This window comes from Streptomyces sp. NPDC040718, from assembly GCF_055593565.1.
Map to the genome: position 1 here is coordinate 112199 of NZ_JBVIXO010000008.1, position 113121 is coordinate 225319.

Annotated in this window: 108 protein-coding genes, 7 tRNA genes and 2 pseudogenes (2 of these 117 only partly in view); 33 read left to right on the top strand and 84 right to left on the bottom strand. The window is 72.1% G+C overall.

The window, feature by feature from the left end; genetic code table 11:
* The 5 genes from ACZ597_RS21170 to ACZ597_RS21190 form a co-directional block, all read right to left on the bottom strand.
* On the bottom strand, positions 1-168 hold the beginning of the coding sequence (locus ACZ597_RS21170) for a nuclear transport factor 2 family protein (protein ID WP_471332287.1). 204 nt of this gene lie to the left of the window's left edge; only the first 168 of its 372 coding nucleotides appear in the window; the start codon lies at positions 166-168; its stop codon lies beyond the left edge, outside the window.
* 16 nt (positions 169-184) lie between these two features.
* Complete coding sequence (locus tag ACZ597_RS21175) at positions 185-640, bottom strand: nuclear transport factor 2 family protein (RefSeq protein ID WP_471332290.1); 456 nt, start codon at positions 638-640, stop codon at positions 185-187.
* A 13-nt stretch (positions 641-653) separates the two neighbouring features.
* Positions 654-1085 (bottom strand): nuclear transport factor 2 family protein, encoded by a 432-nt coding sequence (locus tag ACZ597_RS21180; protein ID WP_471332293.1) that lies wholly within the window; start codon positions 1083-1085, stop codon positions 654-656.
* A gap of 67 nt (positions 1086-1152) precedes the next feature.
* Positions 1153-2796 (bottom strand): thiamine pyrophosphate-binding protein, encoded by a 1644-nt coding sequence (locus ACZ597_RS21185; protein ID WP_471332295.1) that lies wholly within the window; start codon positions 2794-2796, stop codon positions 1153-1155.
* Between the two features lie 19 nt (positions 2797-2815).
* Positions 2816-3640, bottom strand: coding sequence for a type 1 glutamine amidotransferase domain-containing protein (locus tag ACZ597_RS21190; protein WP_471332298.1), 825 nt, complete (start codon positions 3638-3640; stop codon positions 2816-2818).
* Between the two features lie 283 nt (positions 3641-3923).
* Between ACZ597_RS21190 and ACZ597_RS21195 the strand changes: the two genes are divergently transcribed.
* The 6 genes from ACZ597_RS21195 to ACZ597_RS21220 all read left to right on the top strand — a co-directional run bounded on the left by ACZ597_RS21195 (position 3924) and on the right by ACZ597_RS21220 (position 8279).
* The gene (locus tag ACZ597_RS21195; protein WP_471332734.1) at positions 3924-4190 is read left to right on the top strand and encodes a UBP-type zinc finger domain-containing protein; all 267 of its coding nucleotides are present in this window, start codon (positions 3924-3926) and stop codon (positions 4188-4190) included.
* A gap of 107 nt (positions 4191-4297) precedes the next feature.
* Positions 4298-5941 carry an FAD-dependent oxidoreductase gene (locus ACZ597_RS21200; protein ID WP_471332737.1) on the top strand — a complete coding sequence of 548 codons (1644 nt, stop codon included), beginning with the start codon at positions 4298-4300 and terminating at the stop codon, positions 5939-5941.
* 55 nt (positions 5942-5996) lie between these two features.
* Positions 5997-6488 carry a hypothetical protein gene (locus ACZ597_RS21205; RefSeq protein WP_471332301.1) on the top strand — a complete coding sequence of 164 codons (492 nt, stop codon included), beginning with the start codon at positions 5997-5999 and terminating at the stop codon, positions 6486-6488.
* A gap of 77 nt (positions 6489-6565) precedes the next feature.
* A complete protein-coding gene (locus ACZ597_RS21210; RefSeq protein WP_471332302.1) occupies positions 6566-6895 on the top strand; it encodes a putative quinol monooxygenase in 330 nt (109 codons plus the stop codon).
* Positions 6892-7371 carry a group II truncated hemoglobin gene (locus ACZ597_RS21215; RefSeq protein ID WP_471332304.1) on the top strand — a complete coding sequence of 160 codons (480 nt, stop codon included), beginning with the start codon at positions 6892-6894 and terminating at the stop codon, positions 7369-7371. Before ACZ597_RS21210 ends, ACZ597_RS21215 begins: the two co-directional genes overlap by 4 nt.
* A 188-nt stretch (positions 7372-7559) precedes the next feature.
* A complete protein-coding gene (locus tag ACZ597_RS21220; RefSeq protein ID WP_471332307.1) occupies positions 7560-8279 on the top strand; it encodes a DUF4232 domain-containing protein in 720 nt (239 codons plus the stop codon).
* A gap of 15 nt (positions 8280-8294) precedes the next feature.
* Here ACZ597_RS21220 and ACZ597_RS21225 read toward each other — a convergent pair whose 3' ends face one another.
* The 5 genes from ACZ597_RS21225 to rpe all read right to left on the bottom strand — a co-directional run bounded on the left by ACZ597_RS21225 (position 8295) and on the right by rpe (position 11363).
* Positions 8295-8693, bottom strand: a complete 399-nt coding sequence (locus ACZ597_RS21225) for a barstar family protein (RefSeq protein ID WP_471332309.1) — start codon at positions 8691-8693, stop codon at positions 8295-8297.
* Positions 8690-9130, bottom strand: coding sequence for a guanyl-specific ribonuclease (locus ACZ597_RS21230; protein ID WP_471332312.1), 441 nt, complete (start codon positions 9128-9130; stop codon positions 8690-8692). The genes ACZ597_RS21225 and ACZ597_RS21230 overlap by 4 nt, the downstream gene beginning before the upstream one ends.
* A gap of 49 nt (positions 9131-9179) precedes the next feature.
* Positions 9180-9398: a hypothetical protein gene (locus ACZ597_RS21235; protein WP_469114979.1), complete on the bottom strand. Its 219-nt coding sequence runs from the start codon at positions 9396-9398 to the stop codon at positions 9180-9182.
* A 126-nt stretch (positions 9399-9524) separates the two neighbouring features.
* The gene (locus tag ACZ597_RS21240) at positions 9525-10538 is read right to left on the bottom strand and encodes a sugar-binding transcriptional regulator (protein ID WP_042800630.1); all 1014 of its coding nucleotides are present in this window, start codon (positions 10536-10538) and stop codon (positions 9525-9527) included.
* Positions 10539-10676: 138 nt separating this feature from the next.
* Positions 10677-11363, bottom strand: a complete 687-nt coding sequence (gene rpe / locus ACZ597_RS21245; RefSeq protein WP_344159468.1) for a ribulose-phosphate 3-epimerase — start codon at positions 11361-11363, stop codon at positions 10677-10679.
* Between the two features lie 134 nt (positions 11364-11497).
* Here rpe and ACZ597_RS21250 point away from each other — a divergent pair, with 134 nt between their 5' ends.
* A complete protein-coding gene (locus ACZ597_RS21250; RefSeq protein ID WP_471332315.1) occupies positions 11498-12751 on the top strand; it encodes an MFS transporter in 1254 nt (417 codons plus the stop codon).
* 19 nt (positions 12752-12770) lie between these two features.
* On the opposite strand, the gene ACZ597_RS21255 is transcribed toward ACZ597_RS21250, so the two are convergent.
* Together ACZ597_RS21255 and fmt are read right to left on the bottom strand one after the other, a co-directional pair.
* Positions 12771-14237, bottom strand: a complete 1467-nt coding sequence (locus ACZ597_RS21255) for an RsmB/NOP family class I SAM-dependent RNA methyltransferase (protein ID WP_471332318.1) — start codon at positions 14235-14237, stop codon at positions 12771-12773.
* 57 nt (positions 14238-14294) lie between these two features.
* Positions 14295-15239 (bottom strand): methionyl-tRNA formyltransferase, encoded by a 945-nt coding sequence (gene fmt / locus ACZ597_RS21260; RefSeq protein ID WP_471332320.1) that lies wholly within the window; start codon positions 15237-15239, stop codon positions 14295-14297.
* A gap of 247 nt (positions 15240-15486) precedes the next feature.
* On the opposite strand from fmt, the gene ACZ597_RS21265 reads away from it, so the two are divergent.
* Positions 15487-16005, top strand: a complete 519-nt coding sequence (locus ACZ597_RS21265; protein ID WP_471332323.1) for a hypothetical protein — start codon at positions 15487-15489, stop codon at positions 16003-16005.
* 330 nt (positions 16006-16335) lie between these two features.
* On the opposite strand, the gene ACZ597_RS21270 is transcribed toward ACZ597_RS21265, so the two are convergent.
* The 14 genes from ACZ597_RS21270 to pyrR form a co-directional block, all read right to left on the bottom strand.
* Positions 16336-18435, bottom strand: coding sequence for a primosomal protein N' (locus ACZ597_RS21270; RefSeq protein ID WP_471332326.1), 2100 nt, complete (start codon positions 18433-18435; stop codon positions 16336-16338).
* Positions 18436-18518: 83 nt separating this feature from the next.
* Positions 18519-19727 carry a methionine adenosyltransferase gene (metK, locus tag ACZ597_RS21275; RefSeq protein ID WP_125817760.1) on the bottom strand — a complete coding sequence of 403 codons (1209 nt, stop codon included), beginning with the start codon at positions 19725-19727 and terminating at the stop codon, positions 18519-18521.
* A gap of 194 nt (positions 19728-19921) precedes the next feature.
* Positions 19922-21148 carry a bifunctional phosphopantothenoylcysteine decarboxylase/phosphopantothenate--cysteine ligase CoaBC gene (gene coaBC / locus ACZ597_RS21280; RefSeq protein WP_471332329.1) on the bottom strand — a complete coding sequence of 409 codons (1227 nt, stop codon included), beginning with the start codon at positions 21146-21148 and terminating at the stop codon, positions 19922-19924.
* 109 nt (positions 21149-21257) lie between these two features.
* A complete protein-coding gene (rpoZ, locus tag ACZ597_RS21285) occupies positions 21258-21530 on the bottom strand; it encodes a DNA-directed RNA polymerase subunit omega (RefSeq protein WP_004948662.1) in 273 nt (90 codons plus the stop codon).
* Positions 21531-21572: 42 nt separating this feature from the next.
* Positions 21573-22136, bottom strand: a complete 564-nt coding sequence (gene gmk / locus ACZ597_RS21290) for a guanylate kinase (protein ID WP_471332332.1) — start codon at positions 22134-22136, stop codon at positions 21573-21575.
* A gap of 61 nt (positions 22137-22197) precedes the next feature.
* Positions 22198-22521 carry an integration host factor gene (locus tag ACZ597_RS21295; protein WP_030234009.1) on the bottom strand — a complete coding sequence of 108 codons (324 nt, stop codon included), beginning with the start codon at positions 22519-22521 and terminating at the stop codon, positions 22198-22200.
* 283 nt (positions 22522-22804) lie between these two features.
* Positions 22805-23647 (bottom strand): orotidine-5'-phosphate decarboxylase, encoded by an 843-nt coding sequence (gene pyrF, locus ACZ597_RS21300; RefSeq protein ID WP_471332334.1) that lies wholly within the window; start codon positions 23645-23647, stop codon positions 22805-22807.
* Positions 23644-24753, bottom strand: coding sequence for a quinone-dependent dihydroorotate dehydrogenase (locus ACZ597_RS21305; RefSeq protein WP_471332337.1), 1110 nt, complete (start codon positions 24751-24753; stop codon positions 23644-23646). The genes pyrF and ACZ597_RS21305 overlap by 4 nt, the downstream gene beginning before the upstream one ends.
* 87 nt (positions 24754-24840) lie before the next feature.
* Complete coding sequence (gene carB / locus ACZ597_RS21310; protein WP_405981620.1) at positions 24841-28149, bottom strand: carbamoyl-phosphate synthase large subunit; 3309 nt, start codon at positions 28147-28149, stop codon at positions 24841-24843.
* Positions 28142-29284, bottom strand: a complete 1143-nt coding sequence (gene carA, locus ACZ597_RS21315) for a glutamine-hydrolyzing carbamoyl-phosphate synthase small subunit (RefSeq protein ID WP_471332341.1) — start codon at positions 29282-29284, stop codon at positions 28142-28144. Before carA ends, carB begins: the two co-directional genes overlap by 8 nt.
* Positions 29281-29862 (bottom strand): PH-like domain-containing protein, encoded by a 582-nt coding sequence (locus ACZ597_RS21320; RefSeq protein WP_471332343.1) that lies wholly within the window; start codon positions 29860-29862, stop codon positions 29281-29283. The genes carA and ACZ597_RS21320 overlap by 4 nt, the downstream gene beginning before the upstream one ends.
* Positions 29859-31145 (bottom strand): dihydroorotase, encoded by a 1287-nt coding sequence (locus tag ACZ597_RS21325; RefSeq protein WP_471332346.1) that lies wholly within the window; start codon positions 31143-31145, stop codon positions 29859-29861. The genes ACZ597_RS21320 and ACZ597_RS21325 overlap by 4 nt, the downstream gene beginning before the upstream one ends.
* 2 nt (positions 31146-31147) lie before the next feature.
* Positions 31148-32134 (bottom strand): aspartate carbamoyltransferase catalytic subunit, encoded by a 987-nt coding sequence (locus tag ACZ597_RS21330; RefSeq protein ID WP_471332348.1) that lies wholly within the window; start codon positions 32132-32134, stop codon positions 31148-31150.
* Between the two features lie 106 nt (positions 32135-32240).
* A complete protein-coding gene (pyrR, locus tag ACZ597_RS21335; protein ID WP_471332351.1) occupies positions 32241-32828 on the bottom strand; it encodes a bifunctional pyr operon transcriptional regulator/uracil phosphoribosyltransferase PyrR in 588 nt (195 codons plus the stop codon).
* Positions 32829-33077: 249 nt separating this feature from the next.
* Here pyrR and bldD point away from each other — a divergent pair, with 249 nt between their 5' ends.
* Positions 33078-33578 carry a transcriptional regulator BldD gene (bldD, locus tag ACZ597_RS21340; protein WP_007263032.1) on the top strand — a complete coding sequence of 167 codons (501 nt, stop codon included), beginning with the start codon at positions 33078-33080 and terminating at the stop codon, positions 33576-33578.
* A gap of 203 nt (positions 33579-33781) precedes the next feature.
* On the opposite strand, the gene nusB is transcribed toward bldD, so the two are convergent.
* The 14 genes from nusB to ACZ597_RS21410 all read right to left on the bottom strand — a co-directional run bounded on the left by nusB (position 33782) and on the right by ACZ597_RS21410 (position 46850).
* On the bottom strand, positions 33782-34213 hold the full coding sequence (nusB, locus tag ACZ597_RS21345) for a transcription antitermination factor NusB (RefSeq protein WP_427707325.1): 432 nt from the start codon (positions 34211-34213) through the stop codon (positions 33782-33784).
* A 2-nt stretch (positions 34214-34215) separates the two neighbouring features.
* Positions 34216-34782, bottom strand: a complete 567-nt coding sequence (efp, locus tag ACZ597_RS21350) for an elongation factor P (protein WP_007263034.1) — start codon at positions 34780-34782, stop codon at positions 34216-34218.
* A 59-nt stretch (positions 34783-34841) separates the two neighbouring features.
* On the bottom strand, positions 34842-35948 hold the full coding sequence (locus tag ACZ597_RS21355) for an aminopeptidase P family protein (RefSeq protein WP_471332355.1): 1107 nt from the start codon (positions 35946-35948) through the stop codon (positions 34842-34844).
* 71 nt (positions 35949-36019) lie between these two features.
* Entirely contained in the window at positions 36020-36754 is a 735-nt protein-coding gene (locus tag ACZ597_RS21360) for an AAA family ATPase (protein ID WP_471332358.1), read from the bottom strand.
* Positions 36755-36800: 46 nt separating this feature from the next.
* Positions 36801-37241, bottom strand: a complete 441-nt coding sequence (gene aroQ / locus ACZ597_RS21365) for a type II 3-dehydroquinate dehydratase (protein ID WP_344159399.1) — start codon at positions 37239-37241, stop codon at positions 36801-36803.
* Positions 37238-38329: a 3-dehydroquinate synthase gene (aroB, locus tag ACZ597_RS21370; protein ID WP_469114999.1), complete on the bottom strand. Its 1092-nt coding sequence runs from the start codon at positions 38327-38329 to the stop codon at positions 37238-37240. Before aroB ends, aroQ begins: the two co-directional genes overlap by 4 nt.
* On the bottom strand, positions 38326-38844 hold the full coding sequence (locus tag ACZ597_RS21375; RefSeq protein WP_007263039.1) for a shikimate kinase: 519 nt from the start codon (positions 38842-38844) through the stop codon (positions 38326-38328). Before ACZ597_RS21375 ends, aroB begins: the two co-directional genes overlap by 4 nt.
* A complete protein-coding gene (gene aroC, locus ACZ597_RS21380) occupies positions 38841-40025 on the bottom strand; it encodes a chorismate synthase (RefSeq protein ID WP_471332362.1) in 1185 nt (394 codons plus the stop codon). The genes ACZ597_RS21375 and aroC overlap by 4 nt, the downstream gene beginning before the upstream one ends.
* Positions 40026-40212: 187 nt before the next feature.
* Complete coding sequence (locus tag ACZ597_RS21385) at positions 40213-41040, bottom strand: shikimate dehydrogenase (RefSeq protein ID WP_471332364.1); 828 nt, start codon at positions 41038-41040, stop codon at positions 40213-40215.
* Between the two features lie 6 nt (positions 41041-41046).
* Positions 41047-42780, bottom strand: coding sequence for an endolytic transglycosylase MltG (mltG, locus tag ACZ597_RS21390; RefSeq protein WP_471332367.1), 1734 nt, complete (start codon positions 42778-42780; stop codon positions 41047-41049).
* A gap of 128 nt (positions 42781-42908) precedes the next feature.
* The gene (ruvX, locus tag ACZ597_RS21395; protein ID WP_471332370.1) at positions 42909-43379 is read right to left on the bottom strand and encodes a Holliday junction resolvase RuvX; all 471 of its coding nucleotides are present in this window, start codon (positions 43377-43379) and stop codon (positions 42909-42911) included.
* A 2-nt stretch (positions 43380-43381) separates the two neighbouring features.
* A complete protein-coding gene (gene alaS, locus ACZ597_RS21400) occupies positions 43382-46051 on the bottom strand; it encodes an alanine--tRNA ligase (protein WP_471332373.1) in 2670 nt (889 codons plus the stop codon).
* Positions 46051-46413: a DUF6167 family protein gene (locus ACZ597_RS21405; protein WP_471332376.1), complete on the bottom strand. Its 363-nt coding sequence runs from the start codon at positions 46411-46413 to the stop codon at positions 46051-46053. Before ACZ597_RS21405 ends, alaS begins: the two co-directional genes overlap by 1 nt.
* An 8-nt stretch (positions 46414-46421) precedes the next feature.
* Positions 46422-46850: a DUF948 domain-containing protein gene (locus ACZ597_RS21410; RefSeq protein ID WP_471332378.1), complete on the bottom strand. Its 429-nt coding sequence runs from the start codon at positions 46848-46850 to the stop codon at positions 46422-46424.
* Positions 46851-47030: 180 nt separating this feature from the next.
* Here ACZ597_RS21410 and ACZ597_RS21415 point away from each other — a divergent pair, with 180 nt between their 5' ends.
* A complete protein-coding gene (locus ACZ597_RS21415) occupies positions 47031-47705 on the top strand; it encodes a hypothetical protein (protein WP_471332381.1) in 675 nt (224 codons plus the stop codon).
* Between the two features lie 17 nt (positions 47706-47722).
* Here ACZ597_RS21415 and rpsD read toward each other — a convergent pair whose 3' ends face one another.
* Positions 47723-48334 (bottom strand): 30S ribosomal protein S4, encoded by a 612-nt coding sequence (gene rpsD / locus ACZ597_RS21420; RefSeq protein WP_030294564.1) that lies wholly within the window; start codon positions 48332-48334, stop codon positions 47723-47725.
* A 55-nt stretch (positions 48335-48389) separates the two neighbouring features.
* Between rpsD and ACZ597_RS21425 the strand changes: the two genes are divergently transcribed.
* Positions 48390-49292 (top strand): DUF2470 domain-containing protein, encoded by a 903-nt coding sequence (locus ACZ597_RS21425; protein WP_471332384.1) that lies wholly within the window; start codon positions 48390-48392, stop codon positions 49290-49292.
* Positions 49293-49369: 77 nt separating this feature from the next.
* On the opposite strand, the gene ACZ597_RS21430 is transcribed toward ACZ597_RS21425, so the two are convergent.
* The 4 genes from ACZ597_RS21430 to ACZ597_RS21445 form a co-directional block, all read right to left on the bottom strand.
* Complete coding sequence (locus ACZ597_RS21430) at positions 49370-50719, bottom strand: replication-associated recombination protein A (protein ID WP_471332387.1); 1350 nt, start codon at positions 50717-50719, stop codon at positions 49370-49372.
* A 40-nt stretch (positions 50720-50759) separates the two neighbouring features.
* The gene (locus ACZ597_RS21435; RefSeq protein ID WP_471332389.1) at positions 50760-51374 is read right to left on the bottom strand and encodes a vitamin K epoxide reductase family protein; all 615 of its coding nucleotides are present in this window, start codon (positions 51372-51374) and stop codon (positions 50760-50762) included.
* A 187-nt stretch (positions 51375-51561) separates the two neighbouring features.
* Positions 51562-52821: a histidine--tRNA ligase gene (hisS, locus tag ACZ597_RS21440; RefSeq protein ID WP_471332390.1), complete on the bottom strand. Its 1260-nt coding sequence runs from the start codon at positions 52819-52821 to the stop codon at positions 51562-51564.
* Between the two features lie 10 nt (positions 52822-52831).
* Complete coding sequence (locus ACZ597_RS21445; RefSeq protein WP_470968702.1) at positions 52832-53542, bottom strand: MBL fold metallo-hydrolase; 711 nt, start codon at positions 53540-53542, stop codon at positions 52832-52834.
* 152 nt (positions 53543-53694) lie between these two features.
* Between ACZ597_RS21445 and ACZ597_RS21450 the strand changes: the two genes are divergently transcribed.
* The 3 genes from ACZ597_RS21450 to ACZ597_RS21460 all read left to right on the top strand — a co-directional run bounded on the left by ACZ597_RS21450 (position 53695) and on the right by ACZ597_RS21460 (position 57345).
* Positions 53695-54477 carry a peptidylprolyl isomerase gene (locus ACZ597_RS21450; RefSeq protein WP_471332394.1) on the top strand — a complete coding sequence of 261 codons (783 nt, stop codon included), beginning with the start codon at positions 53695-53697 and terminating at the stop codon, positions 54475-54477.
* 189 nt (positions 54478-54666) lie between these two features.
* The gene (locus ACZ597_RS21455; protein WP_471332397.1) at positions 54667-55896 is read left to right on the top strand and encodes a DUF349 domain-containing protein; all 1230 of its coding nucleotides are present in this window, start codon (positions 54667-54669) and stop codon (positions 55894-55896) included.
* A 198-nt stretch (positions 55897-56094) separates the two neighbouring features.
* Positions 56095-57345 carry a glycosyltransferase family 39 protein gene (locus tag ACZ597_RS21460; protein ID WP_471332400.1) on the top strand — a complete coding sequence of 417 codons (1251 nt, stop codon included), beginning with the start codon at positions 56095-56097 and terminating at the stop codon, positions 57343-57345.
* Positions 57346-57430: 85 nt separating this feature from the next.
* On the opposite strand, the gene ACZ597_RS21465 is transcribed toward ACZ597_RS21460, so the two are convergent.
* The 18 genes from ACZ597_RS21465 to pgsA form a co-directional block, all read right to left on the bottom strand.
* Positions 57431-59854 (bottom strand): RelA/SpoT family protein, encoded by a 2424-nt coding sequence (locus ACZ597_RS21465; RefSeq protein ID WP_471332403.1) that lies wholly within the window; start codon positions 59852-59854, stop codon positions 57431-57433.
* A 329-nt stretch (positions 59855-60183) separates the two neighbouring features.
* Positions 60184-60741 (bottom strand): adenine phosphoribosyltransferase, encoded by a 558-nt coding sequence (locus ACZ597_RS21470; protein WP_471332406.1) that lies wholly within the window; start codon positions 60739-60741, stop codon positions 60184-60186.
* Positions 60738-61793 (bottom strand): protein translocase subunit SecF, encoded by a 1056-nt coding sequence (gene secF / locus ACZ597_RS21475; RefSeq protein WP_470844992.1) that lies wholly within the window; start codon positions 61791-61793, stop codon positions 60738-60740. Before secF ends, ACZ597_RS21470 begins: the two co-directional genes overlap by 4 nt.
* Positions 61794-61796: 3 nt before the next feature.
* Positions 61797-63602 (bottom strand): protein translocase subunit SecD, encoded by a 1806-nt coding sequence (secD, locus tag ACZ597_RS21480; RefSeq protein WP_471332409.1) that lies wholly within the window; start codon positions 63600-63602, stop codon positions 61797-61799.
* Between the two features lie 150 nt (positions 63603-63752).
* Positions 63753-64196 carry a preprotein translocase subunit YajC gene (gene yajC, locus ACZ597_RS21485; RefSeq protein WP_471332412.1) on the bottom strand — a complete coding sequence of 148 codons (444 nt, stop codon included), beginning with the start codon at positions 64194-64196 and terminating at the stop codon, positions 63753-63755.
* 164 nt (positions 64197-64360) lie between these two features.
* Positions 64361-65422, bottom strand: coding sequence for a Holliday junction branch migration DNA helicase RuvB (gene ruvB / locus ACZ597_RS21490; RefSeq protein WP_471332415.1), 1062 nt, complete (start codon positions 65420-65422; stop codon positions 64361-64363).
* Positions 65423-65652: 230 nt separating this feature from the next.
* Positions 65653-66279: a Holliday junction branch migration protein RuvA gene (ruvA, locus tag ACZ597_RS21495; protein WP_471332418.1), complete on the bottom strand. Its 627-nt coding sequence runs from the start codon at positions 66277-66279 to the stop codon at positions 65653-65655.
* Positions 66276-66827 (bottom strand): crossover junction endodeoxyribonuclease RuvC, encoded by a 552-nt coding sequence (gene ruvC / locus ACZ597_RS21500; protein ID WP_471332421.1) that lies wholly within the window; start codon positions 66825-66827, stop codon positions 66276-66278. Before ruvC ends, ruvA begins: the two co-directional genes overlap by 4 nt.
* Positions 66828-66949: 122 nt before the next feature.
* Positions 66950-67702, bottom strand: coding sequence for a YebC/PmpR family DNA-binding transcriptional regulator (locus tag ACZ597_RS21505; RefSeq protein WP_405981588.1), 753 nt, complete (start codon positions 67700-67702; stop codon positions 66950-66952).
* A 57-nt stretch (positions 67703-67759) separates the two neighbouring features.
* Positions 67760-68350 (bottom strand): pyridoxal 5'-phosphate synthase glutaminase subunit PdxT, encoded by a 591-nt coding sequence (pdxT, locus tag ACZ597_RS21510; RefSeq protein WP_471332424.1) that lies wholly within the window; start codon positions 68348-68350, stop codon positions 67760-67762.
* Positions 68351-68358: 8 nt separating this feature from the next.
* Positions 68359-69276, bottom strand: a complete 918-nt coding sequence (gene pdxS, locus ACZ597_RS21515) for a pyridoxal 5'-phosphate synthase lyase subunit PdxS (RefSeq protein ID WP_007263067.1) — start codon at positions 69274-69276, stop codon at positions 68359-68361.
* 136 nt (positions 69277-69412) lie between these two features.
* The gene (locus ACZ597_RS21520) at positions 69413-69955 is read right to left on the bottom strand and encodes a LemA family protein (RefSeq protein ID WP_471332427.1); all 543 of its coding nucleotides are present in this window, start codon (positions 69953-69955) and stop codon (positions 69413-69415) included.
* 48 nt (positions 69956-70003) lie between these two features.
* Positions 70004-71005, bottom strand: a complete 1002-nt coding sequence (locus ACZ597_RS21525) for an aminoglycoside phosphotransferase family protein (RefSeq protein ID WP_471332429.1) — start codon at positions 71003-71005, stop codon at positions 70004-70006.
* Positions 71005-71997: a phosphotransferase family protein gene (locus ACZ597_RS21530; RefSeq protein WP_471332432.1), complete on the bottom strand. Its 993-nt coding sequence runs from the start codon at positions 71995-71997 to the stop codon at positions 71005-71007. The genes ACZ597_RS21525 and ACZ597_RS21530 overlap by 1 nt, the downstream gene beginning before the upstream one ends.
* Complete coding sequence (locus ACZ597_RS21535) at positions 71997-74498, bottom strand: hypothetical protein (protein WP_471332435.1); 2502 nt, start codon at positions 74496-74498, stop codon at positions 71997-71999. Before ACZ597_RS21535 ends, ACZ597_RS21530 begins: the two co-directional genes overlap by 1 nt.
* A gap of 82 nt (positions 74499-74580) precedes the next feature.
* Complete coding sequence (locus ACZ597_RS21540; protein WP_471332438.1) at positions 74581-75744, bottom strand: glycosyltransferase family 4 protein; 1164 nt, start codon at positions 75742-75744, stop codon at positions 74581-74583.
* The gene (locus ACZ597_RS21545) at positions 75744-76646 is read right to left on the bottom strand and encodes a phosphatidylinositol mannoside acyltransferase (protein ID WP_471332441.1); all 903 of its coding nucleotides are present in this window, start codon (positions 76644-76646) and stop codon (positions 75744-75746) included. Before ACZ597_RS21545 ends, ACZ597_RS21540 begins: the two co-directional genes overlap by 1 nt.
* Entirely contained in the window at positions 76646-77311 is a 666-nt protein-coding gene (gene pgsA, locus ACZ597_RS21550) for a phosphatidylinositol phosphate synthase (RefSeq protein ID WP_471332444.1), read from the bottom strand. Before pgsA ends, ACZ597_RS21545 begins: the two co-directional genes overlap by 1 nt.
* A gap of 254 nt (positions 77312-77565) precedes the next feature.
* Here pgsA and ACZ597_RS21555 point away from each other — a divergent pair, with 254 nt between their 5' ends.
* The 3 genes from ACZ597_RS21555 to ACZ597_RS21565 all read left to right on the top strand — a co-directional run bounded on the left by ACZ597_RS21555 (position 77566) and on the right by ACZ597_RS21565 (position 82143).
* Positions 77566-79770 (top strand): elongation factor G-like protein EF-G2, encoded by a 2205-nt coding sequence (locus tag ACZ597_RS21555; protein ID WP_471332446.1) that lies wholly within the window; start codon positions 77566-77568, stop codon positions 79768-79770.
* Between the two features lie 234 nt (positions 79771-80004).
* A complete protein-coding gene (locus tag ACZ597_RS21560; protein ID WP_471332449.1) occupies positions 80005-81699 on the top strand; it encodes a hypothetical protein in 1695 nt (564 codons plus the stop codon).
* Between the two features lie 42 nt (positions 81700-81741).
* On the top strand, positions 81742-82143 hold the full coding sequence (locus ACZ597_RS21565) for a DnaJ family domain-containing protein (RefSeq protein ID WP_471332452.1): 402 nt from the start codon (positions 81742-81744) through the stop codon (positions 82141-82143).
* Here ACZ597_RS21565 and ACZ597_RS21570 read toward each other — a convergent pair whose 3' ends face one another.
* Together ACZ597_RS21570 and thrS are read right to left on the bottom strand one after the other, a co-directional pair.
* Positions 82144-82704, bottom strand: a complete 561-nt coding sequence (locus tag ACZ597_RS21570) for an HIT family protein (protein ID WP_125603369.1) — start codon at positions 82702-82704, stop codon at positions 82144-82146.
* 79 nt (positions 82705-82783) lie between these two features.
* The gene (thrS, locus tag ACZ597_RS21575) at positions 82784-84760 is read right to left on the bottom strand and encodes a threonine--tRNA ligase (RefSeq protein WP_471332455.1); all 1977 of its coding nucleotides are present in this window, start codon (positions 84758-84760) and stop codon (positions 82784-82786) included.
* Between the two features lie 268 nt (positions 84761-85028).
* Here thrS and ACZ597_RS21580 point away from each other — a divergent pair, with 268 nt between their 5' ends.
* Both ACZ597_RS21580 and ACZ597_RS21585 read left to right on the top strand, forming a co-directional pair.
* Positions 85029-85496, top strand: coding sequence for a GNAT family N-acetyltransferase (locus ACZ597_RS21580; RefSeq protein ID WP_471332458.1), 468 nt, complete (start codon positions 85029-85031; stop codon positions 85494-85496).
* A gap of 80 nt (positions 85497-85576) precedes the next feature.
* A complete protein-coding gene (locus tag ACZ597_RS21585; protein ID WP_471332461.1) occupies positions 85577-86275 on the top strand; it encodes a hypothetical protein in 699 nt (232 codons plus the stop codon).
* A 3-nt stretch (positions 86276-86278) separates the two neighbouring features.
* Here ACZ597_RS21585 and ACZ597_RS21590 read toward each other — a convergent pair whose 3' ends face one another.
* Positions 86279-87484 (bottom strand): hypothetical protein, encoded by a 1206-nt coding sequence (locus ACZ597_RS21590; RefSeq protein ID WP_471332463.1) that lies wholly within the window; start codon positions 87482-87484, stop codon positions 86279-86281.
* Positions 87484-88062 (bottom strand): DUF4365 domain-containing protein, encoded by a 579-nt coding sequence (locus ACZ597_RS21595; protein ID WP_362474168.1) that lies wholly within the window; start codon positions 88060-88062, stop codon positions 87484-87486. Before ACZ597_RS21595 ends, ACZ597_RS21590 begins: the two co-directional genes overlap by 1 nt.
* A gap of 229 nt (positions 88063-88291) precedes the next feature.
* Between ACZ597_RS21595 and ACZ597_RS21600 the strand changes: the two genes are divergently transcribed.
* Entirely contained in the window at positions 88292-89017 is a 726-nt protein-coding gene (locus ACZ597_RS21600; RefSeq protein ID WP_471332467.1) for an exonuclease domain-containing protein, read from the top strand.
* A gap of 131 nt (positions 89018-89148) precedes the next feature.
* Here the strand turns inward: ACZ597_RS21600 and ACZ597_RS21605 are convergent.
* A tRNA-Val gene (locus ACZ597_RS21605) sits at positions 89149-89220 on the bottom strand.
* A gap of 38 nt (positions 89221-89258) precedes the next feature.
* Positions 89259-89732 carry an SRPBCC family protein gene (locus tag ACZ597_RS21610; RefSeq protein ID WP_471332469.1) on the bottom strand — a complete coding sequence of 158 codons (474 nt, stop codon included), beginning with the start codon at positions 89730-89732 and terminating at the stop codon, positions 89259-89261.
* A 116-nt stretch (positions 89733-89848) separates the two neighbouring features.
* Between ACZ597_RS21610 and ACZ597_RS21615 the strand changes: the two genes are divergently transcribed.
* The gene (locus tag ACZ597_RS21615) at positions 89849-92218 is read left to right on the top strand and encodes an SCO7613 C-terminal domain-containing membrane protein (protein WP_471332472.1); all 2370 of its coding nucleotides are present in this window, start codon (positions 89849-89851) and stop codon (positions 92216-92218) included.
* 84 nt (positions 92219-92302) lie between these two features.
* On the opposite strand, the gene ACZ597_RS21620 is transcribed toward ACZ597_RS21615, so the two are convergent.
* A tRNA-Val gene (locus ACZ597_RS21620) sits at positions 92303-92374 on the bottom strand.
* 84 nt (positions 92375-92458) lie between these two features.
* A complete protein-coding gene (locus tag ACZ597_RS21625) occupies positions 92459-92896 on the bottom strand; it encodes a TIGR02611 family protein (protein ID WP_471332474.1) in 438 nt (145 codons plus the stop codon).
* 177 nt (positions 92897-93073) lie between these two features.
* On the opposite strand from ACZ597_RS21625, the gene ACZ597_RS21630 reads away from it, so the two are divergent.
* Both ACZ597_RS21630 and ACZ597_RS21635 read left to right on the top strand, forming a co-directional pair.
* Positions 93074-93487 (top strand): SsgA family sporulation/cell division regulator, encoded by a 414-nt coding sequence (locus tag ACZ597_RS21630; protein WP_030011909.1) that lies wholly within the window; start codon positions 93074-93076, stop codon positions 93485-93487.
* A gap of 211 nt (positions 93488-93698) precedes the next feature.
* Positions 93699-94325: a CGNR zinc finger domain-containing protein gene (locus ACZ597_RS21635; RefSeq protein ID WP_471332477.1), complete on the top strand. Its 627-nt coding sequence runs from the start codon at positions 93699-93701 to the stop codon at positions 94323-94325.
* On the opposite strand, the gene ACZ597_RS21640 is transcribed toward ACZ597_RS21635, so the two are convergent.
* The gene (locus tag ACZ597_RS21640; protein WP_471332480.1) at positions 94266-94493 is read right to left on the bottom strand and encodes a hypothetical protein; all 228 of its coding nucleotides are present in this window, start codon (positions 94491-94493) and stop codon (positions 94266-94268) included. The two genes, ACZ597_RS21635 and ACZ597_RS21640, sit on opposite strands and share 60 nt — an antisense overlap.
* Positions 94494-94793: 300 nt before the next feature.
* On the opposite strand from ACZ597_RS21640, the gene ACZ597_RS21645 reads away from it, so the two are divergent.
* A complete protein-coding gene (locus ACZ597_RS21645; RefSeq protein ID WP_471332483.1) occupies positions 94794-95474 on the top strand; it encodes a dioxygenase family protein in 681 nt (226 codons plus the stop codon).
* A gap of 26 nt (positions 95475-95500) precedes the next feature.
* On the opposite strand, the gene ACZ597_RS21650 is transcribed toward ACZ597_RS21645, so the two are convergent.
* On the bottom strand, positions 95501-95941 hold the full coding sequence (locus ACZ597_RS21650; protein ID WP_471332486.1) for a hypothetical protein: 441 nt from the start codon (positions 95939-95941) through the stop codon (positions 95501-95503).
* A gap of 152 nt (positions 95942-96093) precedes the next feature.
* On the opposite strand from ACZ597_RS21650, the gene ACZ597_RS21655 reads away from it, so the two are divergent.
* The gene (locus ACZ597_RS21655) at positions 96094-96597 is read left to right on the top strand and encodes a DsbA family protein (protein ID WP_471332489.1); all 504 of its coding nucleotides are present in this window, start codon (positions 96094-96096) and stop codon (positions 96595-96597) included.
* Here ACZ597_RS21655 and ACZ597_RS21660 read toward each other — a convergent pair.
* From ACZ597_RS21660 to ACZ597_RS21670, 3 genes are all read right to left on the bottom strand, one after another.
* A complete protein-coding gene (locus ACZ597_RS21660; RefSeq protein ID WP_471332492.1) occupies positions 96594-97418 on the bottom strand; it encodes a GNAT family N-acetyltransferase in 825 nt (274 codons plus the stop codon). The genes ACZ597_RS21655 and ACZ597_RS21660 overlap by 4 nt on opposite strands.
* Before the next feature lie 62 nt (positions 97419-97480).
* On the bottom strand, positions 97481-98302 hold the full coding sequence (locus ACZ597_RS21665) for an aminotransferase class IV (RefSeq protein WP_471332495.1): 822 nt from the start codon (positions 98300-98302) through the stop codon (positions 97481-97483).
* The gene (locus tag ACZ597_RS21670; RefSeq protein WP_471332498.1) at positions 98299-99384 is read right to left on the bottom strand and encodes a chorismate-binding protein; all 1086 of its coding nucleotides are present in this window, start codon (positions 99382-99384) and stop codon (positions 98299-98301) included. The genes ACZ597_RS21665 and ACZ597_RS21670 overlap by 4 nt, the downstream gene beginning before the upstream one ends.
* 180 nt (positions 99385-99564) lie before the next feature.
* Here ACZ597_RS21670 and ACZ597_RS21675 point away from each other — a divergent pair.
* The 5 genes from ACZ597_RS21675 (at position 99565) to ACZ597_RS21695 (ending at position 100051) form a co-directional block, all read left to right on the top strand.
* Positions 99565-99637: transfer RNA gene (locus ACZ597_RS21675), tRNA-Gly, on the top strand.
* A gap of 40 nt (positions 99638-99677) precedes the next feature.
* Positions 99678-99751, top strand: a tRNA-Cys gene (locus ACZ597_RS21680).
* Between the two features lies 1 nt (position 99752).
* Positions 99753-99824: transfer RNA gene (locus ACZ597_RS21685), tRNA-Val, on the top strand.
* A 34-nt stretch (positions 99825-99858) separates the two neighbouring features.
* Positions 99859-99930, top strand: a tRNA-Val gene (locus ACZ597_RS21690).
* A 49-nt stretch (positions 99931-99979) separates the two neighbouring features.
* Positions 99980-100051 (top strand) — tRNA-Val (locus ACZ597_RS21695).
* A 206-nt stretch (positions 100052-100257) separates the two neighbouring features.
* Here the strand turns inward: ACZ597_RS21695 and ACZ597_RS21700 are convergent.
* Positions 100258-100467, bottom strand: coding sequence for a hypothetical protein (locus ACZ597_RS21700; RefSeq protein WP_386382226.1), 210 nt, complete (start codon positions 100465-100467; stop codon positions 100258-100260).
* Positions 100468-100994: 527 nt separating this feature from the next.
* Between ACZ597_RS21700 and ACZ597_RS21705 the strand changes: the two genes are divergently transcribed.
* Positions 100995-102170: a serine/threonine-protein kinase gene (locus ACZ597_RS21705; protein WP_471332740.1), complete on the top strand. Its 1176-nt coding sequence runs from the start codon at positions 100995-100997 to the stop codon at positions 102168-102170.
* A gap of 48 nt (positions 102171-102218) precedes the next feature.
* Here ACZ597_RS21705 and ACZ597_RS21710 read toward each other — a convergent pair whose 3' ends face one another.
* The 5 genes from ACZ597_RS21710 to ACZ597_RS21730 all read right to left on the bottom strand — a co-directional run bounded on the left by ACZ597_RS21710 (position 102219) and on the right by ACZ597_RS21730 (position 107982).
* On the bottom strand, positions 102219-103034 hold the full coding sequence (locus ACZ597_RS21710; protein WP_007263096.1) for a TrmH family RNA methyltransferase: 816 nt from the start codon (positions 103032-103034) through the stop codon (positions 102219-102221).
* A gap of 42 nt (positions 103035-103076) precedes the next feature.
* Complete coding sequence (cobA, locus tag ACZ597_RS21715; RefSeq protein WP_471332501.1) at positions 103077-104300, bottom strand: uroporphyrinogen-III C-methyltransferase; 1224 nt, start codon at positions 104298-104300, stop codon at positions 103077-103079.
* 637 nt (positions 104301-104937) lie between these two features.
* On the bottom strand, positions 104938-105195 hold the full coding sequence (locus tag ACZ597_RS21720) for a hypothetical protein (RefSeq protein WP_471332504.1): 258 nt from the start codon (positions 105193-105195) through the stop codon (positions 104938-104940).
* 625 nt (positions 105196-105820) lie between these two features.
* A complete protein-coding gene (locus ACZ597_RS21725; RefSeq protein WP_471332507.1) occupies positions 105821-106321 on the bottom strand; it encodes a site-specific integrase in 501 nt (166 codons plus the stop codon).
* Positions 106322-107007: 686 nt separating this feature from the next.
* Positions 107008-107982: a helix-turn-helix transcriptional regulator gene (locus tag ACZ597_RS21730; protein WP_361981581.1), complete on the bottom strand. Its 975-nt coding sequence runs from the start codon at positions 107980-107982 to the stop codon at positions 107008-107010.
* Between the two features lie 80 nt (positions 107983-108062).
* Here ACZ597_RS21730 and ACZ597_RS21735 point away from each other — a divergent pair, with 80 nt between their 5' ends.
* Both ACZ597_RS21735 and ACZ597_RS21740 read left to right on the top strand, forming a co-directional pair.
* Positions 108063-108797 carry an alpha/beta fold hydrolase gene (locus tag ACZ597_RS21735; protein WP_471332511.1) on the top strand — a complete coding sequence of 245 codons (735 nt, stop codon included), beginning with the start codon at positions 108063-108065 and terminating at the stop codon, positions 108795-108797.
* Positions 108798-108823: 26 nt separating this feature from the next.
* Positions 108824-109900 (top strand): annotated as a pseudogene (locus tag ACZ597_RS21740) (winged helix DNA-binding domain-containing protein).
* Here ACZ597_RS21740 and ACZ597_RS21745 read toward each other — a convergent pair.
* Positions 109803-111188, bottom strand: a pseudogene (locus ACZ597_RS21745) (transposase); the annotation flags it as partial. The pseudogenes ACZ597_RS21740 and ACZ597_RS21745 sit on opposite strands and share 98 nt — an antisense overlap.
* 15 nt (positions 111189-111203) lie before the next feature.
* Positions 111204-113121: the 3' portion of a DUF4158 domain-containing protein gene (locus ACZ597_RS21750; RefSeq protein WP_471332514.1), read on the bottom strand. It continues 56 nt past the right edge of the window; the window shows 1918 of its 1974 coding nt (coding positions 57-1974); its start codon lies off the right edge, out of view; the stop codon is at positions 111204-111206.

Consider the following 113121-nt stretch of genomic DNA (forward strand, 5'->3'; position numbering starts at 1 on the left):
CATGGTCCCCATGCCCTTCATCATCGAGCGCAGGGTCTCCAGGCCCTCGATGTGTCCGGCGAGCTGCTCGTCCATGACCTGGTCCTCGGCGAACAGGTCGCACCAGCGGTCCCAGTCCCCCGCGTTGGCGTACTGGTAGTACTTGGTCAGGATCTCTCGGGCGTCCATCGCGTCTCTCATCCCCCTATCGGTCCCTGCGGGTCCCGTCCGGCGCGAACGGTGCCCAGAACTGGCTGAAGGCGGCCGCCGTGTCCCCGAAGAGCCCGTCGCGGCCCTCGGTGATCCGGCCGTCCCGCCACCGCACGAAGTGGAAGACCTGGTAGTCCATCCGCTCGTACGGAGAGGTGCTCGCCGGGTCGGCGCCGTCGCGCAGGGCGACGTTGCGGCACACGTCGGCGCTGCAGTCCTCCCCGACGAGGACCGCCTCCAGGTCCATCCGGAAGGTGCCGCCGGTGAGCTTGTGGGTCTGGCCCATCAGCTCCAGGAAGGCGTCCAGCCCCTCGTACCAGCCGGCGAGCGGGTGGTTGCCCGGCACCAGCCAGCGCAGGTCCTCGGCGTAGTAGTCGAGGATCCGGGCACGGTCGCCGGAGCCCAGCGCCCGGTAGGCGGCCTCGACCCGCTCGCGTGTCACTCCGGTCATCGCCGCCGCCCCCTCAGAGCGAGCCCGAACCGGGCATCGGCGCCAGTTCGTTGACGGTGTACTGCTTGATCAGCGGCCCGTCGTCGCCCGCCAGGACCGTCCAGGTCTGGTCGGCGTCGAAGCCCAGCCACTGGCTGCGGGCGGCCGGCGGGTCCCAGATCTTGGCCTGCCAGTTGACGAGGACCCGGACGACGGCCCGGTCGCCCTCGATGACCGGCTCCACCTTGGTGACCGTGTGCACCTCGTCGAAGAACCGGTTGGTGACGGCGTCGTACCAGCGGCCGAAGCCCTGGTGCCCGAGGAAGGTGTCCTCGGGAACCTTGAACTCCAGGTCCTCGGTGATGAGGGCGAGGACCTGCTCCAGCGGGAGGTGCCGGTCCAGGGCCACGTACCAGTTCTCGGCGAAGGCGCGGATCGCGTCCTCGGTCAGCCGCTCGGCGGGCATGCGGTCTCCTCCTGTCCGTCGGTGTGTCGCGTGGTGTGCCCCGGCCGGGCCGGGGTGCGGGCGCTGCTCAGACCTGGACGTCGACCAGGTACGGCCCGGGGTGGGCCAGCATCCGGGTGACGGCCGCCGCGGCCTCGTCGGGCTTCTCCACCCGGGTCCCCTCGGCGCCCAGCGCCCGGGCCAGCCCGGCGAAGTCGATCTCGGGGCGGGAGAGGTCGAAGGAGCCCGGGAACGGGTGTTCCGCGATGTCCCGCTCCCGCCAGTACTGGGCGATGTTGTCGTCGAGCAGCCGGTACTTGCGGTTGTTGCAGACCACGAACTTGGCGGCGATGCCGTGCCGGACCGCCGTCCACAGCGCCTGGTAGGTGTACATCGACCCGCCGTCGCCCGCGAAGCCGACGACGAGCCGGTCCGGGTGGGCGAGCTTGGCGCCGACCGCTCCCGGGAAGCCGACGCCGAGCGAGCCGCCGCGGGTGAGGTGGTAGTCGCCCGGCCGCTCGGGCGGCAGGTGGCGGGTGACCAGCGGGGAGGTCGTCAGCGCCTCGTCGAAGACGATCAGGTCCCCGCCGGTGCGTTCCGCGAGCGTCCGCAGGAAGACGGCCATCGGCGTGTCGTCGTCCGTCCGCTCCAGCGCGGCCCGGGCCCGCTCGCGGGTCCGTACGTCCAGCCGCGCGGCCGCCGCCGCCCGCCGGGCCGGGGTCAGCCGCTGTTCCAGTACGCCGGCCAGCGCGCGCAGCGCGTACCGCGGGTCGGCGGCCAGGCCCAGGTCCACGGGGTGGTTCTTGGCGATCTCGTAGGCGTTGAGGTCGATGTGCACGACCTTGGCGCCGGGCCGGAAGGGGTTCTCCAGTTCGGGGAACACCTCGGGGAAGACGTAGGTGCCGACGATCAGCACCCCGTCCGCCCGCCCGACCAGCTCCTTGCTGTGCGGGCCGAACATGTGACCGGTCTGGCCGCGGCGCAGCGGGTGCGAGGCGGCGATGTTCACCTCGGACGAGTCGACCTCGTACACGTCGGCGCCCAGCAGCTCGGCGACGGCGGCGAGTTCGGCCTGCGCGCCGGAGAGCGCGACCCCGTCGCCGACGAGGACCACCGGGTGCTCGGCGCCGGCGAGGAGCTCGGCCGCCCGTGCGACGGAGGCCGGGGAGGGCGCCACGTCGGTGAGCGGCACCGTGGCGGGCAGCACGGGCTCGGAGTTGAGCTCGTCCAGCACGTCCATGGGCAGGGCCACGAAGACGGGGCCGCGCGGCGGGGTCAGGGCGATCTTGACGGCCCGCCGGATCGTGCGGAGCACGGACCGGGGGTCGGTGACCCGGGTCGCGTACTTGGTGACGGGTTTGGCCATGGCCACCAGGTCGGAGGCCATCTGCGCGTCCATGGCGTCGTAGCGCACCCCGGCGTCGCCGGCGACCACCACGAGCGGGGTGTGGCCGCGCAGCGACTGGTAGAGCATGCCGATGCCGTTGCCCAGCCCCACGCCGGAGTGCAGCTGGAGCAGGGCCGCGCCGCCGGTGGCGCGGGCATAGCCGTCGGCGATGCCCGCGGCCACCGTCTCCTGGAGGGCGAGGACGTACTGGAAGTCCGCCGCCGCGTCCACCGCGTCGAGGAATCCCTGTTCCACCGTGCCCGGATTTCCGAACATGACGTTCAGACCGTCGGCCTTGAACTGTTCGATGAGCCTTTCCCGTCCGGGAGTGGCTTCGGTATTCATCGGACTCCCCCTTTTTCCCCTACCACCCGTAGCGGGTGAGACCGTCCTCCAGGACTTCCACGATCTTCTGCCCCGTGAGGTACGAGTCGGGGGTGGAGCGGCCGGTCACGAAGGGATAGTCGACTATCACCGAGAGAGGGTGGCCGAAATTCCCGTGATAGGCGCCGCGCGGGCCGGTCGCATCGCGCAGGATGTACTCCAGCGGATACGGCGGCGGGCCCATGTTGAAGTCGGTGCCGAGGAATCCGGTGCCGTCCTTGTAGTCGTACTCCTTGCAGTGGCCGGTGACGTGCTTGCCCCAGATGATGCTCTTGCGGTCGCCCCAGTCCCGGGCGAAGGCCAGGCAGGCGACGCCGTAGCACTCGGCGGCGACGACCTTGCCGGCCTTCTCGAAGGCCAGGATCAGGGCGTGCACGCGCTCGTTGTTGGCGAGGTCCGCGATCGGGCCGCTGCCGCCGACGATGAGGATCGCGTCGTACTCCGCGACATCGGCGTCGATCTTGTCCAGGTCCCGGTGGTACTGCTCCAGCTTGCGCAGGTATCCCTCGTCGCTCGTGTAAGGGCGTTCGGGGACCCACGCCTCGATGTCGAGCGGTGAGTCGAGCCGGTTCGACTGCTCGAACTCGCGGCCCAGCCGGGCGTTCTCCTCGGTGGTCACCGAGCGGCCCAGCGGGGGGTCCACGTAGTTCGCGTCGAGACTCGGCGGAAGTGCGTGCGCGCGCTTTCCGGTCGGCGTGGCGAATACGATCTCGTAGCCCCGCTCGTCGAACTTGGAAACGGGTCCGATGAGTTCCTCGGACCAGTAGCCGTGTTCGGAGACAATGACCAGAATCTTTCTGCTCACAGATTCCTCCAGGCGCCGCCTGTTGTCGTTTGCGTCCCCCACACTGCGTGCGCCCGGGGCCCTCGTCAAAGCGCGCGAATGCGACTACGTGAGGTAGCGGGCAAGGTGGTGGCACCACCTCACCTAGTCGCCCGCCGAGGTCAGGAAGTACCCGCCGGACTTCCTGACCTCGGCCGGATCGGTGAACCGTTTCGGGATCCCCGATTTATGGTCTGGACGCGCCGTGATGGACGGGCGCGACGGGGCGTACGAGTGCGCGAGGAGAGGGACGGGGACGATGACGATGGAGTTGTTGTGCACACACATCGACCGGATACGTCCGGTGAAGCCATCCGCCGACGGCTGCGAGGAGTGCCTGCGACTGGGTGACGGCTGGGTGCACCTGCGGATGTGCCTGAGCTGCGGACACGTCGGATGCTGCGACTCGTCGAAGAACCGCCACGCCACCCGGCACTACAAGTCGACCGCGCACCCGATCGCGGCCTCGCACGAGCCCGGCGAGGACTGGGCCTGGTGCTACGCCGACCAGCTGATGCTGGACCCGGCGTGAGCGCGGCCCCGGAGGGCGCCGCCGCCCCCGCCACGACGACGGCCGCGACGGCGAAGGCGACCGCAACGGCCGCCGCCGAGCGCGCCGAGAGCCGCAAGCCCGTCATCCTGGCCGTGGACGACGACCCCCAGGTGCTGCGGGCCGTCCGCCGCGACCTGCGCAGCGCCTACGGCGACCGCTACCGGGTGCTCGGCGCCTCCTCGGCCGCCGACGCGCTGAAGATCCTGGACTCCCTCGACGAGCGCGGCCACGACCCCGCGCTGTTCCTCGTCGACCAGCGGATGCCCGACGTCACCGGGGTGGAGTTCCTGCTGGAGGCCGTCAGCCGCTTCCCCGACGCCCGCCGGGTCCTGCTCACGGCGTACGCGGAGACCGACGCGGCCATCACCGCCATCAACCGGGTACGGCTGGACTACTACCTGCTCAAGCCCTGGGACCCGCCGCACGAGCGGCTCTTCCCGGTACTGGACGACCTGCTCTCCGACTGGCTGGCCACCTACCGGCCGGCCTACGACGGGATCATCGTCGCGGGCCACCTGGTCTCCCCCGGCACCCACGCCGTCCGGGACTTCTTCACCCGCAACGGGCAGCCGTTCCGCTTCCTGAACGTCGAGCGGGACCCCGAGGCGCTGACGGTGATCGCCGCCGCTCAGGCCGACGCGGCCCTCCCGCTGGTCCGCTTCCCGGACGGCACGGTGCTGGCGGCCCCGACCGACACCGAACTCGCCCGGCGGCTGGGCCTGGCCACCACCGCCTCCCGCCCGCACTACGAGTGCGTCATCGTCGGCGCCGGCCCGGCCGGGCTCGCCGCCGGGGTGTACTCGGCCTCCGAGGGCCTGTCCACGCTGATGCTGGACTCCCGCGCCCCCGGCGGCCAGGCGGGCACCTCCAGCCTGATCGAGAACTACCTGGGCTTCCCCTCGGGCCTCTCCGGCGGGGACCTGACCCGCCGGGCCACCATCCAGGCCTCCCGGTTCGGCGCCGAGATCCTGCACCCGGTGGAGGTGGTCTCCCTGACCCGGGACGACCCGGCGAAGATCCTGACGCTGGCCGACGGCACGGAGATCAGCGCGGAGACGGTACTGCTGGCGACCGGGGTCTCGTACAACCGGCTCGACGCGCCCGGCGCGGACCGCTTCGAGGGCGCCGGGCTCTACTACGGCGCGGCGACCACGGAGAGCTCGGCCTGCATCTCCCAGCACGTGTTCATCGTGGGCGGCGCCAACTCGGCCGGGCAGGCGGCGGTCCACTTCGCCAAGTACGCGGCCCGGGTGACGATCCTGGTGCGCGCGGCCTCCCTGGACGCGAGCATGTCCCGCTACCTGATCGACGAGATCGACCGCACGCCCAACATCGAGGTGAGGGTCCGCACCACCGTCACCGCCCTGCACGGCGCCGAGCACCTGGAGCGGATCACCCTGCACGACGCCGACACGGGCGAGGACCGCGAGGTCCCGGCGCGGTTCATGTTCACCTTCATCGGCGCCCGCCCGCACACGGACTGGCTGGCCGGGGTGGTGGAGCGGGACGAGTACGGCTTCGTCCTCACGGGCTCCGACCTGATCGCCAACGGCGGCGAACTCCCGGCGGAGTGGAGCCTGGAGCGGGCTCCGTACCCGCTGGAGACCAGCGTCCCCGGCGTCTTCGCGGCGGGTGACGTGCGCGCCCACTCGGTCAAGCGGGTGGCGTCGGGCGTGGGCGAGGGCGCGATGGCGGTCTCCCTGATCCACCGCTACCGCTCGATGGGCTGAGAGCGAACGGGAGAACCCTTGCGATCACGAGGCGAGCGGATGCAACGTTGATTACATGATTACAGCCGAACAGAGCGAGAAGCTCCGCGCGTGGTTCGCCGAGCGCCTGCCGGTGGACGTCTACGAGTCACTCGTCTCGGTCACCGTCGACCGGGAGGAGATCACGGTCGTCGGCAAGGCCCCGGCGTCCGAGTCGGTCAAGGAGTTCCGCGAGCGCACCCGCGAGCAGCGGATGGAGGTGGCCCGCGAGGCGGAGGAGCTCTACCGCCGCAAGGTCGCCTGGGGCGTGCGGTCGGGTGAGGAGACGGTCCTCTTCACCCACCTCGCCGTCCCCGTCATGACCCGGCTGCGCCAGTCCGAGCGCCAGGTGCTCGACACCCTGGTCGCGGGCGGCGTGGCGCGCAGCCGGGCGGACGCCCTGGCGTGGTGCGTGCGCCTCGTCGGCGACAACGCCGACGCCTGGCTCGCCGAGCTGCGGGACTCCCTCGACAAGGTGCGGGAGGTGCGCGCCCAGGGCCCGGACATCCAGAAGTCTGGGTCCGAGTGACGGAAAACCTGTCCGGGTACGCATGATCCCGGAAAGGTAGCCGGGACGACCTGACCCCAGGGAGAGGCACGCAACCCATGACCACCACCGTCGAGTACATCCGCTACCGGATCGCCTCGCAGGACCAGCAGGCGTTCGAGGACGCGTACGCGAGGGCCGCCGAGGCCCTGGCCGCGTCGCCCGAGTGCATCGACTACGAGCTGGCCCACAACACGGACGACGCCGAGCGGTACATCCTCCGCATCCGCTGGACCTCGGTCGACGCCCACCTCAACGGCTTTCGCAAGGGTGAGCACTTCCCGGCGTTCTTCAGCGCGATCCGCCCGTACGTGACGAACATCGAGGAGATGCAGCACTACTCCGTCACCGGCGTGGTGGGACCTGGAAAGGCCGCCGGACAGTCATGAGCACGACTCCCACGATCTACGAGTGGATGGGCGGCGCGGAGGCCCTGGAGAGGCTCACCGACGCCTTCTACGCCCATGCGCTGCGCGACGAGATCCTCGCCCCCGTCTTCGCGGGCATGGACTCGGAACACCCCCGGCACGTGGCGGTCTGGCTGGCGGAGGTCTTCGGCGGCCCCACCGGCTACTCGGCGCACCACGGCGGCCACCAGCACATGGCCACCAAGCACCTGGGGCGCGGCATCACGGAGCGCCAGCGCCGCCGCTGGGTGGACCTGCTGCTGGACACGGCCGACGAGGTCGGCCTCCCGACGGACCCGGAGTTCCGGGCGGTGTTCGTCTACTACATCGAGTGGGGCACCCGGATGGCCCTGATCTACTCGGGCCCGAACCCGCCGCCGGTGGACGCGGCGAAGATCCCGGTCTGGTCCTGGGGCCAGACCCCGCCCTGGCAGCCGCAGGCGGCCGAGGCGGAGTGACACCCGGTCGGGGGCCGGTCCGGGCCGGTCCCCGACCGGACGCGTCGCGGCCACTTGGGCGGAACGGTGACGTCCCGTCATGAGTCGGCAACAGTGCGCCGCTGGAGGGGCTCCGGGGATTCCGCGCGGGGCATGAACGGGAGGTCGGCACCACCTCTCGACCCATGCGAACCACACGGGGGCCCACCATGAGCACCGCCCGCAACAGATGGCAGACCTACGCCCTCGGAGCGGCGGCCGTCGCCGCGCTCCTCACCTCCACCGCCTGCGACTCCGGCAAGGACGACGCCAAGAACCCCACCGCGTCCGCCTCCCCGTCCGCGCCCGCGCCGGCCTCCCCCGGTACCGGTGCCTCCCCGAGCGCGAGCCCGTCCGCCTCCGCGAGCACTCCCGCGGGCGGCGGGGCGAGCCCCTCACCGAGCGGCTCCACCGCCCCCACCGCCGGCGCGAAGCCGGCCGCCAGGGCCTGCAGCCACGACGACCTGTCGATCACCCCGTCGCTGTGGAAGACGGACTCGGGGCAGAACCTCCTGATCACGGCGACCAACCTCAGCGGCACGCCGTGCACCCTCTACCACTACCCGTACGTCGGCTTCGGCACGGTGGTCGGGGGCCCGCTCGCCCCGATGGGCTCCGCGCCCCGGGCGGTCGCCACCCTCAAGCCGAAGGAGAAGGCGTACGCGGGCGTGTACCTCTTCCGCGGGAGCGAGCGGACGGTCGCCGTCACGGCGCTGTCCATGGGCTACCAGGACCGCGCGCTCGGCAGCAACAAGGAATCGGCGTGGCTCGAACAGGGCCTGGCCGCCCGGACCGGCGACCTGAACGTCGGGCGCAACGCCAAGGTCACGTACTGGAACCTCGACCTCCGCTCGGTCGAGGACCAGCTGTTCAGGCCGGGCAAGGGCTAGGGGTCCGGGCTGGGGCTAGGCGGACAGCAGTACCGTCAGCGGGGGCGCCCCGTCGCGCTCCCGCTGCCGCGCCGGCTCCGCCCGTTCCCCCTGCTCCCGCCAGAAGTCCGCCGCCCCCTCCAGGACCTCCGTCAGGGTGTCCCAGTCGCCCGGCCGCTCGGCCGCGTAGCCGCGCCACGAGGTCACCGCCAGCAGCCGCCCGGGGGCCTCGGGGAGCCAGGAGAGATCGGCCAGCAGGTCCGCCAGCGCGTCCCAGTTCCCGCCGAACCACTCCGGCGCCCGCAGGGCCCGCGCGCACCGGCGCATCAGCGCCGCCTTGCTGCGGACACCGTCCAGGTCCAGCCGTACGACGCTCCAGCCGGCCTCCTCGGCGGCGGCCAGGGCGGGGGCGAGCGGCTGCGGGGCGAGGGTCATCGGAGAACCGCCTTGAAGGATTCGTAGTGGTCGTCCGTGTAGTAGAACTCCCCGCCCCCGCCCGTCACGATCCGCCGGGCCCCGCGGTCGCGCTCGCCCGGCGTCCGCACGGTGAACTCGTGGTAGTAGCCGCGCTTCTGCTTCGGCAGGGCCTTCTCGAAGTTCCCGAAGACGGTCCCGTCCTGCCGGTACGGGTACGGGCCGCCCTTGTCGATCAGGGCCAGCACCTCGCGCGCCTGCGGGGGCAGCGCGTCGGCCCGTACGGTGGGCATCCCCTTCGCCCATTCGGGGGCGGGGGCGGCGGTGCTCGCGGCGGACGGCGGACGCGCCGGGGCGGCCCCGCCGCCGCAGCCCGTCAGGGCGGCGGCCAGCGCGGCGCACAGGAACAGGGCCCCGAGCACGCGCGACAACGACCGGGGCACGTTCCTGAGGATCATGCCCTGATCGTGTCAAATATCCGATTCGGTGGCGAATCGCCCGGCTGTGTCAGAGCACGGACATCTTGCTGTAGGGGCTCAGGATGCGCTTCTGCACGGAACCGAAGTCGACGAGGACGGCCTCTTCCTCGACCCCGACGACACGGCCGAGGCCGTGCTGGTCGTGGCTGACCCGGTCGCCGACGTCGAACCGCCTCACGGGCGGCTCCACAGGCGCCCTGAACGGGCTGGACGGCAAATGACGGCGAGGTACTGCGGACTTGGTCATTGGAATCAGTATGCGCCCGCGGGACCGTCCGACGGCCCACTCCTACGGTCTCGATTGCGGCACCATTCACCCCGTGGGCCTCCGGGGCACCTCCGCGGGGAGGGCCCGGGGGCGCCCGGACAGGGCCTAGTCGTCCGGGTCCGCCCGGTCCAGCGCCGGCCGCAGCCCCGGCTCGGACTCGGTCAGCAGGTAGTCGGCGACCGCCGTGTCCGTCACGAGGCTGGTCACCAGCCCGGAGCGGAGCACCGCTCCGATCGCCGAGGCCTTGCGCAGCCCGCCCGCGATCGCCACGACCTCGGGGATCCGGCGCAGCCGGTCGGCCTCGACGGTGATGCAGCGCTCGCCCAGGTCCCGGCCGACCCGGCGGCCCTCCTTGTCGAAGAGGTGGGCGGACATCTCGGCCGCGACGCCGAGCGAGGCGTAGTGCGCCCGCTCCTCGTCGGTCAGCATGTCGTGGACGGTCGAGATCCCCGGCTCCCAGGAACCGATGGACACGGCGGCGACGGTGACCTTGTCGAAGTACTCGAAGGCCCGCGCGATCCCGGTCTGGCTGCGCAGCGCGGCCGCGGTCGCCGGGTCCGGGAGCAGCATCGGGGCGTAGATGGGGTGCGCGTCCCCGCCGGAGACCTGCGCGGCGCGGCGCACGGCCTCCACGGAGCCGCGCTCGGCGGTTCCCGCGTCGTACACGCCGGTCAGCTGGACGACGGTGCACGGCGGCAGCCGGTGCAGGGAGGCGGCCATGTGGATGGTCGACCGCCCCCACGCCAGCCCGAGCACGTCGCCCTCGTTGACCAGTTCCCCGAGCAGGTCGGCCGCGACCGCTCCGAGGTTCTCCGGGTCCGGGGCGTCCTCGCTCGCGTCGGCCGGCGACTCCACCACGACGGCGTGCCGCAGCCCGTACCGGGCGCGGAGCGCGTCGGAGCGTTCCGCGTCCAGTTCCGCCGGTACCCGGATCTCGATGCGTACGAGGTCGCGTTCGAGGGCGGTCTCCAGGACCCGGGCCACCTTGAAGCGGCTCACGCCGAACTCCTCGGCGATCTGGATCTTGGATTTGCCCTCCAGGTAGAAGCGGCGCGCCATGGCCGCCGCCTGCACCAGCTCCGCGGGTCCCATCCGCAGGGCTGACCGTCCCGCCGACATTGCAGACACCGCGCTCTCCTCACTGCTGTTCACACTGTCGTGTTCACACTCTCGACTCGCCGTTCATCCTGTCAGATCCAACGGCCATTGATCAGCCTGGACGGCTTCCGTTCACCGAGCCGTCCCCTGGCGCCCGCCTCAGTGGTCGCAAGCCCAGGGCGCGGCGGCGATCGCCGCGCCCGCCTGGTCGCGCAGGGTACGGACCGCGGCGGCCGGGTCGACCGCCCCGTAGACCGCGCTGCCGGCCACGAAGACGTCGGCGCCGGCCTCGGCCACCCGCTCGATCGTCGTGGCCGAGACCCCGCCGTCGACCTGGAGCCAGAGGTCCAGCCCGTGCTTGGCGATCAGCTCACGGGTCCGGCGGACCTTGGGCAGCATGATGTCCAGGAAGGACTGGCCCCCGAAGCCGGGCTCGACCGTCATGATCAGCACCATGTCGAGCTCGGGGAGGATGTCCTCGTACTGCTCGATCGGGGTGCCGGGCTTGAGGGCCATGGCCGCCCGGGCGCCCTTGGCCCGGATCTCGCGCGCGAGGCGCACCGGGGCCGCGGCGGCCTCGGCGTGGAAGGTGACCGATCCGGCCCCGGCCTCCACGTACTGCGGCGCCCAGCGGTCCGGGTCCTCGATCATCAGGTGCAGGTCCAGCGGGATGTCCGTGGCCCGGCTGAGGGATTCCACGACCGGCACGCCGAGGGTGAGGTTCGGGACGAAGTGGTTGTCCATGACGTCGACGTGCAGCCAGTCGGCCCCCTCGACGGCCCGCGCCTCCTCGGCGAGACGGGCGAAGTCGGCGGACAGGATGCTGGGATTGATCTGAACGGCCATGCCCCAAGCCTGCCATGCCTGCGGGCACTTCCGGCCACGGCCCCGGAACTCGGGGTTTTCGTAGCGGAGCTTAATTGATCATGGCGCGAATACTCGCTTGTCCTTCGCGGTGAAGGGCTATCACCGTTACGTACATGACAACCGCCACCCCCATCGGTACCACCGCCCCTCCCCCTCCCGGAGCCGGCCCCTGGCGCAACCCCGGCTTCCGCGCCCTGTTCGGCGCCGCGACCCTGAGCCAGTTCGCCGCGAACACCGGCTACATCGCCGTCCCGCTGCTCGCCCTCACCGCCCTCGACGCGAGCCCCGCCCAGATCGGCGCGCTCGCGGCCCTCTCCACCGCCGCCTTCCTGCTCATCGGCCTCCCGGCCGGCGCCTGGGTGGACCGCATGCGCACCCGCCGGGTGCTGATCGCCGCCGACCTGTCCCGGGCCGCCCTCGTCGGCTCCCTGCCGGTCGCCTGGTGGCTGGACGTGCTCACGCTGCCCCAGCTGTACGCCGTCGTCCTCCTCTCCGGCTGCGCCGCCGTGTTCGGCGAGGTCGGCTCCCAGAGCGTGCTGCCCCGGCTCGTCGGCCGGGACGGCCTGGTCCGGGCGAACGCCGCCATGGTGACCCTGATGGCCGTCGCGAACATCGCCGGCCGGGGCGCGGGCGGGGCCCTGATCGCCTTCCTGACGGCCCCCGTCGCCCTCGCCTGCGCCGCCCTCGGCCACCTCGGCTCGGCCCTGCGGATGCTGGGGGTCCGGCCGGTCCGGAAGCCGTCCGCCACCGAGCGGACCCGGCTGCGCACCCAGGTCTCGGAGGGGCTGAGGCACGTACTGGGCCACCCGGAGCTGCGCGCGCTCGCGCTGACGGCGAGCCTGATCAACCTGGGCGGCTCCGTGATCAACGCCATGCTGCCGGTGCTCTTCGTCGGCGAGCTCGGCCTGTCCGCCGCGGCGCTGGGCCTGTTCTGGGCCGCCGGCGGGGTGGGACTGCTGTGCGGGGCCCGGCTGGCCCGGCCCTTCGCGGCCCGGGCCGGCTACGGCCGCGCCCTGACCCTGAGCCTCGCCCCGGCGGCCCTGCTGGTCCCGACGGCGGACCGCGGGCCCTGGCTGTGGGCGGCCGCGGCGGGCTGGATGGTGTCCACGGTGACCGTCGGCTCCGGCAACGTCCTCGGCGTCAGCCTGCGCCAGCACCTGACCCCGGATCCGCTCCTCGGCCGCATGAACGCCACCTTCCGGTTCATGCTGACCGGCGCCATCGCCCTGGGCTCCGCCGCCTCGGGCCTGCTCGCCGAGCTGATCGGCCTGCGCGGCGCCCTCTGGACCGGTGCGGCCGTCGTGGCGCTCTCGTTCCTGCCGACCCTGCTCTCGCCGGTCCGCACCCGGCGCTCGGCACCGCGCTGAGCGCCGGGCGCCGGGCGCGCTACGCGGTGCGGCGCAGCAGCGCCAGGTACATGGCGTCCGTACCGTGCAGGTGCGGCCAGAGCTGGACGTCCGGGCCGTCGCCCAGCGCCGGTACGCCCTCCATGTACGGGCGGGCGTCGATCAGTTCGGCCGCCACCGGGAGGTTCCCCGCGCCCCGGCCCTTGAGCACGTCCTCCACGACCACCCGGGTCTCCGCCAGGTGCGGGGAGCAGGTCGCGTAGCCCACGACCCCGCCCACGCGCACCGCGGACAGGGCCTCGCGCAGCAGCGCCCGCTGGAGCGGCGCGAAGCCCTCCAGGTCCTCCGGACGACGCCGCCAGCGGGCCTCCGGACGGCGCCGCAGCGCTCCCAGGCCGGAGCAGGGGACGTCCATCAGGACCCGGTCGAAGGAGCCCGGCAGCCACGCCGGACGGGTGCCGTCGGCGGCGATGACCTGGTACGGGCCCGGGTTGCCGGCCAGCGCCTTCTCGACCAGGCGCGCCCGGTGCGGCTGCTTCTCGGAGGCCAGCAGGAAGGCCCCGCGCCGCGCCGCGAGCGCGCCCAGCAGGGCCGCCTTGCCGCCGGGGCCCGCGCAGCCGTCCAGCCACCGCTCGTCGCGGCCCTCGACCGGGGCCGCCGCCAGGGCCATGGCCACCAGCTGGCTGCCCTCGTCCTGCACACCGGCGCGCCCCTCGCGGACCGCCTCCAGCGCGCCCGGCTCGCCGCCCTCGGCCATCCGGACGGCGTACGGGGACCAGCGCCCCGGCAGCGCCGACTCCTCGCCGAGCGCCTCGACCAGCTCCTCGGGCGTGGACCGGCCGGGACGGGCCACCAGCGTCACCTCGGGCCGCTCGTTGTCGGCTTCGAGGAGGTCCTCGATCCCGGCGCGGCCGCCGCCCAGCGCGTCCCAGAGGGCGCTGACCACCCAGCGGGGGTGCGAGTGGTAGACCGCCAGGTGCTCCTCGGCGTCCTCCTCGTACGGCGGCGCGACCCGCTCCAGCCAGCCGTCCAAGTCGTGCGCGGCGATCTTGCGGAGCACGGCGTTGACGAACTTCGCCCGTCCGTCGCCGAGCACCACTCGGGCCAGCTCCACGCTGGCGGAGACCGCCGCGTGGGTGGGGATGCGGGTGCCCAGGAGCTGGTGCGCGCCCAGCGAGAGCACGTCCAGGACCGGCGGGTCCACCTCGCGCAGCGGCCGGTCCACGCAGGCGGCGATGACCGCGTCGTACGTGCCCTGCCGGCGCAGTGTCCCGTAGACCAGCTCGGTCGCCAGGGCCGCGTCCCGCGCCTGGAACCGCTCGTCCTGCCGGGCCTTCTTCAGCAGCGGGGGCAGGACGAGGTTCGCGTACGCGTCGCGCTCGTCCACCGCCCGCAGTGCCTCGAAGGCCAGCATCCGGACGGGGTCCTTCTGCGGCCGGCGGTAGGGCTTGGCCTGCTTGCCGTTGCCCGTCTTGGGGGCGGGACGACGACGGGGCTGTTCGCTCACGTGAAAGGTGCTCCGGAGTTACGAGGTGCGGTGCGGTTGGGCGGGGGCTGCCCGGGATCAGCCTACGTCGGCGGCGCCCAGGCGCTCGCCGGGAGCGATGCGCACCCCGCGGGCCCAGTCGGCGCCCTTCATCGGCTTCTTGCCCTGAGGCTGCACCCAGAGCAGCTCGACGGCGTGCGAGCCCGTACCCGCGTAGACGTTGTTCTTGGCCGGGGCCAGCACGCCCGGCGCGAGGTCCGTGCGGTCGGGGACCAGCCCGACGGAGATCAGCTTGAGGCGCTCGCCGCGGAAGACGGTCCAGGCGCCCGGGGCCGGGGTGCACCCGCGCACCACGCGGTCGGCGCGCAGCGCGGGGGCGTTCCAGTCGATCCGGGCGTCCTCGACGGTGATCTTCGGCGCGAGGGAGACCCCGTCGGCGGGCTGCTCCATGGCACGCAGGCTGCCGTCCTCGATCCCGTCCATGGTCGCGGACAGCAGTCCGGACCCGGCGAAGGCGAGGCGCGTCAGCAGGTCGCCGCTGGTGTCGGTCGGGCGGATCTCCTCGGTGAGGACCCCGAAGACCGGGCCGGTGTCGAGGCCCTCCTCGATGCGGAAGGTGGAGGCGCCGGTGACCTGGTCGCCCGCCATGATCGAGTGCTGGACGGGGGCCGCGCCGCGCCAGGACGGCAGCAGCGAGAAGTGCAGGTTGACCCATCCGTGGCGGGGGATGTCGAGCGCGCTCTTGGGGATCAGCGCCCCGTAGGCGACGACGGGGCAGCAGTCCGGGGCGATCTCGCGCAGCCGGGCCTGGAACTCCTCGTCACGGGGCCGGGCCGGCTTGAGGACCTCGATCCCCGCCTCCTCCGCGCGTTCGGCGACGGGGCTGGCGACCAGCCGGCGGCCGCGCCCGGCGGGGGCGTCGGGCCGGGTGACGACGGCAGCGACCTCATGGCGCCCGGAGGCGATCAGGGCGTCCAGGGCGGGTACGGCGACCTCGGGGGTGCCTGCGAAGACGAGCTTCACTGGGTCCTACCTCGCTATCTCGGCTGTCAGCAGCGCACCAGTCTATGGGACGTCCACCCCGGCCCACCTGCGGTATCGGGGGGCGTACGCACACAGGCGCGCCTCTCGCATATGCCGACACGCCCCCCGTGCGTGACCTGGGCGCCCGGTGACGCGTTGGTCAAGAGAGATTGACCGAAACGGGCCGCGATCAAGACGGTGTCTGCGGCCCGATCCGCTCTCCAGCACCGGTTCGAGAGGCTTCTCCATGGCCGACCACGCCACCCATGACGCCCAAGCACGGGCCAGCCTGCACCTCCTGGTGCGGGACATCGAGCGGGTTCGCCGACAGGTGGACGCACTGCGTACGCTCACGGCCCAGCTCGGCAACGTGTACCGCCCGCGCCGCTCCGGGCCCTCCACGGGCTTCGTCGTCTACGGCAGGGCCCCCGCCCCGACCGTCCGGCTCGCCCAGGAACTGAGGGACAGCGTCGAGACGCTGGTCACCGCGGCGGTGGACTTCGACCGCTCCCTCGGCTTCTCCTGGGACGCCGTCGGCTCGGCGCTCGGCGTCACGAAGCAGGCCGTGCACCGCCGCTACGGCGCACGCCGCGCGCAGGCCGCCGAGGCCGCGGAGCCGCTGGCCGAGGGCACCACGACGCGCACGCTGGGACCGCTCCCCACGATCCCCGCGGCGCGCTCGGTGCCCCCGCAGCCCGTCCGCGAGGAGGCCCAGGCGGCCGCCGCCGCCCGCCCGTCGGCCTTCCCCGGCCCCCGCAGCGGCTGACCCCACCCCGCCGCCGGGCCGCCGACCCCCGACGGCCGCCACCCCGCGGGCCCGCCGCTGTCTCCCCCCGGGGGTAGCGGCGGCCCTGCGGGGCGTGGTCCCCTACCCGCCCTTCGCCCGTTCCCCGGGGCTGCGCCCCGGACCCCGTTGCGCTCAAACGCCGCGCGGGCTGGAATTCCGCTGAGCGAAACCAGCCCCGCCGGCGTTTGAGGCGCGGGGGGCTGGGGGCGGAGCCCCCGGAAGGGGTCCGGGCACGGCCCGGGGAACGGTGGAAGGGCGGGCAGGGGATCACGCCCCGCGCAGCGGCGCACCCACGGCCGGCCCCACCCCTCAGCCGATGTCCGGCGGGTCGATCCGGATGCGGATCGGGTCCCCCGCCTGCGCGCCCCGCGCCATACGGGCGGCCTGCGCCGACTTCAGCGCGGCGGCCAGCGCCGCCCCGCTCCCCGGAGGGACCCGCACCAGCACCCGTTCCCCCGGCGAGGACTCCCCCCGCCGCCCCGGCAGCGGTACGGGACCCAGTACCTCCGCGTCCGCCGGCAGCTCCACCGCTTCGAGGAAGGCCTCCAGCGCCTCCCCCCGGCCCGCCACCGCCGCCATCCGGGACACCGGCGGGAAGCCCAGCTGGGCCCGCTCGGCCAGTTCCCGTACGGCGTGCCCGACCGGGTCCCAGCGGACCAGGGCCTGCACGGGCCGCAGCGTCGGCTCGGCGACGACCACCACCTGCCCGTCGGCGCGGACCAGCGAGGCGGCGGCGATCCAGCGCCGCAGCGCCTCCTCCCCCGCCCGCAGGTCGGGCCGGCCGAGCATCGCCCAGCCGTCCAGCAGCAGCGCGGCCGCGTACCCGGCGCCCGCCGCGACCGGCTCGGCGCCCGGGGTGCACACCACCAGCGCGGGCCGGTCGGACACCTCGTCCAGCACGTGGTCCCGCCCGGAGGTGCGCACCGGCACGGCGGGAAAGGCCCGGCCCAGCTCCTCGGCGGTCCGCCGCGCGCCCACCACCTGGGCCCGCAGCCGGAACGAGCCGCACTCCTGGCAGTGCCACGCGCTCTCGGCCCGCCCGCACCAGCCGCAGTGCAGGTCCCGCTCGTCGGGGGCCTCCAGCGGCCCGGCGCACACCGTGCAGCGGGCCGGCGTCCGGCAGCGCTCGCACGCCAGCCGGGGCACGTACCCGCGCCGGGGCACCTGGACCAGTACGGGCCCGCTCTTCAGGCCCTCCCGCACGGTCTCCCAGGCCAGGCTCGGCAGCCGCGCCGCGCGGGCCGCACCGTCGCGGGCCAGCAGCTCGTCCCCGACGGTGCGGATGCGGGGCGCGGCGGCCCGTACGGTCTCCCGGTCCGCGACGAGCGGCCTGGCCCAGCCGGACTCCACCAGCTGGGCGGCCTCCACGGTGCAGCTGGTGCTCCCGGCCAGGAAGCCGCAGCCGTCGCTGACCGCGCGCAGTTCCAGTACCTCGCGGACGTGCGGGAAGGGGGCGTGGATGTCGCCGTGGCTGGAGTCGCCGTCGTCCCAGACCGCCACGAGCCCGAGGTCCCGTACGGGGGCGAACATCGCCGCCCGGGTGCCGACCACGGCGCGGACCGAGCCCCGGCTCACCGCGAGCCACTGCCGGTAGCGCTTCTCGGGGCCGGAGTCGGCGGTCAGCAGCGCGTGCCGCCCCTCGCCCAGCAGGGCCGTGAGAGCGGCGTCGACCCGGGCGGCGGTGCGCCCGTCGGGCACCACCGCGAGGGCCCCGCGCCCGGAGGCGAGGGTGGCGGCCATGGCCCGGGCGAGCTCGTCCGCCCAGCCGGGGCCGGGCAGCGCCGTCCACACCGCGCGGGGGGTGCCGCCGGTGGCCAGGGCGCGCAGGAAGGCGGGCCCGGCACCGTAGCGCGTCCAGCCGCCGGGCTCGGGCGCGGCGGGCGGGGGCAGCGGTTCGGGCGAGGGCCTGGCCTCGGCGCGGGCGCTGCGCGGGGGCAGGGCCAGCTGGAGCACGTCGGCCAGGGAGCCGGCGTACCGGTCGGCGACGGCCCGGGCGAGGGCCAGCATGCGGGGCCCGAGGACCACCTCGGGCGAGACGACCTGGGCGAGGGCGGCCAGGGCGCCGTCGTAGTCGGACTCGGCGCGCCGTTCCACGATGAAGCCGTCGATGAGCCCGCCGCCCTCGCGGCGGCCGCCGTGCACCCGGTGCCCGCCCGCGCCGAAGCGGACCCGGACGCGCACGCCGGGCTGGGCGGCCTCGGACAGCTCGGCGGGTACGGCGTAGTCGAAGAGCCGGTCGAGGTGGAGCACGCCCTTGTTCACGAGGACCCGGGCGACGGGCAGCTCTTCGGCCACGGCGGCCCCGCGCCAGGTGCGCGGCTTGGCCTTGGGCGCCTTGGCCTTCGCCTCGGCGACCATCTCCCGGATCAGGGCGAGCTGTTCCGGCTGGGACTCGTTCGCGCTGCTCACACAGGCATTCTGGCAAACCCCACTGACAGCGAACGGCCCCGGACCGTGGTGGTCCGGGGCCGTTCGCGTCGTTCTGCTACCGCTTACAGGCCGGCGGCGGCGCGCAGCGCGTCGACGCGGTCGGTGCGCTCCCAGGTGAAGTCCGGCAGCTCACGGCCGAAGTGGCCGTACGCGGCGGTCTGGGCGTAGATCGGGCGCAGCAGGTCGAGGTCGCGGATGATCGCGGCCGGGCGGAGGTCGAAGACCTCGGCGATGGCGTCCTCGATCTTCTGGACGTCGACCTTGGCGGTGCCGAAGGTCTCGACGAAGAGGCCGACGGGCTCGGCCTTGCCGATGGCGTACGCGACCTGGACCTCGCAGCGCGCGGCCAGGCCGGCGGCGACGACGTTCTTGGCGACCCAGCGCATCGCGTACGCGGCGCTGCGGTCGACCTTCGACGGGTCCTTGCCGGAGAAGGCGCCGCCGCCGTGGCGGGCCATGCCGCCGTACGTGTCGATGATGATCTTGCGGCCGGTCAGGCCGGCGTCGCCCATCGGGCCGCCGATCTCGAAGCGGCCGGTCGGGTTCACCAGCAGCCGGTAGCCCTCGGTGTCCAGCTTGATGCCGTCCTCGACGAGCTGCGCGAGCACGTGCTCGACGACGAACTCGCGGATGTCGGGCGCGAGGAGCGAGTCGAGGTCGATGTCGGCGGCGTGCTGCGAGGAGACGACGACCGTGTCGAGGCGGACCGGCTTGTCACCGTCGTACTCGATGGTGACCTGGGTCTTGCCGTCGGGGCGCAGGTACGGGATGGTGCCGTTCTTGCGGACCTCGGACAGGCGGCGCGAGAGGCGGTGCGCGATGTGGATCGGCAGCGGCATCAGCTCGGGCGTCTCGTCCGTCGCGTAGCCGAACATCAGGCCCTGGTCGCCCGCACCCTGCTTGTCGAGCTCGTCCTCGTCGCCCTCGACCCGGGACTCGTAGGCCGTGTCCACGCCCTGAGCGATGTCGGGGGACTGGGCTCCGATGGACACCGACACGCCGCAGGAGGCGCCGTCGAAGCCCTTCTTGGACGAGTCGTAGCCGATCTCGAGGATCTTGTCGCGGACGAGCTGGGCGATCGGCGCGTAGGCCTTGGTCGTCACCTCGCCCGCGATGTGCACGAGACCGGTCGTGATGAGAGTCTCCACGGCCACACGCGAGGTCGGGTCCTCGGTGAGGAGCGCGTCGAGGATCGTGTCGCTGATCTGGTCAGCGATCTTGTCGGGGTGACCCTCGGTCACGGACTCCGAGGTGAACAGGCGACGGGACACAACGCTCCCTGGGGTTGCAGCGGCTGCTGGCTGATCATTTGGCGGAACCACACCGGGGGCTGCGCCCGATCACGTTCCAAGTGCAGTTTATCGGTCGCCACCGTCCGCCGGACCACCCGTCTCGCCCAGTGGGAGCCGTGTGACCTGCGGCACTCCATTCTTACGCACGGAACTACCGGCGAGAAGGGAAACGCTCAGGCGCGGCGAAGATCACGTCGGGGCGCGAGTCGCGGGGCGACCTGGTCCCAGATGATTTCCGCCAGCACTTCCTTCGGACCATACGGTACGGGAGTCTCCGCTCCGTCCGAAGCGAGGATGACGGCCTCGTTCTCCTCGGAACCGAAGGTCTTGGACTCGCCGACCTCGTTGACCACGAGGAGGTCGCAGCCCTTGCGCAGGAGCTTCGCCCGGCCGTTGGCGAGCACGTCGTCCGTCTCGGCGGCGAAGCCGACGACGATCTGGCCCTCCACGGCCCGCTCGGCGGAGACCTCCGCGAGGACGTCGGGGTTCCGTACGAGGGCCACGGGCTCGGGGTCCTGCCCGTCCTTCTTCTTGATCTTGCCGTCGGCGTACACGGCGGGGCGGAAGTCGGCCACGGCGGCGGCCATCACCACGGCGTCGGCGTCCGCGGCGGCCTCCAGCACCGCCTCCCGCAGCTGGAGGGCCGTGCCCACCCGTACGACGTCCACCCCTGCGGGGTCGGGCAGCGCGGTGTTGGCGGCGACCAGGGTGACCCGGGCTCCGCGCGCGGCGGCGGTGCGGGCGAGGGCGTAGCCCTGCTTGCCCGAAGAGCGGTTGCCGAGGAAGCGCACGGGGTCCAGCGGCTCGCGGGTGCCGCCGGCGCTGACGACCACGTGCCGCCCGGTGAGGTCGGGCTCCGCGGCGCCCCGGGCGAGGACCCTGCGGCAGACCTCGAAGATCTCCTCCGGGTCGGGCAGCCGGCCCTTGCCGGTGTCCTTGCCGGTCAGCCGGCCGACGGCCGGCTCGATGACGACCGCGCCGCGGCGGCGCAGCGTGGCGACGTTCTCCTGGGTGGCGGGGTGCTCCCACATCTCGGTGTGCATCGCGGGGGCGAAGACCACCGGGCAGCGGGCCGTGAGCAGGGTGTTCGTCAGGAGGTCGTCGGCCAGCCCGTGGGCGGCCTTGGCCAGCACGTCGGCGGTGGCGGGGGCGACGACGACGAGGTCGGCCGCCTGGCCGATGCGCACGTGGGGCACCTCGTGGACGGTCTCCCAGACCTCGGTGGAGGCCGGGTTCCCGGAGAGCGCGGCCCAGGTGGCCTCGCCGACGAAGTTCAGGGAGGCCGCCGTGGGCACCACTCGTACGTCGTGCCCGGACTCGGTCAGCCGGCGCAGCAGCTCACAGGCCTTGTAGGCGGCGATGCCGCCGCTGACGCCCAGCACGACCTTCGGCTTGTCCACCACGTACTCCCCATCGACGATTCGCGTACGACACCTATGACACACCACAGGCCCGGCAGATGTTCTGCCGGGCCTGTGGTGAAGGAATTCTCAGCTGTGCTTCCGAGCCCTACTGGGCCGGGGCCTCGATGGCCTCGGAGGTCAGCAGACCCGCGTTGATCTCGCGCAGCGCGATCGAAAGCGGCTTCTCGTGGACGTGGGTGTCCACCAGCGGGCCGACGTACTCGAGCAGGCCCTCACCGAGCTGCGAGTAGTACGCGTTGATCTGACGCGCACGCTTGGCCGCGTAGATCACGAGGCTGTACTTCGAGTCCGTGGCCTCGAGCAGCTCGTCGATCGGCGGGTTGATGATGCCCTCGGGCGCGGTGATGGAAGAGGACACGCTCTACCTTCCGAAGATGGGTGAAGATCGATATGAAAACGATCAAACAACTTTCATCAAGGCTAGCAGCTCACGCGCCACGTCCTCGACGGAGGTGTTCACCAGGGTGGTGTCGAACTCGGACTCGGCAGCCAGTTCGATCTTGGCACTTTCCAGCCGGCGCGCGATGACCTCGGGCGACTCGGTGCCGCGGCCGGTGAGGCGGCGGACCAGTTCGTCCCAGCTCGGCGGGGCCAGGAAGACCAGCTGTGCGTCGGGCTTGGACTCGCGGACGAGCCGGGCGCCCTGGAGATCGATCTCCAGCAGCACCGGTTCGCCGTTGTCCAGGCGTTCCAGTACCGCGCCGCGGGGTGTGCCGTAGCGGTTGCCCGCGAACTCGGCCCATTCCAGCAGCTCGCCGTTGGCGATCAGCTTGTCGAACTCGTCGTCGTTGACGAAGAAGTAGTGGACTCCGTGTCGCTCACCGGGCCGCGGCTTGCGGGTGGTGGCCGACACCGAGAGCCACACCTCGGGGTGGACCTTGCGCATATGCGCGACGACCGTGCTCTTGCCGACCCCCGAGGGGCCGGAGAGCACGGTCAGCCGCGGACGAACCTCTGCTGCCATAGAGCGATTATCCAGGTTCTCGGGACTGCCTGAGAACGCCGGGAGAACCTCGGGCGACGCCTCAGGCGCCGCTACCGCCGAACTCGCGCTCCAGAGAGGCGATCTGGTTGGAGCCGAGACCTCGGACACGCCGGGACTCGGAGATGCCGAGGCGCTCCATGATCTGCTTGGCGCGGACCTTGCCGACGCCGGGCAGCGACTCGAGAAGGGCGGAGACCTTCATCTTTCCGATGACGTCGTTCTCCTGACCCGTCTTGATGACGTCGTGGAGGGAGGCGCCGGAGTGCTTGAGTCGATTCTTCACCTCGGCCCGCTCCCGGCGAGCCGCGGCGGCCTTTTCGAGCGCTGCTGCGCGCTGTTCAGGGGTAAGGGGCGGAAGAGCCACGCCTACGTCACCTCGGATGTCGAACTGTCGGATACGGACCGGCGGGGAGCCCGTGGGCACCACGCCACGCGAGGTCCCGAACAGCGATGGAATTCGCTCGCTGCTCGTTCACTCTGGTCGGAGACTAGCGGCCAAGGCCGCTCCAGTCAGCGAGAACGGACGAAAAGTCCTGGTCAGCCTCCACTGAACCGTACATCACAGACATATCGCCCCGGTTTTGTCCGGGGAAAGACGTTCGATTTTCGAGATCCCGTGTGCACGCGCCGGTCCGGCACCCCGCACATCAGCCCGCGACGGCCTCGCGCACCTCGTCGGCGAAGCGCTTCGCGGAGGCGCGCAGGGCGGCGGCGTCCGGACCGTGCTTCAGGACCCCGCGCGAGACGTTCGGGACCACGTTGGCGACCGCGGCGCCGAAGACGGCCGGCAGGTCGGCCGCGGTCGCGCCCTGGGCACCGATGCCCGGGGCCAGCAGCGGGCCGTTGATGTCCAGGTCGAAGGAGGACAGGTCGCCCAGCGTGGCACCCACCACCGCGCCGAAGGAGCCCATGGGCTCGGCGCCCGCGTTCTCCGCCGCCAGGTGGGCCAGCATGGTCGCGCCGATCGAGCGGCCGTCCTCGCGGACCGCGCGCTGGACCTCCGCGCCCTCCGGGTTGGAGGTCAGGGCCAGGACGAAGAGGCCGGCGCCCGACGCGCGGGCCAGCTCCACGGCCGGGGCGAGCGAGCCGTAGCCGAGGTACGGGGAGACCGTCAGCGCGTCCGAGAACAGCGGGGAGGCCGGGTCCAGGAAGGCCGAGGCGTACGCGGCCATCGTGGAGCCGATGTCGCCGCGCTTGGCGTCCATGACCACCAGGGTCCCGGCGGCGCGTGCGTCGGCGACGGTCCGCTCCAGCACCGCGACGCCCTTCGAACCGAAGCGCTCGAAGAAGGCGGCCTGCGGCTTGAAGACGGCGACGGAGTCGGCCAGGGCCTCGACGACGGCGCGGGAGAACCTCTCCAGGCCCGCGATGTCGTCCGCCAGGCCCCAGGAGGCCAGCAGGGCGGCGTGCGGGTCGATCCCCACGCACAGGGGCCCCCGGGCGTCCATGGCGGCACGCAGACGGGTTCCGAACGGGGTCACAGGGCTCACAGCGCGGCCTTTCGGGTCTCGGCGCCCACGGCCTCGGCCAGGGTCGCGTACGGGCTGGCGGCCAGGCGCGCGGCCAGGCCCTTGTGGATGGCGCGGGCGTAGAACGGGCCCTCGTAGATGAAGGCGCTGTAGCCCTGGATGAGGGTGGCGCCCGCCAGGATGCGCTGCCAGGCGTCCTCGGCGTTCTCGATGCCGCCGACGCCCACCAGGACGAGGCGGTCGCCGACGCGCGCGTACAGGCGGCGCAGGACCTCCAGGGAGCGTTCCTTGACCGGGGCGCCGGACAGTCCGCCGGTCTCCTTCACCAGGGCCGGGTCGGACTTCAGGCCCAGGCCCTCGCGGGCGATGGTGGTGTTGGTGGCGATGATGCCGTCCAGGCCCAGTTCGAGGGCGAGGTCGGCGACGGCGTCGACGTCCTCGTCGGCGAGGTCCGGGGCGATCTTGACCAGCAGCGGGACGCGGCGGTCGGTGACCGCGCGGTCCGCGGCCTCGCGCACGGCGGTGAGCAGCGGCCGCAGGGACTCCGTGGCCTGGAGGTTGCGCAGGCCCGGGGTGTTCGGCGAGGAGACGTTGACGACGAGGTAGTCGGCGTGGCGGGCCAGGCGCTCGGTCGAGACCACGTAGTCGGCGGCGGCCTCGGCCTCCGGCACCACCTTGGTCTTGCCGATGTTGACGCCCACGACGGTCCGGAAGACGGGGTTGCGGGCGGCCAGGCGGGCGGCGACGGCGGCCGAGCCCTCGTTGTTGAAGCCCATGCGGTTGATCAGCGCCCGGTCGGGGACCAGGCGGAAGAGCCGCTTCTTGGGGTTGCCGGGCTGCGCCTGGCCGGTGACGGTGCCGATCTCGATGTGGTCGAAGCCGAGCATCGACATGCCGTCGATGGCCACGGCGTTCTTGTCGAAGCCGGCCGCGAGCCCGAAGGGGCCGTGCATCCGCAGGCCGAGGGCCTCCGTGCGCAGGGACTCGTACCGCGGCGCCAGGGCGGCCGCGACGAAGGTGCGCAGCACCGGGGTGCCGGCGGCGAGGCGGATCCAGCGGAAAGCCGTGTAGTGGGCCCGCTCCGGGTCCATCCGCTTGAAGACCAGGTTGAAGAACAGTTTGTACATCGTCCGAAAAGTCCCTTCTGCGCTCACGAAGAGGGGGACACCCGGCGCGGTTCGCGCGTCCGGTGTCCCCCTCTCGCTTACTGGCTGCTAGTCGCGGGCGGCGTTGAGGTGCTCCGCGTGCTCCTGGAGGGAGCGCACGCCGACGTCACCGCGGTTGAGCGCGTCGATGCCCTGGACGGCGGCGGCGAGCGCCTGGACCGTGGTCAGGCACGGGACGCTGCGCGCCACGGCGGCGGTACGGATCTCGTAGCCGTCGAGGCGGCCGCCGGTGCCGTACGGGGTGTTGACGATCAGGTCGACCTGGCCGTCGTGGATGAGCTGGACGATGGTCTTCTCGCCGTCCGGGCCCTCGCCCTCGCTGAGCTTGCGCACCACGGTGGCGTTGATGCCGTTGCGGCGCAGCACCTCGGCGGTGCCGGAGGTGGCGAGCAGCTCGAAGCCGTGGGCGACGAGCTCGCGGGCCGGGAAGATCATCGAGCGCTTGTCGCGGTTGGCGACGGAGATGAACGCGCGGCCCTTGGTCGGCAGCGGGCCGTAGGCGCCGGCCTGCGACTTGGCGTACGCCGTGCCGAAGACCGAGTCGATGCCCATGACCTCGCCGGTGGAGCGCATCTCCGGGCCGAGGACGGTGTCCACGCCGCGGCCGTGGATGTCGCGGAAGCGCGACCACGGCATGACGGCCTCCTTGACGGAGATCGGCGCGTCGAGCGGCAGCGTGCCGCCGTCGCCGGCCTTGGGCAGCATGCCCTCGGCGCGCAGCTCGGCGATGGTGGCGCCGAGCGAGATGCGGGCGGCGGCCTTCGCGAGCGGGACGGCGGTCGCCTTCGAGGTGAAGGGGACGGTCCGGGAGGCGCGCGGGTTGGCCTCCAGGACGTAGAGGATGTCGCCCGCCATCGCGAACTGGATGTTGATCAGGCCGCGGACGCCGACGCCCTTGGCGATGGCCTCGGTGGAGGCGCGCAGGCGCTTGATGTCGAAGCCGCCGAGGGTGATCGGGGGCAGGGCGCAGGCCGAGTCGCCGGAGTGGATGCCGGCTTCCTCGATGTGCTCCATGACGCCGCCGAGGTAGAGCTCGGAGCCGTCGTAGAGGGCGTCGACGTCGATCTCGATCGCGTCGTCGAGGAAGCGGTCGACCAGCACGGGGCGGGTCGGGGAGATCTCGGTGGACTCCGCGATGTACGACTCCAGGCGGGTCTCGTCGTAGACGATCTCCATGCCGCGGCCGCCGAGCACGTAGGACGGACGGACGAGGACCGGGTAGCCGATCTCGTCGGCGATCGCCTTCGCGCCCGCGAAGGTGGTGGCGGTGCCGTGCTTGGGCGCGGGCAGCCCGGCGTCGGCGAGGACCTGGCCGAAGGCGCCGCGGTCCTCGGCGGCGTGGATGGCCTCCGGGGAGGTGCCGACGACCGGCACGCCGTTGTCCTTGAGCGCCTGGGCGAGACCCAGGGGGGTCTGGCCGCCGAGCTGGACGACGACACCGGCGATCGGGCCGGCCAGCGACTCTGCGTGGACGATCTCCAGCACGTCCTCGAGCGTCAGCGGCTCGAAGTACAGGCGGTCGGAGGTGTCGTAGTCCGTCGAGACGGTCTCGGGGTTGCAGTTGACCATCACGGTCTCGTAGCCGGCGTCGCTGAGCGCGAAGGAGGCGTGGACGCAGGAGTAGTCGAACTCGATGCCCTGGCCGATGCGGTTCGGGCCGGAGCCCAGGATGATCACCGCGGGCTTGGTGCGCGGCGCGACCTCGGACTCCTCGTCGTAGGACGAGTAGAAGTACGGGGTCTTCGCGGCGAACTCGGCGGCGCAGGTGTCGACCGTCTTGTAGACCGGGCGGACCCCGAGGGCGTGGCGGACCTCGCGGACGACGTCCTCGCGCAGGCCGCGGATCTCGGCGATCTGGGCGTCGGAGAAGCCGTGGCGCTTGGCCTCGGCGAGCAGCTCGGGGTGGAGCTTCTCGGCGGCGGCGAGCTCGTCCGCGATCTCCTTGATCAGGAAGAGCTGGTCGACGAACCAGGGGTCGATCTTCGTGGACTCGAAGACCTCCTCCTGGGTGGCGCCGGCGCGGATGGCCTGCATGACGGTGTTGATGCGGCCGTCGGTCGGGCGGACCGCGGTGGCCAGCAGCTCTTCCTTGTCGCCGGGCTCGCCGACGAAGGTGAACTGGGAGCCCTTCTTCTCCAGGGAGCGCAGGGCCTTCTGGAGGGCCTCGGTGAAGTTGCGGCCGATGGCCATGGCCTCGCCCACCGACTTCATGGTGGTGGTGAGGGTGGCGTCGGCGGCGGGGAACTTCTCGAAGGCGAAGCGCGGGGCCTTGACGACGACGTAGTCGAGGGTCGGCTCGAAGGAGGCCGGCGTCTTCTCGGTGATGTCGTTCGGGACCTCGTCCAGCGTGTAGCCGATGGCCAGCTTGGCGGCGATCTTGGCGATCGGGAAGCCGGTGGCCTTCGACGCGAGCGCCGAGGAGCGCGAGACGCGCGGGTTCATCTCGATGACGATGACGCGGCCGTCGACCGGGTCGATCGCGAACTGGATGTTGCAGCCGCCGGTGTCGACGCCGACCTCGCGGATGATCGCGATGCCGATGTCGCGCAGCCGCTGGTACTCGCGGTCGGTCAGGGTCATCGCCGGGGCGACGGTGATCGAGTCACCGGTGTGCACGCCCATCGGGTCGAAGTTCTCGATGGAGCAGACGACGACCACGTTGTCCTTGGTGTCGCGCATCAGCTCCAGCTCGTACTCCTTCCAGCCGAGGATGGACTCCTCCAGGAGCACCTCGGTGGTCGGGGAGAGCGTGAGGCCCTGGCCGGCGATGCGGCGCAGCTCCTCCTCGTCGTGGGCGAAGCCGGAGCCGGCACCGCCCATCGTGAAGGAGGGGCGCACGACGACCGGGTAGCCGCCGAGGGTGTCGACGCCCTTGATGACGTCGTCCATCGAGTGGCAGATGACCGAGCGGGCGGACTCGCCGTAGCCGATCTTGGCCTTGACGGCCTCGACGACGCCCTTGAAGAGGTCGCGGTCCTCGCCCTTGTTGATGGCCTCGACGTTGGCGCCGATGAGCTCGACGCCGTACTTCTCCAGCACACCCTGCTCGTGCATGGAGATGGCGGTGTTCAGGGCCGTCTGGCCGCCGAGGGTCGGGAGCAGCGCGTCGGGGCGCTCCTTCGCGATGATCTTCTCGACGAACTCGGGGGTGATCGGCTCGACGTACGTGGCGTCGGCGATCTCCGGGTCGGTCATGATCGTCGCGGGGTTGGAGTTCACCAGGATGACCCGCAGGCCCTCGGCCTTGAGGATGCGGCAGGCCTGGGTGCCGGAGTAGTCGAACTCCGCGGCCTGGCCGATGACGATCGGGCCGGAGCCGATGACCAGGACGGACTGGATATCGGTGCGCTTAGGCACGCTCGGCCTCCATCAGAGAAACGAAGCGGTCGAAGAGGTACGCGGCGTCGTGCGGGCCCGCGGCCGCCTCGGGGTGGTACTGGACGGAGAAGGCCGGCTGGTCGAGCAGCTGGAGGCCTTCCACGACGTTGTCGTTCAGGCAGACGTGGGAGACCTCGGCGCGGCCGTAGGGGGTCTCGGACACCTTGTCGAGGGGCGCGTCGACGGCGAAGCCGTGGTTGTGCGCGGTGACCTCGACCTTGCCGGTGGTGCGGTCCTGGACCGGCTGGTTGATGCCGCGGTGGCCGTACTTCAGCTTGTAGGTGCCGAAGCCGAGCGCGCGGCCCAGGATCTGGTTGCCGAAGCAGATGCCGAAGAGGGGGGTCTTGCGCGCGAGGACGCCCTGCATGACGGAGACGGGGCCGTCGGCGGTGGCCGGGTCGCCCGGGCCGTTGGAGAAGAACACGCCGTCGGGGTTGACCGCGTACACGTCCTCCACGGTGGCGGTGGCGGGCAGCACGTGCACCTCGATGCCGCGCTCGGCCATCCGGTGCGGGGTCATGCCCTTGATGCCGAGGTCCACGGCGGCGACGGTGAACTTCTTCTCGCCGATCGCGGGGACGACGTACGCCTCCTTGGTGGCGACCTCGGCGGAGAGGTCGGCGCCCTTCATCTGGGGGGCCTCCTGGACGCGGGCCAGCAGGGCCGCGTCGTCGGCGATGGCCTCGCCCGAGAAGATGCCGACGCGCATGGCGCCGCGCTCGCGCAGGTGGCGGGTCAGGGCGCGGGTGTCGACGCCGCTGATGCCGACGACGCCCTGCTTGACGAGCTCCTCGTCCAGCGAGCGCTGCGAGCGCCAGTTGGAGGGGACGCGCGCGGGGTCGCGGACGACGTAGCCGGAGACCCAGATGCGGGAGGACTCGGGGTCCTCGTCGTTGACGCCGGTGTTGCCCACGTGCGGGGCGGTCATCACGACGACCTGGCGGTGGTACGACGGGTCGGTGAGGGTCTCCTGGTAGCCGGTCATGCCGGTGGAGAACACGGCTTCGCCGAAGGTCTCCCCCACTGCGCCGTAGGCGCGGCCGCGGAAGATCCGGCCGTCCTCCAGGACGAGTACGGCGGGAGCTTTGGCTGCTCCCCTGGTGGAGGTCGTCATCGTTCGGCGCCTTCCGTCGTGATGGATTGGTTCATGGAGTTGATCGCTTCGACCCAGGCCGCGTGTTCGGCGGCCCGGTCGGAGCGGAATCCGGAGTCGATCAGCTTGTCGCCGTGCGCCCATGTGACGACGAGCAGACCGCCCTCGGTGAGTACCTTGCCCGCGATTCCCTTGTCGAGGCGGGCGCCGCGCAGCTGCGCGGCCGGTACGAAGAAGTCGGTTGCCCCCGGACGGACCACGTCGAGGCCGGTGTCGGTGAGGGTGAGCTCGACCCGGCTGCGGACTCCGAGCCCGTGGGCGACGATCCGGTCGAGCCACTGCCCGGCGGTGGTGGACCCGTGGTACCGGCCGGTCAGGGCCAGCCGGTGCTCGGGGAGACCGCCGGGGGCGGCGGGCAGCTCGGGCAGATCACTCTGCAGAGCGCCGCGCCATTTCCAGCCCTGCCGCATCAGCCAGTACACGAACGCGATGAAGACGAGCAGACCGATCACCCACGCGATGCGGGCGCCCCAGTCCGTCACCTCCGCCGACTGTCGCTCGGCGGCCTCGGCGGCCAGTTGGATTACTGCAGGTGTCACGCCAGTTTCCCGTCCACGACCGTTGCCCGGCCCCGCAGGAAGGTGTGAGTGACGCGTCCCGGCAGCTCACGGCCCTCGTAAGGCGTGTTGCGGCTGCGGGAGGCGAAGTGTGCGGGGTCCACGACACCACGGTACGAGGTGTCGACCAAGGTCAGGTTCGCGGGTTCACCTGCCGAGACGGGCCGGCCGTGCCCCGCGAGGCTGCCGATGCGCGCCGGAGCGTGCGACATGCGCTCCGCGACGCCCTCCCAGTCGAGCAGTCCGGTCTCCACCATCGTCTGCTGGACGACGGAGAGCGCGGTCTCCAGGCCCACCATGCCCATGGCGGCGGCGGCCCACTCGCAGTCCTTGTCCTCGTGCGGGTGCGGGGCGTGGTCGGTGGCGACGATGTCGATCGTGCCGTCGGCGAGCGCCTCGCGCAGGGCCATCACGTCGCGCTCGGTGCGCAGCGGCGGGTTGACCTTGTAGACCGGGTTGTACGAGCGCACGAGCTCGTCGGTGAGGAGCAGGTGGTGCGGGGTGACCTCGGCGGTGACGTCGATGCCGCGGGACTTGGCCCAGCGGACGATCTCGACGGATCCGGCGGTGGAGAGGTGGCAGATGTGCACGCGGGAGCCGACGTGCTCGGCGAGCAGCACGTCGCGGGCGATGATCGACTCCTCGGCGACGGCGGGCCAGCCGCCGAGTCCCAGCTCGGCCGAGACGATGCCCTCGTTCATCTGGGCGCCCTCGGTGAGGCGGGGCTCCTGGGCGTGCTGGGCGACGACGCCGCCGAAGGCCTTCACGTACTCCAGGGCGCGGCGCATGATCACCGCGTCGTCCACGCACTTGCCGTCGTCGGAGAAGACGGTGACGCGGGCGGCGGACTCGTGCATGGCGCCCAGCTCGGAGAGCTTCTTGCCCTCCAGGCCGACGGTGACGGCGCCGATGGGCTGCACGTCGCAGTAGCCGGACTCCTTGCCCAGGCGCCAGACCTGCTCGACGACGCCGGCGGTGTCGGCGACCGGGAAGGTGTTGGCCATGGCGAAGACGGCCGTGTAGCCGCCGGTGGCGGCGGCGCGGGTACCGGTGAGGACGGTCTCGGAGTCCTCACGGCCGGGCTCGCGCAGGTGGGTGTGGAGGTCCACGAGGCCGGGGAGGAGGACCTGGCCCTCGGCCTCGATCACCTGGGCGCCCTCGGCGGACAGCCCGGTGCCGACCGCTGCGATGGTCTCGCCGTCGATCAGGACGTCCTGCGTCTCGCCGCCGAGGACCTTCGCGCCGCGGATAAGGATCTTGCTCATGGTTACTTGTTCTCCTCGGTGCGGGCGGAGCTGGTGGTGACGGCGGGCTCGGAGCCTCCGAGCAGCAGGTACAGGACGGCCATGCGGATCGAGACGCCGTTGGCGACCTGCTCGACGACCGTGCAGCGGTCGGAGTCGGCGACCTCGGCGGTGATCTCCATGCCGCGGACCATGGGACCGGGGTGCATGACGATGGCGTGCTCGGGCATCTTGGCCATGCGCGCGGCGTCCAGGCCGTAGCGGCGGGAGTACTCGCGCTCGGTCGGGAAGAAGGCGGCGTTCATCCGCTCTCGCTGCACACGCAGCATCATGACCGCGTCGGTCTTCGGCAGCACCTCGTCGAGGCTGTACGAGACCTCGCAGGGCCAGGTCTCGACGCCGACCGGCACCAGGGTCGGCGGGGCCACCAGGGTGACCTCGGCGCCGAGGGTGTGCAGCAGGTCGACGTTGGAGCGGGCCACGCGGCTGTGCAGGACGTCGCCGACGAGGGTGATCCGGCGGCCGTCGAGGCCCTTGCCGAGCCCGGCGTCCCGGCCGACCAGGCGGCGGCGCATGGTGAACGCGTCGAGCAGGGCCTGGGTGGGGTGCTGGTGGGTGCCGTCGCCGGCGTTGATCACCGGGGCGTCGATCCAGCCGGAGTTGGCGAGCCGGTAGGGGGCGCCGGAGGCGTGGTGGCGGATGACCACGGCGTCCACGCCCATGGCCTCCAGGGTCTGGGCCGTGTCCTTGAGGGACTCGCCCTTGGAGACGCTGGAGCCCTTCGCGGCGAAGTTGATGACGTCGGCGGAGAGGCGCTTCTCGGCGGCTTCGAAGGAGATCCGGGTACGGGTCGAGTCCTCGAAGAACAGGTTGCAGATGGTGAGGCCGCGCAGGGTGGGCAGCTTCTTTATCGGCCGGTCGGCGACCCGGGCCATCTCCTCGGCGGTGTCGAGGATCAGGACGGCGTCGTCGCGCGTGAGGTCGGCGGCCGAGATGAGGTGGCGCTTCATCTGGGTGCTCCGTAAGTCGGGAGGGCAGGCAGGCGGGGCTGACGGGTGTGCGGGCAGGGCAGACCTCGGCACGGGCCCCCCGCGAGGGGTCCCGTACGCGCGGGGGTTACTGCCCTGCTGCCTGGGCGGTCCGCTGGCCGAGCAGCACGGCGTCGCGGCCGTCCTCCTCCTGGAGCTGGACCTTGACGGTCTCGCGCAGCGAGGTGGGCAGGTTCTTGCCCACGTAGTCGGCGCGGATCGGGAGTTCGCGGTGGCCGCGGTCGACGAGGACCGCGAGCTGGACGGCGCGGGGGCGGCCGATGTCGCCGAGTGCGTCGAGGGCGGCCCGGATGGTGCGGCCGGAGAAGAGGACGTCGTCGAGGAGGACCACCAGGCGGCCGTCGATGCCGTCGCCGGGGATCTCGGTGCGGCCGATCGCCCTCGCGGGCTTCAGGCGCAGGTCGTCGCGGTACATGGTGATGTCGAGGGAGCCGACCGGGATCTTCGTCCCGGTGATCTCCTCCAGCTTGGCGGCCAGCCGGCGGGCCAGGTACACACCGCGGGTGGGGATGCCGAGGAGCACCACGTCGTCGGCGCCCTTGGCGCGTTCGACGATCTCGTGGGCGATGCGCGTCAGGACCCGGGCGATGTCCTGCGCCTCCAGAACGGGGCGCATTTCCTCGTCGGCCGAGACCTGGGAAGTCTTGCTGTCCATGAAAAGGACCTCCTTCTCCGCCTCACGGGACGGACCTTAAAGGACGTCTGATGTACGCCGTCCACGGTACCAGGGACGGAGGCGGACCCTCGCACCGGGGCCCGTCGGCACCCCTCGTAAGAGGGCGTGGAAGAGCATTCGGCTTGACGCATCCACGTAACGCTGCGTAACCTCACAGTGAGTTACCAGCCGCGCGGCGGAGCCGCATGGTCTCCATGTAGTCACAGCGTCACAGCGTCCGGGAGCGTTATGTCCAGCGAATACGCCAAACAGCTCGGGGCCAAGCTCCGCGCCATCCGCACCCAGCAGGGCCTCTCCCTCCACGGAGTCGAGGAGAAGTCCCAGGGCCGTTGGAAGGCCGTCGTGGTCGGTTCCTACGAGCGCGGGGACCGCGCCGTGACCGTCCAGCGCCTCGCCGAGCTGGCGGACTTCTACGGGGTTCCGGTCCAGGAACTGCTGCCGGGCACGACCCCCGGCGGTGCGGCCGAGCCGCCGCCGAAGCTGCGCCTCGACCTGGAGCGCCTGGCGGGCGTCCCCGCCGAGAAGGCCGGCCCGCTCCAGCGCTACGCGGCGACCATCCAGAGCCAGCGCGGCGACTACAACGGCAAGGTGCTGTCGATCCGCCAGGACGACCTGCGCACCCTGGCCGTCATCTACGACCAGTCCCCCTCGGTCCTGACCGAGCAGCTCATCAGCTGGGGCGTCCTGGACGCCGACGCGCGTCGCGCCGTGGCCCACGAGGACATCTAGTCCCAGGGGATCCGTCCAGGCTCAGCAGAAACGTTACCGGCGGGTGCCGGCGCCCCAGGGCGCCGGCACCCGCCGGTTTTTCGTCGGTCGACCGGCAGAAGTCCGAACCGGACCTCTCGGGACCGGTACGACGGCCGGAGAACGGCGGAGGGCCCGTGGCGCGCATGCGCCGCGGGCCCTCCGCTCAGCCGTCCGGCTCCGGGCTATTCGCCCCGGCGCAGACTCGGCTTCAGGTCCTTGAAGCGGGCCAGCAGGCCGTTCACGAACGCGGGCGAGTCGTCCGTGGAGAACTCCTTGGCCAGCTGCACGGCCTCGTCGATCGCCACGACGTCCGGGGTCTCGTCGACCCAGATCAGCTCGTAGGCACCCAGGCGCAGGATGTTCCGGTCGGCGACCGGCATGCGGTCGAGCTCCCAGTCCACGGCGTAGGTGACGATCAGGTCGTCGATGCGGTTCACCTTGTCGGCGTAGCCCTCGACGAGGTCCATCGTGAAGGCGCTGACCGGCGGCTGCCGGTCGTCCGACCGCGAGTGGCGGATCCAGTCCGCGAGGACCTCGCGCACGGGCACGCCGCGCTGGTCGGCCTCGAAGAGGATCTGGAAGGCGCGCTTGCGCGCGTTGCTCCGGGCAGCCACGGTTAGCTGTTCACCCGGCCGAGGTAGGCGCTGGTGCGGGTGTCGACCTTGATCTTCTCGCCGGTGGTGACGAAGAGCGGGACCTGGATCTCGTGGCCGGTCTCCAGCTTGGCGGGCTTGGTGCCGCCGGTGGAGCGGTCGCCCTGGACGCCCGGGTCCGTGTGCTCGATGGTCAGCTCGACGGCGGCCGGGAGCTCGACGTAGAGCACCTCGCCCTCGTGCTGGGCCACGGAGGCGGTGAAGCCCTCGATGAGGAAGTTGGCGGCGTCGCCGACGGCCTTGCGGTCGACCATCAGCTGGTCGTAGGTGCTCATGTCCATGAAGACGAAGTAGTCGCCGTCCATGTACGAGAACTGCATGTCACGCCGGTCGATCGTGGCGGTGTCGACCTTCGTGCCGGCGTTGAAGGTCTTGTCGACGACCTTGCCGGAGAGCACGTGCTTGAGCTTGGTGCGCACGAAGGCCGGGCCCTTGCCGGGCTTGACGTGCTGGAACTCGACGACGGACCAGAGCTGGTCACCGTCGAGCTTGAGCACCATGCCGTTCTTGAGGTCGTTCGTGGAAGCCACGGTTGCGGAATCTCCTGCACTGGAAGACCACGGATGCGCGCACGGTCCGGCGGTTCGGACTAGAGCGCGAGCAGCTCCTTGGTCGTAATGGTGAGTAGCTCGGGACCGCCGTCCGCCTCGGGGCGCACGACGAGCGTGTCATCGATCCGGACACCTCCCCGGCCGGGGAGGTGAACCCCCGGTTCGACGGTGACCGGCACGCAAGCGTCCAGTTTACCCATTGCCGTAGGTGCAAGCTGCGGGTCCTCGTCGATTTCGAGACCGACCCCGTGTCCCATCCATCCCGCCAGGGCCTCGCCGTGCCCCGCCGAGTCCAGTACGGACCGTGCCGCGTGGTCCACGTCGCGGTACGCGGCGCCCGGCAGCAGGGCCTGCCGGCCCGCCCGCTGGGCGGCGAACACCAGGTCGTAGAGCTCGATCTGCCAGTCGGCCGGAGTGGTGCCGATCACGAAGGTGCGGCCGATCTCGCAGCGGTAGCCCCGGTAGTTGGCGCCGAGGCAGACGGAGAGGAAGTCGCCCTCCTCGACCCGCCGGTCGGAGGGCCGGTGCCGGGAACGTCCCGAGTGCGGGCCGGTACCCACGGAGGTCGGGAACGCCGGGCCGTCCGCGCCGTGGTCGACGAGCCGGCGCTCCAGCTCCAGCGCCAGGTGGCGTTCCGTACGGCCCACCAGGATCGACTCCAGGAGCTCGCCGAGGGCCTGGTCGGCGATCTCCGCGGCGATCCGCAGGCAGGCGATCTCCTCCTCGTCCTTGACCAGCCGCTGCTGCTCCACCGCCGTGCCGAGGTCGGCCAGCCGCAGCCTGGGCGCGACCGAGTGCACGGCCCGGTGCCGGCCGACGGTGAGGTGGTGCTCCTCCACGGCGAGGGAGTCGGCCCGGCCGGAGGCGGCCAGGTCGGCGGCGGCCACGGCCGGATCCGCGCCGGGGGCGGGCAGTACGCAGACCCGCAGCCCCTCGTCGAGCCGCCCCTCCTCCGCCTCGCCGGTGGGCGCCCCGGGGCAGAACAGCACGTCCTCGGCGGGCCCGACCAGCAGGACGGCGCCCAGCGGGGACGCCCCGGCGAGGTAGCGGACGTTCGCCGGACGCGTGACCAGGGCGGCGGAGTTGCCCGCGGCGGCGCAGCGCTCGCGGAGCAGGCCCCTGCGGGCCTCGTACACGTCTGACATGTCTTCGAGCCTACGAGCGCACCGCTCATCCGGCCCGGCGAGCGCGTCCGGACGGGGCCGGGACGGCCGTCCTACCAGCGCGGCGGGCTCGTCAGCGCCCGCGCGAGGGCCTCGTCCAGGGCCCGCGCGGTGCCCTCGACGTCGAGGTGGGAGTTGTCGATGATCGGCAGCCCGGAGCCGTACCAGCCGGCCATCCGGCCGTGGATGCGGGCGACCTCCTCGTCGGAGAGCCTGCGGTTGCCGGAGCGGGCCGCGTTGCGGTCGAGGACGACGTCCAGGCCGGGCAGCAGCACGACCGGGAGCAGGGCGGGCCCCACGTGGCGCTTCCAGCCGCCGAGGCCGACCACGGGCCGGTCCGGGAAGACGGCGTCGTCGAGGATGCAGGAGATCCCGTTCGCCAGGAAGTTGCGGGCCGCGAAGCCGCAGGTGCGGCGGGCCAGGCGGTACTGGGCCTCGGAGTGCTCGTTCCAGCCGGCCTGCGGGTCCGCGAAGCCCGAGCAGACCCATTCGCGGACGTCGTCCAGGCTGATGTGCGCGGTCGGCACCGGCCGGGTCGCCGCCCAGTGCCGGGCCACGGTGGTCTTGCCGGCGCCCGCCGGGCCGATGAGCAGTACGGCGAGCACGGCCCCGCCGGTACCGGGCGCGGGCGGCACGGGCACGGCGGCCGCGGCGGGAGGCAGCGGGATGTGCCCCGTCGCTTCGGGGACCGGCGCCACCGGCCAGCCCTGCGCAGGGGGTATCGGCGGCTGCGGGGGAACCGCCGGGTGCTGTCCCGGCGGACCCCAGCCCCCCACTCCGTGCTGCATCCGCGCCACTCCGTCTCGTTCAGGCGACTGATGCGAGAACGTTATCTCAGGCCGTGACCTCTTCCGCCAGCGCACGCAGCGCCAGCCGGTAGGAGCCCAGCCCGAAGCCCGCGACGGTACCGGTCGCCACGGCCGCGATGACCGAGGTGTGCCGGAACTCCTCCCGGGCGTACGGGTTGGAGATGTGCACCTCGATCAGTGGCGCGGTGCGCTGCGCGGCCGCGTCCCGCATGGCGTACGAGTAGTGCGTGAAGGCGCCCGGGTTGATGACGACCGGGATCTTGCCGTCCGCCGCCTCGTGCAGCCAGCGCACCAGCTCGCCCTCGTCGTTGGTCTCGCGGACCTCCACGTCGAAGCCGAGTTCGGCGCCCAGGGTGCGGCAGCTCTCCACGAGGCCCGCGTACGAGGTGGCCCCGTACACGTCGGGCTCGCGGGACCCGAGCCGGCCCAGGTTCGGGCCGTTCAGGACCAGCACCGGGCGGCTCACGCGGAGACCTCGCCGTACGCGGCGACCAGGTGCGCCGGGTCCGGGCCCTCCAGCACGGTGGGCTTGGCCAGGCCGTCCAGGACGATGAAGCGCAGCAGGTTGCCGCGGGACTTCTTGTCGACCTGCATGGTCTGGAGCAGCTTGGTCCACTGGTCGCCGCGGTAGGTCAGCGGCAGGCCCACCGAGGCCAGCACGGCCTTGTGGCGGTCGGCGGTGGCGTCGTCGAGCCGCCCCGCCAGCCGGCCCAGTTCGGCCGCGAAGACCATCCCGACGGAGACGGCCGCGCCGTGCCTCCACTTGTAGCGCTCGTTCTTCTCGATGGCGTGCGCGAGGGTGTGGCCGTAGTTGAGGATCTCCCGCAGCCCCGACTCCTTGAGGTCGCTGGAGACCACGTCGGCCTTGACCTGGATGGAGCGGCAGATCAGCTCGGCCGTGTGCGGGCCGGCGGGCGTACGGGCCGCCGCCGGGTCCTCCTCGATCAGGTCGAGGATCACCGGGTCGGAGATGAACCCGGCCTTGATGATCTCGGCGAGGCCGCTGACGTAGTCGTTGACCGGCAGCGACTCCAGCGCGGCGAGGTCGCAGAGCACCCCGGCCGGCGGGTGGAAGGCGCCGACGAGGTTCTTGCCCTCGGCGGTGTTGATGCCGGTCTTGCCGCCGACGGCCGCGTCCACCATCGCCAGGACGGTGGTCGGGACGGCGATCCAGCGCACCCCGCGCAGCCAGCTGGCCGCGACGAAGCCCGCCAGGTCGGTGGTGGCGCCGCCGCCCACGCCGACGATGACGTCGGTGCGGGTGAAGTTGGACTGGCCGAGCGCCTTCCAGCAGTACGCGGCCACCTCGACGGTCTTGGCCTCCTCGGCGTTCGGCACCTGGATGGCGATCGCCTCGTAGCCCTGCTCCGCCAGGTCCGCGCGCAGCGCCTCGCCGGTGTCGGCCAGCGCCTCGGGGTGGATCACGGCGACCCGCTGGGCCTTCGTGCCGATCAGGCCGCCCAGCTCGCCGAGCAGCTGCCGGCCGACCAGCACGTCGTACGCGTCGTGTCCGGCGCTGGCGCCGACGTTGATCCGCGTCACCTGGTCTGTCATACGTCCTTCAACTCCAGAGCGTCGAGGACCGCCTGGGCGACCTCTTCGGGGGTGCGGTCGTCGGTGGCCACGACGACGCGCGCGACTTCGGTGTACAGGTGGCGCCTGGCCTCCATCAGCTCGCGCCACTGGCGGCGCGGGTTGACGGCGAGCAGCGGGCGGGCGGCGCCGAGCCCGACGCGGCGCACGGCCTCCTCGACGTCCATCGACAGGTACGCGACGGGCAGCCCGGCGAGCAGGGCGCGGGTGCCCTCGTCGAGGACGGCGCCGCCGCCGAGGGCGAGGACTCCCGTGTGCTCGGCGACGGCGGCCGCGACGGCCGCGCGCTCCAGCTCACGGAAGTACGGCTCGCCCTCGTCGACGAAGATGTCGGAGATCTCCCGGCCCTGGGCCGCGACGATGTCCGCGTCGGTGTCCCGGTAGGGGACGCCGAGCCGGCGGGCGAGCACGCCGCCCACCGTGGACTTGCCGGAACCCATGGGTCCGACGAGTACGACCAGAGGGCCGCCCGTCACCGGATCTGCAGGTTGTCGAGGTAGGACCGGACGTTGCGGCGGGTCTCGGGGACCGAGTCCCCGCCGAACTTCTCGACGACGGCGTCGGCCAGCACCAGCGCGACCATGGCCTCGGCGACGATGCCCGCGGCGGGCACGGCGCAGACGTCGGAGCGCTGGTGGTGGGCGACGGTGGCCTCGCCGGTGGCGACGTCGACGGTGGCCAGGGCGCGCGGCACGGTCGCGATGGGCTTCATCGCGGCGCGTACGCGCAGCAGCTCGCCGGTGGTCAGGCCGCCCTCGGTGCCGCCGGAGCGGCCGGAGGTGCGCTTGAGGCCCTCGGGGGTGGAGACGATCTCGTCGTGCGCCTTGGAGCCGGGCACGCGGGCCAGCTCGAAGCCGTCGCCGACCTCGACGCCCTTGATGGCCTGGATGCCCATGAGCGCGGCGGCGAGGCGGGCGTCCAGGCGGCGGTCCCAGTGGACGTGGGAGCCGAGGCCGACCGGCACGCCGTACGCGAGGACCTCGACGACGCCGCCGAGGGTGTCGCCGTCCTTGTGGGCCTGGTCGATCTCCGCGACCATCGCCTTCGACGCGTCCGCGTCGAGGCAGCGCACCGGGTCGGCGTCGAGCTTGTCGACGTCGGCGGGGGTCGGGTAGACGCCGTAGGGGGCCTTGGCCGAGGCCAGCTCCACCACGTGCGAGACGATCTCGATGCCCGCGACCTCCTTGATGAAGGAGCGGGCGACGGCGCCGAGGGCGACGCGGGCGGCGGTCTCACGGGCGCTGGCGCGCTCCAGGATCGGCCGGGCCTCGTCGAAGCCGTACTTCTGCATGCCCGCGAGGTCGGCGTGGCCGGGGCGCGGGCGGGTCAGCGGCGCGTTGCGGCCGGTCTCCTTGAGCAGCGAGGGGTCGACCGGGTCGGCCGACATGACCGTCTCCCACTTGGGCCACTCGGTGTTGCCGATCATGACCGCGACCGGGCCGCCCTGGGACAGGCCGTGGCGGACGCCGCCGAGGAAGGTGATCTCGTCCTGCTCGAACTTCATGCGGGCACCGCGGCCATAGCCGAGCCGGCGCCGGGCCAGGTGATCGGCCACCAGCTCGGTGGTGACCGGGACGCCGGCGGGAAGGCCCTCCAGCGTCGCGACCAGTGCCGGTCCGTGCGACTCTCCTGCGGTCAGCCAACGCAACCTGCTCAACGATGCTCCTCATGCTCGCGCCTGGCACTGCGACGGCTCGTCCCGGCTGCGCGGACCGGACGGCCGTACCCGAATCCTCCCACGTCCGGGCGGTCCTGCGGATCTCGGTCCAGCTGACGGACGACCGGGCGGCCCGTGCGTGCGCGACGGTGCCGGGTTCGGCCATCGGCTTCCCGCGCGCGGGGCGTCAGTGGCGGGCGCGCAGGGCCGCTTCGCCGGCGGCCCGCATGGCGGCCAGCGGGCCGGGGGCGCGGCCGGTCATCTGCTCGACCTGGAGTACGGCCTGGTGGACGAGCAGGTCGAGCCCTCCGAGGAGGGTGCCGCCGCGCCCGGACCAGGCTGCGGCCAGGGCGGTGGGCCAGGGGTCGTAGAGGACGTCGAAGAGGGTGCCGGGCGCCGCGGGGACGGCGTCGGCCAGCTCGTCCGTGGCGCCGGCCGGGGTGGTGGCGATGACGAGCGGCGCCTCCAGGGCCCGTGCCGCGTCCGACCAGTCGGCCGTACGGACGTCCACGCCGAGCCGCTCGCCCCACTGGCGCATCTCGTCGGCGCGGGCGCGGGAGCGGACGTACGCGGTGACCTCGCCGGTGCAGATCCGGGCGAGGGCGGCGAGCGCCGAGGAGGCGGTGGCCCCCGCCCCGAGGATCGCGGCGGCGGGCACCTTCTCGACGCCGCGCTCGTGCAGGGCGGCGACGAGCCCCGGGATGTCGGTGTTGTCGCCGAGGCGGCGGCCGTCCTCGGTGAACACCACCGTGTTGACGGCCTCCACCGAGGCGGCGGTGTCGCTGATCCCGTCGAGCAGCGGGATGACCGCCCGCTTGAGCGGCATGGTCAGCGACAGCCCGGCCCACTCGGGGCCGAGGTCCGCCACGAACGCGGGCAGGGCGGCCTCGTCGATCTCGAACCGGTCGTAGGACCAGTCGTCGAGGCCGAGCTCCCGGTACGCGGCGCGGTGCAGCACCGGGGAGAGGGAGTGCTCGATGGGCGAACCCAGCACCGCGGCCCGTATCCGTGACATGTCCTGCTACCCGCCGTTCTTCTGCTTCTGCCGTGCCTGGAACTCGTCGGCGAGCTTCATGTGCTCTTCGTAGGTCTTGGTGAAGGTCGTCTTGTTGCCGTCGACCGACACGAAGAACATCCAGCCGCCGTGGTCGGGGTTGAGCGTAGCGGTCAGCGCGTCCAGGCCGGGGTTCCCGATCGGGCCGGGCGGGAGTCCCTTGACGAAGTGCGTGTTGTACGGGTTGTCGAAGGCCTGGGCTTCCTTCAGGTTGAAGTTGATCTCGCTCTGGTTCTTGACGTAGTTGTACGTCGAGTCGAACTGGAGCCTCTGGTTCGTGACGTCGTTGGTCTTCTTGAGGCGGTTGTAGACCACCTCGGCCATCTTGCGGAAGTCGTCGTGGTTCTTGCCCTCGGCGTTCACGAGGCTGGCGACGGTGACGACCTGGAGCGGGTTCTCCAGGTTCAGCTCCTTGGCCTTGCCCTCGATCCCCATCTCCGTGTACTTGTCGGCCGCGTTCTTGACCATCTGCCGGAGCAGCGACTCGGGCGTGCTGTCCTTCCTCAGGTCGTAGCGCGCCGGAAGCAGGAAGCCCTCCAGCGGGTCGACGAGCTTCGGGTTGTTGCCGGCCCAGGCCGGCAGGCCGAGGTTCTTCGCCTCGCGCAGCGCGACGTCCTTCGTGGTGCCGTCCGGCTTGCCGAGCTTCTTGTCGATGGCCTCGTAGACCTTGGAGTTGCGCCAGCCCTCGGCGATGGTGATGACGTTCAGCTTGCTGGGGTCGATCATCAGCGCGACGGCGGCCGAGGCCGACATCCTCTTCTTCATCGGGTAGACGCCGGGCTGGATCGAATTGCCCTTGGGGTTGGCCTTCGCCGCGTCGACGAACGCCTGGGCGCTGGCGACCACGCCGGCCTGCTTGAGGAGGCGGCCCATCTGGCCGAGGCCGGCGTCCTTGGGGATCTCGACCTCGATGATCTCGTCGGTGCCCTCACCGGCGAAGTCCTCGGCCGGGGCGAAGCGGTCGTGGAGGTAGTTGTAGCCGTAGTAGCCGCCACCGCCGACGACGCCGATGATCACCACGGCGGCGACCAGGCATGCGGTGCCGCTGCGTTTCTTCTGTTTGCCGCCCTTGCCGCCCTTGGTGCGGCCGCCGGCCCGGCGCCCGCGCGAGGGCGGATCGTCGCCGTCGTCGGAGCCCCGGCCGCCCGCGGGCAGGAGCGCCTCGTCGGGCTCCTCCTCGTCCAGCGGCTCCTCGACCGGTTCCGGTTCCAGGTGGCGCAGGCCGGGCGGCTGCGGGGGCGGGTAGGCCTCGGCCGTCGTGTACAGGTCCGGGGCCTCGCCGGGATAGGCCCCGACGGCCTGCTGGGCGTACGGGTCCGCGCCCGCGTACGGGTCGACCTGCACGGCCGCCGCCGCGTACTGGCCCTGGCCGGTGTCCCAGCCGGGGCCGGCGCCGCCGTCGTACGCCGGCTGGGGGGCCATCTGCTGCGCCGCCATGGCCTGGGCGGCCATCTGCTGCTGGGCCATCTGCTGGTACTGGAGCTGCTGCGCGTACGCCTGCTCGTCGTACTGCTGCGGGTACTGGCCCGCGTACTGCTGCTGGTACTGCGGCTCCTGCGGATGCGGGTACTGCTGCTGCGGGTCCCCGCCGTAGGGCACCTGCGCCTGCTGCGTCTGGTGCGCGGTCCACCCCTGGTCCCCGTAGAGGGGGTCCTGGGGGTTCCACGGTTCGGAGCCGTGGCCCCGGCCATAGTCAGTCATCGGTCCCCTAGAGCCGCGAGACGAAGGCCGCGGCTTACGTCGGCCGCGACACCCGGTTCCGCCTCTTTGGTGGTGAGCGACGGCTGTTCGAATGCCGTCTCATCGCGCGGAACGTTACCGTATCGCGATCAGACAACCACTTCGACGCACTCACCGGGCGGATTACCTGATACCCGTTCGGTCTCAAGAGCGTTCTGGAGGATAACCACAGCGGCCGCCTGGTCGATCACCGACCGGCCCTTCTTCGCGTTCCGCCCGGAGGCCCGCAGGCCCTGGGCGGCGGTGACCGTGGTCATCCGCTCGTCCACCAGACGGACCGTCACCGGCTTGATCCCCTTGGCCAGTTCGTTCGCGAATGCGCGCACCTTGGCCGCGGCCGGCCCCTCCCGCCCGCTGAGCGAGCGGGGGAGGCCGACCACGACTTCGAGGGGCTCGTACTCCTCGACGAGCTGCCGCAGCCGCCGGTGGGCGAAGGGGATGTCCCGGCCCGGGACGGTCTCCACCGGCGTGGCGAGCACCCCGTCGGGGTCGCAGGACGCGACCCCGATCCGGGCGTCTCCGACATCGACGGCCAGTCGGCGGCCGCGGCGCAGGGTCATCGTCAGGCCGTCTCTGCCACGAGGCGCTCGACGGCGGCGATGGCCTCGGGCACGGCGCCCGGGTTCTGGCCGCCGCCCTGGGCCACGTCCGGCTTGCCGCCACCGCCGCCACCGAGGGTCTTGGCGGCGGTGCGGACCAGGTCACCGGCCTTGAGGCCGCGCTCGCGGGCCGCCTCGTTGGTGGCGATGACGGTCAGCGGACGGTCGTTCGCCACGGTGAACAGCGCGACGACGGCCGGGCGGTCGCCCTGGATGCGGCCGCGGACGTCGAGGACCAGCTTGCGCAGGTCGTCGGCGCCCGTGCCGTCCGGCACCTGGCCGACGACGAGGGCGACGCCGCGGATGTCCTGGGCGTTGGAGGCGAGACCGGCGGCGGCCTGGAGGACCTTCTCCGCGCGGAACTTCTCGATCTCCTTCTCGGCGTCCTTCAGCTTGCCGAGCATGGAGGCGATCTTCTCCGGCAGCTCCTCCGGACGGCCCTTGACGAGCTCCTGGAGCTGGGCGACGACCGTGTGCTCCTTGGCGAGGAAGTTGTACGCGTCGACGCCGACCAGGGCCTCGACACGGCGCACGCCGGAGCCGATGGAGGACTCGCCGAGCAGCTTCACCAGGCCCAGCTGGGAGGTGTTGCCGACGTGCGTGCCGCCGCACAGCTCCTTGGAGAAGTCGCCGATGGTGACGACGCGGACCCGCTCGCCGTACTTCTCGCCGAACTCGGCGATGGCGCCCTGCTTCTTCGCCTCGTCGATGCTCATGACCTCGGCGGTGACGTCGAGCTCGCGGGAGAGCACGTCGTTGATCTTCTGCTCGACGTCGGTGAGGACCGAGCCGGGGACGGCGTTCGGCGAACCGAAGTCGAAGCGGAAGCGGCCGGGGCTGTTCTCGGAGCCGGCCTGGGCGGCCGTCGGGCCGAGGGCGTCGCGCAGCGCCTGGTGGGTCAGGTGCGTGGCCGAGTGGGCGCGGGCGATGGCCCGGCGGCGCTTGACGTCGATGGCGGCGTACGCGGAGGCGCCCACCGTGACCTCGCCGACCTGCACGGAGCCCTTGTGCACGGAGACGCCGGGGACCGGCTGCTGGACGTCGCGGACCTCGATGACGGCACCGGTGTCGAGCTTGATGCGGCCCTGGTCGGCGAGCTGGCCGCCGCCCTCGGCGTAGAAGGGGGTGCGGTCGAGGACGACCTCGACCTCGTCGCCCTCGGAGGCGGCGGGCGCGGAGACGCCGTTGACCAGCAGGCCGACGATGGTGGACTCGCCCTGGTTGGTGGCGTAGCCGGTGAACTCGGTGGCGCCGGCGCCGTCGGCGATCTCCCGGTAGGCCGACATGTCCGCGTGACCGGTCTTCTTGGCCTTGGCGTCGGCCTTGGCCCGGTCGCGCTGCTCCTGCATCAGGCGGCGGAAGCCGGGCTCGTCCACGGAGAGGCCCTGCTCGGCGGCCATCTCCAGGGTGAGGTCGATCGGGAAGCCCCAGGTGTCGTGGAGCAGGAACGCCTTGTCGCCGGAGAGGACCGTGCCGCCGGCGGCCTTGGTCTCGGTCACGGCGGTGTCGAGGATGTTGGTGCCGCCCTTGACGGCCTTCAGGAAGGCGGCCTCTTCGGCGAGGGCGACGGTCTCGATCCGCTTGCGGTCGGTGACCAGCTCGGGGTACTGCTGCCCCATCGTGTCGATCACGACGTCGATCAGGTCCTGCACGACCGGGCCGGTGGCACCCATGAGGCGCATGTTGCGGATGGCGCGGCGCATGATGCGGCGCAGCACGTAGCCGCGGCCCTCGTTGCCGGGGGTGACGCCGTCGCCGATGAGCATGACGGAGGTGCGCATGTGGTCGGCGACCACGCGCATCGAGACGTCGGTGCCCTGGGCGGCGCCGTACTGCACGCCGGTCAGCTCGGTGGCCTTGTCCATGACCACGCGCAGGGTGTCGGTCTCGTACATGTTCTGCACGCCCTGCAGGATCATCGCGAGGCGTTCGAGACCGAGGCCGGTGTCGATGTTCTTCGACGGCAGGTCACCGAGGATCGGGAAGTCTTCCTTCCCGTCGCCGGCGCCGCGCTCGTACTGCATGAAGACCAGGTTCCAGATCTCCACGTAGCGCTCGTCGTTGACGGCCGGGCCGCCCTCGACGCCGAACTCGGGGCCGCGGTCGTAGTTGATCTCGGAGCAGGGGCCGCAGGGGCCGGGGACGCCCATGGACCAGAAGTTGTCCTTCTTGCCCAGGCGCTGGATGCGCTCGGCGGGAACGCCGATCACGTCGCGCCAGATCGTCTCGGCCTCGTCGTCGTCGAGGTAGACGGTGATCCAGAGCTTCTCGGGCTCGAGGCCGTAGCCGCCGTCCGCCACGGAGCTGGTCAGCAGCTCCCAGGCGTACTTGATGGCGCCTTCCTTGAAGTAGTCCCCGAAGGAGAAGTTGCCGCACATCTGGAAGAACGTGCCGTGGCGGGTGGTCTTGCCGACCTCTTCGATGTCCGGTGTACGGACGCACTTCTGCACGCTGGTGGCGCGGGGGGCCGGGGGCTTGGTCTCGCCGAGGAAGTACGGCTTGAAGGGGACCATGCCCGCGTTGACCAGCAGCAGAGTCGGGTCGTCCGCGATGAGCGACGCCGAAGGGACAACGGTGTGACCGCGCTCCTCGAAGAAGCTCAGCCAGCGGCGGCGGATTTCAGCCGACTCCATCAGTGGTCCTCATTCCGGTTGTGCGTGACCGTCGATTTGTTCGAGCGGTACGTGGTCTTGTCGTTCTGGTGGTACTCGATGGCCCGCAGCCGCCGCGGCCCGGGGAGGGCGGTGACGTTGTCGGACAGGTCGGGATCCTGGTGGAGTCCCAGTGCGTCGTTCAGCTCGTCCTCGCGCTGCGTCATTCCCGCCTTGACGTCGAGGGCGAATTCCTTCAGGCGGTGCCCGGCCTCCACGGCCTTGTCGGCGGCCTGGGCGGCGAGGCTCTCCGGGGTCAGCTTCTTCAGCTGGCGGTTGACCTTGGTGGTGGCCCACACGCCGGCGGCGGCGCCTGCGGTGAACCAGAAGGCTCGGCGGAACATCGGCGGTCTCAGCCCTTCTGCTTCCGGCGCCGGGCCGGCGGCACCGTACGGCCGACGATCACGGTTCGCCGGTTGGTCTTCTGCGGGGCGTCCTCGGTGCGGCCCAGCGCCTTGCGGACGCCGTAGCCGAAGGCCGCGACCTTGACCAGGGGTCCGCCGAAGGTGGTGGCCACGGTGGAGGACAGCGCGGAGGCGTTGGAGGTGACCTCCTGGACGTCGCTCGCGATGGCGTCGACCCGGTCGAGCTGGGTGCGCGCGGAGCGGACGGTCGTCGAGGCGTCCGCGAGCAGCGGGACGGCCTGCTCGGTGACGTCGGCCACGAGCTTGGTGGTCGCGCGGAGCACCTGCGCGAGCCGCACCAGCACCACGGCGAGGAAGGACACCAGAATGGCCCAGAAGACGGCCACGAGGATGCCGGCCACCTCTCCACCGGACACGTTGCACCGCTCCCTGTTCTGCTTGCCTACGGTTTCACTGCGGATCGACTACGGAGAAAAGTCTCCCTCCGACCCTATCGCGCCGGAGATCCGCCGCAGTACCGGAATTCCGGGTCCGGTGCGCGCCCCTGCGGACCCGCCTTGTACGCGGCGCGTCCGGAACAGTACTCTCCGTGTCCCATGCGACAGCGACCCACCCGACGAGGACCGTCGGGCAATCTTCCCTCGGAGCTGAGTTCCTTCGTCGGGCGGGGTGCCGAACTCGCCGGGGTGGCGCGGCTCCTGGGCTCCTCCCGGCTGGTCACGGTGACCGGGGTGGGCGGGGTGGGGAAGTCCCGGCTGGCGCTGGCCGCGGCCCGGGCGGCCGCCGAGGATCCGCAGGAACGCTACTGCGACGGCGTCTGGCTGGCCGGACTGCCCTGCGTACGAGATCCCGCGCTGCTGGAGTTCACCGTGGCCGAGGCCCTCCACCTCACCGACCACACCGTGATGGCGAACCACACGTTCCGGGACCTGGTGGGGCTGGTGCCGGCGGTGGAGCTGCTGGCGCTGGTCACGGTCACCGAGGGCGCGGCGGCCGAGGCGGCGGTGCTCCAGGGCGCGGCGGAGCCGATGTGGGACGGGGTCGGGCTGCGGCTGTTCGGGTCGGGGTACTTCAACGCGCCCCGGCTGGCGTGCCAGGAGCGGGCCGGGGAGGTGCTGGGCCCGGAGCGGTACGCGGCGCACGCGGCCGAGGGCCGGCAGCTCACCGTGGAGGCGCTGGTGCTGCGGGCGCAGTGGGCCCCCGGGCGGCGCCCGGGAACGCAAAGGCCCGCCGCCCCCCGGAGGGGACGGCGGGCCGGAACCAGCCTGTGAGGGCTACGTCCGCTGGATCAGCGGGCGTAGTACTCGACGACGAGCTGCTCGTCGCAGATGACCGGGATTTCCTTGCGGTTCGGGTCGCGGTCCAGGCGGAAGGCCAGGGCCTTCAGGTTGACCTGCAGGTAGCGCGGGGTCTCGCCCTCGCCTGCGTAGCCACCCTCACGGGCAACCTGGAACGGAACCTTCTCGCGGCTGCGCTCGCGCACGGTGATGACGTCGTCCGGACGGACACGGAACGACGGCTTGTCGACCTTGCCACCGTTGACCTCGATGTGGCCGTGAACGACCATCTGGCGGGCCTGGTAGATGGTGCGGGCGATGCCCGAACGCAGGACCAGGGCGTCGAGGCGACGCTCGAGCTCGACGACCAGCGCCTCGCCCGTCTTGCCCTCGGCCTTCTTGGCGCGGTCGTACGCGCGAGCCATCTGGCGCTCGGAGATGTCGTACTGCGCGCGCAGACGCTGCTTCTCCAGCAGACGGACCTTGTAGTCCGAGTTCTGCTTGCGGCCACGGCCGTGCTCGCCCGGCGGGTAGGGGCGGGCCTCGAAGTACTTGACAGCCTTCGGCGTCAGGGCGATGCCGAGGGCACGCGACTTCTTGACCTTGGGTCGCTTCTGGTTCACGGGGAACCTACCTCCATGTAAGTTAGGTGAGGCTTACCTTATCGAGGAGGACGTAATGTCTCGACCACATGGGATCCCCCTGCCCAGTGCGCACCGAAGTTCGGATTCCAACGAAACGGAATCCGCTTTCGATGACGATAAGCAAGGTCAGCCGCGTCCCAGGGAAGGCGTTCGGCAGCTCACCGGAGCCGAACGCGTACGAACCCTCGTAGAGTCCAACGCCTCAGTATCCCTCACGCTGCCGGATGCTTCTGACCAGGCCGAGTGGTGGACAGGGGTGCCGGCCGCGCGGACCGTCACCCCGGACGGGGACGTGATCCTCCTGGTACCAGGGGAATCCGCGGCTGCCAGGGCTGCCGCTCACGCCCAGGACGACGACCTCACCGCCGTGATCGAGATCACGGATGTGGCGCCGGTGTCCGTGCCCCATCGTATCCGAGCCCGCGCCCGCCTCGCAGGGTGGCTGACCCCGGTCCGCGGGGACGACCGCGCCCTCTGCGCGGCGCTGCTCGCGGAGCGGCACCCGGTGGGCGAGCTGCTGGGCCTGGCCGAGTCGCAGGACCCGCCGCACACCGGCCGCCCCGCCTGGATGATGCTGCGCCTGGAGGTCGGCGAGATCGCGCTGGAGGACCTGTGGGGCGCGGGGCCGGTGGACCCGGACGAACTGGCGGCCGCCGAGCCCGACCCGCTCACCGCCCACGAGACGGAGCTGCTCCAGCACCTCGCCTCCGCCCACGCCGACCGCGTCGCCGACCTGTGCGGGCTGCTGGGCTCCCGCGGGACGGCCGGGATGACCGCCGTCCCGCTGGCCCTGGACCGGCTCGGGCTGCGCGTCCGCTTCACCGACGGCCCCGGGCGGCCCTGCTTCGACGCCCGCTTCGACTTCCCCGAGCCGGTGGCGGACGTCTGCGGCCTGCGCCGGGCCATGCGCGCCCTGTTCGCCGCCGCCGCGCACTGAGCCCTCACGGGCGCGGGGTCCGGGGCGGAGCACGGGGAAGCAGGCCGCGGGCACGCGCAACCCCGCCCGGCCAGGGCTCAGGCGCCCCGGAGCCGCTCGCGGACCTTGTCCACCACGTCCGCGTACCGCGCCTCCGCCCCGTACCGCGTCGGCTCGTAGTACCGCTTCCCGTGGATCTCGTCCGGTGCGTACTGCTGCGCGGCGATGGCGCCCGGCACGTCGTGCGGGTAGACGTACCCCACCGCGTGCCCCAGCTTCGCCGCCCCCTTGTAGTGCCCGTCCCTCAGGTGCGCCGGCACGGCCCCGGCCAGCCCGGCCCGTACGTCGGCCAGCGCGGCGCCGATCGCCGTCGTGGCGGTGTTCGACTTCGGGGCCAGCGCCAGCGCGATGGTCGCGTGCGACAGCGTCAGCGCGGCCTCCGGGAAGCCGATCATCGCCACCGCCTGCGCGGCCGCCACCGCCAGCGGCAGGGCCGTCGGGTCCGCCAGGCCGATGTCCTCGCTCGCGGAGATCATCAGGCGCCGCGCGATGAACCGGGGGTCCTCGCCGGCCTCGATCATCCGGGCCAGGTAGTGCAGCGCGGCGTCCACGTCCGAACCCCGGATCGACTTGATCAGGGCGCTGGCCACGTCGTAGTGCTGGTCGCCGTCCTTGTCGTAGCGGACCGCGGCCCGGTCGACCGCCTCCTCCAGGGTCTGGAGGGTGATCTCCTCCTCGCCCTTGGCGATGGCCGAGCCGGCCCCCGCCTCCAGCGCGGTCAGCGCCCGGCGGGCGTCGCCGCCGGCGATGCGCAGCAGGTGCGCCTCCGCGTCGGCGGGCAGCGACACCGCCCCGCCCAGGCCCCGCTCCTCGGTCAGCGCGCGCCGCAGCAGTGCGCTCAGGTCGTCGTCGGTCAGCGGTTCCAGCGTCAGGAGCAGCGAGCGCGACAGGAGCGGGGAGATGATCGAGAAGTACGGGTTCTCCGTGGTCGCCGCGATCAGGGTGACCCAGCGGTTCTCCACGGCGGGCAGCAGCGAGTCCTGCTGCGCCTTGCTGAAGCGGTGGATCTCGTCGAGGAAGAGGACGGTCTCCTTGCCGTAGCCGCCGGCGGCGCGCTTGGCGCCCTCGATGACGGCCCGGACCTCCTTGACGCCCGCGGTGATCGCGGACAGCTCGACGAACCGCTTCCGGGTGGCCTGGCTGACCACGTACGCGAGGGTGGTCTTGCCGATGCCGGGCGGGCCCCAGAGGATCACCGAGGAGGCCCCGGCCGGTCCCCCGGCGCCCTCCCCCACCAGCCGGCGCAGCGGCGAGCCCGGCTTCAGCAGGTGCTGCTGGCCGACGACCTCGTCCAGGTTGCGCGGGCGCATGCGGACGGCGAGCGGTGAGCTCGCGGGGTCCTTCTCCTGGCGGTCCTCGGCTGCGGCGGTGAAGAGATCTGGTTCCACACCGGAAGCCTATGCGAGGCCACCGACAGCCCGCCGGGCCTCAGGAGGTCCAGAAGTCCCACCAGCGGGTCAGGATCAGCATGCCGATGATCCCGACGTGCAGTACGGGCAGCACCCAGGTGAACTCGTCCAGGAAGCCGCGCAGCCAGCCGGGGGCGGGCAGCAGGCCCTGGCGCACGTTGTGCGAGGTGACGTACCAGAACATCAGGATGGTGGCGACCCAGGCGAGGCAGCACCACAGGCAGAGCGAGTTGATGGTGTACAGCGACTGGTACATCAGCCAGGTGCAGAATCCGACGCCGAAGAGGGTGCCGGCGTTCAGGGTCAGCCAGTACCAGCGGCCGAACCGGGCTCCGGCCAGCATGCTCATGCCGACGCAGACCACGATGCCGTAGGCGACGAGGCCGAGCATCGGGTTGGGGAAGCCGAAGACGGCCGCCTGCTCGCTCTTCATGATGTTGCCGCAGGAGACGACCGGGTTCAGGGAGCAGCCGGGGACGAAGTTCGGGTCCTCCAGCAGCTTGAACTTGTCGATGGTGATCACCCAGGCGGCCAGCAGGCCCGCCGCTCCGGTGATGACCAGCAGCAGGGCCAGCGCCCGGCTCCCGCCGAAGGTCCGCGGAGCGGTGTCCGCGCCTGCGCCTGTTGTCGTCATCCCGATCCCGCCCGCTCCGCTTCCGCAAGGTCATCAAGCAGGGGCCATTGTGCCGTACGGCGCTGTGCGCCATCCGTTCGCGGGAGATAAGGACGGCGCGAAAGACACCCCGTGCGGGACCCCCGGAAAGCACCGGGGGCGGGGCGGGGAGGACTCCCCCGCCCCGCCCCCGGCGGAAGGCTCGGCGTCAGGCCAGACGGGCCCGCACCTCGGCGACCACGTCGGCGACGGCCACGGCCGTCTGCTCGCCGGACTCCATGTCCTTGAGCTGGACGACGCCCTCGGCGAGGTCGCGGTCGCCCGCGACGATCGCGAAGCGGGCACCGCTGCGGTTGGCGTCCTTCATGGCGCCCTTGAGGCCCTTTCCACCGTAGGACATGTCGGCCGCGACCCCCGCCTTGCGCAGCTCGGTCACCAGACCGAAGACGGCCGGCTTGGCCTCGCCCAGGGCGACCGCGAACACCGCCGTCGAGGCCGGGATGTCCAGCTCCACTCCCTCCGCCTCCAGGGCGAGGACGGTGCGGTCCACGCCGAGCGCCCAGCCGACCGACGGCAGCGCCGGGCCGCCGATCATCTCGGACAGCCCGTCGTAGCGGCCGCCGCCGCCGACCGCGGACTGCGAGCCCAGGCCGTCGTGGACGAACTCGAAGGTGGTGCGGGTGTAGTAGTCGAGGCCGCGCACGAGCTTCTCGTCGTCCTCGAAGGCGACCCCGGCGGCCGTGACCAGGGCCCGGACCTCCTCGTGGTACGCCTTGCACGCGTCGCACAGGTAGTCGCGCAGCACGGGCGCGCCCACCAGCTGCTTCTGCACGTCGGGCCGCTTGTCGTCGAGGACGCGCAGCGGGTTGATCTCGGCCCGGCGGACGGTCTCCTCGTCGAGGTCGAGGCCGCGCAGGAAGCTCTGGAGCGCCTCCCGGTACACCGGGCGGCACTCCTTGTCGCCGAGCGAGTTCAGCAGGATGCGGAAGTTGCGCAGGCCCAGCGAGCGGTACGCCTGGTCGGCCAGGATGATCAGCTCGGCGTCCAGCGCCGGGTCCTCGGCACCGATCGCCTCGGCCCCGACCTGCGAGAAGTGGCGGTAGCGGCCCTTCTGCGGCTTCTCGTAGCGGTAGTACGAGCCCGAGTACCAGAGCTTGACCGGCAGGTTGCCCTTCTTGTGCAGGCTGGCCTCCAGCGCGGCGCGCAGGACGGAGGCGGTGCCCTCGGGGCGCAGGGCGAGCTGGTCGCCGCCCTTGGTCTCGAAGGCGTACATCTCCTTGGAGACGATGTCGGTGGACTCGCCGACGCCGCGGGCGAAGAGGCCGACGTCCTCGAAGCCGGGGGTCTCGATGTAGCCGTAGCCGGAGTTGCGCAGCGGCGCGGAGATGGCCTCGCGCACCGCCAGGTACTTCACGGAAACCGGCGGGATCAGGTCGTACGTGCCCTTGGGGGCCTGAAAAGTAGCCACGAAACTCTCGTCACATTCCTCGTCGTGGGGCGGCGGTGCCGTCCCCCAGGCCTGCGGCGACTTCCCGAAGGTACGGGTTGGTCGCGCGCTCACGGCCGATGGTGGTCTGGGGACCGTGGCCGGACAGCACCACCGTCGAGTCCTCCAGCGGCAGGCACACGCGGGCCAGCGACTGGAGCATCTCGGCGTGGGAGCCGCCGGGCAGGTCGGTGCGTCCGATGGAGCCGGCGAACAGCAGGTCGCCCGAGAAGAAGACCGGCGGTACGTCGGCCTGCTCGGGCATCCGGAAGGTCACCGACCCCTTGGTATGCCCGGGCGCGTGCGCCACCGAGAACTCCATCCCGGCCAGCTTCAGGGCGGCGCCGTCGGTGAGCTCGCGGACGTCGTCCGGCTCGCCCACGGTCAGCTCCCCCATGAGCGGCATGCCGATGGAGCGGCCGAGCGCCTTCTCCGGGTCGCTCATCATGTAGCGGTCCTCGGGGTGGATCCAGGCCGGTACGTCGTGTGCTCCGCACACCGGGACGACCGAGGCGACATGATCGATGTGGCCATGGGTGAGGACGACGGCGACGGGCTTGAGACGGTGCTTCTTCAACGTCTCCTCGACGCCCTGGGCGGCCTGGTGGCCCGGGTCGATGATGACGCACTCCTCACCGGCGGCGGGGGCGACCAGGTAGCAGTTGGTGCCCCAGGCCCCGGCGGGGAATCCGGCAATCAGCACGTTCGTCCTCAATCGTCGTCCGGCGGGAGGCAGCGGATCGGAATCTGCTGCTCAGAGCCTACCGGCGCCCCTCATTACACAGCGAACCCATATACGGTACGGCCTAACCCAGCCCGGACAGCGGTACCAGAGACGCACAAGGAGACGACCCGGTGGTCACGAGCGATCAGCGTCGGCGACAGCTCGCCAGGGAGAAGTACGAGCGCCAGCAGAAGCGCCGAGCGGAGGCCCGGCGCAAGTCGCGGCAGCGCCTGGCGGTCATCGGCGCGGCCTCGGCCGTGGTGATCGCCACGCTGGTCGGCCTCGTCGTGGGCGGCGTCTTCGACGGGAAGGACACGGAGGACTCGGCGGCCGACCCCTCGGCGTCCCCGTCGGCGCCGACGCCGAAGAAGTCCCCCTCCCCCGCGATGGCGATCGACGACAAGGCGAAGTACACCTTCGACCTGAAGACCAGCGCGGGCGACGTGAAGTTCGAGATGGACGCCGCGAAGACCCCGCAGACGGTCAACTCGTTCAAGTCGCTCGCCGACAAGGGCTTCTTCGACAAGACCAAGTGCCACCGCCTGGTGACGGGCGGGATCTTCGTCCTCCAGTGCGGCGACCCGGAGGGCACCGGCATGGGCGGCCCCGGCTACAACGTCCCGGACGAGAACCTGGACTCCCTGGGCAAGCCGAACGAGCAGGGGCAGGTGGTCTACCCGGCCGGCACGGTCGCGATGGCCAATACCGGCCGCCCCGGCACCGGCGGCAGCCAGTTCTTCCTCGTCTACAAGGACAGCCCGCTCGCCCCGTCCTACACCCCCTTCGGAAAGATCGACGCGGCCGGTCTGAAGGTGCTGGAGGAGGTGGCCAAGGCCGGGACCGCCGACGGGGCCCAGGACGGGGCCCCCAAGACCCCGGTCACCATCGAGAAGGGCGCCGTCACCAAGAACTGACGGGGCACCGCGGCCCCGGGCCCGGCCCGCCCGCCGCCCGTACGTCGATATTCCGTCGTGCGGGATGCGGACAGCCGGCCCGGCGGTCGCCTATGTTGGCGTTGTGCAGGGCGGGCGCTGCCCGCCCCAGGAAACTGTGGACGATGCCCGGGGGTCCACCCCCGGCGGGCATCAGGTGGAGGAGGCGCTGTGAGCAGCGACCCGTGGGGCCGAGTCGACGAGACCGGCACCGTGTACGTGCGTACTTCCGAGGGCGAGCAGGTCGTCGGCTCGTGGCAGGCGGGCACCCCCGAGGAGGCCCTGGCCTACTTCGAACGCAAGTACGAGGGCTTGGTGGTCGAGATCGGCCTCCTCGAACGGCGGGTTCGGACCACCGATCTGTCCGCCAAGGACGCCCAGACGGCCATCGAGCACCTGCGTACCCAGGTGGACGAGCACCACGCCGTGGGCGACCTGGCGGCGCTGCGCGTCCGGCTCGACAAGCTGGTGGCGACGGTGGACTCGCGGCGCGAGGAGCGCAAGGTCCAGAAGGCCAAGCAGGCGGACGAGGCCCGTACGGCCAAGGACGCACTGGTCACCGAGGCGGAGCAGCTGGCGCAGAGCGACCAGTGGCGCAGTGCCGGTGAGCGGCTGCGCGCGCTGGTGGACATCTGGAAGGGCCTGCCGCGGCTCGACCGCAAGTCGGACGACGAGCTGTGGCACCGCTTCTCGCACGCCCGCTCCGCCTTCTCCAAGCGCCGCAAGGCCCACTTCGCCGCGCTGGACGCGCAGCGCGAGGACGCCCGCAAGGCCAAGGAGAAGCTGGTAGCGGAGGCCGAGTCGCTGTCGAAGTCGACGGACTGGGGTCCGACGGCCGCCCGCTACCGCGAGCTGATGGACAGCTGGAAGGCGGCGGGCCGGGCGCAGCGCGAGGCCGAGGACGACCTGTGGAACCGTTTCCGCGGTGCTCAGGACGTGTTCTTCGCGGCGCGCAGCGAGGTCTTCGCGGAGCGCGACGCCGAGCAGGTCGAGAACCTGAAGCTGAAGGAGGAGCTGGCCGTCGAGGCGGAGAAGCTCGTCCCGGTGACGGACCTGAAGGCGGCCCGGGCGGCGTTCCGCTCGATCAACGAGCGCTGGGAGGGCATCGGCCACGTGCCGCGCGACGCCCGTCCCAAGGTCGAGGGCCGGATGCACGCCGTGGAGCGGGCCATCCAGGAGGCCGAGGAGGGCGAGTGGCGCCGTACGAACCCGGAGGCGCGGGCCCGTGCGGCCGGTCTGACGGGGCAGCTGCAGGCGGCCGTCGACAAGCTGCGTGAGCAGGTCGACGCGGCGCGCGCGGCCGGCAACAACGCGAAGGCCGACAAGCTGGCCCGCGAGCTGGAGGGCCGGCAGGCCCTGCTGGACCAGGCGCTGAAGGGCCTGGAGGAGTTCGGCGGCTGACGCCGCCGCGGCCTTCCGTTCCGGAGGGCCGAAGCCGATGGGCACCGCCGGTTCCGTCCGGTGGTGCCCGTCGTGCATGTGCGTCCCATTCGTTACACGGCTCCGGCACAGGGTGCGCGCTGGCAACACGCGCCACCTGTGTACCGTTGTACAAGGCCGCCTCGGCGGCCTTCTGCCGGGCAACGACCAGGATCGAATGTGACGCATACCCAGATACGCGCTGATGTCCCAGACCCGCTTGTCGTTGCCCGGCCGGTCACCAGCAAGAAGGAATCGGGGCACCGGGGCGTCGGACGGCGCGTACTCGCCCATCTGAAGCGTGCCCGGAAGGCGCTGCTCGTCCACATCGCGCTGCGTGCCACCGGCCTCGCCGTGATGGCGGTCTGGGCCGAGCGCAAGGACGTGCGGCCGCTGGAGATCCTGGGCGGGCGCTGGGACGCCGTCTACTACCTGCACATCGCCGAGAACGGCCTGACGACCCCGCTGGCGACCCCGTCGCCCTGCGCGTTCGCGGGGCCGAGCTGCCAGATGGCGTTCTTCCCGGTCTACCCGACGCTGGTGCGGTGGATCTCGTACGCCACGCACCTGCCCATGAACTGGGTGGCGATGGGGCTGGCGCTGTTCGCCTCGGTGATCGCCGCGTGGGGCATCTTCGCCGTCACTGACAAGATCTACGGACGCCGGGTCGCGCTCTTCACCTGTGCCCTGTTCGCGATCGTGCCGGCGGCGCTGGTCCAGTCGATGGCGTACACCGAGCCGCTGTTCCTCGCCCTTTCGGTGTGGGCTATGTACGCGGTGATGACGAAGTCCTGGCTGACGGCCGGCGTGCTGGCCTTCTTCGCCGGGGCCACCCGTCCCTCCGGTTCGGCGATCGTCGCGGCCGTGGTGCTGGCGGGCGTCTGGGAGTACGTGCAGTGGCGCCGGAAGCGGCGTTCGCAGCGTCCGGCCGTGGGCCGGATCGTGGCGGCCTCGCTGATCGCCCCGCTGGGCTGGTTCGGGTACGTGGGCTACGTCGGCTGGCACTTCGGGCGCTGGGACGGCTACTTCGAGCTCCAGCGCCGGTGGGGTTCGGTCTACGACGGCGGTTTCGACACCCTCGTCGAGCTGAAGAAGACCTTCACCGAGGTGCACACCACCCTCAACCACGTGGTGGTCTCCCTGACGGTGGTGACGGCCGTGGTGCTGTTCGTCCTGATGACGCGCAGGCGCCGGCCACCGATGGTCGTGTGGATCTTCGCCGCCATGATCATGCTGATGGCGCTGGGCGGCGCGGGCTTCTACTTCTCGAAGATGCGCTTCATCATGCCGGCGTTCCCGCTGCTGTTCCCCTTCGCGCTGGCCCTCGCCCGGGCCCGCAGGAGCACCGTGGTGTGGATCCTCGGTTCGGCCACCGCCGTCTCCGCGCTCTTCGGCGGCAACCTCAATTTCGTCTGGTGGGGCTGCCCCTGATCCGGCCGCCGGCCGCCTGGTACGACGGTGGGCGCCACCCCTCGGGGGTGGCGCCCACCGTCGTGTCCGGTGCCGGTGCCGGTACCTACGGGCGGCGGGCCGAGGTGACGCGGTAGACGTCGTAGACGCCCTCGACGCCCCGTACGGCCTTCAGGACGTGGCCCAGGTGCTTGGGGTCGCCCATCTCGAAGGTGAACCGGGAGGTGGCCACCCGGTCGCGGGAGGTCTGGACGGCCGCGGAGAGGATGTTCACGTGCTGGTCCGACAGGACCCGGGTGACGTCCGACAGCAGCCGGGACCGGTCCAGCGCCTCGACCTGGATGGCGACCAGGAAGACGGAGGACTGGGTCGGCGCCCACTCCACCTCCAGCATCCGCTCGGGCTGCTGGGAGAGGGAGTCGACGTTGACGCAGTCGGCGCGGTGAACCGATACGCCACTGCCGCGGGTGACGAAGCCGATGATCGGGTCGCCCGGCACCGGGGTGCAGCAGCGGGCCAGCTTGACCCACACGTCGTCGACGCCCTTGACGACCACACCCGGGTCGGCGTTGCCGCGCCGCTTGGTGCGGGCGCGCGACGGCGGGACGCTCTCCTCGATGTCCTCGTTGGCGGCCTCCTCGCCGCCGAGGGCCTGCACCAGCTTCTGCACGACGCCCTGCGCGGCCACGTGGCCCTCGCCGATCGCCGCGTACAGGGAGGAGATGTCCGGGTAGCGCATCTCGTGCGCCAGGGTGACGAGGGAGTCGCCCGTCAGGATGCGCTGGATCGGCAGGTTCTGCTTGCGCATGGCCCGCGCGATGGCGTCCTTGCCGTGCTCGATGGCCTCGTCGCGGCGCTCCTTGGAGAACCAGGCGCGGATCTTGTTGCGGGCCCGCGGGGACTTGACGAAGCCGAGCCAGTCGCGGGACGGGCCCGCGCCCTCGGCCTTGGAGGTGAACACCTCGACCAGGTCGCCGTTGTCCAGGGTCGATTCGAGCGGTACGAGCCGCCCGTTGACCCGCGCCCCTATGGTGCGGTGTCCGACCTCGGTGTGGACCGCGTACGCGAAGTCCACGGAGGTCGCTCCCGCGGGCAGGGCGATGACGTCGCCCTTGGGGGTGAAGACGAAGACCTCGTTGCGGGAGAGGTCGAAGCGCAGCGAGTCGAGGAACTCGCCCGGGTCCTCGGTCTCCTTCTGCCAGTCGAGCAGCTGGCGCAGCCAGGCCATGTCGTTGACCGTGTCCTGGCCGGCGCTGCCCTTCGCGGCCTGCGGGACGTCGGTGCGCACCTTGGAGGCGCCGGCGACGGTCTGCTGCTTGTACTTCCAGTGCGCGGCGATGCCGTACTCGGCGCGGCGGTGCATGTCGAAGGTGCGGATCTGGAGCTCGACCGGCTTGCCGCTGGGCCCGATGACCGTCGTGTGGAGCGACTGGTACATGTTGAACTTGGGCATCGCGATGTAGTCCTTGAACCGGCCGGGGACCGGGTTCCAGCGCGCGTGCACCGTGCCGAGGGCCGCGTAGCAGTCCCGGACGGTGTCCACGAGGACGCGGATGCCCACCAGGTCGTAGATCTCCGCGAAGTCACGGCCGCGGACGATCATCTTCTGGTAGACGCTGTAGTAGTGCTTGGGTCTGCCGGTGACGGTGGCCTTGATCCGGGCCGCGCGCAGGTCGACCATCACCTCGTCCGTGACGACGGCGAGGTACTCGTCGCGCTTGGGCGCGCGCTCCGCCACGAGCCGCACGATCTCGTCGTACATCTTGGGGTAGAGGATCGCGAAGGCGAGGTCCTCCAGCTCCCACTTGATCGTGTTCATGCCGAGGCGGTGGGCCAGCGGCGCGTAGATCTCGAGGGTCTCGCGGGCCTTCTTCTCCTGCTTCTCCCGCTTGAGGTAGCGCATGGTGCGCATGTTGTGCAGGCGGTCCGCGAGCTTGATGACCAGGACGCGCGGGTCCTTGGCCATGGCGACGACCATCTTGCGGACGGTCTCGGCCTGCGCCGCCTCGCCGAACTTGACCCGGTCGAGCTTGGTGACGCCGTCCACGAGGAGGGCGACCGCGTCGCCGAAGTCGCGGCGGAGCTGCTCCAGGCCGTACTCGGTGTCCTCGACGGTGTCGTGCAGCAGCCCGGCCATCAGGGTGGCGGGGTCCATGCCCAGCTCGGCGAGGATGGTGGTCACCGCGAGCGGGTGGGTGATGTACGGGTCGCCGCTCTTGCGCTTCTGGCCGCGGTGCCACCGTTCGGCGACCTGGTAGGCCTGCTCGATCTGGCGCAGCGTCGCCGTCTCGATCTTCGGGTCGTTGCTGCGGACTATGCGGAGCAGGGGTTCCAGTACCGGGTTGTACGGGTTGGAACGCTGCACGCCGAGGCGCGCCAGTCGGGCGCGCACCCGGTTGGAGGACCCGCCCGGCCTGGCCGGAACGGGCTTGACCGGCGGGGCCGGCGGGGGCGTGGCTGCGGCCGCCGCGGCCGGGTCGGCCTTCGGGTCGGGCTGCGCGGCGGAGAGTGGCTGGACCTCGTCTGGCAAGAGCGCTCCTCTGGGGGTCCCCTCGGGACGGAGTCCGGGGGAGGATCCGGAGCCCCGGTCAGGTCCGGATAACCCATGGTAGCGAGGGTTGCGCCGCCCCGTTCTCCGTGGTCGCCCCCCGGGACGCGGCCCGAGGCCCGCTCCGGCCCCGCTGCACTTCCAGCCCAGCCGTACGGAATCCGGCCCCGCCGGGGGGCACCTCCCAGCGGTAGCCGGGGCGGTTCGAGGCGCGGGGTCCGGTGCGGAGCCCCCGGCGGCGGCGCCGCACCCGGAACGAAAGCGGCGGGCCCCGGGATGTCCCGGGGCCCGCCGCTTCGGCAGAGCAGAGGTCAGACCACGATCAGCGCGTCCAGCGGGGCACCCGCCAGCGCGGGGGCCAGCTTCTCCCGACCCGGGAGGAAGGACAGCTCCATCAGGACCGCCACCCCGGCGACCTCGGCACCGGCCCGCCGGATCAGCTCCAGCGATGCCTCGGCGGTCCCGCCGGTCGCGAGGACGTCGTCGATGACCATGACCTTGTCACCGGCCGACAGGTCCTCCGCATGGACCTCGATCTCGGCGGTGCCGTACTCCAGCTCGTACGACTGCGCGAGCGTGGCGCCCGGCAGCTTGCCTGCCTTGCGTACGGGGACGAAGCCGATGCCCGCCTGGACGGCGACCGGGGCGGCGAGGATGAACCCGCGCGCCTCCAGCCCGACGATCTTCGTGGCGCCGTACCGGACGGCCAGCTCCACCAGCGCCTCCGTCAGCGCCGCGAAGGCCTTCGGGTCGGCGAGCAGCGGGGTGATGTCCTTGAACATCACGCCGGGCTTCGGGTAGTCCGGGACGTCCTTGATCCGGCCGAGCAGCAGCTCGCGGAGCTCGGGAGTGGAGGAGGGCGCGGTCACCGGCGCCGCCTCCCCTGGCCGCCCTGCGCGACGACCTGCGGGGCGTCGTCAGCGTCGGCGCCCTCGGGGTCCTCGCCCTTGGCGGCCGCGGCGGCGCGCTTGGCGAGCACCCGCTTGGTCAGCGCCTTCATCGCCGGCTCGCGCTCCTTCAGGTCCACGACCAGCGGGGTCGCGATGAAGATCGAGGAGTACGCACCGGCCGCGAGGCCGACGAACAGCGACAGCGAGATGTCGTTGAGCATGCCCGCGCCCAGGAAGCCGCCGCCGATGAACAGCAGGCCCGCGACCGGGAGCAGCGCGACGACGGTGGTGTTGATCGAGCGGACCAGCGTGCCGTTGATGCTGCGGTTGGCGATCTCGCTGAAGGTGTAGCGGGTCTGCTTCGTGATGTCCTTCGACCCCTCCTTCAGACCGTCGAAGACGACGACGGTGTCGTAGAGGGAGTAACCGAGGATGGTGAGCAGACCGATCACGGTGCCGGGGGTGACCTCGAAGCCGACCAGCGCGTACACGCCGACGGTGATGGTGAGGTCGTGGATCAGCGCGATCAGCGCGGCGACGGCCATCCGCCATTCGAAGGCGATGGCGAGGTAGATCACCACGAGCACCATGAACACGCCGAGGCCGGTCCAGGCCTTGTTCGCGATCTGCTCGCCCCAGCTCGGGCCGACCAGGTCCGCGTTGATCTGGTTCGCGTCGACCTTGAGGTCGGTGCCGAGCTGCTTCTTCACGGAGGCGGCGGAGTCGGTGTCCAGACCGGAGATCTGGATGCGCAGGCCGCCGGTGCCGAGCTCCTGGACGATCGCGTCGTGCCCCGAGGCCTTCTCCGCGCTCTCGGTCGCATGGGCGACGGAGACGGCCGTCTTCGGGGTGGTGAAGACGGCGCCGCCCTTGAACTCGATGCCCATGTTGAGGCCCTGTACGGCCAGGGCCACGATCGCCGTGATGGTGATCAGGATGGAAACGCCGTACCAGAGAAAGCGCTTGCCGACGAAGTCGTAGCCGACCTCACCGCGGTACAGCTTGGCGCCGAGATCTCCCAGCTTCGACATCTCTCACGCCTCCTTTGCGTCGACGGGGGCGGGAACGGGCGCGCTGCGGCGGGACCGGCGCAGCGGCGGCTTGGCGCCCAGCCGCTTCGGGTCCAGCCCGGACCACGGGTGTCCGCTGGAGAAGAACTTCGTACGGGCCAGCAGGGTCATGACCGGCTTGGTGAAGAGGAACACCACGACCACGTCGAGGAGGGTGGTCAGACCCAGCGTGAAGGCGAAGCCCTGGACCTTGCCGACGGTGACGATGAAGAGCACCGCGGCGGCGAGGAACGACACGAAGTCGGAGACCAGGATGGTGCGGCGGGCACGCGGCCAGGCGCGCTCGACGGCCGGACGCAGGGTGCGGCCCTCGCGGATCTCGTCGCGGATGCGCTCGAAGTACACGATGAACGAGTCGGCCGTGATGCCGATCGCGACGATGGCGCCGCAGACGGCGGGCAGGTTCAGGGCGAAGCCGATGCCCTTGCCCAGCAGCGCCATGATCGTGTAGGTGAGGATCGCGGACACCAGGAGGCTGATGATGGCGATGAAGGCCAGGCCGCGGTAGTACACCAGCAGGTAGATCACCACGAGCACGAGGCCGATGGCGCCGGCGATGAGGCCGGCCTTCAGCTGCTCGCCGCCGAGCGCGGCGGTGACGGTGGTGACGCTGTCCTCCTGGAAGGACAGCGGCAGGGCGCCGTACGAGAGCATGTTGCCCAGGTCCTGCGCGGACTGCTGGGTGAAACCGCCGGAGATCTCGGCGTTGCCGCCGGTCAGCGCCTGGCTGACGGACGGGTCGGAGATGACCTCGCCGTCGAGCACGATCGCGAACTGGTTCTGGGGGGACTGCTTGGTGGCAAGCTCGCCGGTGATCTTGGCGAACTTGTCGGCGCCCTTGTCGGTGAACTGCATGGTGACGATCCACTGACCGCGCTGCTGGTCGATGACGCCCTGGGCGTCCTTCACGTCCTGGCCGTCGACCTGGGCCGGACCGAGGACCCACTTGCCCCAGGCGTTGCCGCGCTGGCCACAGGCGATCATCGGGTCGGTGGGCTTCACGCCCTTGCCGGCCGCGGCGCGCTGGTCCTCCTTGGTGCAGTCCAGCGCGGCGAACTTCGCCTGCAGGTCCGCAACGGCCGGGTCGGCCGCCGGGGTCGGAGCGGGGGCCGGGGCGGAGGGCGTGGCCTTGCCGTCATCTGCCTTCTTCGACTCGCTCGCCGAGGGCGAGGGAGTGGGGGTGCCCGGGGCCTTGAGGGCCTCGCTGAGCACACGGCCCTGGGAAGTGGCGCTGGACGACGGGGTGGCCGACGCGGAAGGCTTGGAGCCGTCGGCCTTCGGGGCACCGGAACCGCTCGCGGAGGGGCTCGGGGACGTACCCGGGGACGTGCTCGGCTTCGGCTCCGGAGCGACGGGGGCGCCGTCGGCGAAGGCCAGCACGGGGCGGAAGTACAGCTGGGCGGTGGTACCGACCTGCTGGCGGGCCTGCTGCTCGTTCACCCCCTTGGGGATGTTCACGATGATGTGGTCGCGGCCCTGCGTCTGGACCTCGGCCTCCGAAACGCCGAGACCGTTGACGCGGCGCTCGATGATGCCGACCGCCGTGTTCATGTTGGTCTCGTTGACGGCGTCCGGCTTGCCGGGCTCGCTCTTGGCCTTGAGCGTGATGCTCGTACCGCCGGCGAGGTCGATGCCCAGACGGGGCGTCGTCTGCTTCGTGAGGAACATCCCCGCGGTGAGCGCCACCATCGCGATCAGGATGAAGGCCAGGGCGCGCCCCGGCCTCCCCTGAGCCCCCGTGGGCCGCCGGCCCTTCTTCGGTGCTGCCACCTTGTCGTTTCTCCCTGTCCAACCGTCCCGCGCCGGGTCAGCGCGCGGACGGCCACGAAATGTGTGGTGGGGACCCCTGCCCCCCGCAGAAGTTCACTGCGGGAACCGCGGCGGATGCCGGTCGGACACCACCGCGGTCCCTGCCGGACGCTACTTGGCGCCGGGCTCGCCGTCGGTCTTGCCGTCCTTCGGCTCGTCGTCGCCCTTGGGCTCGTCCTTCTTGCCCAGGTCGAGCTTGGGGGCGTCGCCCCCGGTCAGCGAGGAGGCGTCGTCGGGGACGACCGGCGCGTCGCCCTCCTGGGCCTCGGAGAAGCCGTGGACGATCCGGTTGTACTCGGCGTCCTCCAGCACGGCGCCGATGGCGTTCTTCGCGTAGACCGCGTGGACACCGGGGGCCACCTCAAGGGTGACGGTGTCCTCGCCGATCTCCTTGACCGTGGCGTACATGCCGCCGATGGTGCGCACGCCGGTGCCGGTCGTCATCTGGTCGCGCATCGAAGCGGCCTGGGCCTGCTTCTTCTTGGCGGACCGGGTCATCAGGAACATCGCCCCGATGAGCACGATGAACGGGAGCAAGAAGCTGATGTTGTTCACGGGACGAGGATCCTTCGCACGGCCGCGCCAGGGAGCGGCCATTTCTACGGGGGTGGGCACGCCGACCCGAAGGGTCGGCATCGGCGGAGTCTAGGCGAGTCCGCACCGATGGAACAACGCCCAGCATGGCACCGCAGTTCCTGACCGGTCGAACCTCCGCGCCGTCAGGCCCCGAACAGGCCCTGTTGTCCGCTTGGTCCGCCGCCGCCCTGCTGGGGCGGGACGAGCCCCAGGTGGGCCCATGCGGCGGGGGTCGCGATCCGGCCGCGCGGGGTACGGGCGAGCAGCCCCTCCCTGACCAGGAAGGGCTCGGCGACCTCCTCGACCGTCTCGCGCTCCTCCCCCACGGCGACGGCGAGGGTGGACAGCCCGACGGGCCCGCCGCCGAACAGCTTGAGCAGGGCCTCCAGCACGGCCCGGTCCAGCCGGTCCAGCCCGCGGGCGTCCACCTCGTACACCTGGAGGGCGGTGGCGGCCACCTCACGGGTGATCACCCCGTCGGCCTTCACCTGGGCGTAGTCGCGTACGCGGCGCAGCAGCCGGTTGGCGATGCGGGGCGTGCCGCGGGAGCGGCCGGCGATCTCGGCGGCCCCGGCGGTGTCGATCTCGACGTCGAGGAGGCCGGCGGAGCGGTGGACGACGCGTTCCAGCTCCGCGGGGGCGTAGAACTCCATGTGGCCGGTGAAGCCGAACCGGTCACGCAGCGGCGGCGGCAGCAGGCCGGCGCGGGTCGTCGCCCCGACGAGGGTGAAGGGCGGCAGTTCCAGCGGGATGGCGGTGGCTCCGGGCCCCTTGCCGACGATCACGTCGACGCGGAAGTCCTCCATGGCCATGTACAGCATCTCCTCGGCGGGCCGGGACATGCGGTGGATCTCGTCGAGGAAGAGCACCTCGCCCTCCTGGAGGGAGGACAGGATCGCCGCGAGGTCCCCGGCGTGCTGGATGGCGGGGCCGGAGGTGATCCGGATGGGCGCTCCCATCTCGGCGGCGATGATCATCGACAGCGTGGTCTTGCCGAGGCCCGGCGCGCCGGACAGCAGCACGTGGTCGGCGGTGGCTCCGCGCTGGCGGGCGGCCTTCAGCACGAGGTCCAGCTGCTGGCGGACCTTCTCCTGGCCGACGAACTCGCCGAGGTCCTTCGGGCGCAGCGCCGCCTCGACGGCGGTGTCCTCCCCGTCGGCGGCGGCCGCCACGATCCGGTCGTCGCTCTCGTCGTCCCAGTTCACGGTGTTCAGTCTGCCTTCTACGTCGTTGCGGTGGTCAACCCGGGTACGCGGTCCCGCCGCGCGGAGCCGGTTCCCTCCCCGCCCTTCGCCCGTTCTCGCCTCAAACGCCGGCGGGGCCGGACTTTCCGGCCCCGCCGGCGTTTTGAGGCGCGGGGTCCGGGGCGGAGCCCCCGGGGAACGGGCGAAGGGCGGGTAGGGGGCCTCGCCCCGCGCAGCGGCACGGGGGCCCGTCAGCGGGCCCGGTTCAGCGACTGGAGCGCGGCCCGCAGCAGCTGCGGAACGGGCGCCGAACCGCCGGAGGCAATGGCCGCCTCGGCTTGCGGCGCCACGGCCGAAACCGCCTCCTCCGCGTCCCGCGATGCGTAACCCAGCCCGATCAGCGCGGCGGTGAGCTGCTCCGTCCAGGGCGCCGGCCCCGCCGCGGCCGGCGCACGCTGGACGCCCACCACGGCGGCCGGGGAGCCCAGCTTCCCCTTCAGCTCCAGCAGCAGCTTCTGGGCCCCCTTCGGCCCGATCCCCGGCACCGCCGTCAGCGCCTTCGCGTCGCCCGCGGCGAAAGCCACCCGCAGCGCGTCCGGGGTGTGCACCCCGAGCATCGCCTGGGCCACCCGGGGACCGACCCCGCTCGCGGTCTGGAGGAGCTCGAAGACCTGGCGTTCGTCGTCGTCCGCGAAGCCGTACAGGGTCAGCGAGTCCTCGCGCACGACCAGCGAGGTGGCCAGCCGCGCCTGCTCACCCACCCGGAGCCCCGCGATGGTGTTCGGCGTGCACTGCACGGCCATGCCCACTCCCCCGACCTCGATCACGGCCAGGGTGGGGGCGAGTGCGGCGACCGGGCCGCTGACGAAGGCGATCATCGGGTACGGCCTTTCAAGGCAGCGGAAGCAGGGGCGGAGGCGTGCCTGGCGACCGCCTGCTGGAGGCGGTTCTGGGCGGGGGCCCGCCAGATGTGGCAGATGGCGAGCGCGAGGGCGTCGGCGGCGTCGGCCGGCTTCGGCGGTTCGGCGAGCCTCAGCAGCCGGGTCACCATCGCCCCGACCTGCGCCTTGTCGGCGCGGCCGCTGCCGGTGACGGCGGCCTTGACCTCGCTCGGGGTGTGCAGTGCGACCGGTATGCCGCGGCGCGCGGCGCACAGCATGGCGACGGCGCTCGCCTGGGCGGTGCCCATCACGGTGCGGACGTTGTGCTGGCTGAAAACCCGCTCCACCGCGACGCACTCCGGCCGGTGCTCATCGAGCCATTCCTCGATGCCGGCCTCGATCGCGACGAGCCGCTGCCCCAGCTCGGCGTCGGCCGGCGTCCGCACGACCCCGACGCCGATCATGGTCAGGGGCCGCCCCGCGACTCCCTCGACCACGCCGACACCGCACCGCGTCAGCCCCGGGTCCACACCCAGTACGCGCACTCCGCCCCCTCTTCCGACACCTGTCCGTGCAGGCTATCCGCCCCCACCGACAATGCGACGGCGGGCCGACAGGGTGTGTCCTGTCGGCCCGCCGAAGGGAAAGCGGGAGGGTGCGGCGCCGGTCAGGCGTCGACCTTCTCCATGACCTCGTCCGAGACGTCGAAGTTGGCGAAGACGTTCTGCACGTCGTCGCTGTCCTCCAGCGCGTCGATCAGCTTGAAGATCTTGCGCGCGCCCTCTTCGTCGAGCTCGACCTGCATGGTCGGGACGAAGCTGGAGTCGGCGGAGTCGTAGTCGATGCCGGCTTCCTGGAGCGCGGTGCGGACCGCGACCAGGTCGGTGGCCTCGCTGATGATCTCCCAGGTCTCGCCGTTGTCGTTGACCTCTTCGGCCCCGGCCTCCAGGACCGCGTCCAGGACGTCGTCCTCGGAGAGCTCGGCCTTGGGCAGCAGGATGACGCCCTTGCGGTTGAACAGGTACGAGACCGAGCCCGGGTCGGCCATGGAGCCGCCGTTGCGGGTCATGGCGACGCGGACGTCGGAGGCGGCACGGTTGCGGTTGTCGGTGAGGCACTCGATGAGCACCGCGACGCCGTTGGGGCCGTAGCCTTCGTACATGATCGTCTCGTAGTCGGCGCCGCCGGCCTCGAGGCCGCCGCCGCGCTTGACCGCGGAGTCGATGTTCTTGTTCGGGACCGACTGCTTCTTGGCCTTCTGGACGGCGTCGAAGAGCGTCGGGTTGCCCTCGATGTCGGCGCCGCCCATACGGGCCGCGACCTCGATGTTCTTGATCAGCTTCGCGAAGAGCTTGCCGCGCTTGGCATCGATCACGGCCTTCTTGTGCTTCGTCGTAGCCCATTTAGAGTGGCCGGACATCCGCCTGTCTCCTTCGCGTAACCAACAGTGTTCACCAACGATCCTACCGGGAGCTCGTCAGAGCCCCGCGCGCACCATGTCGACGAAGTACGCGTGGACCCGGTCGTCGCCCGTCAGTTCGGGGTGGAAGGAGGTGGCGAGGACGTTGCCCTGGCGCACGGCGACCGTGTGGCCGTCGTACGTCGCGAGCACTTCGACGCTGCCGCCGACCGACTCGACCCACGGGGCGCGGATGAAGACGCCCTCGACGGGCCCGCCGTCTATGCCCGCGAAGTCGATCCTGGCTTCGAAGGACTCGTTCTGGCGGCCGAAGGCGTTGCGGCGCACGATCATGTCGATGCCGCCGAGCGTCTCCTGGTCCTCACGGCCGTCGAGCAGCTTGTCCGCGAGCATGATCATGCCGGCGCAGGTGCCGTAGACGGGCATGCCGGCGCGCACGCGCTCGCGCAGCGGCTCCAGCATGCCGAACAGGACGGCGAGCTTCGACATGGTCGTGGACTCGCCGCCGGGGATCACCAGGGCGTCGACCCCGGCGAGCTCCTCGGGGCGCCGGACCGGCCTGGCCACGGCGTCCGCCGCGGCCAGGGCGATCAGGTGCTCCCGTACGTCGCCCTGGAGGGCCAGGACACCAATAACGGGGGTGGTCATGGCAGTGACTACCAGCCGCGGTTGGCGTAGCGCTCGGCCTCGGGGAGGGTGTCGCAGTTGATGCCGACCATGGCCTCGCCCAGGTTGCGGGACGCGTCCGCGATGACCTTCGGGTCGTCGAAGAAGGTGGTGGCCTTCACGATGGCGGCGGCGCGCTTGGCCGGGTCGCCGGACTTGAAGATGCCGGAGCCGACGAAGACGCCTTCGGCGCCGAGCTGGCGCATCAGGGCGGCGTCGGCCGGGGTGGCGACACCACCGGCGGAGAACAGCACGACCGGGAGCTTGCCGAGCTCGGCGACCTCCTTGACGAGCTCGTACGGGGCGCGCAGCTCCTTGGCGGCGGCGTACAGCTCGTTGTTGTCGTAGCCGCGCAGCTGTGCGATCTCGTTCTTGATCTGGCGCAGGTGGCGGACGGCCTCGACGACGTTGCCGGTGCCGGCCTCGCCCTTCGAGCGGATCATGGCCGCGCCCTCGGCGATGCGGCGCAGGGCCTCGCCCAGGTTGGTGGCGCCACAGACGAAGGGGGTGGTGAAGGCCCACTTGTCGGAGTGGTTGATCTCGTCGGCCGGGGTCAGGACCTCGGACTCGTCGATGTAGTCGACGCCGAGGGACTGGAGGACCTGGGCCTCGACGAAGTGGCCGATGCGGGACTTGGCCATGACCGGGATGGAGACGGCCTCGATGATCTCTTCGATCATGTTCGGGTCGGACATGCGGGCCACGCCGCCGTCCTTGCGGATGTCGGCGGGGACCCGCTCCAGGGCCATGACGGCCACGGCGCCGGCGTCCTCGGCGATCTTCGCCTGCTCGGCGTTGACCACGTCCATGATCACGCCGCCCTTGAGCTGCTCGGCCATGCCGCGCTTGACGCGGGAGGTGCCGATCGCCGACTCAGCGGACTGGGAAGAGGTGGGAAGCGTGCTCACGGGTTGACCTCACTCGAAACGAACTCGAAAGGAAGACGGGCGGTACTCGGCTGAGAAAACCCCACCGACCAGTCCACTACAAGGGCCAATGTGGAGCCGGTGGCTCTTTCACTTGTCCCCCGCGGCCCTATGAACCTCAGGCGGGACGGTCCGCGAGGTCCACCGGAGGCTCATCGTCCATTTCGAAGGCCAGCGGGAACGGCGCGTGTCCCGCCAGTCTGAACCATCGGACCTTGCGGTGGCGGCGCAGCGCGCGGGCGGCCCGTACGGCGTCGTTGAGGAACCGGCGCGCCATGGGCACCCGGCGCACCGCCGCGGCCAGCTCCTCGGCGGCCTCCACCCCGCCCGGGGCGGCCTTCAGCACCTCCACCTGGTCCGCGTCGGCGAACACCGCCCGCAGCGCCTGGCTGAGCTCGCTCTCGGCGACCTCCCGGTGCTCCTCCTCGGCCTGCCGCGCGGCGTGCGCGGCCTCGTACAGCACGAGCGAGGAAGCGGGGTCGAGCGCCCCGGAGGTGGCCACCTCCAGCACCACGGAGGCCCGCCGCACGAGCTGCGCGTCGAGTGCGGCCCGGGCGGCATCCATCCGCGTGTGCAACCGGTCCAGCCGCCCGGCGGTCCAGCTGAGGTAGACCCCGACGACGCCGAGCGCCACCGCGATCCAGACAAGGTTTTCGATCACGGGCGGCGACACTACCGTCCCGGACCGCTGCGGGACGAAGGAGCCGGCTCAGGCGACCCAGCGGGCCACGGCCTCCTCGATCTCACGGGGCTCCGGTCCGGGCCGTGCTCCCGCTTCCCAGTGGGGTCGGGCCGCAGCGAGTTTGGCGGCGAGTTCCCCCGCGAGCCGTCTCCGTTCCCCGACGTCCTCGGCCCGTGCGATCCGGCGCCCCCAGCGGACCGTGTCGACCACTGCGGACTTCACGGCCTCGAAGGCGAGGTAGTGGGCGAGGTCGGGGCGCCATCCCGCGCGGCACTCGTCCGGAGCGGCCCTTTCCCATCCGGCGGTGGCCTCACGGGCCTGCTCCGGGGTGTACCCCATCTTGTGCAGGTGGTCGGCCAGGTCGTAGACCGGGTCCCCCCACAGGGCGAGCTCCCAGTCGAGGAAGGCCACCCGTCCGCTGTCGCCGAGGATCATGTTCTGCCGGTGGAGGTCGGCGTGCAGCAGGCCCATGCGACGGGCGGTCATGCCGCGGAAGCGTTCCCGCAGCAGGCCACAGGGGTCCTTCGGTACGCCCAGGGCCGCGTAGAGCCCCTCGGCGGCCCGGTCGCCCCTGTGCCGGATCGTCTGGACCAGCGCGGTGAGGCGGTCGGCGAATGCCGGGGTGTCGCCCTCTCCCGGCCAGTCCCCCGGTTTCCGGGGCAGGGCCGACGCCGGGATCCGCAGCATCTCCGCGAAGAGCCCTTCCACGGCTTTGAGCACGGCGTCGGGCAGCCGGGCCCCCTCCGGGACCAGGGTGTCGACCCGGCGGCCCGGAACGAAGCCGTGGATCTGGAACTCCGGGTCGGTGCCCGCGTAGAGGAGGCGCGGGGCCGCGGGGACGTAGTGCTCGATGGCCGTGAGTACCTCGGGTTCCCTCCACAGGGCCAGGTCCATGACCTCGGCCCCGTGGGTGCGCATCCGGACGATCACCGGACCGTCGGCGGTCTCCACCCGGATGTTCCGGTTGTAGTACCCCGACTGGCCGGTATCGCGCCTACGGGCTTCCTCGTACAGGGCTACGGCGTCCACTACCGGCCTTTCCACCAGGGAGCGAGGGCTTCGGCGACCCGCTCGGGGGTCAGCGCGGGCGGTGAGCCCCACACCCGGCGGGCCGCATTGATCTTCTTCACGAGCCTCAGGACGAGGAACTCGCGTTCCGCCGGCGAGGAGGTCGCCAGCTGCTTCGAATAGCGGACCGTGTCGACCACGGCCGACTTGACCTTCTCGTGGTCCATGTACAGCCGGAGGTCCGCGAGCGGACCCGCCGTGTACTCGGGCGGGAGCCTGTCCCGCCACCGGCTGAAGACCTCGGCTCGCTGGTCCTCCGGGTAGTCCATCTTGTGGAAGTGGATCCCGATCTCGTACATCGGGTCGCCCCACAGGGCCAGTTCCCAGTCCAGGAACCACGTCGCACCGTCGGAGACGATCATGTTCTTGCGGTGGAGGTCCGCGTGGAGAACGGCGAACGGCCTGGCCGTGAGCCCATCCCAGAGGGGCCGCACCACGGCGAGGGGGTCCTCGGGGATGCCGAGGAGGCCGAAGGCCTCCCGGTATTCCCCCGCGTACGTCGAGTGGACCTCCTCTGTGAGGTCGGCCAGCAGGTGTCCGAAACCCGGACTGTCTCCCGGGCCGGGCCAGTGCGCGGGCAAGGCGGGAGCCTTCTCGCGGGGAATGCGGGTGAGCTGCTCCATGAGGGTGACGACGTCGTCCAGGACGTGCGGCGGAACCGCGGCTCCGCGCGGGGAGAAGCCGTCCAGGACCCGGCCGGCGATGAAGTGGTGGACCTGGAAGCGCGGTGTCCGGCTGACGTGGCGTAGCTCCGGCACTCGGCCGACGTACGGCCGGATGCAGGCGAGTACGTCCTCCTCCTGCCAGAGCCGGACGTCCATGGTGTCCGCCGCGGCGAGCGGGATCCGGACGTTGACCTTGCCTTCCGGAGTCGGCAGCCCGACGTTGCGGTTGTAGTACCCGGCCGCGGCTTCGCCCGATTCCACAGCCTGCTCGTAGAGTTCCAGCCACATCACTCGTTCACCTCGACGAACATCGACAGGACGTCCTCCGTGCGTCGGCGCACGGCTTCCGGGTCGCCCAGCGGCCTGACGGCCGGCCGCGCCCGGTCGGCCATCTCCGTCAGCTCCGGGTCGCCGAGCCCGGTCCGTTCGGCGGCCCGGTGGATGGCGAGGATCAGCGAGGGGTAGACCTCGCAGACCTCGAACTCGCGCGCCGCGTGCAGGAGCAGTTCTCCGGCTCTCGCACGTTCGCCCCGCCGCAGGTGCATGAAGGCACGGAACATGTCGGCCCGGGCCCGGCCCGACCGGTAGCCGGCCAGGTCCAGGGCGGTGTTGGCGTTGCGGAACGACTGTTCGGCCCGGTCCAGCCGGCCGAGCCGGGTCTGCGCGATCGCCATGGCCGTGTAGGCCTTGCCGATCTCGTGCTGGGCACCGAGGTCCCGCTGGATCTCCAGGGCCGCCGCCGCTTCGGCCACTGCCGCTTCGGGGTCGGTGAAGACCAGCAGTTCGGCCCGGTTCGTACGGATGTTGGCGAGCCCGATGGCCGCTCCGGCCGCCCGGTATTCCACCTCCGCCTGCGACAACAGTGATTCGGCACTGCCGAAGTCCATCAGGAACCGGTGCCCCAGGTGCATGAGGCGTTTCAGGTCGCCCCGGATGACGCCTTGTCCGGGTGCGCAGATCCCCTCGACCCGTTCGGCAAGTGCGAACGCCGCCGCGAAGTCGCCCTGCCACATCCGGATGTCCGCCAGGCAGAAGCCTGCGAAGGCCCGGGCCTCGCCTTCGTGGCCCTCCCAGACCCGCTCGAAGATCTGCGCGGCCAAGGTGCTCTCCCCCGCGATCCTGCGGGCGTTCGCTCCGGCCAGGGCGAGCCGGGCGGCCACGAGCGAGTGGACCGGGGTGTCGCGTACCGGGGTCAGTGCTGTCGCTCCGGCGGCGTCACCGAGATCGAGCCTTGCCTCGGCCTCCAGGCAGTCGGCGGCGTTGCGGATCCCCTCGGAGCCGGAACGCTCCCGGCCCGTGGCCACCGACCGGGCGAGGTGGTCCCTGAGGTCCTTGACCATCCCGTCGACGGCTTGACGACCGCTCATGCCCAAGGCGCGGTCGGCGTGCCCGAGGATCTCCTCCGGTTCCAGGTCCCCGGCGTGGACCCCGTGGTAGACCGCCTCGCGCAGCGGGGAGGAGCGGGCGACGCCGGCCTCCTCCGCGCCGGTGCCCACCCGGTCGGCGAGACCTTCCCAGTGCCGTCGCAGCACGGCGTGCACCTGCCGGTTCACCCCTTCGGACAGATGGCGTTGGAGGGCCGCGATCATCAGCTGGTGCAGTCTGTACCAGCCCTGGCTCAGCGGGTATGCGAAGGAGTAGGCGGTCAGTGACTCCCACGTCAGCAGGTTCGTGGGGAGGTCGAAGGTCCGGCCGACGGCTCGGAAGACGTCCAGGTCGAAGGTCCTGGCGATGCTGAGCAGTTCGAGGATCCGCACCTCGTCCGGAGCCACGTGCTGGAGGAAGCGCTGGACGATCTCCTCCGAGGTCCCCGCATCCTCGACCGGGCCTCCGTTCTGCACGTGGGTGTCCACGGCCAGGTGGAGGTAGAACGGGACCCCCGCGCTGGCTTCGGCGATGGACCTCTGGCGGGGGATCTCCACGATGCCCGCCTGGGTCAGCAGGTCCAGACGGGCGTCCATGGGCAGGCCGCCGAGCGGAGCCTTGCGGATCACGCTCGCCCACTCCGCGTCGTACGCCGCCCACGGCAGCGGTTCCCGGCTGGCCAGCACGGTCAGACCGCCGTGCAACTGGCCCAGGAGATCGCGCAGCCAGGCGTCGGAGGCGAAGCTCCGGCCGCCCGGCAGCGGTGTCGGCACCATCGCCTCGTAGGCGTCCACGAAGAGGACGTACGGGCGGTCCTGTGCCGACTCGCGCAGTTCTTCGGCGAACAGGTAGGTCACGGCGTGGCCCAGCTCGGCGTTGGTCAGGCCGTCCAGTTCCTGCAGTGTCTGGTCCGCCTCGATGCGGTGCCTGCGCTGGCGGTTGGAGATCGACCGCTTCGTGAGGCGCACCAGCCCGGCCGCCGTCCCGAAGACCGGCAGACCCATCGCGTCGTCCAGGATCTTGGACAACACCTCGCTCTCCTCGGCGAACGGGGTGTTCCTCCGGTCCATCTGCAACTGGGGGTGGACCCGTTGCCACAGCACGGCGTAGGCGATGTCGAAGCGGTCGAACTTCACCCCCTGGGCGCCGTACTCGGTCCGGAGCACGGCCAGGGCGTCCTCCTGCTGCCGCAGGGTCGGCAGCTGGAGGTCCAGCCGCGCCGTCCGGCACGTGTCCGGCGTACGGGCGCGGAGCTGCTGGAGGAGACGCGACTTGCCGATACCGCCGACACCCACCAGGTTCAGGATGCGGGGCCCGCCGGCGATGCCCGCCAGTTCCTCGTCGTACGTGGCGAGCAGTCCCTCACGGTTGAAGAACTGCCTCTGTAACCCGGATACACGTCGGTAGCGCGGCCTGATGGACACGATGGCTCCCCCTGATCACCCAGCCCTTGCAGGGGCGAGGCTACCCACTCCGCCACACCTTCTACGCACGGCGGCGCGGCCCCTACGTGTCCCGCGTGAAGCCCAGGCGGGTGCGGAGGGGGACGCGTTCGTCGGTGGCGACGGCGGCCGCGCCGGCGGTGACCGTCTCGTAGACCGCCAGGATGTCCGCGCCCACCGTCGACCAGTCGAAGCGGCGTACGTGCGCCGAGCCGCGGGCGCTCAGTTCCGCGCGGCGGGCCGGGTCGTGCAGGAGGGCGGTCGCCGCCGCGGCCAGGGAGGCGGCGTCCTCGTTGGCGAACAGTTCGCCCGCCGCGCCCTGGTCCAGGACCTGGGCGAAGGCGTCGAGGTCCGAGGCCAGGACGGCCGCGCCCGCCGAGAGGGCCTCGACCAGGATGATGCCGAAGCTCTCGCCGCCGGTGTTGGGGGCGACGTAGACGTCCACGCTGCGCAGCAGGCGGGCCTTGTCCTCGTCGGAGACCATGCCGAGGAACTCCACCCGGGAGCGCAGGTGCTCCGGGAGGGAGGCCACGGCCTCCTCCTCGTCGCCGCGGCCGGCCACGAGGAGGCGTACGTCCGGGCAGGCCTCGGCGATGGCGGGGAAGGCGGCCATGAGCACCGGGAGGCCCTTGCGGGGTTCGTCGATGCGGCCGATGAAGCCCAGGGTCTGCCCGGACCATTCGGGGTTCGGGTCGGCCTTGGCGAAGAAGTCGACGTCGACGCCGTTGGGGATGACCACCGCGTCCCCGCCGAGGTGTTCGACGAGGGTGCGCCTGGCGTACTCGCTCACCGCGATCCGGGCGCTGATCTTCTCCAGCGCCGGCTGGAGGATCGGGTACGCGGCGATCATCGCCCGCGAGCGGGGGTTGGAGGTGTGGAACGTCGCCACGATCGGGCCCTGGGCCGCCCAGCAGGACAGCAGGCCGAGGGAGGGCGAGGCCGGCTCGTGGATGTGGATCACGTCGAAGACGCCGTCGTGCAGCCATCGGCGCACCCGGGCGGCGGAGAGGAAGCCGAAGTTCAGCCGGGCGACGGACCCGTTGTAGGGCACCGGCACCGCCCGTCCCGCCGAGACCACGTAGGGGGGCAGCGGGGTCTCGTCGTCCGCCGGGGCCAGCACCGACACCTCGTGGCCCTGGCGGATCAGGTGTTCGGCCAGGTCGCGGATGTGGAACTGGACGCCGCCCGGCACGTCCCACGAGTACGGGCACACGATGCCGATCTTCACTACGGGCGCTCCTCCAGGTCGTCCAGCCACAGGCGCTGCAACATGTGCCAGTCCTCCGGGTGCTCCGCGATGCCCGACGCGAAGGCGTCCGCGACCGCCTGGGTCATGGCGGCGGTCTTCTCGGTCCGTGTGCCCTGCTCGGGCACCTCCACCGCGGGGTGGAACCGGCCGTACATCTTCGGGGTGCGGCCGTAGTACAGGGTGACCGGCAGCAGTACCGCCCCGGTCTGCTGCGCGAGCAGTGCGGGACCCGCGGGCATCCGGGCGCGGGAGCCGAAGAAGTCCACCTCGACCCCGGAGGCCGACAGGTCCCGGTCGGCGACCAGGCAGATCAGCCCGCCGGAGCGCAGCCGGCGGGCGAGGGTGCCGAAGGAGGCGCCGCCGTTGTGCGGCAGGACCTCCATGCCCAGGCTCTCCCGGTAGGCCACGAAGCGGTCGTAGAGGGACTCGGGCTTGAGCCGCTCGGCGACGGTGGTGAAGGGGACGCCGAGGTGGCCGGTGACCCAGGCGCCCGCGAGGTCCCAGTTGGCCAGGTGCGGCAGGGCGGCGATGACCCCGCGCCCGGAGGCGATGGCCTCGCGCAGGATGTGGTCGTCCTTCAGCTGGACGTCCTCGCCGAACCGTTCCGGGTCCATGGCCGGCAGCCGGAAGGACTCCATCCAGTAGCGCATGTACGAACGCATGCCCGCGTGCGACAGCTCGCGCAGCCGCTCGGGGGTCGCGTCGGGCACCACCCGGGCCAGGTTGGACTCCAGCCGCAGCACGCTCTTGCCGCGCCGCTTCCACGCCACGTCCGCGATCTTGCGGCCGAGGGCCACCGCCGCCGGCTCGGGGAGCTTCTTCACGCCCGCCCAGCCGAGCCCGTACAGCCCGTCGACCAGCTTGTCCTGTGCCTTGCCCATCAGAGCGCGCCGCCTTCGGCACCGGCGGCCGCCGCGTCGGCCTCGGCCGCCTCACGGCGTACGGTGACGACCCGCTGGATCAGCGTGACCAGCGAGCCCGCCGCCACGATCCACAGCGCGGCCGGCAGCAGCACACCGATCCACGAGGGGACCCCGAAGGTCTGGAGGCCGGACAGGCCGGCCGCGACCAGGGAGATCACCAGGCGTTCGGCGCGCTCGACGAGGCCGTTGACGGCGACGGGCAGCCCGATCGCCTCGCCGCGGGCCTTCGTGTACGAGACCACCTGCCCGCTGGCCAGGCAGAAGATCGCCACCGCGCACAGCACGTTGTCGTCGCCCAGGCCCGCGTACCAGAGCGCGAGGCCGCCGAAGATCGCCGCGTCCGCCACCCGGTCGAGCGTGGAGTCGAGGAACGCCCCCCACCGGCTGGAGGTCCCGGCCTGGCGGGCCATGTTGCCGTCCACCAGGTCGGAGAAGACGAAGAGGGTGATGGTGATCGTTCCCCAGAAGAGCTCGCCCCGGGGGAAGAAGACCAGCGCTCCGGCCACCACTCCGGCGGTGCCGATGAGGGTGACGGCGTCCGGGCTCACCCCCCGGCGCAGGAGAAATGCGGCGAACGGCGTGAGAACACGCGTGAAGAACGCACGCGCGTACTTGTTCAGCATGGCCTTCCCAGAGGGTCGCTGGGCCGAGCGGCCACAACGGCCACCGGCTGGCCCATCGTAGCCAGCACCCCGCGCCCGCAGCGCCGCGCACCCACCGGTTCGCTCCCGCTCCCCACCCGCCGCGCCTCCGCGTCACCCTCCCGCCGCGCATCCGACCGTGGCCGGTACCACGTATGGACGCAGTGTGACGGCAGTGCAAAGCTCGAAGGACCCCGATCACCCTCCTCACCGCGACACCAGGAGGCACGAGAAGCATGGGAGCCACATCACACCAAGCCGGAGCCGCCGGCAGGGCACTGACGGCCGACCGCCCCGATTCCGTACGGAACGTCGTGCTGGTCGGCCACAGCGGTGCCGGGAAGACCACTCTGGTCGAAGCCCTGGCCCTGACCGCGGGGGCCGTGAACCGGGCCGGGCGGGTCGAGGACGGGGGCACGGTCTCGGACTACGACGAGATCGAGCACCGCCGCCAGCGCTCCGTCCAGCTGTCCCTGGTCCCCGTCGAATGGGCCGGAATCAAGATCAACATCCTGGACACCCCCGGATACGCCGACTTCGTCGGGGAGCTCAGGGCCGGTCTGCGCGCCGCGGACGCGGCCCTCTTCGTCGTCTCCGCCTCCGACGGGATCGACGGAGCCACCCGGATGGTCTGGGACGAATGCGAGGCCGTCGGCATGCCGCGCGCCATCGTCGTCACCCATTTGGAGGCAGCCCGCGCCGATTACTCCCAGATGACCGCCGTCTGCGGAGAGACCTTCGGCGCCGACGACCCGGACGCCGTCATCCCGCTCTACCTCCCGCTGCACGGACCGGCCGGACCCGACGGCCACTCCCCCGTCAACGGCCTGCTGGGCCTGCTCTCCCGGCGCGTGTACGACTACACCTCCGGCGAGCGCGCCGAGCGCGACCCGGACCCCGCCGAGCTCGCCCTCATCGACGACGCCCGCTCCCGCCTCATCGAGGGGATCATCGCCGAGAGCGAGGACGAGACCCTCATGGACCGCTACCTCGGCGGTGAGGACATCGACGTCAAGACGCTGATCGACGACCTGGAACGGGCCGTCGCCCGGGGCACCTTCCACCCCGTCCTGATGGCCGCCCCCGCCGCCGACGGCGCCCGCCAGGGCCTGGGCACGGTGGAGCTCCTCGAACTGATCACCGGCGGCTTCCCCACCCCCGCCGAACGCGCCCCCGTCGCCGTCACCGCCCCCGACGGCTCCCCCCGGCCCGACGTCACCTGCGACCCCTCCGGGCCGCTCCTCGCCGAGGTGGTCAAGACCTCCTCCGACCCCTACGTCGGCCGCGTCTCCCTGGTCCGCGTCTTCTCCGGCACCCTGCGCCCCGAGGAGACCGTCCACGTGTCCGGGCACGGTCTGGAGGACCGGGGCCACGAGGACCACGACGTCGACGAGCGCATCGGCACCCTCACCTCCCCCTTCGGCAAACAGCAGCGCACCCTCGGCACCTGCATCGCCGGCGACCTCGCCTGCGTGGCCAAACTCACCCGCGCCGAGACCGGCGACACCCTCTCCGCCAAGGACGCCCCGCTCCTCATGGAGCCCTGGCCGATGCCCGAGCCGCTGCTCCCCCTCGCCGTCGAGGCCCACAGCAAGGCCGACGAGGACAAGCTCTCCCAGGGCCTGGCCCGCCTCGTCGCCGAGGACCCCACCCTGCGGCTGGAGCAGAACCCGCACACACACCAGCTCGTCCTGTGGTGCCTGGGCGAGGCCCACCAGGACCTCGTACTGGAACGGCTCAAGACCCGTTACGGGGTCCAGGTCGACCCCGTCCCCCACAAGGTCAGCCTCCGCGAGACCTTCGGTGCCAAGGCCGCCGGGCGCGGCCGGCACGTCAAGCAGTCCGGCGGCCACGGCCAGTACGCCATCTGCGAGATCGAGGTCGAGCCCCTCCCGCCCGGCAGCGGCATCGAGTTCGTCGACAAGGTCGTCGGCGGCGCCGTTCCCCGCCAGTTCATCCCGTCCGTGGAGAAGGGCGTACGGGCCCAGGCCGCCCGCGGCATCGCGGCCGGCTATCCGCTGGTCGACGTACGCATCACCCTCCGCGACGGCAAGGCGCACTCGGTGGACTCCTCCGACGCCGCCTTCCAGACGGCCGGCGCCCTCGCCCTGCGCGAAGCCGCCGCCGACATCCCGATCCACCTGCTGGAGCCCGTCGCCGAACTCGACGTCGAGGTGCCCGACGAGTACGTCGGCCCGGTCATGAGCGACCTCGCGGGCCGCCGCGGCCGCGTCGTCGGCACCGAGCAGGCGGGCCCCGGCCGGTCCCGGGTGCGCGCCGAGATCCCCGAGATCGAGATCGGCCGCTACGCCGTGGACCTGCGCTCCGTGTCCCACGGCACGGGCCGCTTCAGCCGCTCGTACGCCCGGCACGAGCCCATGCCGCCCCACCTCGCGGACAAGATGCGCGAACACGCTGAGAAGGGAAGCCAGTTGACATAGCACCTCGGATACCGCCCACCCAACCAGCTTGCGGTGGGCGGTGTTTCCCTGTCCCATGACCATGGGGACGGGTACGCATATAGGCTCTTCGCCGCGACGGAGAGCACAACGGACCACGACAGAGCGCGACACGCCCGGGCGCGAGCACGACCGGGCGCGAGCACGACACGCCGCGAACGGCGGCGGCACGACTAGCACGACGGCACCACGGGCAAAGAGCACAGTGGCACGGCGATGGGGGCAGCGGTGGCGGACGACGGTTTCGACTTCAGGCCCGGAGCACAGATTCCTCTCCAGGGGGGCGGCGGCCAGACCGCGGCGACCAACGCCCTCGCCTCCGCCGCGTACCGCGACGGCGGCAAGGACACCGCGCTGTCCTCCGTACTCGGGGCGAACAGCGAGAACCACCCGGCCTCGGTCAAGGCCCCGAAGATCTCCCTCCTCGAACCCAACCTCGGCGAGGCGTTCTGCCGCGCCGTCGAGGCCCGTACCCTCGGCTCCGGCCGCAAACCGCTCATCCAGTCCTTCGGCGCCGACCCTCAGACCGTCGTCGAGCACTGCCTCGCCGCCTCGCGCATCCGCAAGGAGCGCGACCGCAAGCTGCGCCTGATCATGCTGGTCAGCGGCCTGGTGTTCCTGCCCGGACTGCTGCTCTGGCTCGGCCTCTTCCAGCTGCGCAAATCCCTGTCCAAGGGCGAGGGCAGGAAAAGCACCTGGATCGGCACCGCGCTACTGGTCGGAGTGGTCCTCGTCGGTGCGGTGCTGCTCTACCGGGTGGTCTACCGTCAGCCCGGCAGCGGCCTGCTGGAGCTCTACCTGCTCGGCGCGCTCGTCGCCCCCGTCCTCGGCTGGTACCTGGCCCGCCGGATCTGCGAGCGCACCGCCGCCGACCTCCGCTCCCGCTGGGACGGCCTCCTCGGGGGCGGCGCCCCCGTCGCCGCCAAGATCCCCGAGGCGGTCCCCGGCAACCCCGACGAGAAGGCCCGCGAGGACCTCCGCCACCAGCTGGCGAAGCTGACCGCCGAGGACCGCAGCAACTCCGTCTTCTACGCCGGCCCCAAGGGCATCCTCGGCATGGGCACCCGCTGGGGCAGCTGGCAGATGGCCGAGGAGCTGAACCCCAAGACGGACGGGCACGAGATCCACCCCTTCCGCAGCTGGGACGTCATACGCGCGATCGACTCCCAGCTGCGCAAGCTGGAGCGCGGCCCCCTGCACACCGGCGGCTTCCCGCCCGCCTCGATCCAGCACTGGATCGTCACCCCCGTCGGCGAGGGCGCCGGCGAGGTGGCCCGCCCGACCGGCGAGGACGTCGACACCTTCCTGGTCAAGCCGCACGAGATCACCCGGATCTGCAACGAGCAGCAGTTCAGCGCCGGCAACCGGCACTACCTCGGCATCCAGTACCCGCTCTGGGACGGCCAGCTCGTCATCACGATGCTGGTGACCGTCACCGTCCTCTACAAGACCCTGCGCGTGGACGTCACCGCCCACGCCCTCGGCCCGGTGCACGGCCTGTTCACCACCAAGCCCAAGGCCCCGGTGGTCGAGGTCCCCAAGTCCATCCGCTTCTGGGAGACGGTGGAGCGGCCGCTGCCGCTGGTGGACACCATGGAGGTGGTGCGCCTCGCCGCGCGCGCCCCGCTGACCTGGTACCCGCCGCTGCTGGAGTACTTCGGCGGCAAGCTGGTCCTGCCCGAGCCCTTCGGCCTGCGGCACGTCTGGGCGGGCTCCATGTGGCGCCACCGCTTCATGGCGGACGACGCCCTGCGCACCGTGGCCCCGGTGCTGCGGTCGGTGCACACGGCCACGTTCAAGGTGCTGGAGGAGAACGGCGTGGACACCGCGGCCTTCACCAACCGCTCCTCGATCATGAACGGCCTGATCCAGGAGCCGGCCCCGCGCAAGGCGGACGTCTACGACGCGTAGGTACCCTGGAAGGGACCCAGCCGCCCCGGGGAGGGAGCCGTCATGACCGAGCGCAAGCCGCCGGGAGTCAGCTTCGAGTCCTTCGTGGACCGGCAGATCAGAGAGGCCGCCGACCGGGGCGAGTTCGAGAAGCTGCCGGGCTGGGGCAAGCCGATGGCCTCGCTGGACGCCCCGTACGACGAGATGTGGTGGGTCAAGCGGAAGCTGCACGGTGAGGGCTTCTCCACGCTGCCGCCCGCGCTGGCGCTGCGCAAGGAGGCCGAGGACGCCCGGGAGGCGGCCCTGGCCGCCGGGACGGAGCGCCGGGCCCGGGAGATCCTGGCGGAGGTCAACGAGAAGATCCGCACGGCCCTGCGCCGGCCCCCGCCGGGGCCGCCGCTCGGCCTCGCCGAGTTCGACGTGGAGGCGGTCCTGGCGGAGCAGCGCGGGGGCGCTGCGGGCTGATCAGTCGTTCGGCCAGGCGTCGGCGAGCATCTGGCGGGTGTCCGCGAGCAGTTGCGGCAGCACCTTGGTGTGTCCGACGACCGGCATGAAGTTCGTGTCCCCGCCCCAGCGGGGCACGATGTGCTGGTGCAGGTGCGCGGCGATGCCGGCGCCGGCGGCACTGCCCTGGTTGAGCCCGATGTTGAAACCGTGCGCCCCCGAGGCCTTCCGCAGCGCGACCATGGCCCGCTTCGTCAGGTCCGCCAGCTCCGCCGTCTCCGGACCGTCGAGCTCCGTGTAGTCGGCGACGTGGCGGTACGGGACGACCATGAGGTGGCCGCCGTTGTAGGGGTAGAGGTTCAGCACCGCGAACACGTGCTTGCCGCGCGCCACGATCAGGCCGTCCTGGTCGGACATCTCCGGGATCCCGCAGAAGGGGCAGCCGTCCCCGGCTTCCGGACCGGTCGGCTTGTTCTCGCCCTGGATGTAGGCCATCCGGTGGGGGGTCCACAGCCGCTGGAACCCGTCGTGCGTGCCCACACCGTTCTGCCGCTCCGGCTCAATCGTCATGCCATGCAGCATATGACCTCGCCAGGACGAACGAGCGGGGCCCCCGGAAAGTGATCGCTTCCCGGGGGCCCCGCTCCTGGACCGGCCTGGATCAGACCTGGACGCGGTCGGCGACGACCTTGGCGAGCTTGGCCAGCGCCTCGTCCTTCGGGATGCCGTTCTCCTGCGAACCGTCGCGGTAGCGGAAGGAGACGGTACCCGCGGCCATGTCCTCGTCACCGACGATGATCATGAACGGGACCTTGAGCTTCTGGTGGTTGCGGATCTTCTTCTGCATCCGGTCGGAGGAGGCGTCCACCTCGACCCGCAGGCCCTGCTTCTTCGCCGCGGCGGCGAACTCCTGCAGGTACTCCACGTGCCCGTCGCCGATCGGGATGCCGACGGCCTGGACCGGGGCCAGCCATGGCGGCATGGCGCCCGCGTAGTGCTCCAGCAGCACCGCGAAGAACCGCTCGATGGAACCGAACAGCGCGCGGTGGATCATGACCGGGCGCTGGCGGGAGCCGTCCGGGCCGGTGTACTCCAGGTCGAAGCGCTCCGGCAGGTTGAAGTCCAGCTGCACGGTCGACATCTGCCAGGTGCGGCCGATGGCGTCGCGCGCCTGCACGGAGATCTTCGGGCCGTAGAAGGCCGCGCCGCCCGGGTCGGGGGTCAGCGGGAGGCCCTGCTTCTCGGCGACCTGCTGGAGGACCGCGGTGGCCTCCTCCCAGACCTCGTCCGAGCCGACGAACTTCTCCGGGTCCTTGGTGGACAGCTCCAGGTAGAAGTCGGTCAGACCGTAGTCGCGCAGCAGGTTCAGCACGAAGGTGAGCGTGCGGTCGAGCTCCTCGGCCATCTGCTCGCGGGTGCAGTAGATGTGCGCGTCGTCCTGGGTGAAGCCCCGGGCGCGGGTCAGGCCGTGGACCACGCCGGACTTCTCGTACCGGTACACGGTGCCGAACTCGAACAGGCGCAGCGGCAGCTCACGGTAGGAGCGCCCGCGCGCGTCGAAGATCAGGTTGTGCATCGGGCAGTTCATGGGCTTGAGGTAGTAGTCGGTACCACCGTCGAGCTGCATGGGGGGGTACATGCCCTCCGCGTACCAGTCCAGGTGGCCGCTCTTCTCGAAGAGGGCGCCCTTGGTGGCGTGCGGGGAGTAGACGAACTCGTAGCCCTCCTCCTCGTGCCGGCGGCGCGAGTAGTCCTCCATCACGCGGCGGATGATGCCGCCGCGCGGGTGGAAGACGGCGAGGCCGGAGCCGATCTCGTCCGGGATGGAGAAGAGGTCGAGCTCGTTGCCGAGCTTGCGGTGGTCGCGCTTCTCGGCCTCGGCGAGGAAGTCGAGGTGCGCCTTCAGCTCCTCCTTCGAGGGCCAGGCGGTGCCGTAGATGCGCTGGAGCATCGGGTTCTTCTCGCTGCCGCGCCAGTACGCGGCCGCGTTGCGCATCAGCTTGAACGCCGGGATGTTGCGGGTGGTGGGCAGGTGGGGACCGCGGCAGAGGTCCTTCCAGCACAGCTCGCCGGTCTTGGCGTCAAGGTTGTCGTAGATGGTCAGCTCGCCGCCGCCCACCTCGACGTTCGCGCCGTCGTCGGTCGACGCGGAGCCCTTGATGCCGATGAGCTCCAGCTTGTACGGCTCGTCCGCGAGCTCCTCGCGCGCCGCCTCGTCGGAGACCACGCGGCGGGCGAACTTCTGCCCGCGCTTCTGGATCTCCTGCATCTTCTTCTCGATGGTCTTCAGGTCATCGGGAGTGAAGGGCTTGGCGACGTCGAAGTCGTAGTAGAAGCCGTCGCGGACCGGCGGGCCGATGCCCAGCTTGGCCTCGGGGAACAGCTCCTGCACGGCCTGGGCCATGACGTGCGCGGTCGAGTGGCGCAGGATGTTGAGGCCGTCCTCGGAGGAGATCTCCACCGGCTCGACGGTCTCGCCGTCCTCCACCTCGTACGAGAGGTCCTTCAGCTCACCCGCGACGCGCGCGGCGACGATGGTGCGCTCGCCCGCGAAGAGCTCGGCCGCCGTAGTGCCCGTGGCCACCACGCGCTCGTCCCGCTCGGAATCGCGTTGGATGATCACACGGACGTCTGACACCGGTCTCTCCTGACTCAAGGGGTGCGCGAGCGAACGCCGCGCGCCTGAATCGTACCGAGCGGAGTGGCCGCCCCGCGAAACGGTTACCGGGGGCGTCCCCGAGCCCCGCCGCGGGGCCGGCGGGCGGGCGGGGCTCCCGGCCCCGCGGGGCGGGGCTCCCGCACCGTCCCGCCCCGTCGGCCCCGGCCGGAAAACCACCCGGTCCGTGACCTTCCCGCCGGGTAGCGTGGCCGGTCCCGCCCCCGCGCACCCGGAAGGACCGGCCTCCATGCCGCAGCCCCGCCCGCTGGACCTCGCCGACGACACGACGGCCGCCGCCGTGCACCGGATCACCCGGGCCGCCTACGCGGTCGAGGCGGAGCTGATCGGCTTCGACGGCATCCCCGCGCTCGGCGAGGGCCTGGAGGCGATGCGGGCGCGGCCGCTGAGCTGGCTGGGCGCCGTCGCGGAGACGGGCGCGCTCGCCGGGTTCATGGCCTGGGAGGAGACGCCGGACGGCGTGTCCGTCGACCGGCTGTGCGTGGACCCCGCCTGGTTCCGCCGCGGCGTCGCCTCGCTGCTGGTGCGCCACGCCCTCACGGAGCTCTTCCCGGGCCGCCCGGTCAGGGTCACCACGGGCGCGGACAACACCCCGGCGGTCGCCCTGTACGAGCGCCTCGGCTTCACCCGCGGCGCGGACTTCACCCCCGTCCCCGGCCTCCGGATGGCCTCCTTCACCCTGGGCGGCACCGCGTAGCGCCGCGGGGGAACCGGCCGGCGGCCGGGTACGTCCCAGGGGCGCCCGAATGCACAGGGGACCCGGGGGAACGAGGAATCATGCGCCGTACCGCAGTAACGCTCACCTGCATCGCCGCCGCCGCGCTGCTCACCGGCTGCGGGGGCGCCGCCGGTTCCGGCCCGGTGGCCGAGCCGCCCGCACCGCCCGCTCCGGTGTCCGCACCGCCGTCCGCGTCGCCGTCCGCGGGCGGGGCTCCGGCCTGCCCCGGCGCCGACCGCTCCGAGCCCGGCGCCGCGCCCACCACCATCGACGGGACTCCCGCGAACACCCCCGAGGCCGTGCGCCTGTCGCAGGCCGTCGGCGCCCAGGGGTACGGGGCCTTCGCGGACGTCTACGGCACCCACACCACCGACCGGCCCGCGGGCAGGGTCGCGGTGTGCGTGACCGACCTCGCCCGGGGCCGCCTGCTGCTGGAAGCCGCCCGGAAGGCCGACCCCTCCGTCGACCCGGGCCGCGCCGACCTCTACCTGAGCCGCTACACGCACCGCGCGCTCAGGGCCGCCGTCGACCGGCTCACCGCCGACCAGGGCCGGCCGGCCTTCCCCCTGTACAGCTTCTCGGCGGCCCGGGACGCGTCCGGGGTCGTGGTGACGAGCACCGAGGCGGGGGCCGCGTCCAAGGACCTGAAGGCCCGGCTGGAGGAGATCACCGGCGGCGTCCCGGTCACGGTCGAGCGGGGCGACCCGGCGATGCTCTACCCCAAGAGCCCGGACGCCGCCTCACCGGTCGCCCCCTAGTCGCTAGTCGTCCGAGGGGAGCACGTCCTCCGGGTCGAAGGCCTCGTCCAGGGACTTCATCAGCCGGTCCCGCTCCATCTCGTCGAGCGGGACGGGTGTCACGCCCGAGGCCCGCGCCAGCCTGCGGAAGCCGCCCCGGCGGGAGAGCCGGCCGCTGATCCGGACCGGCAGTCCGGCGAGGTGGGCGTGGACGGCGATCCGGTAGCCCTCCTCGTCGAGGGCGGCCCGTACGTACGGGACCTCCGCACCCGACAGCACCCGCAGCCGGACGGTCCCCCCGCCCCCGGACGCCGAGCGCCGCATCCGGACCACGGCCCCCGCGAGCCGGACGGCGACGGCCGGCTCGGCCCGGGTGTAGCGGGCGGCGGCCTCGCGCAGCACCGGCAGGTCGCCCGGCGAGAACTCCACCGGCTCGGGCCGTGCCGCGCACCCCGCCGGGACCCCGGCCGCCGGTGCCCAGGCCAGTCCGATCCGGGCCCCTTCCGAGCCCCGGACCAGGGAGATCAGCGCCTCGGCGAGTTCCCGGCTGACCCCCGCCGCCACCGCCGCGTCGAAGGCCTCCATGCCGCCGGTCGCCCTCCGGTAGTCCACTGCCTCCCGCGCCGCGTGCAGCGCGTGGTGCAGCCGCGTCACCGCCCCGCGCCCCCCTGCCACGGGCACGTACGCGGCGAGCCGGCGCCCGCCCGGGGCGGGCCCCACCAGCACCCCCTCCAGGAAGCGCTCGGCCTGGGCGCGGTGGCGGGCGCCGTAGTATCCGGCGCGGGCGCGGTCTGCGAGGGCCCCGGCCAGCAGCAGCCGGCGGGCGGCCGAGCGCAGCCGCTCCTGCGCGGGCCAGGCGGCCTCGCCCTGGTACCCGTACGGCCCCTGCGGGACCTCCCGCTCCCAGCGGACCTCGTCGCTGGGCACGCTCAGCCCGAGGAGCACCTCCCGCGCGGAGGGCACCCCGCTGCGGGAGAGCGCGCCCAGCGCCTCCTCCAGCAGGTCGGCGCAGTCGGGGAAGCCCCGGTTCTCGGGGACGAGCAGGCTGGTCCCGGCCCGGTCCGGCGGGGTCCAGCGCCCGTAGCGGCCGGCCGCTCCGCCGCGCCGCAGCCAGCCGTGCCGGTGCAGCAGCGCCCCGAGGACCTGCGGGTCGACCTGCCCGGGATCGGGGGCGCCCGGGTCGAGGCCCGGGCGGGGCAGCGGTTCGAGGTGCGCGGGGTACCGGTCCATCAGGGTGTCCCTCCCGACCCGACCCGGGTCATGATCTCGCACAGCGCCCGGTCGTCGAAGATCCGCTCGGTCGGGATCCGTACGGTGGTGCGGCGCCGGCCGGTCACGGGGTGACCGGCGAGGTTGGTCCAGTAGCAGCAGTGCCGCAGGTCGAGCCGGTCGTGCCCGGCGCTCAGCCACTGTTCCCGCTGCCGCGGTACGAGCATCACCACGAGGATCTTGTGGACGGCGACCGGTGTCCGCGCCAGCTTCACCAGGTGCTCGTTGTCCAGGGTGAAGCCGAAGCTGGCCCCGGCGGGGCGGGGCGGTATCTGGTAGGTCGCCTTGAGCTGCACCTTGATGGTCACCTCGTCGTCGACGACGTGCTCGGGCGCGCCGTGGCTGACGTGCCAGTCCACGCCGTTGTCGGGGAAGGGCTGGGAGAGCGAGCAGCCGGCCGCGGCCGCTACGGCGTGCAGGTAGCCCACCTGGAGGGTCTCCATGCAGGCGGTGGTGGCGAGTGTGCCGCGCAGCGGTCCGGTCGGCGGATCGCCCTGTCCGTGCAGCACCCCGCCCGGTTCGGGCTGTGTGAGCGCCATGGCCGGCTCCCCATGCCTTCCGGGCCCTGCCGTGAACGGTGAACGGGAGTGGAGGGGTGACGACCGGTCATGCGTGCGACCCCCTGAGGGAGTTGTCTCCGCACCCGGCTGCCCGCAAACGGCGTACGGGGCAAACAGCACGGGTATCACGGATTCGGCGGGGGTCGGCGCGTCATGGGGCGGAGGTGCCCGGTGCGGCCATCCGCCGACCGGGGACGAGGAGTTCACCATGACACGCTGGTACGAGGGGCCGCTGGCCGCATTCGACACGGAGACCACCGGGGTGGACGTCGAGCAGGACCGGATCGTGTCCGCCGCGCTCGTCGTGCAGGAGTGTGCGGGCGGCCGGGTCCGCTCCACGCGGTGGCTGGTCAATCCCGGCGTCCCGGTGCCGCCGGGCGCCACGGAAGTGCACGGCCTGACCGACGATCACCTCCAGCGCAACGGCCGCTGGCCGGCGCCGGTGGTGGAGGAGATAGCCCGTGCGCTGGGCGAGCAGCAGATGGCGGGGCGGCCGGTGGTGGTGATGAACGCGCCGTTCGATCTGACGCTGCTGGACCGGGAGTTGCGCCGGCACCGGGCGTCGACGCTGGCGCGGTACCTGGACAACCGGCCGCTGACGGTGCTGGATCCGCGGGTCCTGGACAAGCACCTGGACCGCTACCGCAAGGGCCGCCGCACGCTGACGGACCTGTGCGCGCACTACGGGATAGAGCTGGAGGGGGCGCACGACGCCTCGGTGGACGCGCAGGCCGCGCTGGAGGTCGTACGGGCGGTGGGGCGCAGGTTCGCGGCGCGGCTGGAGCGGCTGACCCCGGCGGAGCTGCACACGCTCCAGGCGGTGTGGCACGCGGCACAGGCGCGGGGGCTGCAGGCGTGGTTCGCACGGCAGGGCACTCCGGAGGCGGTGGATCCGCACTGGCCGCTGCGCCCGGAGCTGCCGCAGGCCGCGTGAGCGGCCGACCGACTGACCGACTGACCGACTGACCGACTGACCGGCCGGCTCGGGGCGGGTCCGGGAAGTCCCGGAAGGTCCCGGGAAATGCGGAAGGCCGGTCCGTCATCAGACGGACCGGCCTGTCCCGGTGGGCGATACTGGGATCGAACCAGTGACCCCTTCGGTGTGAACGAAGTGCTCTCCCGCTGAGCTAATCGCCCGGGAACGCACTGAACAATACAAGAGCCTCGGGGCCGGATCAAACCGCTTCGGGCGGAGCTGCCAGCAGGGCCCGCAGTCCGCGTCGCCCGGCCCGCATCATCAGGGCGTGGTTGAGCCGGAACAGCGGCCGCCCGGCGAGCGCGAACCTCCGCAGCAGGGCGGCCCGTACCTCTACCTCCTGCTCGTAGACGGCCCGCGTGCCGCCGGCTCCGGCCGCTCCCCGGGGGCGTACGGTCCAGCGCGCCCAGCCCTCGATGTCCCCGCTCAGGGCGGCTTCGAGAACGCCGCGCGCGGGGTCGCGGAGCAGGTCGGTGAGGGTGACGCGGATCCCGTACGGGAGGGCCGAGCGGATCAGCGCGGTCCCGGTCCGCTCGTCGATCCGCTCGGCCTTGCGGACCTGGGGCCACCAGTCCGGGTAGCGGGCGGCGTCGGCGAGCAGGGAGTAGACGAGCGCGGGCGGGGCGTCGAGGTCCCACACGCTGCGGAAGCGGTAGTGCGTCCAGCGCGGCATGGGTCCAGTCTGGCCCGCCGGGCGCCGCCGCGGGAGGCTCCCCGGGCACGTACTCAGGGCGCATCTGAGTACGCACGCCCATGTCCTGATGGCGTGACGGGCGCCACACTCCGGCTATGGACTCCCCCCTGCCGCCGGCCCACGAGCTGGCGCTCATCGACGCCGAGCTCACCCAACTGGAGGCCCGGCGCGGGTACTTGCTGGCCCGCCGGGACTGGCTGCTGCGCCTCCCGGCGCAGCCGGTGCCGTACGGGCCGTACGCGCCGTTCCCGCCGCAGCCGGCTCCGGCCGGGACGTACGCGCCGTTCCCGCCGCAGCCGGCTCCGGCCGGGGCGTCGAAGCCGAGCGCCCAGAACGTGCTGCTGACGCTGGGCGCGGTGCTGCTGGCGGTGGCCGCGCTGGCGTTCACGCTGGTCAGCTGGGGTTCCCTGGGGATCGGCGGGCGCTCGGCGGTGCTGGCGCTGCTGACGGCGGCGGCGCTCGCGGCGCCCGTCGCGCTGTTGCGGCGCGGGCTGCGGTCGACGGCCGAGGCCGTCGCGGGGGTGGGGCTGCTGCTGACGGTGCTGGACGCGTACGCGGTGCACGCGGTCGGGCTGTCCGGCGCCGACGGGGTCGCGTACGCGGCGTGGGCGTCGGCGGTACTGGCGGGGGTCTGGGCCGGGTACGGGGCGGCCCTGGGCCGGCTGCGCCTGCCGCTGCTCGCCGCGGTGGGGGCCGCGCAGCTGCCGTTGCCGCTGGCGGCGGCCGCGGCGGGGGCGGGCCCGCTGGGGGCCGGCGCGGCGCTGCTGGCGACGGCGGCGCTGGACGCGGCCCTGGCGGTGGCGGTGGCGCGCCGGGCGGTACGGGTGCCCGCGTGGGTGTGCTCGGGGCTGCTGGGCGGGACGGCGCTCACGGTGGGGCTGGCGCGGTCCCTCGCGGAGCCGGGTGCGGCCGGGCCGGCGCTGCTGCTGGCGGCGGGGGGCCTGCTGGGCGTGGCGGTGGCCTGGCGCGAGCCGCGGGCTTCGGCGGCCGCCCTCGTGGGGGGCCTGGCGGTGGTGTCGGCGGCCGGGGCGCTGGTCCCGGCCGGGGCGGGCTCCGTGTGGTGGGCGGTCGCGGCGCGGGTGGCGGCGGCGCTCGCGCTGTCGGCGGCGGCGGTGCGGGCGGGCGGGGTCCCGGAGCCGGTGCGGCGCGGGCTGCTGCGGGCCGGGGCGGGGGTGGCCGCCGCGGGGGCGCTCGCGGGGCTGTCGGCGGTGGCGGTGGTGCTCGCGGCCCGGGCCGTGGTGCTGCGCGAGGTGTGGGCGGCTTCGGCCCCGCAGCAGGGCGGGCCGGGTGCGGGGCTCGCGGTCGTGCTGCTGCTCGCGGCGGCCGCGCTGTGGCTGCCGGGCGGGGTGCTGCCGCGGCCGGTGGCGGGGGCGGCGGCGGTGGTGTGCGGCTGGGCGGCGCTGTTCGCCGCGCCGGTGCGGCCGGGCCTGCCGGCGTGGGCGGTGTTCGCCGCGCAGCTCGGCGTGGTGGCCGCGGCCGGGGTGGCGGCGTTGCGGGCTCCGGTGCGGGCGGTGGCGTTCGCAGCCGGGGGGTGCGCGGCCGTGGGGGCCCTCAGCGTGTCCCTGGGGGCGCTGGACGGCCGGGCGGCCACCTGCGCGGTGTTCGGGCTGCTGGGCGCCTGCTGCGCCCTGGGGGCCGCCCACAGGGCCGCCGCGGTGCCGGTGCGGGCCGGGTGCGCGGTCGGTGCCGTCGGGTACGCGGCCGCCCTGACGGTGGTACTGGGCGCGGTGGCGGGCCTGCCCTGGTCCTGGCGGGCGGTGGCGGTACTGGCCGTCCCGGCGCTGGTGGTGGCGCTCGCGCCGCGGCTGGGCCGGGTGCGGGTCGCCGCGGAGGTGGCGTCCGCCGGGGCGGGCGCGGTGGCGGTGGCGCTCGCGGTGGGGGACGCGCCGGTGCTGGCGCTGGTCCTCGGTCTGGCCGGGGTGGTGTGCGCTGGGGCGGCGCTGCGGGTGGAGCGGCGTGCGCTGGGCTGGGCCGCGGGGGCGCTGTTCGTGGCGGCCGCCTGGGTGCGGCTGGCGGCATCGGGGGTGGCGGTGCCCGAGGCGTACACGCTGCCGGTGTCGGTGCCGGCGCTCGCGGTGGGGCTGCTGCGCCGCCGCCGGGATCCGGGGGCCTCGTCCTGGCCGGCGTACGGGCCGGGGCTGGGGGCGACGCTGCTGCCGAGCCTGGTGGCCGCCTGGGGCGACGCGCACTGGCAGCGGCCGCTGCTGCTGGGGACGGCGGCGCTGGCCCTCACCCTGGCGGGTGCGCACCGCCGGCTCCGGGCGCCGCTGCTGCTGGGCGGTGCGGTGCTGGCGGCGGTGGCCCTGCACGAGCTGGCCCCGTACGTGGTCCAGGTGGTGGGCGTGCTGCCGCGCTGGCTGCCGCCGGCGCTGGCGGGCCTGCTGCTGCTGGTGGTGGGCGCGACGTACGAGAAGCGGCTGCGTGACGCGCGCCGGCTGCGGGAGGCGATCGCGCGGCTGCGCTGAGGGCCGGCCGCGGCGATCGGTTCCCGGCGCCGGGTACGACAGAGGCCCGGAGACTCTTCCGAGTCTCCGGGCCTCTGCTCCGGGTGGGCGATACTGGGTTCGAACCAGTGACCCCTTCGGTGTGAACGAAGTGCTCTCCCACTGAGCTAATCGCCCGGACGCACCGCAAACATTACCGCATGTCAGCGGTGCTCCGTGACCACCCTCGGACCGGCACCGGACGGGCGCCGGAACGGCCGGTCACTGGTCCTTGATGTCCCACGGCAGGGTGAGGCCGTACTTCCACAGGTAGAACCCGATCAGCGCAGCCGCGATGGCGAGGCCGACGCTGGTGAGGATGATGTTGCGGCGCCGGACCTTCGGGTCGAGCGCCTTCTGCGCGGCCTCGGTGACCTTGCGCTTGGTCCAGCGCAGGACGAGGGAGGCCCAGGCGAACTCGGTGGCCCAGATCGCGAGGCCCGCGAAGATCGCGACCCAGCCGGGCCCGGGCAGGACCAGCATCGCGACGCCCGCGCCGATGACGGCGAGGCCGACGACGAAGACGCCGACCTGCCAGCTCAGGTGCAGGCTGCGGTTGGCCTTGATGAAGGCGGGCGCCTTCGACTCGTGCGGCGCCTCGTCGGCGGCCGGCTCGGTGTTGGCGGATTCGTTGGTTCCGCGGTCACTCCCCGTATTCATGGCGTCGAATCTACCGGAGCCCGAAGCACACGTGAATGCCGGTTTGGATCCGCCGTCCGAGGGACCCAGAGGTCCGCAAAACGGTCAGAGGGGTTTACAACGGCACCGTAGGTGGCATGTCGATTTCGCCGACGTGCGAATCCCCGAGCGCACACTGAGCGAAAGGCCCTGGCGCTTATGAACACCACGGTCAGCTGCGAGCTGCACCTGCGCCTCGTTGTGTCGAGCGAGTCCTCACTGCCTGTTCCCGCGGGCCTGCGGTATGACACGGCCGACCCCTACGCCGTGCACGCCACCTTCCACACCGGCGCCGAGGAGACGGTCGAATGGGTGTTCGCCCGCGACCTCCTCGCCGAGGGCCTCCACCGGCCCACCGGTACCGGCGACGTCCGCGTCTGGCCGTCCCGCAGCCACGGTCAGGGCGTCGTCTGCATCGCCCTGAGCTCACCGGAGGGAGAAGCGCTGCTCGAAGCGCCCGCCCGAGCCCTCGAGTCGTTCCTCAAGCGGACGGACGCCGCGGTCCCACCCGGGACCGAGCACCGGCACTTCGACCTCGACAAGGAGCTGTCCCACATCCTGGCCGAAAGCTGAGCCAGGCCCCCAGCCCGCCACCGTCCGACTCGGGGCGACGGTGCGGGACGGACAACCACATACGGCAGTGCCGGCGCTGTCTCCGCGGAAGCCACCCGCGGGGGCGGCGCCGGTGTGCTCGGGTACCTTTCCCGCGGTAAGCGCTATTGTCGGCCCCCAGTGGGCGGCAGCGGCCCGCCGCCGCAAGGCCCGGCACCCAGGGAGCGACCCCGTGCAGATCCCCCACGACACCCGTCGCGCGCTCGACGTCGTCGTCGCGCTGGTGAACACCGCGGCCGAGCCGGAGCAGCCCGACGGGCTGTCCGACATCGGGGCGCTGCGCGGCTTCGTCGAGAAGCACTCGATCAGCGACGTCGGCGAGCTGGGCTCCCGCGACCTCGCCGGGGTGCGGACGGTGCGGGGCAAGTTCGCCCAGGTCTTCGCGGCACCGAACTCCCGTGCGGCCGCCGCACTGATCAACGAGCTGGTGGCCACGGCCGGCACCACCCCCCGGCTGACCGACCACGACGGCTACGACTGGCACGTGCACTACTTCGCGCCGGGCGCCTCGGTGGGCGACCACCTCGCGGCTGACGGCGGCATGGCGCTGGCCTTCATCGTGGTCTCCGGCGAGCAGGAGCGGCTGCGCCGCTGCGAGGCCCCGGACTGCCGGCGGGCCTTCGTGGACCTGTCCCGGAACCGCTCGCGCCGCTACTGCGACAGCCGGACCTGCGGGAACCGGCTGCACGTGGCCGCGTACCGGGCCCGCCGCAAGGAGGCGGACGGCCGGCCCGAGGGCTCAGAGCAGATACAGGTCGTGCAGGGCGGCGAGCAGCAGCAGGGTCCCGACCACCGCTAGGAAGATCATCAGCGGCGGCTGGGAGAGCGCGAAGAGGCACCCCCGCCCTTCGGCCGCGGCGGGGGCCGAGGCGGCCGGGGAGGGCTCGGGAGCCAGAGCGGCGGCGGCCCGGGCGATGGGGGCCTCGGAGGCGGGTGCCGACGGCTCACCCTGCGATGTGTCGAGCATGTCGGGGCGATGATCGCGCAGCGCGCCCCGGTCCCGCCTTCAACACGCCATGATCGGCGGGGCAGTTCCCCGTCTCTCGTCAGATCAGGTGGTTCCCCCCGGCTTCTCCCCCGCGCCGGCGTCCCCATCCGCTAAGGAATGCCCGGCGGACCGGGCCGCCGGCCGTGATCCGCCGGACACTCCCTGGGACCCGGTCGGCCGTGTGTCGGTCGCGGGCCCGGACGCCGGTGTGCGGGACGGTGGGCGCGGTGGGCGGCCGTCCGCACGCGACGGCCCCGGGCGCACGCGCGAGAGGTTCGCATGACCGACCAGGGCACTTCCCCGACCAGCCGTCGGGCCCTCCTGCTGACCGCCGGATCCGCCGGGATCGCCGCGTTGACGGCGGCCTGCGCACGCCCGGCCACACCCGGCAGGGCGGCTCCGGCGCCGTCGGGCGGCGCCACGCCGGGGTGCGTGCTGGCCGTGACGTCGGGCGCGGGCCCGAACTACGTCGGCCGGGGCCGGACCCGCTCGGACGTCACCGAGGGCCGCGAGGGCGTACCGCTGCGGCTGGAGCTGACGGTGGTGCGCGTGAAGGACGGCTGCCGGCCGCTCGCGGGCGCCGCCGTCGACATCTGGCAGGCCGACGCGGCGGGCGTGTACTCGGAGGGCGGGCAGACCTGGCTGCGCGGCGTCCAGGTCACCGACGCCTCCGGCCGCTGCACCTTCGAGACGATCGTGCCGGGCTGGTACGCGGGGCTGGCGCCGCACATCCACTTCAAGGTCCGCCCCGACGAGCGCTCCGAGACGACCTCGCAGTTCTTCCTGCCCGACGCCTTCCTGAAGGAGGTCTACGGGCGGCAGCCGTACACGCGCCGCAAGGCCCCCCGCGACCCCAACGCCCACGACGACCGCTACCGGGCCGCCGACGGGAAGATGACCCTGGCCCCGGCCCCGGACGGCACCGGCTACCGCGCGGCGTTCACCGTGGGCCTGGCGTAGGTCTCGCCCGGGTGTCGCCCGGGGCGTCAGATCCCGTGCTTCTTCAGGATCGCCTCGATGTCGGAGAAGTCGTCCGCCGGCGCCGCGGCGGGGGCCGGTCCGGCGCCCCGACGGCCTCCCTCGCCCAGGGAGGGCACCGAGGCGCCCGGGGCGACGGCTTCCCGGCCCGGGGCGCCCGTGGCCGCCTTCGGGGCCTTGGGGGCCCGGCCCAGGCCCCGGCGCTCCACGGCCCGGGTGGTCATGAACAGCACCCAGGCCAGGCCCAGCAGGCCGAATCCGATCCAGACGGTCGGTCTGAAGACCATCCCGGACACCCACTCCACCACGCCGGTCAGCACCAGGCCCACCGGCACCAGCGAGTACGCCGCGATCCGCGTGGCGGCGAGGAAGCGCTTGCGGTACGCGGTCAGCGCGGCGATGCCCAGGCCCGCCGCGGACACCGCGGAACAAATGGTCTCGGCGAGCATGCGGTCCTCCGGCGGTCGGCGGCGGGTGATCTGTCCCTTCCATCCTGCACCGGCCCCCGCCGCGGCGACCATGCCCACGGGCCCGTCCGCGCGGATCTCCGGGACATCTCGGGGTCGGATCTCCTCCTCAGGGGGTCTGGGAGACTGTCCGCATGACCGATTCCGTGATCCTCGAAGTCTGGTGCGAACTCCAGTGCCCGGACTGCCACAGCGCCCTGGACGACGTGCGCGCCCTGCGGGCCCGCTACGGCGACCGGCTGGACATCCGGCTGCGGCACTTCCCGCTGGAGAAGCACAAGCACGCCTTCGCCGCCGCGCAGGCCGCCGAGGAGGCCGCGGAACAGGGCCAGGGCTGGCCGTACGCGGAGGCCGTGCTCGCCCGCACCGCCGAACTGGGCGAGCGCGGCGAGGCCGTACTGCTCGACGTGGCGCGTGGACTCGGCCTGGACGTCGAGGAGTTCGACACCGCCCTGGTCGACGGCCGGCACATCCTGATCGTCGACGCCGACCAGGCCGAGGGCAAGGCCATCGGCGTGACCGGCACCCCGACCTACGTGATCGGCGGCGAGCGCCTGGACGGCGGCAAGAGCCAGGAGGGCCTGCGCGCCCGCATCGAGGAGATCGCGGACCGGCTGCTCGCGGAAGAACCGGCCTAGAGCAGCTCCTTCGCGTAGTTCAGGTCGGTCGGCCGGTAGCCGAGGGACTCGTACAGGCGCAGGGCCGGGGTGTTCGCGGTGAACACGTGCAGCGCCAGCACCCGGTGGCCGGCGGCGATGGCGGTGCGCTCCGCGAGCAGCATCAGGTCGCGGCCGTGTCCGCGGCCCCGGTGCTCCTCGGCGACGGCGACGTCGTAGACGTACGAGCCCTCCCCCCGCGCCGCCACCCACACGTGGCCGACGGGGGTGCCGGCCGCCTCCAGGACGGCGAAGGAGACCCCGGGGGTGGCGAGCCCCCGCGGGAGCTGCGCGTCGTGGTCGGCCCGCGATGTGGCCCGGGCGGCCTCCTCCGGCATCCCCCGGGCGACCCAGCTCGCCGCGTAGTCGGCGCGGGCCCGTACGTTCCAGGCCTCGTACTCGGGCTGCGTCATGGGCCGGCCCAGGACCCTGGCGGAGAGGTCGGGCGGGGCGCCGGGGAGGTCCTTGGCCATGTTCCGGCTGTACTCGGCGTACCCGAGGGCCGCGGCGAGCCGCAGCCCGCCCGCGGAGCCGGCCGGGACCGAGATCCTCACGCGCCGGCAGCCCCAGCCGCGCAGCACCTCCTCGGCGGCGAGCGCCGCGACGGTGGCGCGGCCGCGGCGGCGGTCCGGCTCGTCGATGGCCAGGTCCCGGATCTCCCCCACCGTCGCCCCGAAGGGCGTGTCGGCGGCGACCAGCAGCGCCCCGACGCGCCTGCTGTTGACGCGGACCTCGTACGGGCGCGAGCGCGCGCCGGAGTCGCTCTGCTGAAGCGGCCCGCTCGGCCGCAGGGTGGTGGTCATCGTCGAGTTCTACCCGCCCCGCGCCGCCGTGACCACGGGGCGTGGGGCGCTCGGGGGGACGCTCAGGGGTCGATGTCGGACGCGGCGCGCTCGTCGAAGACGCGCATGGCCTTGGCCGTGACGGGGCCGGGAGCGCCGGTCAGGAGGCGTCCGTCGACGCGGTGCACGGCCTGTACGTCGCGCAGGGTGGAGGTCAGGAAGACCTCCTCGGCGCGCTCCAGGGCGTCGAAGGGCAGGTCGGTCTCCTTCGCCCCGGTCCATTCGACGGCCAGGGCGCGGGTGATGCCGGCGAGGCAGCCCGAGGCGACGGGCGGGGTGTGGAGCTCGCCGTCGAGGACGACGAAGACGTTGGAGCCGGTGCCCTCGCAGAGCTGTCCGACGGTGTTGGCGAAGAGCGCCTCGGAGGCTCCCGCCCGGTTGGCCCGGGCGAGGGCGACCACGTTCTCGGCGTAGGAGGTGGTCTTGAGGCCGGTCAGCGGAGAGCGCTCGTTGCGGACCCACGGAACGGTGATCACGGCGGTGGTGTCGGGACGGCGGGCGGTCTCGCCGACGGCGACGACGAGGGTGGGTCCGGTCTCGCCGCGGTCGGAGCCGAGCGGGGAGAGTCCGCCCGTGTAGGTGATCCGGAGCCGGCCGAGCGGCACCGGGTTCGCCTCCAGCACGGCGGCGCAGGCGCGGCGGACCTCGTCGAGGTCGGGGTCCGGCAGGCCCAGGCCGCGCGCGGAGCGGGTCAGCCGCTCCAGGTGGCGGGTGAGGGCGAAGGGGGTGCCGTCCTGGGCCTTGAGCGTCTCGAAGACCCCGTCGCCCACGGTCAGCCCGTGGTCCAGTACGGACACCTTCGCGTCATCGGCGTCGCGCAGCGTGCCGTCGAGCCAGATCCTCACCGTACGGTTCCTCCACTCAGGTCGTGCGTCGTCTCGTGTACGCCGGGCAGGGGCCCGCCGGAGGCCAGTGCGACCAGCCGGGAGGCCTTCAGCTCGGTCTCGGCCCATTCCCGTTCGGGGTCGGAGCCCCAGGTGATGCCGGCGCCGGTGCCGAAGCTCAGGCGGGGCCCGCCGGGTGCCTCGCGGTCGATCCAGAAGGTGCGGATACCCACGGCGAGCGCGGCGGTGCCCCGGTCGGCGTCGACCCAGCCGATGCCCCCACAGTAGGGGCCGCGGGGGGCGGTCTCCAGCTCCTCGATGATCCGCAGGGCCGATGACTTGGGGGCGCCGGTCACCGAGCCGGGCGGGAAGGTGGCGGTGAGCAGCTCGGGCCAGCCGGCGTCCTCGGCGAGTTCGCCGCTGACGGTGGAGACGAGGTGGACGAGGCCGGGGTGTTCCTCCAGGGCGCACAGCTCGGGGACGGCGACGGAGCCGGTGGAGCAGACGCGGCCGAGGTCGTTGCGTACGAGGTCCACGATCATCACGTTCTCGGCGTGGTCCTTGGGCAGCAGGTCGGCGGCGGTGCGGCCGGTCCCCTTGATGGGGCCGGACTCGATGTGGCGGCCGTCGCGGCTCAGGTAGAGCTCGGGGGAGGCGGTGGCGATCTCGACGCCGTGGGCCCTGAGCCGAATCGTTCCTGCATAGGGGGCCGGGTTGCCTCGCGCGAGGAGCGAGGTCAGGGCGTCCACGTCGGCGGCGGCCGGGTCCGGCAGGGGCGCGGACATCACCCGGCAGAGATTGGCCTGGTAGACCTCGCCCGCCGCGATGTACTCGCGGATCCGCCGGACACCGGCGACGTACGCGGAGCGGTCGAGCGAGGAGGACCACCGGTCGGCGGCCGGCCCCCGCCAGGCCCCGGGGGCGGGCGCGGGTACGGGGTCGGGGCGTATGTCCCCGAAGCGCGCGCAGACCAGCCGGCCTTCGAAGTCTGCGGTCACCGCCCAGAACCCGGTGGAGTCGAGGGCCGAGGGGTCGCTGGTGACGTCTCGGAGGTCGGTCGCGAGAAGGCCGCCGAAGCGGGCCAGGGGAGGCAGGTCGTGCACGGCTGCGAGTCTATGACCGGTGGCGCGATGGCGCCGGTGAGGTGACCGACGGGTGACCTCCGGTGATCGGGTGGCAGCACGCTGCGGAAACGCGTTTTTGAGCTGGCCCGGGAATCCGCTAGAGTTCAACACGTCGCCAGGGAGCGCCGGGGAAAACCCCGGAGCGAACACGGTGACACTGCGGACGTAGCTCAGTTGGTAGAGCACCACCTTGCCAAGGTGGATGTCGCGAGTTCGAGTCTCGTCGTCCGCTCTGAGTGGGGGATCTTCCCGAGAACCCCTGCGCACTCCGAGGTGGAGTGGCCGAGAGGCGAGGCAACGGCCTGCAAAGCCGTCTACACGGGTTCAAATCCCGTCTCCACCTCCAAGGACGATTAGCTCAGCGGGAGAGCGCTTCCCTGACACGGAAGAGGTCACTGGTTCAATCCCAGTATCGTCCACTGGTCCGCAAGGACCTGGTCCGTAAGGATCCCCGCGCGATTAGCTCAGCGGGAGAGCGCTTCCCTGACACGGAAGAGGTCACTGGTTCAATCCCAGTATCGCGCACGCAACACCTGCAACACCTTGTTCGACCTGCGGTTACTTGCCGCAGCCCGCGCGATTAGCTCAGCGGGAGAGCGCTTCCCTGACACGGAAGAGGTCACTGGTTCAATCCCAGTATCGCGCACCGCCCGGAAGCCCCGGCCGTCACGACGGCCGGGGCTTCCGCGTTGTCCGCCTCCGGCACGGGGACGCGAAAAAGGGTGCTGCCCGTCCGACTCCCCAGTCGTACGGGCAGCACCCTTCACCTGCCGTCCGTCGCGCCCCCGTCCCCACGGGGTGCGACAGGCCGATGACCCGGCCCGGACCGCTCTTCCGGACCCGGGGCGCCGCTCAGCGCCCCAGCATCACGCCCACGGACGACGCCTGCGCCGCCACCTGCTCGAAGCCTCCGAAGAGGAAGAGCAGGAGGGCGGCCAGGGGGAGGACCATGGCCGCGGCCACCAGCGGGTGGCGCGTACCGGACTCATGGCCGTTGAACGCGAATGCCTTGCGTCCCTGCCGTGCGATGTCCGCCATGGTCCTCTCCCTGTCGTCTGGCAGCGGCGGGCTTGTGACCTCGGGGGACGAGTGCGCCACCCGCCGCTTGTCTTCAACACTAGGCGGCCGAAAGGCGCCTGGCCTCATGCCCTCGTACCCATTGCCGGGCCTCCAGGAGGATGACGAGGCCGGCCCTCGCGTACTCCCCTGGGTGGAGATCCCTCCCCCGTAGTGGGGGTGTTCCCGGAGGGGGTCATCGGAGGGTAGTGACTTCGCTCACTTCCGTCACTCCCCGCACACGCGTGTCTTCGTACGGGGTGTTGACGGCCCCGCCCGCCGGATCGGGCCGTTCCCCCTCGGAGCGGACCCGGCGCGGGACCGGCTCGGCCGCCAAACCCCTTGGCCCGAGGGGTGTTTGGGCCGGGGCGCCCGGGTCGGGCGTCGGGCTGGGTCAAGACCTGTCACACCCTCAAGTGGCCTGCCCCGCACTGACAATCGAACCCCCCGGTGAGGGCGCGGCCTCTGAGCGCTCGTGCCGGATGGTCCGTAAGCTGTGCCAGGTCAGCAGGACGACCGTCAGCGGGGTGGACATGGCGATGATGCGGCTCCGGCGCGAGGACCCGCGTGTCGTCGGCTCGTTCAGGCTGCACCGGCGGCTCGGCGCCGGCGGCATGGGCGTGGTCTACCTGGGGTCGGACCGGCGCGGCCAGCGCGTGGCCCTCAAGGTGATCCGGCCCGACCTGGCCGAGGACCAGGAGTTCCGCTCCCGGTTCGCGCGCGAGGTGTCCGCCGCCCGGCGGATCCGCGGCGGCTGCACGGCGCGGCTGGTGGCCGCCGACCTGGACGCGGAACGCCCGTGGTTCGCCACCCAGTACGTGCCCGGCCCCTCGCTGCACGACAAGGTCGCCGAGGAAGGGCCCCTGACGGCCGCGCAGATCGCCGCGATCGGCGCCGCGCTCTCCGAGGGCCTGGTCGCCGTGCACGAAGCGGGGGTGGTCCACCGGGACCTGAAGCCCTCGAACATCCTGCTCTCCCCCAAGGGCCCCCGGATCATCGACTTCGGCATCGCCTGGGCCACCGGGGCGAGCACCCTCACCCACGTGGGCACCGCCGTCGGCTCCCCCGGCTTCCTCGCGCCCGAGCAGGTGCGCGGCGCCGCCGTCACCCCGGCCACCGACGTGTTCGCCCTCGGTGCCACCCTCGCCTACGCGGCCACCGCCGACTCGCCCTTCGGGCACGGCAGTTCCGAGGTGATGCTGTACCGCGTGGTGCACGAGGAACCGCACCTGGTCGGGGTCCCGGACGCGCTCGCCCCGCTGGTGCGGGCCTGCCTGGCCAAGGACCCCGAGGAGCGGCCGACCACGCTCCAGCTGTCGATGCGGCTCAAGGAGATCGCCGCCCGCGAGGCGCAGGGGCTGGGCGACGGGCGCCCGCCGGTCCAGCGGGCCCGGGTCGAGCGGCCCGTCGCGCGGCCGGACGGGCGGGGCCCGGGCCAGGCGGACCGCAGCACGGAGCGGCGTACCGGGGGCACGACCCCCGTCGCCAGGGCGCAGGGGCCCCACAGCGGGCCCCAGCCGCGGCCCTCGTCGTCCCGGAACCCCGGATCCACCGCCGGGCGTACGGGGGGCCGCCCCGGCCCGCGTACGACCGGCACCGGGCGCCGCCCGTCGCGGCCGGACCCGAGGCTGCTGCGGCAGCGGCTGATCGTGTTCGTCGTGGTGACCCTGATCGTGGCCCTGGGCATCGCCCTCGCGCAGAAGCTCTGAAGGGGTGCCCCGCCGGCCGGCGGGGCACCCCTTCGTGCGGGACTGCGGCTACGCGCGGCCGCTGCCGGCCACCGCGTAGAAGGCGACGGCCGCGGCCGCGCCCACGTTCAGCGAGTCCACGCCGTGCGCCATCGGGATGCGTACCCACTCGTCGGCGGCGACCAGCGCCTGCGTGGACAGGCCGTCGCCCTCCGCGCCCAGCATCAGCGCGACCCGGTCCAGGGTCTGCGGCGCGGCCACGTCGATCGGCGAGGCCTTCTCGTGCGGGGTGAGGGCGAGGAGCTTGAAGCCCGCCTCCCGTACCGTGTCGAGGCTCTTGGGCCAGGCCTCCAGGCGGGCGTAGGGGACCGAGAACACCGCGCCCATCGACACCTTCACCGAGCGGCGGTACAGCGGGTCCGCGCAGTCCGGCGACAGCAGCACCGCGTCCATGCCGAGGGCGGCGGCGCTGCGGAAGATGGCCCCGATGTTGGTGTGGTCGTTGACCGCCTCCATGACGGCGACCCGGCGGGCCGAGGCCAGCAGCTCCTGCGCCGTGGGCAGCGGCTTGCGCTGCATCGAGGCGAGGGCGCCGCGGTGCACGTGGTAGCCGGTGACCCGCTCCGCGAGGTCCGGGCTGACGGCGTACACCGGGGCGGGGAGCTCGTCGATGACGTCGCGCATGACGTCGACCCACTTGGCCGAGAGCAGCATCGAGCGCATCTCGTACCCGGCGTCCTTGGCCCGCCGGATGACCTTCTCGCCCTCGGCGATGAACAGGCCCTCGGCAGGCTCGCGGCGGCGCCGGAGCTCGACGTCGGTCAGGCCCGTGTAGTCGCGCAGGCGCGGGTCGTCGGGGTCTTCGATGGTGATGAGATCAGCCACAGGGTGATACTGCCTTGTCCTGGGTGCGGTGCCAACGGCCTGTCAGGCGTCGGCGAGGGGTGCGTTGACGCGTACGACGTCACCGATCACGATGACGGCGGGCGGGCGGACCTCCTGCGCCTTGACCGTCTCGCCGACGGTGGCGAGGGTGGCGTCCACCCGGCGCTGGGTGGCGGTGGTGCCCTCCTGGACGACCGCGACGGGCGTGTCGGCGGAGCGGCCGTGGCGGACCAGGGCCTCGGCGATCAGGCCGATCTTGTCGACGCCCATGAGGATGACGATCGTCCCGGTGAGCTTGGCCAGGGCCGCCCAGTCGACGAGGGAGCGCGGGTCGTCCGGTCCGACGTGGCCGCTGACCACGGTGAACTCGTGCGCCACCCCGCGGTGGGTGACGGGGATGCCGGCGGCGCTCGGCACCGAGATGGAGCTGGAGATGCCCGGCACGACGGTGCAGGCGATCCCCTCGGCGGCGAGGGCCTGGAGCTCCTCCATGCCGCGGCCGAAGACGTACGGGTCCCCGCCCTTGAGCCGGACCACGGCCTTGCCGGCCTTGGCGTGCTCGATGAGGGCGTTGTTGATGGCCTCCTGGGCCATGAAGCGGCCGTACGGGATCTTCGCGGCGTCGATGACCTCGACGTGGGGCGGGAGCTCGTCGAGCAGGTCGCGGGGGCCGAGCCGGTCGGCGATGACCACGTCGGCCTCGGCGAGCAGGCGGCGGCCGCGCACGGTGATCAGGTCCGGGTCGCCGGGCCCGCCGCCGACGAGGGCCACACCGGGGACGCGGGGACGGGCGGCGGTCAGGGAGCCGTCGCGCAGCCCCTCGACGACGGCGTCGCGCACGGCGGCGGAGCGGCGGGGGTCGTTGCCGCTGAGCACGGCGACGGTGACGCCCTCCACCCGGCCGGTGGCCGGGGTCCAGGCGGTGGCGGCGTCGGCGTCGTCGGCGCGCACGCACCAGACGCGGCGGCTCTCGGCCTCGGCGGAGGCGGCGTCGTTCGCGGCCCGGTCCCGGGTCGCGATCAGCGCGTACCAGGCACCGTCGAGGTCGCCGTCCTGGTAGCGGCGGCGCTCCCAGCGGATCTCGCCGGTCTCCGCCATCACGTCCACGGAGGGGGTCGCGGAGGGGGAGATCAGCAGCACGTCGGCACCGGCCGCGACGAGCGCGGGCAGCCGGCGCTGGGCGACCTGCCCGCCGCCGATGACGACGACGCGGCGCCCTGCCAGACGGAGTCCTACGGGGTAGGCGGGGTGTGCCGGGTTTGCCATGGCGGTTGCGGCTCCTGATGCGGCGGGGTGTGGACAGCGGCTGCCGCTGCTGCGCTGGAGCGGCTGGTCGGGCACGCGGTGCGGGGCGCCCGTCCGGGACCACGATACGACCCATCGGCGCTGGTGGTACCTGCGGGGGCGAAGTTCGGGGAGGGGGTTTCGGCTGGTCGGGGTGGGGGTGGCGGGATTCCCACGGCCCGAATCGGAGCGGGCGGGGGCTTTCCCGTCAGCCCCATCGTCCTTCCGGGGCGGGCCGGTCCCTCAAGGGCGCTCCCTCCGGTCGCGTCGCTACGCGATCGCCTTCGGCGACCCTTGACCGACCGGCCCGCCCCGGAACCCCGAAAGACTGCCGGGAAACCCCCGAAGAAACGGCTCGGTCCAAGGGCAAGGGACGGGCCTGTCAGAGATGCGCGAGGGGCCAGGGGCCCGCCCGGGCATCCGGCCCCTCTGACGCCCAGGCCCCGGTCCGGGGCGCGACTACCCGCACCCAAGGACGACCAGACCGCCCCACGGAGCCCCCAGGCGCACCGGATCGCCACGCGCTCCTCATATCTGGCGTCCGACGGCCGTCCGGGGCTGATACCCGCACCAAAAGACGGCCGGAGAGGCTCCCCGGCACGACAGGCGCGTCGGATCGCTACGCGCTCCCCGGTTCTCGGCGTCTGACTGCCGTCCTGGGCTGGTCGTCGGCGGGTTGGACCTTGCCGACGGCGGTCGTGAACTCCCGGCCGGACGCGCCACGGATGTACGCCAGCTCCATCCAGCGCTCGTGGACGACGGAGTCCGAGACGTTCTCGTTGATCACCGCCATCAGCTCCCCTTCGGCACCGGAGGCGATGTCACGCACGGGGCGACGGAGGAGGCGGTGGGGGACGTACTCGTACTGCTCACTCATGGGGTGGCTCCTCCATGGAGTCGAGGAAGCGCGCCCAGCCGCGACGTGCGCGATCCAGAAGGTCCTGGCTGGGTATGAGCACGGGTTCCGGGCGGGGCCAGGGCCAGTCCGACGAAGGTGGATCGGTGTGGATGGTCATGGGGCGGTTCCTGCCTCCCTTGGCGAGCGGGGTTTCCCGGGCTGCATTCATGCCGGGAAGTGAAGGATCGCCCCGGAGAAGACCTAGCCCAAGGACTTCTCAAGGTCCTCTGACGCCTATTTGAGGACCTCCTTTGATCCGTTGCAGCGGGAGGTGGCTTTGTGGAGGACTTCCTGGGACAGTGGTCGGTTACCTCTCGCAGCAAGCCCTTGTAGAGGCCCTCGCCGAACGTGGCGTCTCAATCGACGTCCGTCAGGTCAGACGGTGGGAATCCGACACCCCGCCGTGGCCCTACGTCGCCGCGCAACAGGCACTGACCGAGTTGCTCGGGCAGGACATCGAGGCCCTCGGGTTCACTCCGCCGGCCGGGCACGACCGGACACTGACGACTCGACGCACACGGATTCCGCGCATCAGAACGGGGTCTGACCGAGATACGTGCCAAAGGGGCAACGAGATGATCTTGAAGCCCTGATCCGCTCGGATTTACGTGCGGCGACGTGCAGCGGGGTCGCGTTCGGCGACGTGCCGGGCGACCGAGTCGACGCCGGGGCGGGCGTATCGCTCCAGGGATCGGCCGGAGGCGTGGCGGGAGCGGGCCAGCAGCATCGGGGTCGAGGTACCGTCTTCGGCCTCGTGCGTCAGAGCACTGTGCCGGAGCCGGTGCAGGGTCCAGCCGTCCAGGTCCTCGATGTCCTCGGGTGAGGCGAGGGGGTTGGCCAGTAGCCGGGTGTTCTCCTCGAAGATCTCCTCAGCGCGGCGGTAGGAGAGCCGGGCCCTGCCGGTCTCCGGGCACACGTCGAGCGTCGGTGTTCCGGCCGGGGCCTTGCGGTCGGTGAGGAACAGCGGGCCGCGGGTACGGCGGGCGATGAGGCGGGGCAGGAGCTGGGCAGTGCCGGACTGCCAGTGAATCCACTCCGTCGCCCCGCCCTTAGCGGTGATCCTGCCGCGCTTGTCCTGCGGGTACAGTCTTCCACGTTGAGACACAGCACCTCGTCGGCCCGTGCGGCGGACTCGTAGAGCATCTTCCACTGCGTCTTCTCCCGCAGGGCCACGTCCAGCCGCCATAGGGCAGCGATCTGGTTCTCCGCGAGAGCCTTCGTGCGGTCCGGCGGTGCCGGCCGCCGCTCGATGCCGATCGTGGGATCGCCTTCGATCCAGCCCTGGCGCTGCCACCAGCCGATCGCTTTGCGGGCGATGGACAGTTCACGGTTGACGGTGTCGGCGTCCATCTCGTCTGCCCGCGCGGCGGCCAGCTCGGACAGGACTTCCGGCAGTGCCGGGTCGTCGATCGCGGTGACGGGGAAGACGGGCGGCTTCGCGCCTCGGCGGGCGGGTCCGGTCGGCGCCGGTTCGCCGGCGAGCATCCATCCCCACGTCGTCAGCGAGATCCGGTAGATCCGTGCGGAGGACTTCGCGATGCCCGCGCCGGTGAGGTAGCGCTCGACCGCCGCGGTGTACGACGCGGGCGGGGCGGACAGAGGTACGACCCGAGCGCTCGGCAACCGAAGCGCGCCCCCCGCTCCCGAGCTCGGTCACCGGTTCGATCGTCACGCCGTCCCACCCTTCCGGTACTGCCGCAGTCAATGCGTACACGTCGCCCCGGTGGCCGGGTAGGCCCGCCACAGGTCGCGATGATCACGGTAGGGGATCCGCCGCAGTAAATCCGGCATTTACTGCGGTAGTTCTTCCGGTCTCCGCTGGGCGGCTGCGGTGAGCTGGGCGGCCAGATTCTTGAGCGCCTGCCGTAGTTCGTCGGGATGGTGGATGGTGAAGGGCCACTCCAGGGAGGCGAGCATGTGGGCCATGCCGTCCAGCCGTTCTGCCCGTGCGTGCATGAGAACGCCGGTGGGCTGGGCGGTGAGGGTCACCGCTGGGCGCGGCAGCCGGCGGGCGATCTCATCGAGGGGGCCATGGATCGTCACCTCGACCTGCCAGCGGTATGGCCCCTGGGCGAGGGTCGAGGTCAGATGGGCGACGGGGTCGAAGCCGTCGGGTGCGGTGAAGCTGTCGGCTCGGGGGGTGACGGAGGCGATGCGGTCGATGCGGAAGGTCCGCAGGCTGTCGCGGAGGTGGTCGTGGCCGACGACGTACCAGCGGCCGGTGTGGAAGACCACGCCGTAGGGGTCGATGTCGCGTTCGGTGTGTTCCTGGCGCCAGGACTGGTGGCTGATACCGACGGTCGCGCGGGCGCGGGAGGCCTGGGCCAGTGCCAGCAGGACGCCGGTTCCGGGTGCCTGACCGATCACGGCGTTGGCGGTGAACGACAGGGTCTCCCGCATGGCGGCGAGCGGCTCGCGCAGGGCATGCGGAAGCACCCGCTCGATCTTGGCCAAGGCACCGGCACTGGCCGGCGCGGCAGTGCCCATGCCCAGACGTTCTGCCGCGAGCAGGCCAAGAACGACGGCGAGGGCCTCGTCATTGGTGAGGACCAGAGGGGGCATGCGGTAGCCGCGGGCCAGTCGGTAGCCGCCGTAGCGGCCACGTTCGGCCTCCACGGGGATGCCCAGTTCCCGCAGGTGCGCGGTGTACCGGCGCACCGTGCGCACGTCGGTGTCCAGCCGGTCGGCCAGCTCCACCCCGGTGAGCCGGGCGTTGGACTGGAGGAGTTCCAGCAGGGTCAGCACACGGGTCAGGGGATGCGACATGGATCACTCGGCATTTCAGGGCGGATTCTGTCCTGTATCGACTTTACGCTCCCCGCAGCACCTCACTTCAGGGAGATCACATGGCCACCTTCGTACTCGTTCCCGGCGCCTGGCTCGGGGCATGGGCCTGGGAAGACACCGCCCGAGCTCTGCGGGAGCGCGGCCACACGGCGCTGCCGCTGACACTGACCGGCCTGGCCGAACACGCCGACCAGGGCGGCCCTCAGACAGACCTGGACACGCACATCGCGGACATCACGGGATTCGTCGAAGAGCACGATCTGGGCGACGTCACGCTGGTCGCCCACAGCTACGCGGCTGCCCCGGTCACCGGGGCAGCTGGACGTCTCGGCGACCGGCTGGAACGCGTGATCTACGTGGACAGCGCCCCGTTCGCCGCAGGCATGTGCATGCTCGACCTCATGCCACCGCAAGCAGCGGACCAGCTGCGCCAGCAGGTCGACGCTTCTGGCCACGGGTGGCGGCTACCGATGCCGCCGTTTGAGGTCCTGGGCTTGTCCAGCAGCCTCGACGGGCTCGATGAGGGCCAGCTCGACGCTCTGCGCACGGGTGCCACCCCTCAGCCGTTCGGTACCTTCACCCAGCGTCTCGCCGGCCCGGCCGAGCCCGGTCCCGGTGTGGACCGTGTCCTGGTGGCGTGCCATGACTTCACGGGGCTGCTGGATGCCGGGGTTCCGATGCTGGCCTACCTGAACCAGCCGCCGTGGCGGCGCTTCGACCTGCCCACCGGGCACTGGCCGATGCTTTCCGCGCCCGCCGAACTCGCCGACATCCTCGACAAGGCCGTCTCCTGACCGCGCTGGCCGAGAGGCACAGCCCGATGCTTGACCACGAGAGCGTCCGCCGGCTGAGGGCCCACGCTCAGGCCCTGGCCGGCGGAGCACGGGAGGACTCTGCCGAGGCGGTCGTCCGACGGGTCTTCGCCATCCAGGCCCAAGACGCCACAGCCTCCGACCTGGGCATCCGGGTACGCGGCCGGGACATCACCGCCCAGGCCATCCGCACGGCATACGAGAAAGAGCGGAGCATCGTCCGCGGCTGGTACGTGCGCGGCACCCTGCACACCATTCCCAGCGACGACGCCCGCTGGGTGTTGCGGTTGCTGTCCCCGCGGATTCTTGCCGCAACCAACCGCCGCTACCAGCAGCTGGGCCTGGACGATGATCTGCGCCAGCGCGCCGACTATCTCATCCGGCGCGTTCTCGCCGCGCACGGCCCGCTTACCCGGGCCGAGTTGACCGAGCACCTCACCACCCTCGGTATCTCGCCGGACGGGCAGGAGCCTTTCCACCTGATCCGCCACGCGGCACTCACTGGCGTCCTCTGTCACGGTCCGCAGCGCGCCGGTGAGGCCACGTATGTACTGCTCGACGACTGGCTGCCCACCACCGGGGGCGCCCGGGGGGAGGAAGGCGCTGCTCTCGCCGAGCTGGCCCGTCGCTACCTGGCCGCGCACGCCCCCGCCACCTTGGAGGACTACGCCGCCTGGTCCGGGCTGCCGGTCACCTGGGCCCGCAGGGCCTGAAAACTGCTGGCGGAATCCGGCGTGATCACCAAGTACGGCGGCTTGACCATGCTCGCCGGACGGGTGGAGGAACTCCCGGGCCCGTCTGACACTCCAGACGTTCGCATGCTGCCCGCCTACGACAACTACCTGATCGGCTACCGCACTCGCGAGATGTCCGTCCCCGCTCTCCACCAGGCCCGCGTCTGGCCAGGAGGCGGCCTCATCCGGCCGACCGTCATCGCCGACGGCCTGGCCATCGCCACCTGGAGCCGTGGCTCCGGCGCGCGCTCCATCAAGGTGGATGCGTTCGAACCTGTCCCCCCTCAGATCCAGCGGGAAGTCGACATGGAGAAAGACGCCGTCGTCCGCTTCCTGCGGCCCACCACATAGCCGACCCGCATCCCGATCCAAAAAATAGGGCGGCCGCGTAGGCGAGAACGTTGGGGCAAGCGGCCTGACCGAGGCCGGCGGCGATCAGACTCTGCTCACGGAGCGGGGTGAAGTCGACGTCAAGCTTCGGGTCGTACGCTTCCGGCTGGATACCGAGTTCGTGCGTGCTGTATTCGCCGAACCGGTTGACGTGCTCGGTCAGGTACGGCGAGATGTGGGCCAGGTCCTCGGGGTCGATCTCCCAGCCTTCTTCCAGCAGCTGGCGGATGATCTCGGCGATGTCCAGGGCATTGTGGAAGATCACCATGTTCGTGAGCAGGGCGTTGAATTTCATCGCCTTCTCCTGCTCGATCGGGTCGTTGTCGGCGATGACGCCGCGGTTGCCGAAGCCGATCCACTGGGAGAACCGGTTGAACGACTCGACCTTGTTGGTCGCCGCGGTCACCCGCCGGCGAAGCGGCGCGTCCGAGAGGTAGCGCAGGAGCTGGACGGTGCGGATCACGCGGCCGACCTCGCGGAAGGCGGCGTAGGTGGCGTTCTTCCGCGACCCGGAGCGCAGCCGCTTGAGCAGCGTGGAGGAGGAGATGGTGCCCTCGCGTACGGAGACGGCCACTCGCATCAGGTGGCGGAACTGGGACTCGATCAGGTCGAAGTCGATGACGTTCTTGCCCGGCTCGCCGAACAGGGCGTCGATGTCCACGTACTCCGTCTGCTTGGAGGGCCGGTGGAAGGTCAGTTCCTTCCAGTTCCTGATCCTGGGCATCAAGTCGAAGCCCAGGAGGTGGGCGAGCGCGAAGACGGGGAAGCTCTGGCCCTGGGTATCCGCGTGCACGGTGGTCGGCTGCACCTCACTGGTGTTCTTCAGCAGGCCCTCGATGATGTAGACGGCCTCCCACACGCCGCACGGGATGAAGTGCGTGAACAGCGCGATGTAGGTGTCCGAGACGTGGTGATAGGCGATCCCGCCCGGCTTGCCGTACCTGACGCTCGTCTCGGAGAGCAGGTTGTCGAGATAGGTGTCCATGTGGGTGCCGTCCGCCGCGACGGCGGTCCCGTCGCCCCATGCCTGCGAGATGTCCAGGCGGGCGTGCGCGTTCACCAGGTCGGAGATCGCCTCGTTCAGCAGCACGATGGAGAAGTGCTTGTTGGCGACGTACGACAGCTCGTGCCCGCTCACGCCGGGAATGTGTCGGGCGGCCTCGTACGGGCCCATGTTGGTGCCCTTGACGAACGTGACGATCACGTAGCGGCCCAAGGGGTCGGTGAGCTTGGGCTCGTTGCCCGATGGGGGGCCGAAACGGCGTCACCACTCCACCCAGTACGCGGTCCGGGCCACAATCCCCATCAGGGAACGCTCCGGCATCCTCGCCTTGATCTCCTGCTCCAGCCGCTTCGCCGAGGGCCGCTGGCCGTCCGCCCTGAACGCCTTCAGCGAGGGGATGCCCGTTTCCAGATCGATGACCAGGCCGTCGTTCTCCGGGTACCCGGCGTCCGCTGCCGCGGCGGCGCCTCGCAGCTTGTCCTCCAGCTGCCGGCGGAAGAACGTCGCGTCGAAATCGGCGCTCTCGCCCGCCTCGGCGAGGCCGACCTCCACCAGGTAGGACCCCAGCGTCTCCTGGACGACCTCCCAGGCCAGCAGCTGCTCGGACCAGTCGGCGTACTCCTCCGAGCCGACCACCGCGACGTCGCCGGTGCGCAGTTCCTCGGCGAGCGCGGTGAAGACCATCGCCTCGAAGTGCTTGCGCACGAACTGCCCAGTCCGGGTCTTGTCGACCACGGCCTTGCGCCAGTTCTGGGTGGCGAAGGAGATGTCGACCTCCTTGTCCTCCTCGTTGAAGGCGGTGATGTAGTCGCCGCGGGCCGCCTGGTGCCGCTGGGCGTGCGCGAGGGCGTCCAGTACCCGGCTGTCCTCGCTGGTCGCGGTGAACTTCAGCTTGTCGTTGTCGGCCAGGTCGAACATCACCGCCCGGTCCCGGCCGATCTGCCCGTACAGCAGCACTTCCCAGAAGTTGCCGTGATGGGCAGAGACCTTCTCGATCTGCTCGTACTGCTTCGCGAACCCACCGAAGCCCTCCACCGCGCGGGTGACCGCGCCGAATCCGCTGGCCTGCACCACCTGGGCCTTCACCAGAGCGAGGACCGCCGGGGAGACCCTGCCCTCCAGCCGCGTCGCGACCTCGTCCACCGACGCCTCCTCGTCCAGGCCCTCCAGGGCCTGGCGGGCCTCGGCGGTCATGGCCGCGGCCTTCGTGAGCGCCGCCTGGGCCGGGCCGCCCTCGTCGATGTGCTTGAGCACCGTGCGGTAGTTCCCGATCAGAGCCTCGACGATCTCCCGCTCGGCGAGCCGGATCTCCTCCAGCTCCGCCTTCGCCTTCTTGATCTTCGTCGCCACGCGCTTGCAGAACATCGTCGCCAGGTCGTCCCGCACCCGCATCCTCGCCTTGTGCGTCAGAGCGGCGACCAGCGCGATGCGTTTGACGGGGACGAAGTCCCGCAGCTCCGAGGCGTCCGCCGCGTCCGCCTCCCCGGCGAAGTCGGTGATCTTCCCCGCGGCGGCCCCGTCCATCCACACGTCGGTGTCGCCGAGCTCGTCCAGCCATTCCAGACGCTTGGTCAGGTTCTTGAAGTGCGACCAGGTCGGGCCCTTGGCGGGCTTCTTCAGCCGGTTGAACAGCGTCGTCCCGTCGCTGTCGCGCTCCTCCAGCAGCCGCATGAGCCCGGCCCGCTGAGCGGCGCTCATGCGGTCGTGGATACCCGCGCAGATCGAGGCGTTCACCTCGGTGCGGATTTTCGAGGCCATCTTGTCGAAGGTGGAGAACCCCGGCAGCTCCAGCCCGGCCTCCACCACCTTCTCCAGCGCGATGTTGATGAGGTCCGCCGGGCGGTTCTTCGCCACGGCTTCCTTGCGGATCGACTGCTCGACGATCTGCCGGGCCTTGGCCTGGTCATACGTCACGCCGGCCTGCTTGCGGACCAGGCCCCGGTGATGCTTGGCGGTCCGCTCCGCCCGGTACACCGGCAGCGTGCCCTCCGGCAGCTCCACCGCCCGCCGGACGAAGTCCACCACCATCTCCGGGACGTCCTTCAGCGTGGGGAAACACCCCATACGCCGGTGCGACTTCAGCATCAGCAGCAGCGCCAGCAGATGCTCATCGCAGTCCGTGGCATCGGCCGCCCACTCCAGCTCATCGCGGCTCGGGGAGAAGAACAGATGCAGCTCA

Coding starts and splice junctions, on each gene's coding strand:
- ACZ597_RS21225 (WP_471332309.1), bottom strand. CDS start 8,693: ATGACCCTCGCCCCGCAGCCGCTCGCCCCCGCCCTGGCCGCCGCCGAG.
- bldD (WP_007263032.1), top strand. CDS start 33,078: ATGTCCAGCGAATACGCCAAACAGCTCGGGGCCAAGCTCCGCGCCATC.
- ACZ597_RS21415 (WP_471332381.1), top strand. CDS start 47,031: ATGCGACAGCGACCCACCCGACGAGGACCGTCGGGCAATCTTCCCTCG.
- ACZ597_RS21560 (WP_471332449.1), top strand. CDS start 80,005: ATGGGGGCAGCGGTGGCGGACGACGGTTTCGACTTCAGGCCCGGAGCA.
- ACZ597_RS21720 (WP_471332504.1), bottom strand. CDS start 105,195: ATGAGTGAGCAGTACGAGTACGTCCCCCACCGCCTCCTCCGTCGCCCC.
- ACZ597_RS21385 (WP_471332364.1), bottom strand. CDS start 41,040: ATGTCACGGATACGGGCCGCGGTGCTGGGTTCGCCCATCGAGCACTCC.
- ACZ597_RS21220 (WP_471332307.1), top strand. CDS start 7,560: ATGAGCACCGCCCGCAACAGATGGCAGACCTACGCCCTCGGAGCGGCG.
- ACZ597_RS21570 (WP_125603369.1), bottom strand. CDS start 82,704: ATGCTGCATGGCATGACGATTGAGCCGGAGCGGCAGAACGGTGTGGGC.
- rpe (WP_344159468.1), bottom strand. CDS start 11,363: ATGGCCGTTCAGATCAATCCCAGCATCCTGTCCGCCGACTTCGCCCGT.
- ACZ597_RS21705 (WP_471332740.1), top strand. CDS start 100,995: ATGGCGATGATGCGGCTCCGGCGCGAGGACCCGCGTGTCGTCGGCTCG.
- ACZ597_RS21265 (WP_471332323.1), top strand. CDS start 15,487: ATGGCCGACCACGCCACCCATGACGCCCAAGCACGGGCCAGCCTGCAC.
- ACZ597_RS21185 (WP_471332295.1), bottom strand. CDS start 2,796: ATGAATACCGAAGCCACTCCCGGACGGGAAAGGCTCATCGAACAGTTC.
- ACZ597_RS21610 (WP_471332469.1), bottom strand. CDS start 89,732: ATGCCGCGCTGGACGCACTACCGCTTCCGCAGCGTGTGGGACCTCGAC.
- ACZ597_RS21545 (WP_471332441.1), bottom strand. CDS start 76,646: ATGGGCAAGGCACAGGACAAGCTGGTCGACGGGCTGTACGGGCTCGGC.
- ACZ597_RS21655 (WP_471332489.1), top strand. CDS start 96,094: ATGACCGATTCCGTGATCCTCGAAGTCTGGTGCGAACTCCAGTGCCCG.
- pdxT (WP_471332424.1), bottom strand. CDS start 68,350: ATGACCACCCCCGTTATTGGTGTCCTGGCCCTCCAGGGCGACGTACGG.
- mltG (WP_471332367.1), bottom strand. CDS start 42,780: ATGACTGACTATGGCCGGGGCCACGGCTCCGAACCGTGGAACCCCCAG.
- ACZ597_RS21360 (WP_471332358.1), bottom strand. CDS start 36,754: ATGCAGCACGGAGTGGGGGGCTGGGGTCCGCCGGGACAGCACCCGGCG.
- ACZ597_RS21505 (WP_405981588.1), bottom strand. CDS start 67,702: ATGTCCGGCCACTCTAAATGGGCTACGACGAAGCACAAGAAGGCCGTG.
- ACZ597_RS21210 (WP_471332302.1), top strand. CDS start 6,566: ATGACCACCACCGTCGAGTACATCCGCTACCGGATCGCCTCGCAGGAC.
- ACZ597_RS21405 (WP_471332376.1), bottom strand. CDS start 46,413: ATGTTCCGCCGAGCCTTCTGGTTCACCGCAGGCGCCGCCGCCGGCGTG.
- ACZ597_RS21530 (WP_471332432.1), bottom strand. CDS start 71,997: ATGTGGCTGGAACTCTACGAGCAGGCTGTGGAATCGGGCGAAGCCGCG.
- ACZ597_RS21585 (WP_471332461.1), top strand. CDS start 85,577: ATGCGCCGTACCGCAGTAACGCTCACCTGCATCGCCGCCGCCGCGCTG.
- ACZ597_RS21580 (WP_471332458.1), top strand. CDS start 85,029: ATGCCGCAGCCCCGCCCGCTGGACCTCGCCGACGACACGACGGCCGCC.
- secF (WP_470844992.1), bottom strand. CDS start 61,793: ATGTCGAAGCTGGGAGATCTCGGCGCCAAGCTGTACCGCGGTGAGGTC.
- ACZ597_RS21735 (WP_471332511.1), top strand. CDS start 108,063: ATGGCCACCTTCGTACTCGTTCCCGGCGCCTGGCTCGGGGCATGGGCC.
- gmk (WP_471332332.1), bottom strand. CDS start 22,136: ATGGCAGCAGAGGTTCGTCCGCGGCTGACCGTGCTCTCCGGCCCCTCG.
- ACZ597_RS21330 (WP_471332348.1), bottom strand. CDS start 32,134: ATGAAGCGCCACCTCATCTCGGCCGCCGACCTCACGCGCGACGACGCC.
- ruvX (WP_471332370.1), bottom strand. CDS start 43,379: ATGACCCTGCGCCGCGGCCGCCGACTGGCCGTCGATGTCGGAGACGCC.
- ACZ597_RS21325 (WP_471332346.1), bottom strand. CDS start 31,145: ATGAGCAAGATCCTTATCCGCGGCGCGAAGGTCCTCGGCGGCGAGACG.
- ACZ597_RS21645 (WP_471332483.1), top strand. CDS start 94,794: ATGACCGACCAGGGCACTTCCCCGACCAGCCGTCGGGCCCTCCTGCTG.
- ACZ597_RS21650 (WP_471332486.1), bottom strand. CDS start 95,941: ATGCTCGCCGAGACCATTTGTTCCGCGGTGTCCGCGGCGGGCCTGGGC.
- ACZ597_RS21615 (WP_471332472.1), top strand. CDS start 89,849: ATGGACTCCCCCCTGCCGCCGGCCCACGAGCTGGCGCTCATCGACGCC.
- ACZ597_RS21600 (WP_471332467.1), top strand. CDS start 88,292: ATGACACGCTGGTACGAGGGGCCGCTGGCCGCATTCGACACGGAGACC.
- cobA (WP_471332501.1), bottom strand. CDS start 104,300: ATGGCAAACCCGGCACACCCCGCCTACCCCGTAGGACTCCGTCTGGCA.
- ACZ597_RS21625 (WP_471332474.1), bottom strand. CDS start 92,896: ATGAATACGGGGAGTGACCGCGGAACCAACGAATCCGCCAACACCGAG.
- ACZ597_RS21235 (WP_469114979.1), bottom strand. CDS start 9,398: ATGACCAAGTCCGCAGTACCTCGCCGTCATTTGCCGTCCAGCCCGTTC.
- aroB (WP_469114999.1), bottom strand. CDS start 38,329: ATGACAGACCAGGTGACGCGGATCAACGTCGGCGCCAGCGCCGGACAC.
- ACZ597_RS21435 (WP_471332389.1), bottom strand. CDS start 51,374: ATGACGACAACAGGCGCAGGCGCGGACACCGCTCCGCGGACCTTCGGC.
- ACZ597_RS21215 (WP_471332304.1), top strand. CDS start 6,892: ATGAGCACGACTCCCACGATCTACGAGTGGATGGGCGGCGCGGAGGCC.
- ACZ597_RS21730 (WP_361981581.1), bottom strand. CDS start 107,982: ATGTCGCATCCCCTGACCCGTGTGCTGACCCTGCTGGAACTCCTCCAG.
- alaS (WP_471332373.1), bottom strand. CDS start 46,051: ATGGAGTCGGCTGAAATCCGCCGCCGCTGGCTGAGCTTCTTCGAGGAG.
- ACZ597_RS21195 (WP_471332734.1), top strand. CDS start 3,924: ATGGAGTTGTTGTGCACACACATCGACCGGATACGTCCGGTGAAGCCA.
- ACZ597_RS21595 (WP_362474168.1), bottom strand. CDS start 88,062: ATGGCGCTCACACAGCCCGAACCGGGCGGGGTGCTGCACGGACAGGGC.
- ACZ597_RS21590 (WP_471332463.1), bottom strand. CDS start 87,484: ATGGACCGGTACCCCGCGCACCTCGAACCGCTGCCCCGCCCGGGCCTC.
- ACZ597_RS21630 (WP_030011909.1), top strand. CDS start 93,074: ATGAACACCACGGTCAGCTGCGAGCTGCACCTGCGCCTCGTTGTGTCG.
- ACZ597_RS21305 (WP_471332337.1), bottom strand. CDS start 24,753: ATGTACAAACTGTTCTTCAACCTGGTCTTCAAGCGGATGGACCCGGAG.
- ACZ597_RS21425 (WP_471332384.1), top strand. CDS start 48,390: ATGTCTCGACCACATGGGATCCCCCTGCCCAGTGCGCACCGAAGTTCG.
- ruvA (WP_471332418.1), bottom strand. CDS start 66,279: ATGATCGCCTTCGTCAGCGGCCCGGTCGCCGCACTCGCCCCCACCCTG.
- ACZ597_RS21205 (WP_471332301.1), top strand. CDS start 5,997: ATGATTACAGCCGAACAGAGCGAGAAGCTCCGCGCGTGGTTCGCCGAG.
- pgsA (WP_471332444.1), bottom strand. CDS start 77,311: ATGCTGAACAAGTACGCGCGTGCGTTCTTCACGCGTGTTCTCACGCCG.
- ACZ597_RS21355 (WP_471332355.1), bottom strand. CDS start 35,948: ATGTCAGACGTGTACGAGGCCCGCAGGGGCCTGCTCCGCGAGCGCTGC.
- ACZ597_RS21175 (WP_471332290.1), bottom strand. CDS start 640: ATGACCGGAGTGACACGCGAGCGGGTCGAGGCCGCCTACCGGGCGCTG.
- ACZ597_RS21230 (WP_471332312.1), bottom strand. CDS start 9,130: ATGATCCTCAGGAACGTGCCCCGGTCGTTGTCGCGCGTGCTCGGGGCC.
- ACZ597_RS21640 (WP_471332480.1), bottom strand. CDS start 94,493: ATGCTCGACACATCGCAGGGTGAGCCGTCGGCACCCGCCTCCGAGGCC.
- carA (WP_471332341.1), bottom strand. CDS start 29,284: ATGACGACCTCCACCAGGGGAGCAGCCAAAGCTCCCGCCGTACTCGTC.
- ACZ597_RS21240 (WP_042800630.1), bottom strand. CDS start 10,538: ATGTCGGCGGGACGGTCAGCCCTGCGGATGGGACCCGCGGAGCTGGTG.
- ACZ597_RS21555 (WP_471332446.1), top strand. CDS start 77,566: ATGGGAGCCACATCACACCAAGCCGGAGCCGCCGGCAGGGCACTGACG.
- ACZ597_RS21565 (WP_471332452.1), top strand. CDS start 81,742: ATGACCGAGCGCAAGCCGCCGGGAGTCAGCTTCGAGTCCTTCGTGGAC.
- ACZ597_RS21660 (WP_471332492.1), bottom strand. CDS start 97,418: ATGACCACCACCCTGCGGCCGAGCGGGCCGCTTCAGCAGAGCGACTCC.
- ACZ597_RS21250 (WP_471332315.1), top strand. CDS start 11,498: ATGACAACCGCCACCCCCATCGGTACCACCGCCCCTCCCCCTCCCGGA.
- pyrR (WP_471332351.1), bottom strand. CDS start 32,828: ATGGACAGCAAGACTTCCCAGGTCTCGGCCGACGAGGAAATGCGCCCC.
- ACZ597_RS21180 (WP_471332293.1), bottom strand. CDS start 1,085: ATGCCCGCCGAGCGGCTGACCGAGGACGCGATCCGCGCCTTCGCCGAG.